Here is a 113794-nt window from a genome sequence, read left to right on the forward strand (position 1 = left end):
ACCTCGCCGCCACGCACGCCCAACGACCTCTGCGGTATCTTCCGCGAAAAAGACGACTGGTACGACGCCGCCAAGGTCACGCAAAAGCGCTGGGGCGTACCGATCCAGGTGCCGTTTGCCATCATGTATCAGGAGTCGGGCTTTCGCCACGACGCCAAGACCCCGCGTAAATACCTGCTGTGGATCATCCCATGGGGCCGCGTCTCCACCGCTTCCGGCTATGCCCAGGCCAAGGATGAAGTATGGAACGACTACCGCAAAGCCACCGGCCGCAGCGGCGCTGATCGCGAAGACTTCGACGACGCGATCGACTTTATCGGCTGGTACATGGACAAGACCTACACCATCAACGGCGTCTACAAATACGATGCCTACGGCCAGTACCTGAACTACCACGAAGGCTGGGGCGGCTACCGCCAGCGCACCTATGCCAGCAAAGCCTGGCTGCCGCCGGTAGCGAGCAAGGTACAGGCGCGTTCGCAGATGTATGCGCGCCAATATGCCGGGTGCAAGGATGAGTTGGGGCGCGGGTTCTGGAGCCGGTTCTGGCATTGGTTGTAAAGGGTCGACACGGCGACCTCTGAATGCATGCAGATTCAATGTGGGAGCTGGCTTGCCTGCGAAAGCGGTCGTGCAGTCACAGGTGCATTGACTGACACACCGCCTTCGCAGGCAAGCCAGCTCCCACATTGGATTCTGACGCGGCTGTATGCATTCCAGCGAACGGTCCACCATCACGTTGGCCATTTTCCTGCACTTGCCAAACCCCTCCGATTCTGGGAAAACCCCAGCCTTTGGCCCCTTCAATGAGAACCCCATGAGCAACGACGAACTACAGGTCACCGACATCCGCCTGGGCGACGGCAAAGCCGTGGTCAAAGGCGCGCTGATCACCACCCAATACACCGGCACCCTGGAAGATGGCACGGTGTTCGATTCCTCCTGGGAGCGGGGCAAACCGTTCCAGTGCGTGATCGGCACTGGCCGCGTGATCAAGGGGTGGGACCAGGGCTTGATGGGCATGCAGGTTGGCGGTGTACGCTCGTTGTATGTACCGGCGCACCTGGCCTATGGCGAGCGCTCGATGGGCGCGCATATCAAACCCAACAGTAATCTGCGCTTCGAAATTGAATTGCTGGAAGTGCTGACACGGGATGATTGAAGAGGTTGAACATGGACGTTGATCCACAGGTGTTGCCTGGCAGTTTCCTCGAAGGCATTCGGGTGGTTGAGCTGCTTGGCTGCGATGAAGCTGAGCTGCAGCAGTTTTTTGAACAGGCGCCGGCTTACTTCATCGCGGTGAATGGCGAACCGGCTACCCCGTCCGAAGCACGGGAAGAATTACGCGGCCAATTACCCGCCGGCTGGCATTGCAGCCGCCTGTACTGGCTGGGTTACCGAGATGCGCAGGGCCACCTGGTCGCCGTGGTGAATATCGCCGCGGATTTGCTCGCCACCGGGGTGTGGCACATCGGGTTGCTGCTGGTGCATGCGCGCTGGCACGGCAGCGGGCTGGCGCAGCGCTTGCACGCGGACCTTGAGGCCTGGGCGGTGGCGAAGGGCGCCCAGTGGCTGCGGCTGACGGTAGTGGTGGGCAATACCAGGGCCGAGCGTTTTTGGCCCAGACTTGGCTATGTACAGGTGCGTACCCGCGAGGGCATCACGATGGGTCGGCAGGTGAATAAGGTGTCTATCCAGGTAAAGGGTGTTGCCAGCGTGAGCATTGAAGACTACGTGGCGTTGGTTGAAAGGGATCGACCTGATACGCCATAGCCAGGGATGTACATCAATCCCAGGTAGACGCTGATCGAGCTGACGCACCGCGATCCAAATGTGGGAGCTGGCTTGCCTGCGAAGACGGCCTGACAGTCAACACAGTTGGACCGTGTACATATCCATTCCTGCGGTAACGGCTACTCAGGGTTCCGCTTTTATAGCGGCTCACTTTTGAAAAGCCGGACTGCCGGCCCAGACAAAAGTAAGCAAAACGCTCTTTCCTGAACCCATCCTGAAGAATCTTCTTATTCACCAGGCTGGCACTTTCCTACGGTTTACTCCGCCAACATCGGGGCGTAAGCTTCGCGCGTTTTCATCAATAGCGGAGACCCTCAGTGGGTACTTGTTCGAGTGACAGTCGTCGGCCGGTTTCGGTAACCGGCCTCTACTTGGCAAGGTAACGCGCATTTTCCAGATGCCGTTGTCTCGCCTCATAAAGCGAGAAGCGGCATCCCGGCGGTGGCCACTCCTGGCAACTGCCTGATTCCCTCTCATCGACGCTGACCAGCACCTGGGTAACGCCTGGATGCTACGGACGCGCCTGCCTGTTACGGCGGGCGGGCCAGGTTCGGCTGTGCCTGTGTGACGGGCGCGGTGTGGACGGGCAGTACCTGCACGACGGTTTTTCCTCGCGCAGGAGTTACACCATGAACCTCACTTTGCTCAAAGAGTTCTTCGCCGGTTTCCTGCGGACCCGGCATATCGCCCGGCATTTTCGCCGCCTGGCGATGCTGGAAACCGTGACCGATGCCAGCGTCAGCCGCGAAGTACCGCCCAGCCTGGCGCAGACACTGGTGGCCTCTGCCAACCGCAGCACTGTGCAATTGCTGGGCGTGCTGGGCAGCCACGCCGAGGGCTTGAGCACTCAGGAAGCCGACGCCCTGCGCGTGCAATACGGCCTTAACGAAGTCGAGCACGAACAGCCGCTGCCGTGGTGGGTGCACCTGTGGCATTGCTACAAGAATCCGTTCAACCTGCTGCTGACCCTGTTGGCGGTGATCTCTTGGCTGACCGAAGACATGAAGGCCGCCACGGTGATTTTCTCCATGGTGGTGCTCTCGACCCTGTTGCGCTTCTGGCAGGAGGCCAAGTCTAACAAGGCCGCCGACGCCTTGAAGGCCATGGTGAGCAATACCGCGACGGTGCTGCGCCGCGAGTCTGCCAAGCGCATTGAACTGCCGATCAAGCAACTGGTGCCAGGCGATCTGATTGTATTGTCGGCCGGCGACATGATCCCCGCGGACTGCCGCGTGCTCAGCGCCAAGGACTTGTTCGTCAGCCAGGCGGCGATGACCGGCGAATCCATGCCGGTGGAAAAGTTCGCCCACCAGCAGGACGCCCACACGCGCAACCCGCTGGAGCTGGAGAACATTCTGTTTATGGGCACCAACGTCGTGTCCGGCGCCGCCACGGCGGTCATCCTCGCCACCGGCAACAGCACGTATTTTGGTGCCTTGGCGCAACGCGTCACGGCGACGGACCGTGCGACCACCTCGTTCCAGCAGGGGGTCAACAAGGTCAGTTGGTTGCTGATTCGCTTTATGTTCGTGATGGCGCCGCTGGTGCTGTTCATCAACGGCTTCACCAAGGGCGACTGGACCGAGGCGTTGCTGTTCGCGCTGTCGATTGCGGTAGGCTTGACCCCGGAAATGCTGCCCATGATCGTCACCTCGACCTTGGCCAAGGGCGCGGTGTTTCTGTCGCGCAAGAAGGTCATCGTCAAGCGCCTGGACGCGATCCAGAACTTCGGCGCCATGGACGTGCTGTGCACCGACAAGACCGGCACGCTCACTCAGGACAAGATTTTCCTGGCGCGCCATGTGGACGTGTGGGGCCAGGAGTCGGACGACGTGCTGGAAATGGCCTATCTCAACAGCTACTACCAGACCGGCCTGAAAAACCTGTTGGATGTGGCCGTGCTCGAGCATGTGGACATCCATCGTGAGCTGAAAGTCGGTACCGCGTTCCACAAGGTCGACGAGATCCCATTCGACTTCAACCGCCGCCGCATGTCGGTGGTGGTGGCCGAGGAGCACCAACCGCACCTGTTGATCTGCAAAGGGGCGGTGGAGGAAATTTTGTCGGTGTGCAATCGCGTGCGTCATGGTGACGTCGATGAGGCACTGACCGACGAACTGCTGGCGCGCATTCGCCAGGTGACCGCGGCCTTTAACGAAGAAGGGCTGCGGGTGGTGGCGGTAGCGGCGCAGCCGATGCCGGCAGGACGTGACACCTACACCCTGGCCGATGAAAACAACCTGACGCTGATCGGCTACGTGGCGTTTCTCGACCCGCCCAAGGAAAGCACCGCGCCCGCCCTCAAGGCCCTGAAGGCCCACGGCGTGGCGGTGAAAGTGTTGACCGGCGACAACGAACTGGTCACGGCGAAGATCTGCCGCGAAGTGGGCCTGGAGCAACAAGGCTTGCTGATGGGCAACGACATCGAGTCGATGAGCGACGCCGAACTGGCCCTGGCCGTGGAAACCACCAATGTGTTTGCCAAGCTCACGCCCAGCCACAAGGAACGCATCGTGCGGCTGCTCAAGGCCAACGGACATGTGGTCGGCTTTATGGGCGATGGCATCAACGATGCTCCGGCGCTGCGCACGGCGGATATCGGGATTTCGGTGGACAGTGCGGTGGACATCGCCAAGGAAGCGGCTGACATCATCCTGCTGGAGAAGAGCCTGATGATCCTGGAGGAGGGCGTGCTGGAAGGCCGGCGCACCTTCGCCAACATGCTCAAATACATCAAGATGACCGCCAGTTCGAACTTCGGCAACGTGTTCTCGGTGTTGGTGGCCAGTGCCTTTATCCCGTTTTTGCCGATGCTGCCGATGCACCTGCTGGTGCAAAACCTGCTGTATGACATCTCGCAGATTGCGATTCCGTTCGACAACGTCGATGACGAGATGCTTGCCACGCCGCAACGCTGGCAGCCGGGGGAAGTGGGGCGCTTCATGTTGTTTTTCGGGCCGATCAGTTCGATCTTCGACATCACCACGTTCGCACTCATGTGGTATGTGTTTGATGCCAACACTCCAGACCACCAAACGCTATTTCAATCCGGCTGGTTTGTGGTGGGGCTGCTGACCCAGACCCTGATCGTGCACATGATTCGCACGCCAAAAATCCCATTCCTGCAAAGCCGCGCATCGCTGCCGTTGATGTTGATGACCGGCGTGATCATGGCCGTGGGGATATTCCTGCCGATGGGGCCTTTGGCGCACTACTTCAAATTGCAGGCGCTGCCGTCGCTGTACTTCGTGTTCCTGCCGGTGATTTTGCTGGCTTACATGGCGCTGACTCAGGCAGTGAAGGGCTACTACATTCGCAGGTTTGGCTGGCAGTAACAGGTTCCATGCAACATCGCAAATCCTGTGGGAGCCGGGCTTGCCTGCGATGACGGTGTATCAGTCGCCAGATTCATTGGTGGTGTACCGCTATCGCAGGCAAGCCAGCTCCTACAGGGACCTGCGAGTTACCAATGTGCCGCTGCATTCATGGAGATTTCTTATGCAGGCAATCAACAACATCAACCTCAACTCCCTGGTCGACACCGTGGTCAGCCTCAGCGCTGCGTTTATTCTCGGCGGCCTCATCGGGTTCGAGCGCCAGTACCGCCAGCGCACCGCCGGCTTACGTACCAATGTGCTGGTGGCGGTGGGCGCGGCGATCTTTGTGGACATGGCCAACCGACTGGGCGGTGCGGAAGGCGCGGTGCGCGTGGTCGCTTACGTGGTGTCGGGCATCGGCTTCCTGGGGGCGGGTGTGATCATGCGGGAGGAGGGCAATGTGCGCGGGCTCAATACGGCCGCCACCCTCTGGGCTTCGGCCGCGGTGGGTGCCTGCGCTGGCGCCGACCTGATCCTCGAGGCGTTGCTGGGCACGCTGTTTGTGCTGGCGGCCAACACCTTGCTGCGGCCGATCGTCAACAACATCAATCGTCAGCCCTTGGACGTGGTGTCGGCAGAGGTCACCAATATCCTCTATGTCATTGCGCGCCGCAGTCAGCAACAGGCCGTGATGGTGTTACTGGAAGCCGAGTTGGCACGCTGCAACTACCCTGCCAGCGACGTCGACGTGCGACCGTTCGGCAGTGACGAAGTGGAAATCGAGGCCATCCTCGCCGCCACGTCGGTGGATGGCGACGAACTGGACGCGCTGGTGGCGCGCCTCTCAACGTCAACCCTGGTGGTGCAGGCCTTCTGGAGTCCTAGCACCACCGACTGATCCTGATGGGCTGGCCAGGATTGGCTAAGCTTGCATGTGGAAAAATCCTACATGTTGTCCGGATTATCCCTTCGGTTGAAACATCATTGCATTGCTAAAGTTGGGTACTTGCGGCTGTTGCGCCGTTGAGGCCCGGCGTCCGTCGCTCTGTTGAGTTAATTGAAGAGGCCAGACACTGCTTGGTTACCGCTCCAAGGAAGCAGTGCCGCTTGTCGGAACTGTCATTTCTCACAGGTACCCAGGTCCGGCGTGATGTGTAAGGGTATTTTGTCCACATAAGGAAGTTTTATGAGCAAAGCATTAATTGTGGATGACCATCCGTTTATCCGGGCAACGGTCAAACACCTCCTGCAATTGGAGGGGTTTGATGAAATTTTTCAGGCGGGGGATGGCGCTGACGCCATGCAGTTGGCGAGGGAGCAACGTCCCGAGCTGATTATCCTCGACCTGGCGATGCCTAAATTAGGCGGGTTGGAGGTTATCAGCCGCATCAAGGCGTTGGGCTTGCCGTGCAAGATTCTGGTGCTGACCTCCTACCTGGCGGTATTTTTTTCTACTCGTTGCATGCGTTCCGGTGCGATGGGGTTCGTCGCCAAGACCGGTGAGCTGGATGAGCTGCAAAAGGCTATCAAAGCGATCATGTCGGGCTACAGTTGCTTCCCCAGTTTGCCGACCAGTTCGGTGCGCCGCGATGATCTGCAAGAAACGGAACGGCAGATGATCGAGTGCTTATCGGACCGTGAGTTAACCGTGTTGCAAATGTTGGCCCTGGGGCTGGGCAACAAGGAAATTGCCGAACAGATGCTGCTCAGCCACAAGACCATCAGCACTTACAAGACTCGACTCAAGGAGAAGTTACGCATGTCTTCGGTAGTGCACTTATCCAAGTTTGCCCAGCGCAACCATCTGATCTGAATTGAGATGATCACCACCGCGTTTATAAGGTTCACCACGATCTTCTGGATGAGCCTGTTACCTCAGATCGCGGTGGCCCTGGATGAGCCCCATGCTTTGCGGCTGTTGGGGCATTCACGTATTGACACCCCGCAAGTAGCACTGGACGAGTCTGATTGGCGCTGGCTGCGCGAGCGGCGCACATTACGGATGGGGGTTTCTGCTCCCGATTACGCGCCTTTTGACTTGACCAATAACAACGACGAGCTCGAAGGTATCACCGCCGATTTTGCCGCACTGGTGGGTCAGGCCCTGCATATCTCCATAGAGGTACGGCGTTACGATACCCGCGATGAAGTGATCGAAGCCTTGAAGCAGGGGGGCGTGGATTTTCTCGGTTCCGCCAATGGCTACGAAGCGGCCGACCCGCAACTGCTTTTGTCTCGCTCCTACGCCAACGATCAACCGACCCTGGTGACTCGCAGCGGCGATAGCCAGGTGTTGAACGACGACCTGGCGGGCAAGCGCGTAGCGATGCTGTATCACTATATGCAGCCCGACGCCGTTCGGGCGTTTTACCCCCAGGCCCAATTGGAGTTGTTTGCCTCGACTTTCGAAGCCATTGGTGCCGTAGCGTTTGGTCGCGCCGACGTTTATCTGGGGGATGCTATCAGCAGCAACTACCTGATCAATCGCAATCACCTCAACAATGTACGTATGGCGGATTTTTCCGGCTTGGAAGTCAACCCGTTTGCGTTTGCCGTCGCCCGCGAAAATACACGTTTACTGCCCATTCTCAATGCTGCGCTGGAGGCGATTCCCGCCAGCGAGCAGATGGAAATCCTGCGCCGCTGGAGCGGAGGTAACCTGGGGATAATCGGCGTTGACCGGTTGCATTTGAGTGCCAGCGAACAACGCTGGGTGCAAAAGAATCCAAGGGTCAGAGTCGCGGTACTCAATGACTTTCTACCGTTATCTTTTATTGGTGATCAAGGCCAGTTCGAAGGGTTGAGTGCCGAGGTACTATCGCGTATCAGCTTGCGTACCGGCTTGAAGTTCGATGTGGTCCCGGGCGGCTCATTGCCGCGCCAGATCAATATCGTCAGTGCGGGTACGGCGGACATGCTGGCGGTCGTCACGCCTAGCGCGGAGCGTGCTGAAAAAGTGCGTTTTACCCGGCCCTACCTGACCAATCCCTTTGTGCTGGTAACCCGTAACGGTCCCCACAGCCCGCTCACGCTGGAGGACATGGTCGGCAAACGCCTGGCCATGGTGGTCGGTAATGGCCTGCATGAGGACATAGCGAAAAATTTTCCAGGTGTGATGTTTGTCGACGTGGAGAACCCCCAGCAAGCCATGGCGCTGGTGGCCAATGGTGACGCCGACGGCGCGGTCAACTCGTTGATCAGCGCACGTTATCTGATCACCCGGTATTACCGCGACCGCTTGCGTGTCAGCAGCACGGTTGGCATTGAGCCTGCACGCGTGACCTTTGGGGTAAATCGCAGTCAGTTGGAGCTGTATTCGATCCTCGACAAGGCGCTGCTGAGCATCACCCCTCAGGAAATGGACGAACTGATTGGCCAGTGGCGTAGCGAGGTCATCATCGAGGACAGCTATTGGTTGCGTTATCGTAATGTGATTCTCCAGGGCTTTGGGTTGGCGGCGTTGTTGTTGGCCATCACGCTGGGCTGGGCGATTTACCTGCGCAGCCTGATTCGCAAGCGCCTGCAGGCCGAGCGAGCGCTGAGCGATCAGATGCGGTTCATGAGCGTATTGATCGACGGCACGCCGCACCCGATTTACGTGCGTGATCGCCAAGGGCGATTGATGGCCTGCAATAACGCCTACCTCGACGTGTTTGGCTACAAACTTGAAGACGTGATCGGCAGGACCGTAGTGGAAACCGACATCGAAAACCCGCCACAGGCCCGGTCGTTTCATGACGATTACCTGCGCTTGATGGCCGGCGGCGAGCCGCAGATTCATGATCGAATCCTCAAGGTGCCCAATGGCGATGTGCTGACCATTTACCAGTGGATGCTGCCGTATCGCGACGGCGACGAGAAGGTGGTGGGCATGATTGCCGGTTGGGTAGACGTAAGCGAACGGCACCGGCTGCTCGGCCAGCTACAGGAAGCCAAGGACGATGCCGACGCCGCCAATCGCGCCAAGACGACCTTCCTGGCGACCATGAGCCACGAGATCCGCACGCCGATGAACGCCGTGATCGGCATGATCGAACTGGCCTTGAAAAATGCCGAGCAGGGACGGGTCGACCGCGATGCTCTGGAGGTGGCCTCGGTGGCTTCGCGGGGTATGTTGGAGCTGATCGGCGATATTCTCGATATAGCGCGGATCGAGTCCGGGCATTTGTCACTGACCCTGGAGCCCGCCAACCTGCATGAGTTGTTGGCGTCGGTCGCACGCGTATTCGAGGGGCTGGCCCGAGCCAAGGGGTTGGCAATGCAGGTTGAGCTGGACCCGTTGATTGACCAGGCGGTGCTGGTCGACCCGCTGCGATTCAAGCAGGTGGTCTCGAATCTGCTGAGCAATGCCATCAAGTTCACTCCCCATGGGCAGGTCAGTTTGGTCGCGCAGGCGGTGGTCGAGGGCGATCGCTTGGCCGTGCAGTTATGGGTGCAAGATACCGGCATCGGAATCAGCGTCACCGACCAGCAGCGGTTGTTCAGTGTGTTCATCCAGGGCAGCAATAACCAGCAATCGGCACGCAGCGGGTCTGGGCTGGGGTTGGTGATCAGCCGCAGCCTGTGCGAAATGATGGGCGGCCAATTGCACTTGAGTAGTGTGTTGGGGCACGGCACTCGGGTGGACGTGACGTTGACCCTGGTCATGACCGCCACGCTGCCAGCCCCGATTGAGCCTGTGCAAGAGGCGGCGCCTGAGGGGCGCGCGCTGAGCATTCTGGTGGTGGACGACTACCCGGCCAACCGCTTGCTGCTGGCCCGACAGTTGAGCTTTCTGGGCCACCGTATCATCACGGCCGAAGACGGTGTCCAAGGGCTTGAACAGTGGCGAACGGGGCAGTTCGACGGCGTCATTACCGATTGCAATATGCCGTTCAAGAACGGCTATCAGTTGGCCCAGGAGATTCGCGCACAGGAGCGTGAGCGGGGTCTGGGGCCCTGCCTGTTACTCGGGTTCACCGCCAACGCCCAGCCGGAGGAAGCCGAGCGCTGTCGGCAGGCTGGCATGGATGGCTGCCTGTTCAAGCCCACCGGGCTGGACGACTTGCGGGCGGCATTGGCGTCGCGTTCAGTTGGCACGAGCCCGCGACCCTTGGTTACCTTCAACTTGAGCACCCTGGTTGCGCTGACCGGGGATGATCATGCCGCGCTGGTCGAATTGCTGGCGCCGTTACTCGAAAGCCTGGAGGCGGATCGTGCCTTGCTGCCACGGCTGGCAAGCCAGGCAGACTTTGCCAAGTTGCACGACCTGGCTCATCGTGCCAAGGGAGGCGCGCGGATGGTCAAGGCCAACCCATTGATCAGTGTATGTGAGGCATTGGAGGCGGCGTGTGAACAGCGGGACCGTCAGGCATTGGGACCAGCGGTTGAAAGCGTGGGTGAGGCGATCGATGTTTTGCATCATGGCTTAAGCGCTTATTGCAATCAGCCCTGACTGTGGTTGATCGCCTTTCGGAGGATTTGGGAAAGTTCTTACATGAACGGGGAATAAGCCTGATTTTTTCGTCGGCATATGTCTGGAAAATGGGCGACGCTCACTGTCGAGCACTGCCTGCCCAGGGGTTTGCCATGCCGAACAAAGCATTGACCATCCTGATTGCCGATGAACAGCATCTGCAACGCCTGTACATCGAGAAAATGCTCAACCAGTTGGGCTATTACCGGATCGTGCCGGTGCAAACGTTCGAGGAGTTACGGATTCTCACCGCTATTCCTGCCGACCCATTCGATGTGCTGATTATCAATGCGGCGCTGATGGCCCAGGCTTACGAAGCTCAGCCTCAGGTGCGTCATGTGCTGGTCTACGATCACCTGGATCTGGGTGCGCCTTGCGGTGTAACGCCGGTAATACGGGTGCGCCTGCCGGGCGTGCCGGACAACGTCAATCTTGAACATTTCATGGGCATCGTCGACCCCTCGGAGGTCTTCCACGGCCTGCGAGTGTTGCCGTGGCTGCGGGAGTTATCCCGCATGCCGGTGGCCAGGGCCTAGCCGCGTCCCTTAGGGAGCTTGCCCCCGCTGGGGCGCGAAGCGGACCCGCTTTTTGTCTAAAATGACGGGGCCTGCACCCCGTCCAGCGAGAGCAAGCTCCCTCCCGGATTTTGATTTTCACCGATCAGTCGGCTTTGCGGTGTTCCCGCAACCGCTCGGCGGCACTGCGTAACAACTGCTCGGTCCCGTTCCAACCCAGGCAACCATCGGTCACCGAAACGCCGTATTTCATCGACGCGCTCAGCGGCTGGCAGCCTTCGAACAGGTGACTTTCAAGCATCATGCCGACCAGCGAGGTATCACCTTGCAGGCGCTGCTCCAGCACGTCATTGAATACCGCCGGTTGGCGCAGCGGGTTCTTGCCGCTGTTGGCATGGCTGCAATCGACCATGATCCGTGCCGCCACCTTGGACTTGGCCAGGTCGTGCTTTACGCCGGCCACGCTTTGCGCATCGTAGTTGGGCCCACGGTGGCCGCCGCGCAGCACCAGGTGGGTGTCGGGGTTGCCGGGAGTCTGGATGATCGCCGGGTGGCCCTGGCTGTCCACGCCGAAATGGCGATGCGGGTGAGAGGCTGAGCGCATCGCATCACAAGCAATGGCGACGCCACCGTCGGTGCCGTTCTTGAAGCCCACGGGCATGCCCAGGCCGCTGGCCATTTCGCGGTGAATCTGCGATTCGGTAGTGCGTGCGCCAATGGCGACCCAAGTGAGCAGGTCATCGAAGTAGCCGGCGGCCATGGGTTGCAGCAACTCGGTGGCCACCGGCAGGCCCAGGCGCAGCATTTCACGCATCAGTTCGCGGGACAGGGTCAGGCCGGCGGCCATGTCATCGCTGCCGTCCAAGTGTGGATCGTAGGCCAAGCCTTTCCAGCCCACAGTGGTGCGCGGTTTCTCGACGTAGGCACGGATCACCAGCAGCATCTGGTCGCTGACTTCAAGCGCGAGCTTCTTCAGATTGCGCGCGTATTCCATGGCCGATTCCGGGTCGTGGATAGAGCACGGGCCGACAATCACCAGCAAGCGTGAGTCTTCGCCATTGAGGATGGCGCGCACGGCTTGGCGATGGGCGTGGACTTGTTCATTGAGGAACGGGCTGAGCGGGAGTTGGTGCTTGAGTTCAAGAGCGCTGGGCAAACGCTGGGTCAGGGCTTCATTGGCGCTGTTGAGGGCAGAGACGGGCAAAGCGGCGACGGAGGAGTTCATATTCAAGGCTTCCTGGGCAAGCGGCGGGCGATTCCCGCACGCTTGGCCTACTGGGGTGTTCGACAATTGGCCGTATCGGCTACGTGTGTTGGCTTGCCACCACGGGGTGACCGGTCGGAGGCGGCAGGCTGTCCCGAACGGAGCTGGCTAAATCGCCATGTAGTGCAAGTGTCGTAGCGGTAATAGGTGGCGTAGTTCATGGTGTGATTCCTTTAAGTGAGCGTGAAAAACAAGTTATCAGGCGCTGAAAAAACAAAACCCCCGGTCGGGGAGCCGACCGGGGGTTTAGATTTCTCTGGTAGGCGACCCCTTGAGTAGTGGGCGCCGATTTCAGGTATCAGGCGCGCCAGTGGCTAAACCAATACCCAAAATAAAAGCCGGCCAGTGCGCTCGAACCGTTCACACGGATAGCCGACACCGAGCGCAAGGCGCTGGCAGCAGGGCAAACCTGAGTGTGGGTGAGTGGCAACATGGGGCTCTCCAAATGATGGGGGGAGCTTACTAGAGGCGTGCGGGTGGATTCAATCAGTAATTTCTATTGCGTGGTAGTACTTACCGCTATGGGCATAGGTATCTACACAACTTTGCTGCGACGCTGGACCTGTGGCGAGGGAGCTTGCTCCCGTGACGGCCTGACAGCCGGCGCTGACCTGGCTGAGGCACCGCGATCCAAATGTGGGAGCTGGCTTGCCTGCGAAGACGGCCTGACAGTCAACACAGTTGGACCGTGTACATATCCATTCCTGCGGTAACGGCGATACCTATGCCGCTATGGGGTAAGTGTGGATATGCTGACGGCTCTCAAACAATGATTGCCAGGACGCGACCATGACTGCCTTGACCCTTGCTGCGGCGCAAACCGTTTCCATCCCGGGCGATATCGCTGCCAATATCCAGCGGCACCTGGCGTTGATGCGGGCCGCGGCTGAACAGGGCGTGCAATGCCTGGTGTTTCCAGAACTGTCACTGACGGGCTACGAGCCGTTCCTGGCGGCCGACTTGGCCATCGACCCGCAAGACGCCGTGTTGGCGCCCCTGCGTGAGCTGGCGCGGGAGCTGCGGTTGATGGCTGTGGTGGGCATGCCGGTGCGCTTGGCGCCAAAAACAGGTGTGCTGATCGGCGCGCTGGTGCTTGAGGCGGACGGTTCAGTAGGCGTCTACACCAAGCAGCATCTGCACCCCGGCGAAGAGCTGGCATTTGCTGCGGGGCAGGGCGGCGAGCCTCTGGAATTGGCAGAGGAGCGCATCGCGCTGGCGGTGTGTGCGGACTTTTCCCAGGCCAGCCATCCACGCCAAGCGGCGGCAGCGGGCGCCACGGTGTATGCCGCAAGCGTACTGATCAGCGAGGCAGGCTACGCGGCGGACAGTGTTTTGCTTGAAGGCTATGCGTCCCAGCATGGCCTGTTGGTACTGATGGCTAACCATGGTGGCCCGTCCGGAGGCTGGGCTTGTGCGGGCCGCAGTGCAATTTGGACCGCCGATGGCAACTTGCTTGTTGCCGCCCCCGGTGTCGGCGACGCGCTGGTGATCGCCCGTCGCGATGGCGGGCAGTGGACCGGCCAAGTGGTAGCCCTCTGAATGAGGTTTCATTTGCGCCGGGCCATCGAGCAGGACCTGCCGTTTGCCCGCACCCTGACCCAGCAGGCCATGAGCCATTACTACCGTCAGAACGGCTTGTTGTGGTCCAACGACGGCTTCGACGTGGCCTGGGCGGGCCGCGAGAACTGGCTGATCTGCAACGATGACGGCGTCATGGGCTTTATCAGCCTGAGCCGCGATGGCAAGGCCCTGTATATCCGCGAGCTGCACCTGCTGGAATGCTGCCGCAAGCAGGGCGCGGGCACATGGGTGCTGGAGCAAATGGCGCTCAAGGCACGCGTCGAGGGCCTGGGCTTTCTACGTTTGACGGTGTTCAAGACCAACCCGGCAAGAAGGCTGTATCAGCGCCTGGGGTTGAGCATTGTCGGTGAAGAGGATGGCTTCTGGCGGATGGAGCGTGAGTGTCGCGCACTCACATCGGACTAAAACAGGCACGTCCTACAAATAAGCGCATACTGCTGTCAGCTAGTGCTTTGTTCGTTGTGGGATTGAGCTCCCGGCTCATCCACGATAACGCCCTCTTTCATGCCCAGAAGTACCGCCACTTTATGGGCTTCTCCACGCCGTCCCTTTTTGCGCCCGGAGAGCACTTGATACGTGGTTGCCGGGTCTACGCCATGCTCCCGGGCGAACGCTTGAACTGACTTTCCTTGATGTTCCAGCCAGGCCTTGGCTTGTGCAGCAGTACGGATTCCGGGCATAGTTCAAAACCGTTCAAGTTTGTTTAACGAAGTGATGGTGTGACACCTCTTGGGGTGTGCCAATTTAGGATCATACATCCAAATGAGTGGAATCGGTTCGCGCTTAAGGCAAGAAAGAGAGCGACTTGGCCTGTCGCAGAAAGTTTTTGGAGAAATTGGAGGCGTTGAAGCGAACGCCCAAGGCAAATATGAAAGCGGTGGTCGTGCACCCAAGGCCGACTATTTGTCTCGCGTCGCCGAAAAAGGAGTGGATATCCTGTACGTATTGACCGGCAGCCCAACGCCGATCCAGCTGGATAACCTGAGCAAGATCGAAGAAAAAGTGTTGGGCAATTACCGAGCGATGTTCAAGGAAGACCAGGACGCAATCCGTCGCTTGACCAGTACCTTGGCTGAGCATTCATCTGTGGTGAACGGAAAAGCCAAGTCGCCCCCCCCGGAATCCTGACCTTTAGCCCAGGAAACAGGGCTGTTTGCCAGCCGGCGAACAGCCGCAGCACGTTTAATCTCTATATATATGACACTTGCAACTAGGTCTGCGCCTTGGTTTTTTGCTAAGGTGTTCAGCAACCTATAAGACCATATCGCGAGGTGTCTGCTTGATTAGGGTGCTAGTAGTCGATGACCATGATCTCGTTCGTACAGGCATTACACGAATGCTGGCTGACATCGACGGCCTGCAAGTAGTCGGCCAGGCGGAGTCGGGGGAGGAATCCCTGATCAAGGCCCGGGAGTTGAAGCCCGATGTGGTACTGATGGACGTCAAGATGCCTGGGATTGGCGGTCTTGGTGCCACGACCAAGTTATTGCGCAGCCATCCGGACATCAAGGTCGTGGTGGTCACGGTGTGCGAGGAAGACCCGTTTCCCACCCGTTTACTGCAAGCCGGTGCCGCCGGCTACCTCACCAAGGGCGCAGGCCTGGCCGAGATGGTGCAAGCCATTCGCCTGGTATTTGCCGGCCAGCGTTACATCAGCCCGCAGATTGCCCAGCAATTGGCGATCAAGTCGTTCCAGCCCACCAGCGATTCGCCATTTGATGCGCTGTCGGAGCGGGAAATCCAGATCGCCCTGATGATCGTCGGTTGCCAGAAGGTGCAGACCATCTCTGACAAGCTGTGCCTGTCGCCCAAGACCGTCAATACCTACCGTTATCGTATCTTCGAGAAGCTTGCCATCAGCAGTGATGTTGAATTGACCCTGCTCGCAGTGCGCCACGGCATGGTGGACGCCAGCGCCTGACATGACCACACCGTTTGATCCGAGTGCCTTTCTCTCCACCTGCAGTGGCCGCCCCGGCGTGTACCGCATGTTCGACAGCGAGGCGCGTCTACTTTACGTGGGCAAAGCCAAGAACCTGAAGAACCGTCTGGCGAGCTACTTTCGCAAGACCGGCCTTGCGCCGAAAACCGCCGCCCTGGTGGCGCGTATCGCCCAGGTCGAAACCACCATCACCGCCAATGAAACCGAGGCGCTGCTGCTTGAGCAGACGCTGATCAAGGAATGGCGGCCGCCTTACAACATCCTGCTGCGTGATGATAAATCCTACCCTTACGTGTTTTTATCGGATGGCAACTTTCCGCGCCTGAGCATTCACCGCGGGGCAAAAAAGCAGAAGGGCAAGTACTTCGGGCCTTATCCCAGCGCCGGGGCGATTCGTGAAAGCCTGAGCCTGCTGCAAAAAACCTTTTTTGTGCGTCAATGCGAAGACAGCTTCTACAAGAACCGCACCCGGCCGTGCCTGCAATACCAGATCAAGCGCTGCAAGGCGCCCTGCGTGGGCTTGGTGGAACCTTCGGAGTACGCCGAGGATGTGCGCCATTCGGTGATGTTCCTCGAAGGGCGCAGCAACGCACTCACCGATGAGCTGTCCGGGGCCATGGAGCAGGCCGCCAGCACCCTCGATTTCGAAAAGGCTGCCGAACTGCGCGACCAGATCTCCCTGCTGCGCCGTGTCCAGGACCAGCAAAGCATGGAAGGCGGCACCGGTGACGTCGACGTGATCGCCGCGTTCGTCAACCCGGGCGGCGCCTGTGTGCACCTGATCAGCGTACGAGGCGGGCGGGTATTAGGCAGCAAGAACTTCTTCCCGCAGACCGGTATCGACGAAGACGTGGCAGAGGTCATGGCCGCGTTCCTTGGCCAGTACTACGTCAGCAGCCCTGAGCGCGACCTGCCGTCTGAACTGATCGTCAACGTGGTGCACGAAGACTTCCCCACCTTGATCGAGGCCATCCACGAGCTGCGCGGCCGCGAGCTGGACATCAGCCACCGCGTACGCGGCACCCGTGCTCGCTGGCAGCAACTGGCCGTCACCAACGCTGAACAGGCCCTGGGTGCACGCCTGGCCAATCGACAGCACGTTGCCGCACGCTTCGACGCCCTGGCCGAAGTCCTCAACCTGGACGAGCCGCCCCAGCGTCTGGAGTGCTACGACATCAGCCACTCCAGCGGTGAGGCCACGGTGGCCTCCTGCGTGGTATTCGGGCCGGAAGGGCCGATCAAGGCCGACTACCGGCGCTACAACATCGAAGGCGTTACCGCCGGCGATGACTACGCCGCCATGCACCAGGCGCTCACGCGGCGTTTCAGCAAATTGAAGGACGGGGAGGGCAAGTTGCCCGATATCCTGCTGGTAGACGGCGGCAAGGGCCAGTTATCCATGGCCCGTGACGTGCTCAACGAACTGGCGGTGCCCGACCTGATCCTGCTCGGTGTGGCCAAGGGCACCACGCGCAAGGCCGGCTTCGAGACGTTGTACTTGAATGATGCCGCCCATGAGTTCACGTTGAAGGGCGACTCACCCGCACTGCACCTGATTCAACAAATCCGCGACGAAGCGCACCGTTTCGCCATTACCGGCCACCGCGCCCGCCGTGGCAAAACCCGGCGAACCTCAACCCTGGAAGGGGTTGCGGGGGTAGGCCCGACGCGGCGTCGCGACTTGCTTAAACATTTTGGTGGCTTGCAGGAGCTGTCCCGTGCCAGCATTGACGAGATAGCCAAAGCACCCGGTATCAGTAAAAAGCTCGCTGAATTGATTTATGCAAACCTGCACAGCGAATAGAATGCCTTCTCACCTCGTAGCCAGTTGTGCCGATGAATATCCCTAATCTGATCACCGTTCTACGCGTCCTGCTTATCCCGATTTTCATATTGTTGTTCTATTTGCCGTATGAATGGAGCTACGTCGCCTCCAGTTCGGTATTCGCCTTCGCAGCCGCCACCGACTGGCTCGACGGCTACCTGGCGCGTCGCCTGGAACAGAGCACGCCCTTCGGCGCGTTCCTCGACCCCGTGGCCGACAAACTCATGGTGGCCGTCGCCCTGGTCCTGCTGGTGCAGGAACACGGCAACCTGTGGCTGACCCTGCCGGCCGCCGTCATCATCGGCCGCGAGATCGTCGTCTCGGCCCTGCGCGAATGGATGGCCGAAATCGGCGCCCGCGCCCACGTGGCCGTCTCCAACATGGGTAAATGGAAAACCGCCGCGCAGATGCTCGCGCTGGTGATCCTGCTGGCCAACCCGTCGGACTTCTCGTTCTGGGTCCTCACAGGCTACGCCTTGCTGCTGGTCGCCGCAGGCCTGACCCTGTGGTCCATGCTGCAATATCTGCGCGCGGCCTGGCCCCATCTGCGAACCACCGTTGAAAAGAAATAAAACTTTTTTGAATCAAGGGGTTGACGAGTGCTGAGGATTCTATAGAATGCGCATCACCAAGCGGGAATAGCTCAGTTGGTAGAGCACGACCTTGCCAAGGTCGGGGTCGCGAGTTCGAGTCTCGTTTCCCGCTCCAAGCATAAAAGAAAAAGCCACTCTAACGAGTGGCTTTTTTTTGCCTGTGATTTACGGAATAGACGCTAAGGCGTCTTTTTTTGAGTGCAAAACCGTGGGTGCTCAGTGTGATCCGGTAAGACTCAAATTCGTATTGCTCCTGGATTCGCTCAGTTCACCTGTCACCAAGTCTGCTACTGTTTATTCATCTTCCCGGCGCGCATCGACCTTTGGTCACGCGTCACTTCTGGTACCGATAATCCTGAGTCACGGTGGTTTCCAGGCGGTGGACTTGCCCCATCATGCGACAGCAGCAGCTCGCCTTCATCAGCTCAACCCCGACAACCTTCCTATCCTGGCAACTGCTTGAAAAGGCCTCGCTGCGTGATGCGCCCCCCAATGCTCACCCGAAGAAGCTATGAGACATGAGAATTGGACCCCATGAACGCGGTGTTTATACTCAGTGAACCCGCAGTGTGAAAGGGGCAAAAAACACATGGAGCTACACAAGGAGCAAGGAATGGTCTACGGCCAACGGAAAGAAACGCACACGGGGCGACGATCAACGACTCTTCGCGCTGCCAGCGCGGAATGTTCCGGCGTGCGTCTGCGGGTAGTGCTGTCGGAGTGCAAGATCGCGCCAATGGATTTCGCGCTATTTCTGAAGATCAGCCCCCAGCGGCTGACCAATTGGTTTTCTCGTGGTATCCCACACTCGCAGCTCGATAAGATAGCCAGGCTGCTGAGCGTTAATGCACAGTGGCTGGAAACAGGGGATGGCGAGAAATTCCCGTCGAAAAGCGAGTAGCGAAGCCCTGCGCGAGCACATAGCAGAGAGCCCCCGGCAGGCGGAGGCTCAAGGTCTGATGGTTGATTGGGTTACGGCGTGACGGTCCGCAATATCAGGTGGGTCGCCGTAGCGCCAGTTCCAGATCCTCCTCACCGTTGAGGATGGGCGTGAACGCCTCCGAATGCGGGTCGAAATGTTCCGCGAAATCATCGCCGCCCAGCTCCTTGCGGGCCAACGCCCACCAGTCGTCGAATACGTCGACATCGGGGTTACAGCCCACCGCATAGGCAAGCAACCTCTGGCGGCCATTGGCTTGGCGTTCACCGCGCTCGGCGAGCCAGTAGACGCCCTGGTCCTTGACCAGAATGATGGAACATTGATTGGCGATAGCCTCTGCCAGCACCGGCTTCAGATCGCTGCCTTTGAAGAGCAATGACAGGGTGGCCTCCTTGCTACAGCGGGACTCCCCAACCGCAAGCGTGGGCGTCCCTTGGGATGACGGAAGTGATGAAGGGATAACGCGGCCAATGTGCCATTGACGCACCGCGGTCTTGAAGGCGTTGACCGCCTGGGACGTTGCCGGCGACGCCAGCGAACATGGGGGCAGTGTGATCGAATGCTTGGCGGCGGGTGTCTGTCAAACCGAATCAGGCACATGCCGGTTTATGGCCGGTGGTCAGTACTCATCCAGCAGGAACACTGCCGTAAGGTTCCGGTCAGCTTCGGTGAAGATACACAGGTCCAACCCGTCACTGATGGCGTAGGACGACAGTAGGTAACCGCCGAGTTCCAGAGTCGCGTCGTTGTAGCGTCGATGCTCTGCGCGCACATCGCCCCAATCGCCGCAGATGTGCCGGCGCACATAGGGCAGCGGGTCGAGTAGATCCTGTCGGATCAGGGCGTCCACGCAGCGGGAGAAGGTCAGGCCACCGAAGGGGAACCGGGGCTGGAGGGTGACGAAGGCGGGCATGGGGAGATGCAAATCCTCCACGGGGATGGGGCTTCGTACTCTAGCAAGGTAGAACGTTTCGGCGGCGAGGTCGCGGTCACAAACACGTGCGTAATGGCATGGCTTGTGGGGGCGGCAGGTATGCTTCGGCTGGGTAGGAAAATTCCATGAGACAGGCTCTTGGCAACGTGTCCAACCCCGCAGGTACTTCATCGTTCGCTGACCCATGACGGTGTCACTATTTATGGGTGAAGGTGTTCGCCTCGCTGGTTTCCTTGACCGCAAACATCAGGCAGCGCACCGCTTCACGATCCTGTTCCGACAAGCAACGGTAGTAATGGACCAGGCGCTCTTCCTCTCGATTGAGCTGTCGGGGCCGCAGGGCTGTACCGATGGCGGTACGTAATGAGGGGAAAAGCGAAGTATTTAGCATGATCGAAGTTCTTCATGAGATAAAAGGAGATGTGGGCTTCTTGCCCAGAACAACTGAATACATAACGTTTATTGTAGAAAAGGGCTCGTCATTTTTCGTGACTGTTGGGTATTTCAGATGGGGCCGTCGGAAGTGTTTGGCGAAGGTGTAGGAGCGATCTTTCAAGCCCTATTGAATAGAGGTGCGATTGAGCGGAAAGCCCACCAATCTGGCACCCATCATCAGATTGGCGGTGGGGAGGTACGAGTCTGTCAAAAACGGGACACCTCCTTGAAGGCGCTGGTCAAATAGCGCGTCGCCACCCGGTCGGTTTCCGACAGCGTACGGAAATGTTCAATCAAGCGTGCTTCTTCACTCGTGAACGCACAGTCGGCGCCTCGGCCAGAACACAAAAATCAGTTGTGAAACACTTTTGGTAGCTGGCATGAGCCTCGTCCTTACTTGCGGGGAAAACAACTGATCGTGTGGTGTGTTGAGGCCCGTCTGGGCAAGCAATCAAGGGTATTTATGGTAAGTGTAGAAAGCTGTTCTCGGCCGTGTTAAATATTTTTTACAGGCGGGATTTGCTGTCAAAAAACGCGCTCGGTGTTGGTGCATACGCATGCGATTGACCATGTTCAACCATCGCTGCAACTCAAGTTGATTCGCCCGTCTTTGTAGGGGTATAGACGCTGGCCAGCACCTTGAATGGATGATGATCGTGCAGCTGCTCGAGGGAATTGTCGTATTGCGCTCGCTTTGAGCATTAGCACTCTTGCCTCACCTCTGGCCGAGGGCCCGCCCGGATTCATCAGGGGAGTCAGGCATGCAGGACGTTACACAGGTGGGCTTGGAAAGTTGAGAAAAACTCTGCACAATTTTGAGTGGCCAGAGCTATGTGGTGATAGATGAAAAGATGGGTGTTATTTCAACTTATTGAATTAAAACGATATTTATAATTGGCATTGGTTTTGCACTTCAGATTGGGCACTGGTTCATCTCCCGGTGCTTTCAACCCAATAAGGAGAAGCGCAATGCCAACACCTGCCTATATGATTATCGAGGGTAGCAAGCAAGGAGCGATTACATCCGGTACCTTCACTGCGGATTCGGTCGGCAACATCTACCAGCAAGGCCATGAAGATAAGATTCTGGTTCAGGCGTTTGATCACCAGGTGATCATTCCGCGTGACCCCCAGTCGGGACAACCAACCGGGCAGCGGGTACACAAGCCGTTGATGATCACCAAGGTCTTCGACAAGTCTTCACCGCTGATTTTCAACGCCTTGACCTCGGGCGAGCGTCTTGAAAAATGTCACCTTGCTTGGTATCGAACGTCTGCAAAAGGGCAGCAAGAGCACTATTACTCAATCGAACTAGAAGACGCGATTATTGTAGATGTGAAGTCGCGCATGCCCAACTGCCAGGACCCGGCGATGGCGCATTTTACCCATCTTGAAGATGTGTATTTCACCTATCGGAAAATCATTTGGACCCATGAAATCAGTGGGACGACGGGGTCTGATGACTGGCGGAATCCGGTCACTGCATAACGCTCGTTCTTGTAAGTAAAGGGGAGTGGCTTTACTCGGCCACTGCCCTGCTGGTGAGGTCATGAGCAGTATATATTCTTCATTTTACATTGCTTTGATTTCAGTGATCAGATCCGTGAATTCAGCTTCTGTTAACTCGAACTCGGGCCCTTCTTCCATTGCCATCAACACAAGCAGCGCGCGACGCATAGGGGTAGTGAGCTCTAAGCAATGGTCTTGATGTATTTTGAATGCTGCTTCAGCTATTTTGGTTATATCAAAACCTCTCGCAAGTGTTTTTTCAAGATCGATGGCAAGTTCATTATTTGAGTACATTATTTCCAACTCTCCAGTTCTGCACCTGTTGGTGGGTAGTGCTGCGCCTTCAATGTTTGCCCATTGATGCTTTTGGGGTGAACTCGATTAACGTTGCCTGAATGATCATAGCTTTCCATCCATTGCCTCGTGAAGCCTGTCTTAGGGTTGTACTCTGTGACAAAAGAGGCACCACGTGTAGGTCCTTCTTTTCGAGCTAGCGTTTCCTCATCGTAGTAACGAATTCTGCCATCAGGCAACGTCTTCGTGGTAGCTGCCGTTTGCTGTGCGCTTTGTAATCCTGAAGTTTTAGCTTTTAAAGCAGCTGCGGCATTAACACTTGTGGCATCACTCGAGCGTAGTGCAGGCTTGGACGGGGTGATGTCATCCATAACCAATGGGGCAGGTCGCGGAATGATAACCGGAGCCGCCTCGTTGCCCGATATGCCTCGCACAGTACCATTTGATTTGATCCTGTAGGACCTTAGCCAAGCGCCCAGCTTTTTCAGTACTTCACCAAGCTTTTTCAGAAGCCCCAGGAGCTTGGTAGAAATAGATCCCGCCGCTCTAGCGGCAAGACCAACACCGGCGGTGAATACAATCAGCAATGCAGCCAATACGATCTCGAATACTGCAGCTCCGGCAACCTTCGCCCATTCCCTTCGGTGCTGAGCTTTTACGTAGGTAATCGAAAAATTTTTAAGTAGCTCTTGGCTTGGTGCGTCTTCATAAACGAAGCAAGCGATCTCAAAGGCTTGCGCAAGATCTTCAGGTTTTATTTTTGAAGGATCAAAGCCGAGGGCCTTCACGAGATCGTTTTTCTGTGCCTCTGAGTAATTATTGGCGAACGATTCGACCCAAGATTTTCCATTGCTACTTTTTGCATTCCAAGCAGAAATTGCAGCGTTTGCAAAATGATTGAATGGGTTGATAAGGTCTGACCACGCTTTGGTGTCTTTGATCAGTCCAACGCCACTTAAAAAGAATCCACTCACGGCGCTGCCGGTTAGATCAAGAGCATTGCTGAACGCACTCTGCTGGTCTTGAATTTTCTGTAGCGCAGCAGCCTCGGCTTCCTCGTGTTTAATAATTGCGTCAAGCGCGTCTTTGAGTTCCTGTCGGGCTGTGGTGAGCTTTTGCTCATCAAAATTCTGAAGCAACTCAGCTTTATATTCGCCGGGTGGAGCTTCGCAAAACAGATCTTTACCATTCGCAAGTTTGTGGATTGTCGTCTCGCCCCCGATCGTGAGATGACAATCTATGTTCGGGTCCAATCGTTCCCCGTTACTCCACTCGTAGATGTGGCCAATGTGCTTGTTTTTGTCAGGTTTTCGAGGCGCTTGATCCTCGCAATCAAACTGCCTTTGCACAAGCGGCACGTGTGGGGGGAAGCTATTCGGCTGTGTCGGGCTGCAGACCCCTGATGGCGTCAATTTCCTTGAGTTGTCGCTGCTCATCGGCAATGAGCTCCTTCAAATGGTTGTTCTGTCCTTGAATCGCCACTGCCGTATCAACTATCGGCAGTGGCAAGCTTCGGGTGTACCTCCTCGGTTAGATCGGGTTCGGCGGCGCATGCCAAGGGCGCAACCACCTTGACCAGCGTGGGCGATTCGCTTCACTGAAGGCGGCGCGTAACTCCTGCGCTGAAATGCGCCGGGCGACCGAGTTGATCTTCAACGCAAGCTGCAGCGCCGGCCAGCAGGCACGGGGCAGATGTGGCGGGCACACCAACGTACGGTCCAGCCGCTGCGTCTTGGCCTGCTTGGCGCTGCAGTGGTGATAGGGATGTTGGCCGCCCGCCAGTTCGTACAACACACAGGCGAGGGCGAAGAGGTCGGAGGCCTGGCTGATCTCGCCACCCTCCAGCAGTTCCAGTGCGGCGTATCCGGGTGTCCAGGCGGCAATGCGCTCACGTTGCAATCGTGGCAGGCCGAGCAAGCGGGCGTCATTCGAGGCGGCCAAACCGAAGTCGAACAGGCGTAACCCGTTGTCCCCCAGCATCAGGTTGCTGGGCTTCAAATCGCCATGCACCACACCGTGGAGATGGGCATGCACCACCGCATCGAGCATGGCCAGCGCCAGTGGCTGCAGCAGGTCCCAGCACACTCCCTGCGGGCACTCGGCGATCACCCGGTCGAGGGGCGCACCCTGCAGCCATTCCATGCTGATGAAACCCCGTTGCGATGGCCCATCGACGGCGTAGTCGTAAAGCCGGATCACATGGGGATGGTGCAGGTGCTGGGTCAGCGCAAATTCACTGAACAACAACGCATTGGCATCCGGGCACGCCGCATGGCTGTCGTTCATGACCTTGATCGCCACATAGGGCTGAGGGTCGCCAAACTGGGCACGTAGTGCATCGTGGGCGCAGTAGACGGCGCTCATGCCCCCCACGCCGAGCAGGCGTTCCAGGCGATAGCGATCGTTCAACCGCTCCGGCAGGGGGGCAAGCGGTGTTGCCGTAGTTGCCACATCAGGTTGTGCGGCGAAGGCGAAGTAGGTTGGCTGCGAGGCGTTTTTCCCTGGCGGCAGGCCGGTGATGATGTCGCTGTGCAGGTCGGTCATAGCCGCACCACCACGGCCGTCAGGTTGTCGTGCGCCGGGCCGCGCAGCGCCGATTCGACCAGTTGCTTCACGGCGGCCTGCGGCGTGGCAAGGCTGAGTGCCTGGCCAACCGCCTCGCTGCTGAGTTCCTGATACAACCCATCGCTGCACAACAGGAAGACATCGCCCGGCCGGGGGGAGAGCTCCAGCACGTCCAGTTCCAGCTGCGCTTTGGCGCCGATGGCCTGGGTCAACGCCTGGGCAGAGGGGTGCAGGCAGGCCTGTTCGAGGCTCATGTGCTGCTGCGCCACCAGGTGTTCGAGCAAGGAGTGATCGCGTGAAAGCTGGTAGAGGCGATTGTCGCGCCAGAGGTAGCAGCGGCTGTCACCGGCCCACACACAGGCCAGCCGGTTGTCATGCATCAGCAGGGCCACTACCGTGCTGCCCATGGTGGTGTCCCGCCGTTGTGGCGTCACCGTCAGCTCCTGATTGAGCCGACGGTTGAGCCAGTGCAGGCATTGGCGCAACTGCGCCAGGCGCTCCGCGTAATCACCCGCTGCCGGTAGGGCGAGCAGGCTGTCGACTACCAGGCGGCTGGCAAGGTCGCCGGCTTGGTGGCCGCCCATGCCATCGGCAACGGCCCAGAGCCCGCGCTCGGGGCAGTTGAGAAAGGCGTCCTCATTGCGCGCCCGCACCTTGCCCGGGTCAGTGTGGGCGGCACTGCTCCAGGACCCGATCATTACAACGCCGCCGGCAGACGGAAGTTGCGCACTGCCGTCAGGTCGAAAGGGTTGGGCGAACGCTGGCTCAGCAGCAGGTAGTTGGCACGCAACCCGCCGACATCGGCTTTCAGCATCAGCACATCACGTCCGCGATGCGCCTCGGTTTCCATCAGGTCGAACAGCCGAAACAGTGACCATTGCCCGGTGTTCTTCTGAATACCCGTGCGGTGCCCGCTGAGATCTTCAACCAGCAGGCTGGTGAGGCCATCGCTCGCTTCGTTGGGCCACTGAAAGTTGGCTGACGTGATGGGGCCATGCCGATATTCCAGCTGCTTGTCACCAAAGCGGAAGTCGGCGCGACTCAGGTTGGCGTCGAGCGAGTAGGGTTCCAGGCTGAATTTGATCAAGGGTTCCGAGGCATTTTCGGCAAAGAAACCACGACGGATCTGTTGCACGTTGCTCATCTGCTGCAGGATGCCGCGGGACACTGGCAGGCTCCGGCCCTCGACACTGCGCAGGCGGTACTGGTTACCGTCAAAGGTGACGAAGGGTTTCAGGTAGGTATCGAAGAAACTGTCGACGGTGCCTTGGGCTTTGAAGAACTCCCGGAAGTCGGCGATCGCAACATCGCTGGCGCTATGGGCATGGAACGGATATCGCTCATGCAAGGCGGTTGTATAGACGCTGTAGAGCTCGCCTTGATAACGCTTGTTGAGGTAGTGGTAGGCATCGCCCAACACCAGTTGCCAGTTGTCGTCGCTCATCCCGCGCAGCCAATGGGTGATCGGTGCGGGTAAGCGGGCCGCCGATGCGCGTACGCTATCCAAGGCACTGCGCTGGCCGCTCAGGCGGGATTTAGCCAGTTCGAAGGCCGCGTAATCGGGCTGGTTGCCTTGGCTGACCGCCAGCAATTGTTGATGCAGGTCGGTGAGGGCGGCCATGGCTGGAGCCAACTCTGGGCCAGTACCGCCATTGTCGTCCAACAGCCGATGGAGCGGTTCGAAGCGCCGCTGCAGGGCGGCCTTGGCCGTTACTGGACGTTTATCCGCCAGGGTGGTGGTGGCTTTCTGGGCGACCGCTTTCGTGAGGCCGCCTACAGGGCCAGCCACATCCGCGATCTGGCCCGCGGCGTCGGCTACGTCTGCTACGGCTTCGCCGACGGTCGGGAAGCGTGTGTTGTCGCGTAGTTGCGTCAACAACTGCACCAGGGGCGAATTGGAGGCAATCAGTGCGGCGGCCTGGTCGGCCCCCTGGGCGAGGCTGTTGAGCGGTTGCAATGCAACTTTGGCCAAGGCCTGATCCCAGTGCTCGCCGTAGTCGCGAAAGTACAGTTGCTCCAGTTCGGCCAGCAGGTCGCGCAGCTGGATGGGGTTGAGGCTGCTGCTTTCGCCCATCACCCAGTTGTCGCGCAGGAACTCGTGAACAAGCGTTGCACCGCGCACCAGGAAGTACTGCTGATAGCCCTGCTGTGTGTACAGGCCTGGGATTACCGTATGGGTTCCGGTCAACGCCAGCCCCTGCGGCCCCAGATGCTCGTCCAGACGATACGGCGGCAGGTTGCGCGACTGCTCGCGCAGGCTGCGGTAGACCAACTGGGCCAGCGGCTCCTTGCGCAGCGCCTGGCGGGCCTGGGTGACCAGGCTGTCGTTGAGTGGATACTCGAAGGGCTGTTGCAGCAGGCGGGAGAAGTGTTCGTTCAAACTTGCCTGCGCGGCCACATTGCCCGCGTAGCGTCGATCCCAGTCCGTGGCTACCCAGTCTTTGAGGGTGTCGTTGTCACGGTGTTCCGGGCGGCCCAGCATCAGGTAGGTACGCAGGTTGTCGAGCAGTGCTTGCCGGTTGCTCAGGTTGGCGCGGATTTGCCCTTCCAACTGACGTGCAACGCGCGGCAGCAATTGCCTGTCCAGCTCATGCTGGTAGCGTTGCTGCAGAACGGCGGTGGCAGGCTCACCTTGGTACAGGCCAGTACGTTCGTGCAGTGCCAGTGCCGACTGAGGCGGGAATACTTGTGTGGCGCGGTAACTGGTTTCCAGCTCGGGCAAGACCCCCAGTGCATCATCCTGGGGGGTGATTGCCGCCAGTTGCTGCCCGAACTGTTGGCCCAGGGTGCGCAACTGTTCGAAGCGTTGGTGATTCTGCGTGAAACCACCAATCCACAGCAGCCCGAACAACGCCAGGCAACCCAGTGCGCCGGCGTACAACGCCCGTTGCCCCCAGTGCAGGCGGCGTGATTCCCGTGCGTCCAACCCCGCCAATCCGGCTTCAGGAAATACCACGCGGGTAAGCAGATGATGCACAAAGCGCGGGGCGCCACGCATTGTGCGCAGCGTACGTGGCGCTACTACCGGCGCTTCCACCTCGTCCGGGTCAGCGGTACTGCTGGGGGTGGCACTGTCCCAGTGCGGAACGCTGGCCAGGTAGACGCCGCGTAACTGGCTGGCAGGCTCATAGCGGTTGCCGGCAAAGGCGGTTTCAACCAGCAGCGCCAGGTGGGTGCCGATCAGGCCCAGCCGGTGTGGGAAGTCCAGAATGCGGCCCCTGGATTCGATGCTGCGTTCCTGCTGCAGGCGCATCACAACCTGGCTGTTCAAGCGCCGGAGCAGGTCTTCGAAGGTTTCATGCAGCACCGTTGGGTCGGTGCCTTGCTGGTGCTCCTTGAAGCTGATCCCCAACACCTGTTGGCTTTCTTCTCGGGAGAGCTGGCTGAAAAAAGCATCGAAACCTTGAACGCTATCGGCCTTGGTGAGTACCAGGTACACCGGCAGCCGGCTATGCAGGCGCTGATGGATGTCCAGCAGCCGGCTTCGGACCTGTCCGGCCAAGTGCCTCAGCGGCTCGGGATTGCTGTCCAGCAACAGGGTGGTCGGAATATTGACCAGCACCCCATTGATAGGCCGGCTGCGCCGACGCCGGCGCAACAATTTCAGCAAGGTGCGCCATCCCTCGGTGTCCGCAGGTTCCTGTGCGGCCAGGTAACGGCCACTGCTATCAAGCAGCACGCCTTGTTCGGCGAAGTACCAGTCACACTGTTGGGTCGCTGGCGGCGGACTGTTCTGCTGGCCGTCCAGTTGGTTGAGCGGAAACTTGACGCCGGAGTGGTCGAGCAGGCTGGTCTTGCCTGCGCCTTCGGGGCCTATCATCAGGTACCAGGGCAACTCTTTGCGCCACCGTGCACTATGGCCGCTGTACAACCCGGATCGTTGCAGCGTCTGCACGGCGCTTTTGAACAGGCGACGCAGCGTGGCCTGTTCCATGTCGACAGCACGCCGTGAGGGCGGCAGGGGATCCTTGTCGTTGTTTACCGAACCGGAGGCTTTGCGCCGATCACTGGCGACAAGAAACAGGCCCCAGGCGAGCAACAGCCCGCAGATGGTCAGCAACCGGGACGTGGCGCTTTCCCAGAAGCGGTGATCAGCCACCGCCAACAAGGGGCCAGCGAACCAGATCAGCAAGGCCAGCGCGATAACCACGAGCAGGCTCCATAGCCACGTCTGGGCTAAGAGGCGGGTCAGTGAGGTGAATAGCTTTTTCATCGAAGAGGCTCTCTGAGGCAGAAATCAGGCGTAGGCCCGTTCGGTATTTTTTGGGGTGACCTTGGCCAGGCCAGCTGCCACCTGGTTGGCGTCCAGGGTGAGCCAGGCCTTGAGCAACTGCTGCAGGGCTGGGCTGTCGGCGACATCGCCAAACACATCCTGCCAACCGAGTGTTCGCTCGCTTTGCGCTTTTAGGCGTTTTTGCGCCCGGCTCAGCTCCTGGCGCTGCTGGGTGCGCAAGGCGTTCAGTTGCTGCTGGCTGTCCTGAAAGAGTCTGCGTAGTTGCAGCTCGGTCAGGCGTTCGAAGCGTAAGTCGGTCCGCCCTCGCAGGTTGTGGCGGAACTGGGTGTAGGTTAGTGCCGGGACCTGCTCGACCTCGGCTTGAATGGACTCAATCTGCAATCCCAGTTGCTTACGCTCCCTGTCGGTGAACAGCGCGCCCGTTTCTTTCTCCCGGGAGACGCTGGCGTACCAGCGCAGCAAGGTGGCCAATGCGGCATTGGCATAGCCGGGGTCATTGAAGTGCTCGCCCATCGACAGCACTTGCGTGGCGAAGGACTGGCGCGCGGGCATGTCGCCTTTGAGCTCGATGGCGCCGGCGAACTTCGCGCAGGTCAGCTCTTCGATGGCCGCGCAGCCGGGTTGCCAGAGCACCGACGAGGCCGCGGTCAAGCCGGATTTGCGCGGCATGAAGTGCCGCTGTTCGCCATGGTGCTGGTAGGGATCGCCACGCAGGTTGAGCAGGCCGCCCAGTAGCAGGACGGTACCGATCATTGGGTTGCCGATACTGGCGATGAGCATGGCACTGCCGGGTAGCGCCATTTTCCATTCGGCGTCCATCCAGGTGGCCGGAACCGACGGGATTGGGTCGTTGTGGTTGACCAGCCGATGGTGGGGCAGGGACTGGGCAGCCTCGACGAAGGTCCGGTTGCCGGTGCGTGGGGAACCGTAGGTGTAGAGCTGGATATCGTCGGAGTATTCGCGTTGTAGCCATTCGGCCAGCAGCAGTGCGATGGCGCCACCCAAGCTATGCCCGCAGACAAGAATGGTTTGCCCCTTGCGGTAGAACGCATCCATATATCGCTCTACAAATGTGCGGGCAACCAGAAAGGCAGCGTGAAAGCCGCGATGGATCTTCCCCTGGCCGTCGACATGCGGCACTTGTCGGGCATCTGCGTCACGTAGAAAGTCAGCGAACTCCTGGCTGCCGCGCACCGAAATCAGCACTACCTTGTCGTTGTGGGTGATAAAGGCCTGGGTTTCAGTCTTCTTATGATGAAGAAAGTGCACCTGTTCAGGGTACTTCCAGTCGGCCTTGGCTTCCTTGGCATAGCGTTCGGGATCGTAAGGCATGATCTCCAAACGTTTGGAGTAGGGCACCTCTTCGCTCAGCAGATGGAACGGGCCGCTTTGCTTGAACTGGGTCGGCGGGAGCAGGTGGCCGAGCTGGCTTTGCAGGACGCTGCCGATGCAGCCTGGCACGGTGTAGGGTGGTGGTGTCGGTGCTTCGTCAGGCCTGCGCTCGCGGTGAAACGGCGCATAGCTGAGTACGGCCATCATCGACAGGTGATAGGCATTCAAAGCGCAGAAAGTTTTGTCGCGTGACAGCAGCGGGCTTAAGGCACGCAGGGCCTTAACTTCCAGCACATTGTGCTTGTTGACCATCAAGGCAATGCCGGGCTGGGTGTTGGAGTGCGTACAAGCTTCTTTCAGAAAAGGCGACGGGCGTGGTTGGAGCGTGGTATCCGCGTCTGGCAGATGAGCCGCTTCGCCAGGCTTGGCAAAGTCGCGAACTTCAACCTGGAAAAATACGGCCTGTTCTTTTTCGGCAAGCTCGCGTGCCAGGTAGGTACGGCCATTTCGGCGCGGGCCTGTCGGGGCTTGCTCGGCAGCGACCTGAAGGGCGGTTAATGGAAGCTTGAAGTGCTTCCGTGTTTGAAGTTCTTTGTACCAAGTGTCATCGAAGTTCTGATTGGGCGAAGATAGATCAAGTATCAGAGGGCCGATATAAAAGTTCTCCAGGCGCGCGTAACCCTTACTGTCGAGTGTTCCCGAGTAGGTCATGCCCATGCGGTCATGCAGGGTGTAGTCAATACCTGCATAGGGTGCGGCTTCACCATGTTCATCAACCAGACGAAAGCTGCACCACGAACCGCGTTTCGGGCAGGTTTCCTTAAGCTTAAAAGTCATTCGTGATTACTCCGTACAGCCCGGATAGACCGTGCAGGTCCGGCCGTTCATTTGGAAGGTTTGGAATACGGGCGGATTTCTGCACCAACGCCAACCATTGCTTTCATGTGCGCAGGGTTTCCAGCCTGTTGGGAATTTGATCCACGTGTCATCGTGCGAGGGCTCTTCCTCGGGGTTGACCTCAATGACCAACTTCACTGTCTTTCCGGCCAATTGGTCATATTGCAGATGGGTACCGCTGGCTGCGCAGGTGAGGAGCTTGCTGATTTCACCAAACCGAGATTTCGCCTGACTTTGCTGAAACAGCCAGTTGCATTGCGCGGTCACGGAGCGAATTCCATCTTTGTCGAACTTGGGTGAGTCTGCCGGCAACTGGTTGAAAATCCTGAAGCCGCCATTGGCGTAAGTTTGTTGCCAACGTTGCTGGCCGTAGCGCCCATTGATATTCAGGTCCAGCGCTGTCAGCCGCATCGTGCACAGGCCAACGCTGTAGGTCAGCGGTACCTTGTGGCTAAAGGCCTGTGGTTGCGCCTGAATGGGTATGTTGTCGCTGGTGCCGTAGTAGCGCGCACTCCATTCGCCATACAGGTTCTGGCGCTGACAGACGCTGCTCTCGGGGTCCACCGGGTCATAGGAGGGCATGATGTCCATACCGAATTCCGCCGGCAGCGTGCCCTCGAAGGTGAAGCTGTCCAGGCCGTAGCGGCCGGTGGCTGAGACGGCACCTTCCTTGGCGGCGAGGGCGACCCAACTGCAGGCATTCAGGCTGAGCAGGGCAATGGCAAGGATGCCCAGGCGCAGGCATCTCAGAGGTCTTCTGTGTTCAGGCACAGCAGCCGAATCAGCGATTGGAGGACGCATTCGCAACCTCCTTAGGCAGTACGCTGTTTGTCTGTTCAATCGCCGTTGGCGCAGGCAATTGGAAAGGCTCAAGCACCGCCCCCCGTTGCTCTTTCAGCACCCAGGCAAACCCGGCGTAGAGCGTGGCGAGGCTGATCACAGTGAACAGTGCTACCAACCACCACGGCACCAACCGTGTGTGTGTTCGATGCTCTCGAAGCAGGCCCTGCCATTGCGGCGATAGCTCATGCGGGGTATCGCCACGCAACTGACGAATGTGGCGATAGAGGTCGTCGCGGATCTCTTCCAGCTCCACGCTGCCCCCCGTCGTATCCATCGCGTACTTGCCCTTGAACCCGAGCGACAGGCACAGATACATCAGTTCAAGCATGTGCAGGTGCCGGGCCGGGTTCTTGATCACTCGCTCCACCAGCAGGAAGAATTTCTCACCGCCAGAGGTCTCGTTATGGAAGTGGCTGAGCAGGCTGCGATGCGGCCAGTCACTGTGCTTGCCCCACTCAGTAGTCAGCACCGCTTCGTCAACCACGGTGCATAACAGGTACCGGGCGGTCTGAACTTCGTAGTGTTCCACCCCGGCCAATCGGGTTCGGCGCTCGAACGCCTTGATGTCATTGTTCAGGCGTTTATTGAGCTTGATGAGGTCTTTGCAGCGCTTGCGTTGCTTGAGCTTGACCACATCGGAAAGCAGATCCGCCGCTGCGGCCACCAGGGGATTGGGGCTGATGCTGAAGGTTTGGATGGCTTCCTTTCGCGCGGAATACACATAGTGAGATTCCAGTTCCTCGTAGCGGGGCGGCTGCTCAAAGTCGGTCAATGCGCTCTGCGCGGGCGCCGTACCATCCAGGTTGACGATCACAGTCTTGTTATCCAGGCTGCCAAAAGTATCGCGTTGCATGGTAATCAGCTCCTGATGGCCCAGAATTGCAGTTCAAGCGCGGTGAACTCACCCGATAGGTGCAGCGCGAAGCCACGGGAGCTCTCCAGGTCCGAGATGTCCTGGATGGAGAGTTCGAGCTTGAAATACGATTTGTCCGTGTGGTAAGGGATCTGCCTGGGTGCCACAGGCAGCGGGCTCAGCTTGATACCGGGCAGATGCAGATTGACCAGGTCGCGGATGCTGTTGACGGTGCCGATCTTCAGATGCTGTGGCAGGCGCTGGCGTAATTCGCCCATCTCGCACTGGGCACTGGCGACCAACACGAAGTAGCCGTTCTTGAGGAAGGACGGGTCTTCCAGGCGCGCCACCTGAACGCCGTATTTGTGTTGCTCCAGCGACAGCTCGACCGCGTGCTGTTCCAGAACCAGCGACAGCACTTGGCTGATTTCGTCCCGGAGCTTGAGGAAACACCCGAGCTGATCCTGGTGGTCATAGCCGACCAGTACCGCCTCGGGTCGGCGTGCGCTGGAAAACGCCGATAGATCACCGACTAGGGTCAGAAGGCTGCGATAGAGCTGTTCGGGATGGAGCTGATCCATTGCCAGGGAGTGACGCAGCAGCAGCTCCGAGCGGTTGATCAACTGCAACATCATGAAGTCGCCCAGCTCCGCCCCCCCAATCTGGCCGGTGGAGCGCATCCGGTCAGCGATGGCTTCGCCGCGGCTGTTGAGTTGGTTAAGTACCTGTTCGACGCACTCGACCAGGCTCTTGCAGGCGTGAACATGCAAATGACTGGGCAGGAAACCCGATTGCAGGATGGCGATGTTGTTGTTGTCGACACCTTGGATATGGCAGAGCTTGATTTTGACGAACGCGCTGTCACGGCGTTGCTCCCCCAGAAGCAACTGCAGATCCAGTCGCGCGCAACTCATCGCATTGGTGGTGTGGGCACCGGCATTCGAGTCGGTCACATCGAGATCGTGGCTGAGGTAGCGTGCCAGCGCGTCAGTCTGGGTCGCATCGCGGGTTTCTACCTGGCTGCCACTGATCAGAGGAAGCCCCAGGTATACCGGTACGTCATAGGCGTTCGGCGGCACATCCAGTGTCAGCGCTTGACGGTCATGGGTATGCTCAAAAAAAGTGCCATCCGGCATGATCCCTGAGGCGGCCCGAACCAACACCTTGGCCTGTCTCAGGTAGCTGGTGTCCACTTCCAAATTGAAGAGGCCCCAGCTGTAGGGGCTGGTCAACCGGGTGCGCATGTTCAACTGATGCGCGTAGTAGCGGTCGTTCTGTTGGAAGTGTTGCGGGCGCAGCAACATGCCTTCTTTCCAGACTGTTTTATCCGTATTCATGGTCTGCCCTCGGCGGCTGGCTTGGGATCGGCGGGGGGGCGTATGCCGTGCTGATCGAGTATCAGATGGGTTCGGTTGATCTCGGCGGGCTTCAGTGGGATCACATAGCGCCACTGGGTTTCTGGCAGATCGCGGTAGGCGGCGAGTACGGCCACGTAGTGGCTGGAGGGCTGCACACTCAACTTGAGCTCGACCTGTTTGCCGGGGCTCAACTCCAGCTCTTCGGTGTTCACCAAATCGACGGCCAGGGCAGTCTTCGGGCGCTCATAAAGGCTGAAGAAGTCGGCGTTCTCAAACGCCACCTGGTGTTTGAGCTCCATCAGCCGCAACACGATGGGCGAAGGGCGGCCATGAATATCTGGATTCACGTCCTCGCTGGCGGTAAGGGACAGTTCCAGTTTGGTCATGGAAGAATAAGGGGACAGGGCCGAGCACCCGCTCAGCAACAGCCCCAAAGCCATGCAGGCCAATGTTCTTAGGTAAGGCATCAAATCTCTCCTGTTGGCAGGTGCTCAAAGGTGTCGAGCAGGCGCTGCTGCTCGTTGTAGGCGTGGGGGTAGCCTTCTCCCAAAGGGTGTTGCAGGAGTGCCTCGCGTTGGTCCTGATGCAGCCGGCAGTAGGTTTTCCATCGCCCTTCGGCAATGAACCAGCGGCGCGAGGCGGTGGGTTCGAAGTGCAAGGTCACATTGGCCGGCGATAGTTGTTCCACCGCATTACGCAATGCGGTGCGGCTGGCGGCATGCGTGGCCACTTGATGGCGTTGCAACGTGCGGCAGCTACGACCGACTTGCGCCAAACTGGCCGACAGCGGTGCATGCACCAGCTCCGCTACTGAGTCCAGGCGAACGTCAACGTCCGATTCAATCCGGGTGTCGTGTTTGAGCTCGGCGCAGGTACGCAGGCATCGCTGTAGCTCTGTGGTGCAACTGCGCAGCAGGTGGGCAGCATTGACCGCCAGTGTCTCGCGCTCATGATCAGAAAGATGGAGCAGGTCCATTCCCAGGGCGCTTCCGAATTCATTCCAGAATGGCGCCGAGGAGAGCGGGGTTGGCGCTGCCATGGCGGTAGGCGCGGGTGCCAGGGTCGGTACCCGCACATGGGTGGCTTCCAACTGAGTGTGATCATCGTGCTGGTCGACTTTCGGCGAAGTGTTCAGCACATCGCTCAGGTCATCATCACTAGCGTGATGTGCTACCCGGTCGAGCAATGTGATGGGGTCGGCATCCAGGTAGTCTTCCCGGATCACGCTGTCAGCGGGCAGTCGGCGCCCGGCGCCGAGGGTGAGCAGATCCGAGGGTTGTACCAGGCGTACACCGATCTCGAATTGGCTCAGCCGGTAGACGGCGCGATTGCGCAGGCGCAGCGGCCGGTCCTTGGTCAGGCGCTTGCCGGTATGCACCTCCCAGGTACCATTGCTGCTGGTATCGGTGAGGTAAAAGTCGCCGTCGTGAAAACTGATGCGCGCATGTTGGCCGGAGAGCTGTTTTGTCGGGTCGGGGATGCACCAGTGGCAGTCATCGTTGCGACCCGCCAAGCCACCGGCTGAGGTGAAAACTTGGCTGCGGGAGTGCTCCGGCAGTGATGCCGGAGGATTGAGGATTTCCATGATCATTTGCATGTCGAGATCTCTGCCTCATTGACTGCGGTTGAGCGCGCGAGGATCACCGAGTGGGCGGTAATCCGGGTCGCTGAATACGTAGTTGCCGGTACAGCCGCTGATGCACAGCAGCAGAAGAAGAAAAACAGGTGAAAAACAACGCATTCGGGCGCTCCTTCATTGAATTTTGGCAACAGGTGCCCGCCCCATGCCGATGAGGAAAGTCACTGTTTGGGGTTAAATCAGCCGTAGGCCTGCTGTTCTTCGCTGGGGCTGGATACCTTGGCCAACGCGGCGGCTTTTTTGTTTTCAGGGCGATCAAGCCACTCGTCGATCAATTTGATGAGTTCATCGCTCTTTGGGATGTCACCGAAAACGTGTTGCCATTCGAGTCGATGTTCGTCCTGATTTTTCAGTCGTGCTTGTGCTCGGCTCAGACTTTTTGTCTGATCACTCTGAAGAGATTCAAGGCGCTGCTGACTTGTTCGGAAAAGTCCGCGCAGTTCCACTTCAGAGGTTTGCGAGAGCCGTGGATGGGGGCGGCTGCGAAGGTTGTGTCTAAAACGTTCGTAGCTAAGGTTGATAGGTTTTTCCATCTCTGCTCGTAGCGGCTTTATCTGCTTTTCGATCTGTTCGCGCTCGTCGGGGGTGAGCAACTTCCCCCCGCGGTGCTGAACGCTGGCATGCCAGCGCAGCAGGGTGGTCAACGCGTTGCGACTGTAGCCGCCGTCGCTGGAGTGCTCAGCGGCCGACAAGGCTTGCATGAGAAACGCCGCCCGTTTTGGCATATCGCCTTTGAGCTCGATATGGGCGGCGAACTCGGCGCACGTCTTCTGTTCGATGGCTGCGCACCTTGGTTGCCACAGCACCGAATTTTTACCTAGTTTGCGTGGCATGAAGTGCCACTGTTCGCCGTGATGCTCGTAGTTATCGTCCTTGAGGTTGAGCAAGCCGCCAAGGGTCAGCATCAGACCGATCCAGGGCGAGCCGATGGAGGCGATCAGCAGGGTGGTGCCGGGGAGTACCATCTTCCATTCGGCGTCCATCCAGGTGGAGGGCACCCCAGGCACCGGGTCGTTGTGGTTAACGATGCGATGGTGGGTGAGGTCGGCGGCGGCTTTGACGAAGGACTGATTACCGGCGCGCGGCGCGCCGATGGTGTAGAGCATGACTTTGGGTTTGCTTGCGCGAAGCCGTAGCCACTCGGCCAGCAGCAAGGCAATGGCGCCGCCCAAGCTATGGCCGCAGACCATGATGGTCTGATTGCCGGTGTAGAAGGCATTCATGTAGCGTTCGACAAATTTGCGTGTCACTTCGAAGGAATTGTAGAAGCCTCGGTGCGCATTGCCTTGGCCGCCCTCATCGGCAAGGAATGGCACTTGCTTGGCGTCCATGTCTCGCAGTGCATCAGTGAGACCGGCGGTGCCACGTACCGAGATCAGCATCACCCTGTCGTTATGGGTAATGAAGGCCTGGGTATCGGACTTGTGGTGAAGGAAATGGACTTTTTCGGGAAAATCCCACTCTTCCTTGGCCTCCTTGGCATACCGCGCCGGATCATAGGGCACTACTTCCAGGCGTTTGGAATACGGCACTTCTTCAGTGAGCAGGTGATAGGGTCCGCCGTCGCTGAAATGGGTCGGTCTTTCACAACGAGCCAACTGGCTTTGCAGAACAGCGCCGATGCAACCTTCGTCCCTATAGGGCGGTGGCGTAGGGGCTTCGTTATAGGCACGCTCTTTGTGAAACGGGGCGTAGCTGAGCAGCGACATAATCGATAAATGGTAGGCGTTAAGCGCACAGAAACCTTTGTCGTGGGAGAGCAATGGGTTGTAGGCGCGCAGGGCTTGAACTTCTAGCACATTGTGCTTGTTGACCATCAAGGCTATGCCGGGCTGGGTGTTGGAGTGGGTGCAGGCTTCCTTGAGAAAGGGCGAGGGGCACGAATCCAATGCGCTATCAGCCTCCGGCAGGTGGGCGGCTTCACCCGGCTTGGCAAAGTCGCGAACTTCCACTTGGAAAAATACGGCCTGCTCTTTTTCGGCGCGTTCGCGTGCCTTGTAGGTGCGGCCATCGATGCGTGGGCCGGTGGGGGACTGTTCGGCGGCGACCTGGAGGGCGGTTAAAGGAAGTTTGAAGTGTTGTCGAGTTTGAAGACGTCTATACCAAGTATTGAGCCCCGTATACGGTACACTCAGATCAAGTATCAGAGGGCCGCAGTAGAAGTTTTCCAGATAGCCGTAGCCTTCAGTATCGAGTGTCCCCGAGTAGGCCATGCCCATGCGGTCATGCAGGGTGTAATTGAGGCCGGCATAAGGTGTCGCGTCGCCATGTTCATCAACCAGGCGAAAGCTGCACCAGAGGCCACGTTTGGGGCAGGTTTCTTTGAGTTTAAAAGTCATCCGTGATTACTCCGTGCAGCCGGGATACACCGTGCAGGTCTGGCCGTTCATTTGAAAGGTTTGGAATGTGGGAGGGGTTCTGCACCAAATCCAGTCGTTACCTTCTGTCTTGCATGGCTTCCAGCCGTTTGGGAATTTGATCCAGGTGTCGTCGTAGTAGGGTTTTTCCTCCGGATTGACCTCAATGGCCAATTTCACCGTCTTGCCGGCCAACTGGTCGTATTGCAGGTTGGCGCCGGCGCCTTTGCAGGTCAGCAGCTTGGTAAGTTCCAGATGTAATTTGCTTTCTTGGAACAGCCAGGTGCACTGGGCATTTACTTGACGAATCCCGTTTATGTCGAAGCCTTGTTCGTCATCGGGCGCGCGCTTATGGATATAAAAAATTGCGTCGGAATAGGTTTTTTGCCAGTTTTTTTTGCCGTAACGCCCGTCAATCTCCATTTCAACTTTGCCCAATCGAAGCTCGCAGGCACCGACGTAATAGGTGAGCGGAATAGTGCGGGAGGTGGACTTAGCCTCGGTGTTGATTGGGATATCGACTCCCTTACCCAACTCACGGGCTTGCAGTTTGTTGTTATGAAGATTGGTGACCTGGCAATTGAGGCGGTTCTTATCGACCGGGCCGTACCAACCGATGATGCTGAGGCCGAAACCTTCAGGCAGGTCGGCCACCAGGGTGAAACTGTCCAGACCACGCCGTTCGGTCAATAGAAGTGGACCCTCTGTGGCAATGACAGCGACCCAACTGCAAGCGGTGAGAGTGGAGGCCGTCAGGGCTAGCGCGAACAGGCGAATGTGACGGGGGCGTATAGGCCCTCGGCAGTTCCTGGATAGGCGATTAGTCATCCGTGATACTCCGTGCAGCCAGGATAGACCGTGCAGGTCTGGCCGTTCATTTGGAAAGTTCGGAAGATAATTGGTTGTTGGCATCTCTTTCCGCCTGCTGCTTTTGGGGTGCATGGTTTCCAGCCTTCCTGAACCTTTATCCAGGATTGTTCACTGGAGGGGGCCTCCTCAGGATTGAGTTCAACCATCAATCTCAAGAATTTTCCGGAAAGATTGGCGCGCTCGAGATAGCCGGTGCGTTCGCCTTCACAGCTGAGCGATTTTTTGAGCTCCTTATTTCGCATCATGCTTTCGCCGAAAAGCCACGTGCAGTATCGATTCACCGCTCGTACTCCATTTCTGTCGAAATCAGGCTCACCACCAGGAAGTTGTGCTCGGAGGTAGAAGTTGGTTTTGTTGTAGGCCTCCTGCCAGCTTTGGTCGCCGAAACGACCCGTGGTCTCCAACTCAACTCTGCCAAGGATCAGTTCGCATTCCCCAATGTAATGTGTGAGCGGAATCTGGCGCCGTTGCACATTCGCACGCGGCGTGATCGGGATGTCGAACCCCTTGGTGATGATTCGAGGCTTCAGCCGACCGCTATAAAGGTCGATGTCCTGGCAGTGCAGTTGAGTGTCATCTGCAGGTCCGTACCAAGCGGTCACGCCCAAGCCAAATTGCGCAGGAACATCGCCTACAAGGGTAAAACTCTGTGACCCGCTGCGTTCAGGCACAAACACGATGCTCTTTTTGTCGAGCACAGCGACCCAACTGCAGGCACTAAGGCCAAGCAAAGATAGGCTCAAACAACCCTTGGATATGAGCCTTTTCATGGCTGCAATCCCCTGCTGGTTTGCAGGATGTCCTGCTGAACTCTCACAAAGTGGGCGTCTGGAGCCTCATCTGCGCGCGGAGTCCAGGCAGGAAGATTGGCAAGGTCGTCACTGAGCTGATGTTCCAACAGGAAATGAATCTGCTCCTGCCTGGACCAACCCCAGCTATCAGCCTTATCTAGCTGCATCTGAAGCCAGGGCGCCAATGGTTCACGGGTGAGCAACTGCTGAGTAGCTTCCAACTGGTTTTCCCAGAGCCATGTTTCCAATATGGCCTTCTGCGCTGCGGCGGATTGCTCTGTTGAAGACGTTGTTTTCAGCCACGGTGTATCGAAGGGCTCCGGGTAGGTACAAGGGGCGCGATTATCCACACTCACCCACTGCTCGCCGTCCCAGCACAATGCGCTGCACAGCGGCCCCAGCAACAGTGGTATCTGGTGGCTATCCAGCGCCTGAAGGTGGCGCGCGATGACGCGGTTGTCCTGGAAGCGATACAGCGCACGTTGCCCTTCATCATGGATGACCATGCGGGCTTGCCAATGCGCAACCACCTCGTTGATATCCAACTGCTGCGCACTGGCGACCCACCCCCAATGATGTTCTGGCGACTGCAGCAGAGCGGACAGCGCAGCCATTGTGCTGACGTTTATACGCACCAGCCATGGCCCCAGTGGCGCGAGGTTTTCAAACGGCGTGCCTTGATAGACCTTGACGTAATCACGTATGGGCGCACTGGCAAACAACGTCGGGATCGGGTTTGGCGTTGCCATCGGATTGGCAATGACCACCAAGTCGCGCTGGTGGCTCCTTTGCTCACTTAACCACTGACTGGTCAGGACGGAGGACATGCTCATGCGGATGGGCTCCTGTGGGCGGCAAGGGGATGTGCTTGTTCTGCACGCGGGCGGACGATTGCCCCAGCAGGGGATGGTGCGTGGATCAGGGAGATCAGGCTGGCGTGCATACACCCTCCTGACAGGCTTCACAGATCAGGCAGCGTTCGCTGCCCTGTTCCTGTGCGACTTGCATCAACTTGGCCTGTACGGGGGCCAGTGGCGGAGGTGGGGGGGCTAGCTCCAGGGGGGACAGCAGTTGAAGACCAGAACCTTCGCCAGCGCTGCCCCCGGCGTTGAGGCCGACCTTCTTGCCGTTGCACCAGACGCCGCTTGGGTCGATCTTCACAAAGCTGCCACCGGCTATCAGCGTCAGCTCTACGCCGGCTTCGATGACCACCTTGTCGCCGGCTTTGAAGTGCAGCTCATTACCCGCTTCAACAAACTGCCCGACACCCACCTTGATATGTTGGCTCTCGGCGATGTTGAGGTGATCGCTGGCTTTGATGGCGACCATGCGTTCGCCGTGGGTTGTGTGATGTTCTTGTGCTTTCAGCTCGGTATAGCAATTGGCGCCAACCGTGGTGCGCCGCACATTGCCGACGTATAGGGTATGGTCGTGCTTGACGATCTGGCGCCAGTCGCGCTCGGCATGCACGAGGATCTCTTCGCTTCCTTTCTTGTCCTCGATGCGCACTTCGTTGAAGCCACCACCGCCAGGGGTGCTGGAGGACTTGAACACCGACTGGGTTTTGTTCGCGGGCAGTGGGTAGGGCACCGGGTTGGTGGTGTTGGGCAGGCAGGCTGACACGTAGGGACGGTCGGGATCGCCTTCAAAAAAAGACACCTCGACCTCCATCCCGATACGCGGAATCACCACGCTGCCGTACTGGTTGCCGGCCCAGGCGCTGACCACGCGCAGCCAGCAGCTGCTGTGTTCGTCGGCCTGGCCGGTGCGCTGCCAGGGGAACTGCACTTTGACGCGACCAAATTCATCGCAGAACACTTCTTCACCGGCCGGGCCGGTGACGGTCGCCGACTGGCTGCCGTGGATCACATGGCGTTGATGCTTCAGCTCCGGCCGATAGGGGGTGTCCCAGGGCGTGGCGGTAAAGGTGTTGCGGTAGCCCTGGTGAAACCCGTTCGGGTCCTTGCTGGTGTCGCTGGTCACCGACTCTTCCAGTACCTGCGGTTGACGGCCTTCATGGGTGAGGGCGGTCAGCAGCCATAGGTCATTCCAGGTAGTGCGCGGGTGGGCAGTGAGCGGTAGAAAGTGGCCGCTGACCAAGGCCGGCTGATCGCTTTTGCCCTCAGCCAGGCGGTAGTCGTGGCGATGCCGTTCCAGGGCGCGCTTGCTCAATTGGCTGCCACGGGCGTCATCGCGGAACTCGCCGGGGTAGTCGTAATCTTCCAGCGGCGGTGGGGCGCGTTCGCCCTCGGCCACCACCACCCGCTGCTCGGCACTCAGGCGTACGTGCGGTTGCTTGAAGTCGTAGTCGCGGCGGCTGACCTGGGCGGCGCGGGTTTCCACCCGTACACCGAAACGTGACACCACGCTATGCTGTGCTGCCATTCCCGCACCTGGCTGGTAGGCGGTCTCCGGCAGTTTGCGGAACACAGTCTGGTCATCGCCGAACACCAGCAGGTGCTGGGTGGAGCTGTGCTGGAAGTGGTAGCTCAGGCCTTCCTCGGCGCACAGGCGCTGCAGGAAGTTGAGGTCGGTCTCGTCGTACTGGGTGCAGTAGTCGCGCGGAGGATAGACCGTCGGGCCACACTGGAAGCGGTAGCTGTCGGCGAGGATGCCATGGCCTTCCAGCACGGCGGCGATGATCTTCGGCACGTTCATGTTCTGGAACATGCGCTGCTGGTGAGCGTGCGCCAGGTACGCCAGGCGTGGCACCAACACCAAGTGATAGTGGGTCAGGCGCCGCCCGGTTTCGCCCTGGGCCACGCTGTGGATCTGACCATGCACGCCGGCGCCTTGGGCGTCGAAGGCGAGGAACGCCGGTTGGTGCAGCAGGCCTTCCAGGTCGATATCGGCACGCTCGCTGACCACTTCGATCTCGAAGCGATAAGGCGTGTTGAGGGCTTCATTGCCCTTGAAGGCCAGCACTTTGAAGTCATTGGCTACATCGGGTAGTGACAGTGCGAGAGGGGATTGACTCATCCTGAGATACCTTTCGAGCGAAGCATCGGGTCATGGAAGTTGGGTTTGGCTGGTTTCTGTACCGGCCTGAAGTCCTGCTCGGCCGGCTTGATGTCCAAGCGCGCCAACCGGTTTAGGAACGTGCGGCGGGACACCTGCAACTCCCGCGCGGACTGGCTTTGGTTGCCCCCATTGCGACGCAGGCAGTCCAGCAGCAGCCCGCGTTCGAGCTGGTCGAGGCGTTGCTGAAGATTGGTGGGGGGCTTTACCTCTTGTTTTGCCTAACGTGGATCGAGGTGGCAGGGCAGCAGTTCGCCACTGTCGCAAAGCAAGACTGCACGCTCGACCTGGGCCCTGAGCTGGCGCACATTGCCTGGGAAGCTCTCACTATCGAGCAGGGCCAGTGCTTCCGATGACCAGTGACAGGTGGGGCGCTGCAAGGTTGTGCAGAACGTGGCAGTGAAGTGTTCGGCGAGCGCCCGCACATCTGCCCCACGCTCTCGCAGTGGCGGCAGTTCAATAGGGAAGTAGGCCAGCCGATAGAACAGATCCCGGCGAAATTGCCCGGCTTCCACCAGCTCTTCCAGGTTGTGGTGGGTGGCGGCAATGATGCGTACATCCACTTTGTGGGTCTTGTTGCTGCCCAGCGGGCGTACTTCTCCCTCCTGCAATACACGCAACAATTTGCCCTGCAAGGCCAGTTGCATATCGCCGATTTCATCCAGGAACAAGGTGCCGCCATTGGCCGCATCGAACAGACCTGGGCGATGGCTATCGGCGCCAGTGAACGCGCCCCGCACGTAGCCGAACAGTTCACTTTCCAGCAGGTTCTCAGGAAGGGAGGCGCAGTTTTGTGCAACAAAACTCTTGCTGGCCCGTGCGCCGTTGTCATGAATGGCACGAGCGACCAGCTCTTTGCCGGTGCCCGTCTCTCCGGTGACCAATACGCTGACCGGATAGTCCAGCACCTTGCTGATCAGCTCACGAACACCCTGCATGCAGGGGCTATTGCCAAGTAGGCCGTAGTTGCTGGCAGGCCGATCAGAAATGCTGGCGTGTTTCGGCGCCATTGCCGGCGCTGGGTGCAGGTGGCGCAGCCGCCCCAGTTGAACGAGTACGAAATGCCCTAGATGGCAGAGCGAAGCAGACGACGAATTCAGGTCACGGGCGTTGCGATCGGCGACCAACAGCAACCCGCGAAGCCCCTGTGAAACATCATGCAAGGGAATGCACAGCAGGCAGCGCCAGCCCGGCTCACCGGCAGGTAAAAAGTCCGTCTGATACAGCCCGTTGCTCAGCAACGGGATGTTCAAGGCTTGATGCTGATTCAGGCAGTACTGCAGCAACGCTTCGTTCATGTAGTTGCGCGGCTGGCTATCGGCAGCCTGGGCTTGTACCTGACCATCACACCACGCGGCAGCCAGATTCAGCCCGGTGCCGGTGTTATCCAGCACGAACAGGTAGCTCAGCGGGCATTGGGCCAACTGCGCCGCTGTGGTCACCAACCCCTCTTGAAGGCGGGCGCAGTCCGTCAACTGCGCCAATTCACCGAGGTGGCGCAATAGCGCCTTGGTGTCGGGCATCAGTTGGTCGATTGCAGGTTCAGGCGAACTCACAGGCTACCGCTCCCTGGGCATCAACGCTGGCGTGTACCTGCTGTATCGGTTGACCACCGGCCATAGCCGCGAGTAGACGGTCCACGATCTGGGGTTGCAGGTGTTGATCAACCAAGGCGTCGATCAGGCGGGCGCCGCTGGTTCCATCGGTGCATTGCTGTGCAAGGTGCTCGATCAGGTGGTCGCTGAAGCTGAAACGCAGCTTGCGCGACGTCAGGCGTTCACCGAAGCGATTCAGTTTCAGTACGACCAGGGCGTGCAGCACGTCGCCCGCGATGGGGTAGTACGGCACAACACGCATACGCGCCAGCAGCGCCGGTTTGAAGTGCCGAACCAGGGTCGGTTGAATCAGTTGTTCCAGGTCTTGCGCGGTGGGCGGTTGACCGCTGGCGCATCGGGCGGTGATCTGCTCGCTGGCCAGGTTGGAGGTCATCAGGATCAGGGTATTGCGAAAGTTGATCTCGCGCCCTTCGCCATCGTTGGCTACGCCCTTGTCGAAGATTTGGTAAAACAGGTTGAGCACTTCGGGGTCGGCTTTCTCGACCTCATCCAGCAACAACACCGAATAGGGCTTTTGCCGAACGGCTTCGGTGAGCATGCCACCCTCGCCATAGCCGACATAACCGGGTGGTGAACCGATCAGGCGCGACACGGTGTGCTTTTCCTGGAACTCGGCCATGTTGATCGTGGTGAGGAAACGCTCGCCGCCATACAGCAGGTCAGCCATTGCCAGCGCGGTTTCCGTTTTACCCACACCACTGGGGCCGACCAGCAGAAACACGCCGACCGGTGCGTCGCTGCGATTGAGACCGGCGGCATTGGCCCGCATCGCCCTATCCAGCGCGTTGATCGCCTGCGGCTGGCCGAGCACGCGCTGGCCCAAGGCGTGGCCGAATTCGGCGACGGCGCTGTTGTGCTCGCGCGCCAGGTGGGAGAGGGGCACGCCGGTCCAGTGGCTGATGACCTCGGCCACCAAGCGCGGGCAAACCTCGTGGCTGACCAGGCGTTTGTGGTGCTGGCTGGTGGCTAGTGCCGACTGCGCTTCGAGTAGCTGTGCTTCAAGGTTTTCCAGCGCCGATGATGAATGCACTTCACTGGCGGGGGAGCGACGTAGCGCGGCGCATTGCTGGCGCAGATCCAGTAGCTTTTTTGCCGCCTCGCGCTGGGTCACCCATTCTGCTTCCAGGGCCGTCACTTCTGTGGCCGTAGCATCGAGCTGCTGATGCAACTCGGCTAGTACGTGCGAGTCGGTTGTCAGCCCAGCGTCATGGTCGCGCTGCAACGCTTCACGTTGGCGTTCACCTTCGGCCAGTTCATTGCGTAGGCGCTCAAGCAGTGAGGGGGCTGCAGCGAGGCTGATGCGTACGCGGGCGCAGGCCGTGTCGAGGACATCGACCGCCTTATCGGGCAACTGCCGGCCGGACAGGTAACGTGCTGACAGTTCGGCGGCGGCCACGACCGCGTCATCGCGCAGGTAGACGCCATGGCTCTGCTCATAGAACGGCGCAAGCCCACGCAGAATCGTAACCGCCTGCTGGACGGTGGGTTCATGTAGCTGAACGGGTTGAAAGCGTCGTGCCAGGGCGGGGTCTTTTTCAAAGTACTTCTTGTACTCACTCCAGGTGGTCGCTGCGATGGTGCGCAGTTCTCCGCGTGCGAGCGCAGGTTTGAGCAGGTTGGCCGCATCTGAGCCACCGGCCTGGGCGCCAGCGCCGATCAGGGTATGGGCTTCGTCAATGAAGAGAATGATTGGCTTGGTAGCATTATTCACCTCCTCAATGACCCCTTGAAGGCGCCGCTCGAACTCGCCCTTGATACTTGCCCCGGCCTGCAATAACCCCAGGTCTAGCGTTAACAGGCGCATATGCCTGAGGGCTTCCGGCACCTCTTTGGCCGCAATGCGCAACGCCAATCCTTCGACGATGGCGGTCTTGCCCACGCCGGCTTCGCCGACCACGATGGGGTTGTTCTTGCGGCGGCGCGAGAGGATGTCGATCATCTGCCGAATCTCGTCATCCCGGCATAAGACCGGGTCCAGCTTGCCCTCAACTGCTTGTTGGGTGAGGTCGTGGGTAAAGCGTTGCAGAGCGGAGTCGGCGGCGACAGAAGTACCGGAGGCAGCGGGCGTCAGAGCGGGGGGCGTCGCCTTTGCGTATTCGCGAAGACGTGTCGCATTCAACCGCGCCAGGAGCGGTTGGTATTGGCTGCCGGCATACCGTTGAGGGTTGTGTAATAAGGCCAGCAGCAATGCCGCTTCACCAATGTAGGGTTGGCGCAGCTCCAGCGTGGCCAGCATCAGCGCATCCTGCAGCCATTGCACCAGTTCGGTGGAAAATACCGGGTTGCGGGATTCGCTCTGGCCGCTGGTGGCATGCAGCACCCGCTCCAACTCACCGGGCTCTATCGCAGCATCCTGCAGGGCGCGAACTAGCATGCCTTGCGGGCGTTCCAACAACCCCAGCAGCAGGTCCTCGATAAGAACTTTCTGGCCTCCGCGTCGTATGCAGCGCTCGGCACTGCGTTCCAGTTCAGCTTTGCAATCGGCATCCAATGCCTGGACCAGGTGCTGCAGATCAACGTTGATCATCGGAGTTGTCCTCTAGTGCGCTATTCAATGAAACGATGCCGTCGGCGTGTTCATGGCCCAACCAACTGGTCCAGCCCAGATGGCATTCGTTGTCTTCGCCAATGCGTTGTTCGTGGATTTCGTCGGGGCGCAGCTGCAACTGAATGTCGTAGCTCAAGGGGTCCCGTAAGGTGAATCGCACCAGGGCGCACAACGGGCGGTAGTCGTCGCCGATCGGCAGGTAGGCGTGCAGTTGGTCCCAGCGCAGTTGGCGGATGTGCACGCGGAATCGGCTGCCGCCATCGACGGTCTGTTCGCCCAGCACGGCCGTCTCGTTCAGTTGATGGTTGGCTCTTCCCAATGCGTTTTGTTGATCCAGGGGAATGGCGACCTGTCGCACCAGGCACTGCTCGATGAACAGGTCGGCATGCTTGAAGTAGTAGCGCAGCACTGACTCGATGAGCGCGGCGGAATGGGCACGCAGGCTGAGCAGCCCGAGGTAGGGAAGCAGGCGTTTCCAGTTCAGTTCCGAGGTTTGGCGGATGCGTTGGCCACCGAGCCCAATCAAGGCAAACAGCTGTTCCGACAGCGGGTCACGTGCGCCGGCGCGGAACCGGGCGTGGTAGCGGTACTTCTGCCAGATAGGCAGCAGCAGGCACTGCAAACGGTGGTTGATCAGGTTGAGGAAATCACGGGTGCAGCGGCCGCCATCACTGTCGGCCAACGCCTGTTCACTGTAAAAGGATGGCAGCGGCGATCCCGCCCCGAGCAGGCTGACCAGGTTGATCCGCAGCCGGGCACGTGTGACGCCTTTCTCGGTAAAAAACTGCACCTGATCAATGTCCCGGCCGGGGAAACCCATGCTGGCATTGGCCTGAAATTCCAGGCGCTCGTACAGTGCCTCATCGCTCAGGCCCGGGGCCGCTTTGGCGAGTTGAGTCAGCACCTGCTGTACACCCTGGAACAGGCTGTACTCGCGAATCGCATGGCTCAAGGGCGTTAGAGCAGGGGCTGTTGTCCCATGCGTGGCGTCCATACGTAGTCCTCTCCTTGCTTGCTGTGTACGTGCAGTTGATGGAAGGAGTTCAGGCTGGCGTACAGCGCGAAGAACTCATTAAGTACCGAGGCGAACAGATACAGTTCCCCCTCGCTGCGGTAGCCACTTGTGTCAACGGTCAGGTGGGTACGCACGCCACGTATGGGCAGGCCGCGGTAGAGACGATCGGTGTGCTGGTGGCGGATCTCGATCAGGCTGCTCATCAGTTGGCGGCTGATCTTCTCGGCGTACTTGTCGTAGTAACGTGGCAAGTCGTAGGTTTCGAGAATGACCTTGAGGGCCTCGACGTTGGCCAAGGACAAATAGTTGAGCGACATGTTGCTGATCAGCTTCCAGAGGAAGTCACGGTGCAGCGGTGGGGCATAGCAGGGGGTGATCAGGCCAATGTTGCGAAAGCTCAGCGAAGAGGGCGTGCCCACACACGGCATGCAAATGGTGCCGTCACCCAACTGGCTGGGGAGGTTCTGATTAGTGCAGGTCAACTCGACCGAAATCGTCTCGCTCTGGCTGGCATCGCGCTGGCCGAAACTCAGGTAGGTGTCCAGGCGGCCAGCTACCATCGACGGCTCCTGGCGTACGCTGTAATGAGGCCGGGCCCCCGGACCATCGAAACTGGCATCGTGCTCGAAGGACTCAAACAACGCGTATTCGGTGTACCCCGCGTTGCCGGGCTTCCAGCCAATCACTTTGTCGACCGAAAACACACCGAAATGCTGAGGATCCTGCGTGCCGGGGAGCACGCGGTAACGGTCCTGTTTGCCATCAAGCCGGATTGGTGCGGCATCGTCGCTGAACAGGTTGACGATCGGTGTGCAGTACAACCGGATGTTGTCCACGGTAGGCTGCACCCGCTGGGCGCTGGCGCCAGTCAGGGTAAAACGCAGCTCTAGACCCTGGGCCTGCTCGATCACGTCCTTTGGGTGTGTCGCCAGAACATCCAGCCCTTCCAGGTCGATAAACAGAAACTTCTCAGGGAAGGTGAAATATTCCTGCAAATGCCGATATCCGCGGAAGGTGTTGAGCGGGTAGGGCACCAGCGCCTCGTTTTCGGCAAAGCCAACCGGTTTTACGTGCTCGCGTTGCAGGATGCTGTTGTAGGTATTGCCATTGCTGTCTTCGAGCGGTTGTCCCATCGCGCTCAACAGTCGCAACTGCACGCTGTCTAACTGTTGCAGTAGGCTCAGGTAAAGCTGTTGGCTGATGTAGCGTTCACCCGTCAGATGCAGGCGTAAGCGTTCAAGGTTCAACTCGCCCAAGTGACCGTCGGCGCACAGTGTCAGCCGCAGCGACAGCACTGCGCCTTCACTGGTGACCGTGTACTCCAATCCGCTCAGCGCCAGCGGCAAAACGTCGGTGTCAAAGGCTGTCTGGAAGCGGCATTGCACTCCCTGCAATGGTGTGGACTGCACTGGTGTATGGCGCGGCACTAGCTGCGCGGGGCCAGCGCGGGTCAGCGGGTCAAACTGCAGCATGCCGAACGCGGGCAGCGGGCGCATGTAGTTGGGCCACAGCAAATGCATCAGCGAATGCGTCAGTTCCGGCAGCTCGTCATCCAGCTTTTGCCGCAAGCGGCCGGTCAGGAAGGCGACGCCTTCAAGTAGCCGTTCGACATCGGGGTCACGTCCACTTTCTGCCAGGAACGGCGCCAACGCCGGGTTGCGCTCGGCAAAGCGTTTGCCGAGTTGGCGCAGGGCGGTGAGTTCACTTTGGTAGTGGTGGTTGAGTGACATCTGTACTTCCTGCCGTTCTAAGTCGTAGGGCAATCAAGTTGTAAGTTGGGATTAATTTGGTCGGCCTTTCACAGTGCTACACCAAGTTTCATAATTATTTTTATCAAAGTATGGGCACGTATTCGATTTTGAAACATAGATGTAAGGTATGTCGTCGTCGTGTGAAAAATAGTAGTAATTTTTTTTGTCTTTTCCGTATATCCAGTTGTTGGATGAGCCTTGGTCAATGATGTAGGGGTCAAAAAATAGGATCGATGATTCGGCGGGGATGAAATTGCTTCGGTCCGTTAAGAGCATGAATGTATTTGAGAATAGATTAGTGAATGTAATGAGCATTGATATTGCATAGAGCGTGAAAGCATAAAAAATGCGTTTGGTTGTGATTTTATTTTTCATAAAAATATAGATAGTCCGTGCCTTTGTCTGCTCGTTCTAGAAGTGCGATAGCGTCGCGCCCATATTTTCTTGCATCTTTGCCAGACCCGTTGTAGGCGGAAATAATGTCCCTAAGTTGTACCTTGTCGACCTTTGCGTTATGGCATAGCTGCCCAGTGACTCGATCAATCAACTCTCGCAAGTGCGCTGCGCAGTAGTAGAGATCAGCTTTCCAATCGTCACCAGGGATTCGGGTATCTTGGTTGTAATCAAATATTCGGTACTGAACTTCAGGTGGCATGGGAGGCTTGTTGTAATTGAATTCTATATATTTCACGGCATTTCTAAGCGTTGCTCTGCTCATGTTTGCCAAACCACTTGAGCTGGCGGAAACCCTGTCTGGGAATAGGTCAAATATCAACTCATCTGTAATCGCAGAGATTGTCGTCAGGGTGCGCTCGACGAATTGGGCAATCTTCAGAAGAGTACCTGCTTTGGGCCAGTTTTCTTGTTGAATAATCACAGCCAATAAAACGTGTGGGATGCCGTGGTACTCAGCGGCTGAACGCACCCAACTGCGAATTTCGCTAGCGGGAAAGTAGATCTTGAAGGCTTCGTGTGCTTCTGGAACATAGGGCATCAAGGGGAATGGAGAGGGGATATCTCCTGAATAGCTTGGAATACTGTCGTAACCATAAATTTGTGTGACTTCGGTGCCGCTACACTGGCAAGGTTTTGGTGATGGTTTGGGTGACATTAAGGAGTCTAAATATTCGGTGAGTTTGTCGTGTTGCTTTTGGGTAGGTGGACTCGCAAGAAGATTGATCAGCGACGTGTGTGAATTCTCTTTGGAGGGTGAATCTCCGATTAGTACGGTCCTGGACCCACTCATCACGACATTTCCAGCACTGCCTTCACTGTCCACCATGACCGCTGCTTTTCCATTGATCAGCACTGTCAAACTCAGCTGATCGCACAGCTCACTGCCGCACTCGGTCGTATCGCCTTCGCGCGCTGCCGGCAGACCGTCGAACAGAACATCGGGAGAGCCGCTATCAATCAGATTGCTGTCGCCATCGGCGGTTGGGTCGCCCTTGCGGGCCGCAGGTTTTGCAGACATCAGTAGTTCCTCAGCGTAGGGTGACCTGGCCACTGCCATCCAGGTTCGCAGCAAATTGAACAGGACGTTTGTCGCCTTCAACCTCCAATAGGCCGTAGATGCGAAAGCTCAACGACAAATGGTGGTGGTCGCGGGGTAAAGAGGTCACCTGAACCTTGCTCAACCGCGGTTCATAGCGTTCGATAAAGCGTTCGATTGCCTGACGTGATTGGCTCAATGCGTCATGCAGGCTCAGGCGCATGTCGTTGAGATCCGGCAGCCCGTAGTCAGGCAGGGTTTGCACGCTTCCTGCGCGGGTACTGAGCATTTTCGCCAGGTGCCCGGCCACCGAGGCCGTGAGATCGGCCTCGTGGGACTGGCGGGGAGCCTGCGCTCCGCTGCTGTTCAACCGCTCAAACAGGCTGCCGTATCTCGACATGGTGGTGCTCCTATTCCTTGTCCAGCTTGCCGACCAGCGATAGGGTGAAGTCGGCACCCATGTACTTGAAGTGCGGACGTACATTCAGGCTGACCCGATACCAGCCCGGCTCACCCTGCACATCGCTGACGCTGATCTCGGCAGCGCGCAAAGGGCGGCGGCCGCGCACTTCGGCGCTGGGGTTTTCCTGGTCGGCGACGAACTGGCGGATCCACTTGTTGAGCTCTGTTTCCAGGTCCGTACGTTCCTTCCACGAGCCGAGCTGTTCGCGCTGCAGCACTTTGATGTAGTGCGCCAAGCGGTTGATGATGAACAGGTAGGGCAGTTGAGTGCCGAGCTTGTAGTTCAGCTCCGCCGCCTTGCCTTCGTCGCTGTTGCCGAAGTTCTTCGGTTTCTGAACCGAGTTGGCAGAGAAGAACGCTGCGTTGTCGCTACCCTTGCGCATGGTCAGCGCAATGAAACCCTCTTCAGCCAGTTCATACTCGCGGCGATCAGAGACCAGTACTTCCGTTGGAATCTTGGTTTCGATCTCGCCCATGCTCTGGAAGTGGTGCAGGGGAAGGTCTTCCACGGCGCCGCCGCTTTGCGGGCCAATGATGTTCGGACACCAGCGAAACTTGGCAAAGCTGTCGGTCAACCGGGTACCAAATGCGTAGGCGGTGTTGCCCCACAGATAGTGCTCGTGGCTGTGCGCGACGTTTTCCGCATACCCAAAGCGTTTGATGGGGTTGCCTTCCATATCGTAGGGTTGGCGCAGCAGGAAGCGCGGCGCGGTCAATCCTGTGTAGCGAGAATTTTCCTCCTCGCGAAAGCTCTGCCATTTGGCAAATTGCGGGCCGGTGAAGTGGTCTTTCAGGTCCTTGATGTCCGGCAAGCCGGTGAAGCTTTCCAGGCCGAAGAACTTGGGGCCTGCAGCTGCAATGAATGGCGCGTGCGCCATACAGGCGACCCCGGAAACGTACTGCAGTGTTTTGATATCCGGTGCGCTGGGGTCGAAATAGTAGTTGGCAATCAATGCCGCTACAGGCTCGCCGCCGAACTGCCCGTACTCCGCGCTGTAGATGTGCTTGTAGAGACCCGACTGAACCAGCTCGGGGCTGTCTTCGAAGTCGTCGAGCAGGTCCTGTTTTGACGTGCTGAGGATTTCCAACTTGATGTTTTCGCGAAAGTCGGTGCGATCCACCAGCAGCCGCAACCCACGCCACGCCGATTCGGCCGCTTGAAAATCCGGGTGATGGAGGATCTCATCCATCTGTTCGCTGAGCCGCGCATCGATCTGCGCAATCATGCGGTCGACCATGGCTTTCTTGACTGGCTCGCCACTGTTCTGCGGTTTCAACAGTTCTTCGATAAAGGCTGAAACGCCACGTTTGGCAATCAGGTAGGCATCGTCATCCGGTGTCAGCCTGGTTTCGGCAATGATGCGATCCAGGATGCCGACGTCGGCGGTGCTGTGTTGTTGGGCTTTGGCGGCTTGAGTGCTCATGAGTACTCTCTTCCTTGTCGGGGGATCAGGCGTCCGTAGTAGGGCGGGCGGCTAGGCCCAATTCTTTGAGTACGCGTTCACGGCTATCGCCGTCGTCCAACACGCTCTCAATGGCTTTGCGGAATGCCGGTGCATTGCCCAGGGGGCCTTTCAGCGAGACCAGGGCATCGCGCAGCTCCATCAATTTCTTGAGTTCAGGAACCTGTTCAACCAGTTGGTCGGGATGAAAATCCTTCAACGACTGGATGTTCAGCTGGACGGCCAATTCGTCGTCGCCCGCATCCTCTTGAAGCCGGTTGGGCACCGCCAGGGTCAGTTGTATTTCCTGTTTGGCGAGCACATCGTCAAAGGTGTTCTTGTCGATGCTGATGGGTTTGCGGTCCTCAATCCGGCGCTCGTCCTGACGCTGGGTGAAGTCACCCAACACCATCAGCTTGAGCGGCAGTTCGGTCTGTTCTTGCGCGCCTCCGGTTGCAGGTTTGTAGGTGACGTTGATACGTTCCTTGGGGGCAACTGAGCCTTCTTTGGCCATGTCCATTCTCCATCGCGGGGTTGATCCGAGGGGTTAGTCGAGCACCACTTCAACATCGAGGTGGCACAGCCTTCGGTGAATTTCTTCTTTGTGCTCGCGCACTTCGTGGTTCTGCGGCAGCAGCTCGCAGCAGGTATGCAAAAGATTGAGTACGTCCAGTACGAGGTCCGGCTCCCAATCATTCAGGCCGCTGTTGTGCAGCAACGTGTCCAGGGCATTGAGCTGGACCCTGGCCAGTTCGTATTTCTTGGCATGGAAGCTCAGGCGGGCGAGCGTCAATTGCCAGAGGAAGTGTTCGCGACGGTTCCCGGCCATGCGCATGTCTTTTTTGAAGTGCTGAACGGCAGCTTTCAGGCCTGATGCCTGCAGGGTGGGGAGGGCGTCCTGCAAGCTTTGCTCCCACGGTGCAGTCGTGTCATCACCATTTTTGGGGTGAAGGTCAGGCGGCGGCTCATTGGCTTTCAAGTGGGGAAGGACGGATGCGCGGATCCACAATCGGGTTTGCGGATCGGCGAACGGGGTGCCGTCGTGAAACTGTAATTCCTCCAAGCCGGGAACGCGCTGCAGGAACAGGGCCAGCTGGATTTCCACTTCACGCATGGCGTGTTCTGCCTGCAAGGCCTGAAGGCATTCCCAGGTTAAGCGTTGCCCATCCAGCCAGAAGGGAGAGCGGGCCGTACAGGCTTCCAGCTCAGTCATCAGGTCGGCGTATTGCCGTTGGGCAAAACGCTCCTGAAAGTCGGCCAACTTGTCGATGGGAACGCCACGCAGTGCCGTGACCTTCTCGGCGTTGTGTTCTGGCAGGGTATCGATAGGCAGCCAGAGTAGCGTTCGGCCCAAGCGTAAAGCTCGAATGTCGCTGGATTTTTGTTTGAGCCAGTACAGGCACAGTGGCCGGGTCTGATCCTGAAGCGTGCGAAGGGTTTTATGGGCGGTTTTTTCATTGTCCACCGGTGCCCCAGGCGTGATCAGTTGTTCCGCGACGTGCTTCACCTGGGCGAACGCGGCACCCAGGGTGCCGGGCTCTGGATGCCCTTGACTGGCCCGTGTAAGCAACTCATCCAGGCGACGACATAGCGGAAGTAACAGAGGTGCCCCTTCGCCCAAGTGATGAGATAGCGAGCCCTCAATGGCGTGTAGGTCGTCGATCAATTGGCGAAAAAGCGCAAGCTGCCCGGCGATGGCGACCTGCTCAAATTGGATTTGCTCCAAGCGCAAGCACAACCAACTGACGGCCGCTGCCCGCGTGCGCGGCTTCTGCGGGTGGATCTCGTCCCAATGGTCGCTGATGAGATAGCGAAGCATGGCGAGGCCAGCTTGCAGGCCTTTATAGGATTCGCACTGAAACAGGCTCCACGCCAGCCATGCTACGACGCGCAGGTCTTTGGACTGCGTTTCAAGGAATGTTTCGCTGCGTTCGCGAACCAGCTTCCAGTCTGTCTGCGCTGTCTCATGAAATGTGGCTTCGCGCCCCACTTCGCTTTCGAGTTCTTCAAACTCTGGACAATACCGTAGGTCACTTCCCACAAAGTCATCGGACGAGATAGCGCACTTGGCTAACTGCAAGTAATGAGTACAGAGCGGATGGGCGTGGTTCACATTATATCGTCCATGATGAACGGTTCGGTAGAAAGTAGCCGTGTTGACTGATTTTTCTTGCTTTGGGTGAGTTTCTAGCCCGTGGCGAATTTTGCATCTCAATGTGAGAACAATACTTGCCGGAATGCAATATAAGTAGCAAGTAGGACCGATCCTTGAATTTTGTGTGAGATTTTTCTCTGGTTTCGTAAGTCTTTTCCGAAACAGCTCTAGCTAGGGCTTTGCGTGGCTTCGTTGATTTCGCTTTTATTTGTGGGAAGTCACGTAATACTGCGAACTTGGAACAAGTTGCATGGTCTTTTTGCGCTATGGTGTGATGAAGTTCTGAGCGCATGCTGACTGCAGGCAATAGTTAATTTTCTGCGCCTGCGGGGCGGTTTAATCATGTGTTGTGTTCATTAACTTTCTATTTGTAGGAAGTGGACGACAGTTGTTTCTTTCTACTTTGGTTTGATCAGGTGAAGGAGGGGTGATGGAGTCGGTTAAATCGTTGCACTATTCCGCGCATGCACTGGAGCAATTCAAGCAGTCGACCCTCACGGTCAGGAAAGAAATGCCGGGGATCCGCGCTGCTTATATGACCGTCGTGTCACTGCTGCAAGAAAGTGTGAAGTTTATTCTCCCAAACCATGCTGATCCAATACCTGAACGTGTTCCTCAAGGACAACCTCGATGCCCTGTACTCCGACAGCCTCGGCGGCTACCTGGTACGCAGCGACGTGCTGGAGCAACTGAAAAAGGCCGAGCGCATCCGCGAGACCTTCTTCAACCATCGCGGCCATCTGGCCGTGCAGCTCACCATCGAACCCCTGGCCCTGAGTGCCACTCGCCTGAGCAGCATGCTCAGCGTCGACGGCCAACTGATCCCCTACCAGCACGGCGCGCCACAGCGCACCGGTCTGGTGTGGCCCAACAGCCTGGGCAACAGCAATGGCAGTCAACTGACTCTGGTGCATAGCACCGGCAACACCGCCAGCCTGAGCTACCGCGGGCCGTGGTCGTTGTTCCGGCTGCTGAGTCGCGGGCACCTAAATGGCCGTACCGACACCAGTGTGGACCTGACCTTTTCAGTCGCCGATGGGTTGATGCGTTATCGGATTGGAGCGGAGAAGGCTAATAACCCGATTACACAGCGCAGTTTTGAAGGGTTTGTATTGCCCAGGACTCTGTTGGAAGAACGTCAAATAAAGAAAAAACCGAACAAGGTCGAGAGGCTCGCCGCAACAGCTCTCACCTATGAACGCCCATAAGTCAGCGATGACTGGGTGCGAAATAATCACACGCGGAACAGGACTGCTTACATGGCAATCAAGCTGCAAATGTTGACCGAAGACCCTAAAGAAATTGAGTTGATCGAGCGGTACTGGGCTGTCGATGAGTCAGGGCAGTACCTTGAAAAAGTGAGTGCTCTGACGGACGTTATTGAAATGGCCCCAGGCGTTACACTCGCCAGCTTCGTACGGCAACGTTGCAATGCATTCGATGATAATCAGGTCTGCTCCAAGTGTGCGGAATTGATCGAAATCAAAAATCGCTCAGAGGCCAAAAAGGTCCCTCAACGGTCCACGAAGCTTTGTACGCTTTGTCAGAACGACCATGACGCCATTGCGCTTGAGGCTAAAAAGACCAAAGCCGCAGAGCTTGAACGGCAGTTGGCCGAATACGTACGCAAGCAGTTAACCCGTACGGTGGACTACTCAGCGGTCCCGGATAATCAGGTGGTGCTTCTGCTGGCGTTGGACAGGGCTGTTACCCCGAGGTTGACCAATGGCGGCTTCAGACCGGGTGATTGTCGAGGGCTGGCGCCTCGATATGTCGATGACTTCATGCTGCAATTGCGTGAGGCTGGGCTCGTCCTTGATGACCCCAGTAAAGCAAGCCCGGGCACCTACTATTGGGAGGGCGATGAGATTTGGGTGTTGAGGGACCAGGTTGTCTATCGTTTGGCGCCAGATGTCGCATCAAGGCGTGCGGACGAGGTCATTCGTAACCTGTCGGATAGGGTGTATACCGATGCTGACGGGCTGTTCAACCTGTGGCTTGATTACGCAGTCGCCGATGTCATGCGCTATCTGGGCGCTCAGTGCGAACTCTATAACCATGATCTGTCGGAACAAGAGCTGGCAGAAATCAAAAGTACTATGCGCGCAGCTTTGCATACCTACAGTGTTTCACAGCTTTGGTCGGTGGCCTGGAAGGTTGTCAGGGATGCCGCAAGTTTAGCTAACCGCGAGTACTACAATCGCCCCAAAGCGGCGGCGACCATTCCTGGAAAGATTCGGCGGAACTTGGAAAAGGTGCAGCGAGAGTCAATTGAGCTCAAGACTTGGAGCCGCCCGGAACAACATCCTGCAGGCACACTGGGAATGGTGTTAGGCGAGATTTTGGGTGTTGATGAAGATACCCCTGGCCATAGGGTCTCGTCCCTTGTTGCCTGGCTCACAGGGCAGGCGTGTTCTCCCAGCGTCGAAGCAGCGCTTGATGAACCGATACGCGAACTGATGACCTTGGCGCTGTCCCACGATGTCGGCTCTTCAGTGATGCTGCGGTTCGCGGAGTTGATTCGTGCGGGGCATGACGTTGGTTTTGCTATTGAAGAAATTGGTGAGGCGCTGCGCTCGTAAAGGGGGCAGGGTGCTCCATCTGGGGCTGCTCAATGAGGCCGCGTTCTGCCTGCCCCCCCCATGGTGGTGAACAAACCGATCGCCAGCGTTACGCTGATGGCGGGTGAACGTACCTTCATGAGGGAAAGCTCAGGCAAGGCGTGGCCGCAGTTTTTTGGTCATGCGCGCGCACCTTGTAATCTGGTTGAACTGCACGTAATGGGCTTGCGCCGTCCATTCCTCGACCAGGATCAAATACTCGGCCGGCGGATTGATCTGGCGCAGATACCCGCACAGCAGGCGTGTGCGTCGCGCGTTCATCGGCTGCTTTAATGTCAAGATGACGTTGTCTGCGGCGCGGCATTCAGTGATCTCCATGACTGAGCCTCTCATCGAGTGCTGGCGGCAAACGTGCAGGCCCAGGATCAGAGGCTGGGATTCTTGCCGCGTGGCGTTCATTCTCAGGTGAGTCGTCGCAGGCGTCTACTGTCATACTTGACAGTCCTTTAGCCGGTGTTGCACTGCCGTGACCCATTACTCGACGTAACGGGCGTTAAATGATTCAGAGGCACAGATCGTCGACTACGTGCGCTCAGCGTCAAGTAACAATGGGCTGCCTCACCTTGCGACTTAACCCCGGTGTCTTGCCCGTAATGCGTTTGAATGCGCGACTGAAAGCGGCCTGGGATGTATAGCCCAAGCGCTGTGCTACCTCTTCAATCGGCAGCCTTTCCAGGGTCAGCCACTGGCTTGCAAGCCGCATTCGTAGTTCGGTGACATAGCGCAGCGGCGTCATGCCAATCGTCACCTGGAAGCGATCCGCGAAGGCTGAGCGTGAGGTATTGCATTGCTCTGCCAACTGGGCAACGGTCCAGTCGCGGCCCGGTTGTTGATGGAGCGCTAGCAGCGCACCGGCCAAGCGTGGATCGCGCAAGGCGGCGACCAGGCCAGAGGCATTACCGCAAGCGCACTCCACCCAGCCGCGAACGACCATGGCGGCCACCACGTCGGCCAACCGCGCGAGGATACCGGCGAAGCCCACACGTGCGGCGCTGACCTCGCGTTCCATGGTGGTCAGGATAGGCACCAGTCCAGGGTAGCGCTGGCCGCTGGCATCAATCAACATCAGGCCCGGCATCAGTTTGCCAAGGCCATGGATACTGCCCAGTTCAAACTCCATGCAACCACTGAACAAAATAGTGCTCGGCGTTGGGCTGGCATCGGTTGCGGTGTGCACCGCGCTCACGGTGTCACCGAGGGGGACGCTGTCTAGACCGTCGATGTCCTGAACAGGTGCGTCCGCATGGGAAGACAGTTGATGGGCGGCGCCATGGGAGATGAACACGGCGTTGCCGGCAGACAGCGCGTAGGTGGTGCCGTCCGCCATTCGCAGCACCGCATTGCCGACCGCCATGAAATGGAACCAGGCATGCCCAGGTTTTTCAGCGAAGCCCAAACCGAAACTCGGACTGGCTTGTATACGCCGGTATTCGACGCCACGCAGGCGCATACCGCGCAACAGCTCGTTGATGAGATCCGAGGAAAGAGCAAACTGTTCTGCAGACATTGTTCAGGTGTTTTAGTCAAAAAGTAGAGGTTTTTGATCATAGATCATCCAGTTTCCGGCGCCTAGACTGCGGCCTGAAATGAAGACTGGAGATCCCTGCAATGACTGACTGTATATGTAGTGCCGTATCCAACCGCCATCCCGGCGCCTTCTCGGAGGCAGAGCCTGCGGCCCCCGCGTGGATGGCGGTCTTCTCGCTGGCAATGGGGGTGTTCGGATTACTGACCGCTGAGTACCTTCCGGCCAGTTTGTTAACACTGATGGCGACTGATCTGGGAGTGTCCGAAGCACTGGCTGGCCAGGCGGTAACGGTGACAGCAGTGATAGCGCTGTTCGCCGGTTTGTTGGTGCCAGGCCTGACCCGCGGTATCGACCGACGTTGGGTGTTGCTGGGGTTTTCAACGCTGATGGTTGCCTCCAATCTTCTGGTCGCCGTTTCCTCCAGCTTCGCGGTGCTGTTGTTGATGCGCATCTTGCTGGGGATTGCCCTAGGCGGGTTCTGGAGCATGGCTGCGGCGGTGGCGATGCGCTTGGTGCCGAGTGCTTTGTTGCCTCGGGCGCTGTCGATCATTTTCAGCGGGATTGCCATCGGGACGGTCGTTGCCGTGCCGCTGGGCAGTTATCTGGGCGGGCTATACGGCTGGCGCAGCGCGTTCTTTGCAGCGGCGGCGGTAGGCATGGTGACCCTGGCTTTTCAGTCATTGACTTTGCCGCACCTCGCGCCGCGCCGGCCGACACGTCTGCGCACCGTTTTCGAAGTGTTGCAGCGCCCGGGCATCGCCATGGGGATGTTCGGTTGTGTGCTGGTGCATAGCGGTCACTTTGCGATGTTCACCTATGTTCGGCCATTCCTGGAAGGCACTACCGGCATCGGCCCGCAAGGGCTGTCGCTGATGTTGCTGGGGTTCGGTGTGGCGAACTTCTTCGGCACGCTGTTGGCTGGCAGGCTGCTGGAGCACCACCCGCTGGCCACTCTGGTGTTAATGCCTGCGCTGGTCGGGGTTGCAGCATTGGCGTTGGTGCTGTTGCCACCCTCGTTGCCGGTGCAGGCAGTACTGCTGGCAATATGGGGCTTGGCCTTCGGCGGTGTGCCGGTAGCGTGGTCGAACTGGGTCGCCAGCGCGGTACCTGATCAGGCGGAAAGCGCCGGGGGCATGGTGGTGGCATCTGTGCAGTCCGCCATCGCCACGGGCGCCGCCGCTGGCGGTGCAGTGTTCAGCCTCGGTGGCAGCGCGGGCGTATTCATAGCGGCAGCGGTGCTGATGCTGCTGGCTGCGTTGCTGATTGCGCTGCGTGTCCGGGTCCCTTCTGTCCATGGCGTTCGCGAGTCCACGCCCGCATTGCACCTTTGATTCGGTTTTCCAAACTGCCTCGTTGCGCTTTGGGTGGATGTCACATTTGGCACCGATAATCCTGAGTCACGGTGGTTTCCAGGCAATGAAATTGCCCCATCGTTCGGCACACGGATTTCTCCGCACCTTCGCGTTCTGCGCGTGCGTAGTCCCAAAACTGGCAGCGCCCCGTGGCGATCGCCAAACCTTGGGATTCCCGGATTTGGCCGAGCTCGAATGGCGTATGTACGTAGGAGAGTTGGACCAGCCCATCGGACGGGTTGCCGCCGGTAGCTTCCCAATATTTCGGCGTGACGCAGCCTGCAAAGAGCGGTAGGGCGATGGCGACGATGACGGGTTTCATTGTCGAGGACGATCCTTTGTTGGTGAAAATGACGTTGGTAGGCTTCGTTTTTTGTTCGCCAGCATCAACGTAGAGAGCGAAGGCGGCCCAAATTTGACTGACTGGTAACCACTGGGCAGCAGCGGTTCGCCTGCATCGGCCTCAAACCCGACAACCTTCCTGTCCTGATCCATGGTGATGGACAGGATGCAGTGATTCGGGTTATTGACCGTCGAGCAGTTGACCAGACGGCCTCTGGAGGTCGCGGCTTTGAGTTCAGTCCAGCGCCGCCCAGGAAATTCTCCTTGCGAATGGCGGCGGCAAAAAAATCTGCGCCGTGCCGCCTGTGGGAATCATGATGGGAAAGGGACTTGCCCCACGGCGGCGGAGTCTAGAAGCGCGTAAAGAGCCCGACAATCACCTGGAGGAAATCGAGACGCAAGCTACGGTGGACCGTGCTGGGGCTGACGGAAATCGGCTACAACCCAAGCAGTTATAGGGCCCTGCGACGCTGCTACCGATTGCGGCGCAGGGCTTTGCGATCAATGTATTGGCGCATGAGCAACAACTGCTGAGCGACCGCTTTGCGACGCCGACCGCGGATAAGTTCAGCCAGGTGCCTTACGCAATCAACCAAAACCACAATGTGTGGGTCTGGTTCAGATAGCGCGTAGCCGAGTACCCATCGGGTTGGGGCAACTGATGATGGAAGTGGTAACTCTGCCCAGTCATCGGCCCCAGGCTGCTGACTTGCCAGATCAGTCACTGCATCACTTGCCAGCGTTGTACGGGCGATGTGCCGCCAAAACGTGCGTGTTTTTCCGCCAGGTATAGAAGCACCGCGGCAGACTCCACCACCACTTGCTGGTTGTCGTTGTCCAGCAGCACCGAGATTTTGGCGTGCGGGTTCACCTGCAGATACGCGGGAAGGTGTTGTTCATCGCCGGCGAGATGGATGTGGCAGATGTCATAACTGACCGCCAAGGCCTCCAGCATCAGCAGCATTTTATAGCCATTGGCGGTGGGTGAGAAAAAGACGGTGTACATAGAGGCCGTTCATGTGAGCGCAGGGCAAAGAGCCGGCAGGTGCCGGCTCGCGGTACGTTGCAGGGGGCTTATGCGATGGGGTATCGCTTGAATGCCGGGTGTTCCTCGAGCCTCCCAGCATGGCGCTGCAGGTGCGGGAAGGCCTCGGCGTTAATCACTGAGGCCACTGTGAACTGGCTGAACGACCAGGCCACTGCTGCGCTGATGGCACCTTGGGTCAAGCCTGCATCCGGCGCATGGGCCAGGCGTTTTTCCAAGGCTGAGTAGGCGGCCAGCAACTGGCCGGTTACTCGGTCGAGCCAGGGCTCGTGGAGTTTTTCTGCGGGGCGCAGGTTATGTTCGTACACGATCTGTACGGTTTTCTCACAGGCAGCAAGGGCGAGGCCAATCAACTGCAGGTCTTGGACGCGCGCGCTGGCTTGCTGTGGCAACAGCTTTCTATCAATCGGGGCCGACGCTTCGAAGTAATCGAGAATCAGGCTTGAGTCCATCAGTACGGTTGAATCGTCCAGCACCAGGCTGGGCGCTTTTACCACCGGGTTGATGCTGGCAAATTGTTCGTAGGTGCTGAATACCGAAAGTGGCTGATGCTCAAAGTCGACGCCGTAAAGATCCAGGGAAATTGCTACGCGGCGCACGTAAGGCGAGTCCAGCATGCCGACCAGTTTCATGAAACCTCCATTTACGTCAGGGTAATTTTCAACGTGCAGTGGGGATGCTTGAGGTACTTGTACAGGTTGAACAGCAGCCCCCAGGCGCGGGGGGTGGCCTCGTGGTCGGCCAGGTACAGCGCAATTTCCCCTTCGCCTTCCAGCAGGATCAGGCCCGGCGCAAGGCAGGTGAAAGTCCCTTGTTCCAGGCAGACATCAATGCCTTGGGACGTCATCCAATGGCGGCCCTTCAGCGCGATCACATAGGCCTGCTGCTCCAGCCAGAAGGAGAGTAGTTGATCCTTGGTCACCAGCCATTTCAGGGCATGGCGCCCCTGGCTCATTTTCGTCAGTAATACCTGCGGGGCCTGGTTGAGGCGGGTGGTCCGGAGGCTTGGTTCCATGAGGGTGGTTTTCATCGAAGACGCTCCGCTGTTCTCGAGGTGACGGTGGAACGCAAAGACGCCCGTGGCTGGCAGGAATTGTTAATTTGAGGTTACTTTAACGTTGGTAAAGCCCTCAAAATATCGATAATTTTTACCAGAACAGGTTAGCTGAGCTTACATGAGTGCATTTCCTCCATTGACCTGCCTGCGCAGTTTCGAAGCCACTTCCAGATTGGGGAGCGTCACCCTTGCTGCCAAGGAGTTGCACGTCACGCATTCTGCTATCAGCCAGCAGATCAAGGTGCTGGAGGAAATTGTGGGGTTGATGCTATTCGTGCGCGAAGGGCGCGGCTTGCGAGTCAGCGAGGATGGGCGCCTGTATGCGTTGCAGATCCGCAAAGCGCTGGGCGACATCGCCGAGGCCACCCGATTGATCCAGGCACTGCCCAAGATGGGGGAGTTGGTGGTAGCGGTTCTGCCGTCGTTCGGCCGGTCCTGGCTGTTACCGCGACTACCGGGTTTTCAGCAGCTTTACCCTGATATCAGCATTCGTCTGCAAGCCAGCTTGACCATCTCCAATCTGCATCAGGAGTCAGTGGATATCGGCATCCGCATGGGCAAGGGGGATTGGGAGGGCGTCGAGCAAAAGCTGTTGTTTCATGATGAAGTCGTTGTGGTTGCCGCCCCTCATTTCAATGGTGGGCACCTGCCACAGACGCCGCAGGAGGTGGTCGACAGCACCATCATCTACAACACTGAGTCCTGGTTGTCCTGGTGCGAGGCTGCAGGTGTCGAGATGGGCAGCGAGCGCAAGGGTTTATGCAGCAATGACTCCAACCTGGTGCTGGAAGCCGTTCGCCTGGGGCAAGGCATCACGCTGGAGCGGCGCAGCCTGGTGCATGACGCTGTCGAGCGGGGCGAACTGATCCAGCTGTGTGACGTCAGTGCACCGTACGCGTACCCCTATTGGCTGGTGTGGCCACCCAGGGAAAGTTCGGAAGATAAACAACGCGAGTTCTCCCATTGGTTATCGGGGGAAGTGGAGCGTTACCTCGTGCAACTGAAAAAAAACACCTGACGGAGGTACTGCCCGAAAGGATCTGTCTCTGCAAGAACGCCTGGTTGTGGTCGCGGGCGGCAGCTCGGGGATTGGCCTGGCATGCGCCCGGGCATTCGCCGGTGAAAGCGCCCGAGCGGCGATCGTTTCAAGGTCGCAAGTGCGGCTGGAACAGGCGCAACGCGAGTGCGAGCGAGCGGGCCTGCAGGTGCATACCTTTGCCAGCGACCTGACTGACGCCGACCAGGCACAGACGCATCGAGAAGGGTAGTTACATCAACGTCGACACAGCCGACTATTGGGTGATTGAGAACACACGTTGATCGACGGCATGCACCTGCGCACGGATGAGAGGGTGATTTGATGAGCATTATTGAATTTCTAGGTAACCCTTGACACTCCCCAGCGCCGCGCACTCAATCGACCCCGGCTGTGCGAACTGATCGCCATCTGATAGTCATTTGAAAGGGGCGAAGGGCATGGGCGTTTTCGATTACAAGAGCATGAGGGGCGAGCAAGCCAAAGCGCTGCTGGACAACGCCTTGGCGTTGTCCGAGTACGCTTATGACTCCACCGGCAAACCCCTGGCCACCGGTGGCTGGGCGCCCATTGGTGCGCAAGCGTTGGGCGTGACGCAGAACGTCGACAAGCAAGGCACCTTTTGGGGCGAGACTGCCTTGGCCCCTTCGGCAAACGTCGAGATTCTCGGGCAGTACGATGGGGGTGGCAGGCTGATTGCCATGGGCATTGCCTTTCGTGGCACGTCCTTTGGCTTGACCTGGGATGGCGCGGGTGACGTGGCCAGCGACCTGGCAGCCGCTGCACTTCCCGGATACGCCGCCAATTACGCCAAGTTCGCCTTCAGCGCCTTGCTCGAAAACGTCGCCCGTTACGCCGTGAGCCAAGGCTTGAGCGGTAAGGATATCCTGGTCACCGGCCATAGCCTCGGCGCGCTCGGGGCCAACAGCCTGGCGGCCTTGAGCCCCGATTATTGGGGCGGCTTCTACCAGGACGCTCACTATGTGACCTTCGCTTCACCTACCCAACGTTCAGGTGACACTCAGGTATTGAATATCGGCTACGAGAACGATCCGGTGTTCAAAGCCATTGATGGAAACGGCATCAACACCTCGGCGCTCTTCTGGGGTAACGACAGGGGCTGGGATTCGGCCGCGAACAACCTCGTCAGCTTTACCGATAATTACGCGTCGTTCTCGGCGCATTTACCCAATAGCCTCAATTGGGGCGTCGCCAAGGCCCACTCCCTGGACGGTTATATCCAGGGCCTGGGGCGCATCGCGTCCTCGCAGTTCTATGACTTGACCGACAAGGACTCGACCATCGTGGTTTCCAGCCTTACAGAGGCTGCGCGTGGAACCACCTGGGTAGAAGATCTGAACCGCTACGCTGAAAAACACACCGGCAATACCTTCATCCTCGGCACCGAGGGCAACGACCTGCTCAAGGGCGGGGCCGGCAATGACTTCCTGGAAGGCGGGGCCGGTGATGATCGTTTTCGCGATGACGGTGGCTACAACATCCTGCTGGGCGGGCAGGGCGATAACGTCTTCGAACTCCAAAAACCACTGGCCGGCTTCAGCTTTGCCAATGATGGCGATGGCACGCTGTACGTCAACGACGCCTATGGTGGTATCAGTATGACTCGGGATATCAGCGCGCTGGTGAGTAAGGAGACGTCCTACATACTGTGGAATTCAATTCCGTGGGGTTCTCACGACATCACCTATACCGTAACCGGCCAGGGCCTGCTGGCCGGAACAGCCTTGACGCACTACGTGCCCTCAGTCAACGGCGATGTACAGGATAACGTTCTCACCGCTCATGCAGCAGGGGAGTGGTTATTTGGTTTGGGCGGCGACGATCATTTGATCGGTGGGCAGGGCAATAACGTGTTCGTTGGCGGGGCGGGCAATGACCTGATGGTGTCGGGCGGTGGCAGCAATACCTTCCTGTTCAACGGCCTCTTTGGTAATGACCGGGTCGAGGGGTACCAGGCCAGCGATAAGCTGGTGTTCATGGGTATTCCTGACTTGGGACAGCAATACGATTATCGCTCCCATGTCTCGATGTTCGAGGACAACGCGCTGCTGTCCTTCGGGGACAATTCTGTGACGTTGGTTGGCGTGAATATGACTCAGTTGAATGGGGCGGGGATTTATATTTCCTGAGTCTCCAAATAACGGTGATGTGACGCTGAACCTGTGGCGAGGGAGCTTGCTCCCGTGACGTCCTGTCAGCCTAGGCGTATCTACCTTACTCCCCACATTTGGATCGCGGCGTGTCAGTGAGATCAGCGTCTGCTGTCAGACCGCTACGGGAGCAAGCTCCCTCGCCACAGGTGCGGCGCACCCCACCTCACTGGCGACATCCTTGTAGCCAGTGAGGTGGGGTGAGTTGCATCAGACGGGATATCTCGATGCTATCCACTACGGGTTTGTCATCGAATTCAAACCCGTTGTCTTACAGCCTCCGTTTACTTGAGCGTGACGTCGAGCATCGGCGGGATGTAGCCGTAGTCATACTCGGCGACTACGAACGTTTGCTGCCCTTTGATCTTGATACCCACCGTCGGTGCCTCGGTGCCCCCGATACGGATCTGCGTGCCGGTGTCGTCAGTCGGTACGCTGTCGATAAAGGAGGTCACCAGGCCGTTGGGCATGACGCAGTGCGAGTAGGTCTGGAACGGTTGGGAGGACGGGTTGCCCAGTACCAGGCCAGAGCCGTTCAACGGCACATACGGGCCGAACAGCGAATCGGCGACGAAACCGTACACCCCGTCCGGGCCGGTTACACCGTCGGCGTAGGTGAAGGTGTGGCTGATGGTGAACAGGTAGTACTTGCCGTCCTGGAACACGAAGTGCGGGCGTTCGGTCTGGTCGTTGACGCCGACCGCGGTCAGCAGCGGTGGGAGCATTTCCCAGTCGTCGCCGTCTTCGTCGCGGGCCACGGCGATCCCGACGCAGGCGGTCTGGAAGCGCGAGTTGCCGACCTCTTCATAGCCGGGTGGCACGTCGCCGATTTCGGCTTTACCGACCTTGTGCGAACCGCGCTCGCCGGCCACGTTGCCTTCGAACAGCATGTACAGCTTGCCGTCTTTCGGGTCGCGGAATGGCCATGGATCGCGAAAGCCCCAGAAGGCGTTTTGCGCTTCGGTCTGGTACATCTTGCCGTCCGCCTCGAACAGTGGCTTGACCTTCTCGAAGCCCACCAGGCTGACGCCGTGCTCGGTGGTCACTACGCGGCCACGCACCTTGACGATGGTCGCGCCGGGCGTGACGGCGGTGTAGTACAGGTCCACTTCGCCTTGTTCGTTCAGCAGGATCGGTGTGCCAGCCCATTCGCGCACGGTGGGCGAAACCCCTTCAGCCATTACCCGGCCGCCGAGTTTCCAGTCTTTGCCGGTGCGGGAGAACCAGTAGTACATCTTTGCCCGGCCATGGCGATCGTTCCAGTCGCGGATGACGTCGTAGTTGCCATTCTGATCGAGGTATTGAGGGTCGTTCGGGTGGCGATCCGCAGTGAGGGTGAAGATCACCGACCAGCCGTCGACGGAGGTGATGTTGCCGTCGATGTCACGCAGCGGCATGGTGTCCCAGATAAAAACCTCGTCACTCAATACCGGGAAGTTCGCACTGACCAGCGGCTGGGTGGTGGTGGGGTCGTCCGCATGGACTTTGAGCGCATCGGCGCGGGTCCACAGGCTGGGTTGATGGGGTGTTTTGCCAAATTTCGAAGGGGTGCTTTTCATAGTAAGCCTCGTCCATGAAGGGATTCAAAATACTGTATTTATATACAGTTATTTGAATTTAAAAGACTCGGCTCTCTCGGTCAAGGATAAAAATGCATTTATGCATAAAATGTGTTTTTTGTGAGGCTGATACGTTTCATCTCGTCTCGTTTCTAGACGTTCTGTTCTCGAGCTATCGGCGTGGTCGGGTGGCGACCACTGGCGAGCGCTTGGTTAGATCAGGCCTCGCTTGAACTGGTCAGAGATCAAGTCAGCCAGTATCCGCACCGGTTCGGTGAGGCTTTGGCGAGAACGGTGTATGAGCCCGATATCACGATGAAAGGTGTGTATGCCCAGATCGAGTGCTCGAACACCCATAGGCCACTCCGGATCTCTGCACGTTTGCGGCACCAATGCGACGCCCACGCCCTTTTTAACCAACTGGAGGATGGCTTCCAGCTCATCCAGTTCGCACACCTCATGCAGCGCGAAATGCATTTGCCGCACAAATCGATCAACCTGCCGGCCGCCGAACGATGAGCGGTCATAGCGAATGAAAGGATGGCTGGACAGGAGCGCCGACCAGTCTTCACCCGGCACTTCGCTCGGTACTATTAGCCGGTAGGGCTCCCGCGCCAGCGTCGTCCAGTGCAGGTCACTCTGAAGCGAGAAGGGTGGGCGAATGATGGTGGCCATGTCGATCTCGCCAGCGTCGACGAGGTTGACCAACTCCATCGACAGCCCTGGAATGATTCGCGTGCGACATTGCGGGCATTGCTGGTGAAACCTGGCCAGCGATTCGGGCAAATATGAGCGTTGCACCGACGCGATTGCGCCGATAGTCACCCGCTCGTTGGTGGGTTGTCCCATCGTCGAGGAACCCAGGTTGTCGTAAAGATTGAGCAGCTCCTGAGCTTGCAAGAGTACTTGGTGGCCCATTCTATTGAGATGCGCAGAGCGTCCTTTTCTGTCGAAAATTTCGACGCCCAGTTCAGCTTCGAGGCGCTGGATTTGCGCGCTCACAGCGGCCTGGGTCAGGCCGATTCTGTTGCCGGCAGCGGCAAAAGTGCCTTCCCGTGCAACAGCGATGAGTGTCTTGAGTTCTTTGATCATTCATAAATATTAATTGTGTTTCTAAGAAATATATATTGATTTTTATGTTGGGTTTTCCGTCCTACGATGTTTTCCATCCCCGGCAACGGCTGAGCCAAGCGAGGCAATGACGGGGGAATGTTCGCCAAGCCCACAAAAAAAGCACTGGAGATCTGATGAGCCTCTCGCCATTCCACCTCGCAATACCTGTTTACGACCTGGCTTCAACACGGACCTTCTACGGTGAGGTTTTTGGTTTAGAAGAAGGGCGGTCCAGCACTCAATGGGTCGATTTCAATTTCTATGGTCATCAACTGGTGATTCACGAGCATCCCAAAACCGCCTCTCAAGAAAGTGTTCATAGCAATCCGGTCGATGGTCACGATGTTCCTGTTCCGCACTTCGGCATCATTCTGGGTTGGGAGCAATGGGAAGCGCTGGCCGAGCGACTGAAGTCGTTTGGTACCGAATTTGTGATCGAACCGTACATTCGTTTCAAAGGTCAGGTTGGCGAGCAAGCCACCATGTTCCTGTTTGATCCTTGCGGCAATGCCCTTGAATTCAAGGCGTTCAAGGATATGGGCCAGCTCTTCGCGAAATAAGAACACCCATGGCACAGCTGAGCTGTGCCATGGGGGCTCACGTGAGCTGCAAGCTCATGACTCTAGCAACTGCTGATAACGCAGACCTTACATACCAACAAGAAGGCTAGACATGAAACGTATTCCCTTGATGTGGCAAATCGTTGCCGGGCTGTTGCTTGGCGTGCTTGTCGGTTGGTACTTCAATACCCATCCGCACTATCAGGCATGGGTCAGCGTGCAGGTTCTGAAACCGCTTGGTGACATCTTTATCAAGATGATGAAGATGGTCGTTGTGCCAATCGTGTTCTGCTGCATGATTCTGGGCATTGCCGGTGGCCCAGACAGCAAGTCATTTGGCCGCATGGGGGTGCGCTCGCTCGGTTATTTCTTTGCGATTACCGCGCTGGCCGTCGTCATAGGCTTGTGTTTCGCAAATCTCTTCGAACCGGGAACAGGTACCGATATTTCCGGTGTTTCGCACGGTGCCGCATCCATCACGCTGGAGCCGCCCAAAGGAGCGCTGGTAATATTGCAGAACATCGTGCCCGATAACGTATTGGCTGCGATGTCCGAGGGGTAATTGCTGTCGGTGTTGTTTTTTGCCGTGCTGTTCGGCTTGGCATTGAACGCCTTGCCGAAAGAGAAAAACGCACCGGTCATCGCACTGCTTCAAAGTGTTTGCGATGCGATGTTCAAGGTTGTCTCCATGGTTATGGCTTATGCGCCTGTGGGTGTGTTCGGCATGATCGGCGCGACCGTGGCGACGTTTGGTTTCGCTTCCTTGTTGCCATTGCTCAAGTTGATTGGTGTTGTGTACCTGGCGCTGATTGTTTTTGCGTTGGTGGTACTTGGCGGTATCTGTTACTTGATAGGCGAAAACATTTTCAAGTTGATCGGGTACTTGCGCGATGAGTTGATGCTCGCGTTCTCAAGTGCCGCCTCAGCCGCAGTGATGCCGCAGTTGATGACAAAGATGGAAAGTTACGGCGTGCCGCGTCGGATCGTCAGCTTCGTGGTGCCGGTGGGGTATGCGTTCAACCTCGATGGTGCGTCGATTTTTCTTGGGGTGGCGACGATCTTTGTCGCGCAACTCCATGGCATCGACCTGTCGTTATCCCAGCAGATCCTGTTGGTGGTGACCATGGTGCTGACTTCCAAGGGCGCAGCAGGGGTGCCAGGTTTCGCCATCATCATCTTGTCAGCGACATTGGCCTCAGCAGGTCTTCCACTGGAAGGCGTCGCGTTGATCGCTGGCATTTTCAGGATCATCGACAGTGGTACCACTACGTTGAACGTGTTGGGCAATGCCATTGCGCCGTTAGTCATCGCCAAGTGGGAAAAGGTCGAGCTCAGACCTTCAACGGATTATCCAGCCGCACGGGCCTAGTCGTTTGCAGGAGCAACGATAGGCGAGAACGCAGGGGGTCATTCGTCAGGTATTGCTAATGTTTTGTAGACGACCGGTCTAGTTTTGGATAGGCTCTCGTCATTATGAAAAAATCTAATCTGGACATGCGACAGCACATCATCGATGTAGCGAAGACACTGATGACCCACAAGGGCTATACCGCCGTCGGTCTTATGGAAGTATTGACGACGGCGGGCGTGCCCAAGGGCTCGTTTTATCACTACTTCCGCTCCAAGGAGGAGTTCGGCCAGGCACTACTGGAAGAGTATTTCCAAGAGTATATCGGTCGGGTAGACATCGTCATGGCAGCGCAAGGGACTGGCGCCGAGCGGTTGATTGGCTACCTGGATTATTGGGCGAAGACACAGGCGTTCGATCATCCCGAGGAGAAATGCCTGGTGGTGAAACTCGGCGCAGAAGTGTGCGACCTTTCGGATGACATGCGCAGCGTACTTGAAGAGGGCACCGCACTGATTATCCAGAGGATCACCCGGTGTGTTGAACAGGGGATGGCTGATGGGTCCATCACATCGACCCAGAACGCCGAAACATTGGCTGAATCGTTGTATCAACTGTGGCTTGGGGCTTCACTGTTAGTGAAGGTGCGAAACACAACGGCTGCTTTCGAAACAGCGCTGAACACGAGTAAGCGCCTGCTGGCATAGAGGCGTTTTTTTTACCACTTTACTAGACGACCGGTCTAATTTATAAAGAGGCTTTATGACCGATATCACCACGGATACCGACCTTTTTTCTCCCATGCATCTGGGGGCGCTGCAATTGGCTAACCGGATAGTCATGGCGCCCGTCACACGTAGCCGGATGGCCGACGACGGTGTGCCAAATGAAATGCACGCCACTTACTACGCTCAACGTGCCAGCGCCGGCTTGATCATTGCCGAAGCGACGAACATTTCTGCCCAAGGACGTGGCTATGCCATGACTCCGGGAATCTGGTCGCAAGAACAGGTGGACGGCTGGAAAAAGGTCACCGATGCAGTGCACGCGGCGGGCGGCAAAATTGTCAGTCAGTTGTGGCACGTGGGACGTTTTTCCAGTGTCGAGTTGCAACCCAACGGCGATGCCCCCGTAGCGCCTTCGGCGATCAAGGCTGAAGGTAGCACCTACACCGAAAATGGCTTTGTCGAGGTATCGACGCCTCGTGCGCTGCAAACCTCGGAGATCCCAGGGATCATCGAGCAATACAAGCGGGCCGCCGAGAACGCCAAGCGAGCCGGTTTTGATGGCGTAGAAGTGCATTCGGCCAACAGCTATCTGCTCGATCAATTCCTGCGGGATTCCACTAACAAACGCACCGATCAATACGGTGGCTCCATTGAGAACCGGGTGCGACTGACCTTGGAAGTCACTGAAGCCGTGGTTTCGATATGGGGTAACGACCGTGTCGGTATTCGCCTTTCACCGGTGACCCCTGATGCCGGTAATACGCCTCCTGACAGCAATGTCATGGCGACTTATGGCTACCTGATCCAGCAGCTCAATCAATTGAACCTGGCGTACCTGCATTTTGTTGAAGGCGCCACGGCGACCTCCCGCACAGTGCCCGAAGGTGTGGACCTGGATGCATTGAGTGCCCAGTTTGAAGGGCCATTCATAGGCAATAACAACTATGACCTGGCGATGGCAATCGAACGCCGCGCGCAGGGCCGGATCGATGCGGTTGCATTTGGTCGCTTGTTCATTTCCAACCCCGACCTCGTCGAGCGTCTGCGTCGCGGTATTGAGCTGACCATCGCTCCACGCGAGAGTTACTACGGCGGGGGGGCAAAAGGTTACATCGATTGGCCAACCGCTGACGCCTCAATAGCAAGGTCCCGCGCTAATTAAGGTGCAGGCGTCGCAATAGCATTCATTGCAAAAAGGTATGGAACATGAATTACCTGCAAAACAAGGTAGCCATCGTCACGGGCGCATCCTCAGGCATCGGCGCGGCAACCACCCGGGCGCTGGTAGCGCAAGGTGCGCGTGTGGTTGCCGCCGCCCTTGATGAAGAGGCGTTGGAGTCTTTCGTCGCTGACCTGCGCGAGGCCGCAAGTGAGGTGGTCGCGTTTACTACTGATGTGACTCAACCGGATCAAACCCAGGCACTTGCCAGGTTTGCCCGTGAAACATACGGCGCCATCGACATTCTGGTGAACAACGCTGGCCTGATGCTTTTTTCCCGTTGGGTTGATCTGGCCGTGCAGGATTGGAAAAAGATGATCGATGTGAACATCAAGGGTTACCTCAACATGACGGCTGCAGTATTGCCGTTCATGTTGGAACAGAAGTCCGGGCAGATTCTCAATATGGACTCTGTTGCAGGGCATCAGGTAGGGCCGTCTGCGGGTGTCTACAGTGCGACCAAGTTTTTCGTCCAGGCCATGACCGAGTCCATGCGCAAAGAACTCGGCGTGCAGCACGGTATTCGCGTTAACACGATCAGCCCTGGCGTCATCAATACAGGGTGGGCGGACAAGGTCAGTGATGCGCAGGGGCGCAAGGCTGCCCAGGCGCTGAACCGGATTGCAATTGGGCCTGACGATGTCGCCCGTGCAGTGATTTACGCGCTCAACCAGCCGGAAAGCGTCACCGTCAATGACTTGATCATCTCGCCGACGCGCCAGGATTGGTAGCGGGCGGCGGTCATTGACTCATTCAGCAAGACCCCCCGGCTATGTCAGGCGAGCGGTGTGGCATCTCATCCCCCATAAAAGGAAAAACAAGCATGTCGAAGAATATCAAGGCAGTACCCACCCACGAGTACGACGCTGTCATCGCCACAGCCAATCAGTACGTGGAAGGTCTGCGTACCGGTAATGCTCAAAGCGTTGCACAAGCCTTCCATCAAGACGCAGTGATGTATGGGTTCACCAATGGCGAGTTGCTCGGCGGCCCGATCAACAACCTGTTTGATTTCGTTGCGAAGAACGGCGGTGCACCCCAAATCACCACTCGCCTTGACGTATTGGCAATCACGCCGAGCACCGCAGTAGTACGTGTCGATATGGAAAACGATGCGATTGGCGCCGATTACAACGACTACCTGACACTGATCAAAATTGAGGGTGTCTGGAAGGTGATTGCCAAGGTGTATCACCAGTTCGACGCGTAAGCATCAACCGATCCCGGCACGCCTGATGCCGGGATCGCCGGGCTGTCTATTCAAAGGGTTATACGATGCCAATGGTTGAATTCTCCGCTGTTTTGAACAGCGATGCACAACGCGCCTGGAGCGTGGTGAAGAAGTTTGGTGAGATCCAGCAATGGCACCCTGCGATTGTCGAAAGCAGCCTCGAGGACGGTGAGTCCGATGGGGCTGTTGGGAGTATGCGCACGTTGACGCTGTCTGATGGAGCGGTTGTGAGAGAGCGCTTGTTATCAGTCGATGATCGCACCTTAACGCTGTCCTACCGCTTTGAGGAAGCGCCACTGCCTCTGGACAACTATGTGGCAACGGTACGTTTGGTGGCTTTGACGGGGCAAGACCAAACGTGCATCACTTGGTCTGCATGTTTCGATCTCCAAGAACCCAATACCGCGCAACACTATCAAGCCTTGATTCAAAGCTTGATCGTAGATGGCCACCAGGGACTGCAGTTGTTGCTTGCTTAGTGTCGATGAGTCCAACGGTAGGCCCTTAAAAATAATGAACCCTGCCTGCGCCTGCGCACCCAAAGTTACATAACCTGGAGGTGCATCATGCAAACCACTTACTTCTGGATAGGCCTGGCAGTGATCCTCGTACTGCTCGACGCGTGGATCATCAACAGCATCTGGCGCAGCGATAACGCATCGGCCAGCAAGGCAGGCTGGAGTGCTGTCGTCGTGGTACTGCCGTTCCTGGGCGCCGCGATATGGGCGATTGCCGGCCCAAGGGGTGTCACCAAGGGGCCGTCTTCTCCCGAGCACAGCAAGGGCTGAGTCCGGGCCGCGCTATGAACAACCCAGACCCCGACGACTTACAGAGCCGCAACTACCCGGTACCGGAAGATATGGCCTTGCAGCGCAAGGTCTGGCGCTTTGAAAGGGTGGGTTGGTACGCGCTGCTGGTGCTGATGGGGCTGAGCCTGGCGGGCCTGTTTTCCAGCGGGCCGCTGAGCACCCGCGAAGTGCGCAGTGCCGATGGGCAGTTGCGCGTGGAGTACCAACGCTTTTTACGCAATGGCGCCTCCGATGGGCTGGTGATTCATGTGCAAGGCAAGGCGCAACAACCCCTGGAGGTCGAGCTGAGCGGTGAGCTGCTGCGCGGTTTCAATATCGAGACGCTCCAGCCGCAGCCGCTCAAGGCCAGGGCGGCCGGGGAGGGTGTAAGCGTCTGGATGCTGAGTGACAGCGCCGGCCAGGCCGTGTTGTACCTGACCTTGCGCAGCGACACGGTGGGCAGCGTGGATACCCAGGTGTCGCGACCAACAGGGGCGTCCGTGCGCTTCTCTCAGTTCATCTACCCTTGACCGTCAGCCCAAACCCTAACGGCGTGAGCGGCACAGTTTTTCGATCAAGGAGATCAACGAGTCATGGCCCACGGGTTTGCTGACATGCGCATTAAAGCCCGATTCAGTCGCCTTTTTCTGGTCATTGCCAGCGCCATAGCCCGTTAAGGCGATGGCGGGAGCCTGTCGAAGGTGGCTTACTTTGCGCAGCTTCTGCATCAGCTCATGGCCATTCATTTTAGGCATGCCGATGTCCGAAATAATCACGTCGTACTGGGCATCCCGGGCTGTTTCAAGTGCGCTTAACGGGTCGCTGAAGGCGCTCACTTGGGCGCCTTCCATTTCCAGCAGCATGTTCAGCACCTCAAGGACTTCGGCTGAATCATCGACCAGTAAAACCTTGAGGCCATTGAGGCGCTGATCTTCGTTCTGGGTAGCGCCGCTATCCAGCAGATGATCCTGCTGTTCGCACAGCGGCAACCAGATCGAAAAGGTGCAACCGAAGCCCAACCCTCGCGAATGCACGCTCACCGAACCGCCGTGGGCCTCCACCAGCTGCCGCACCAACGACAAGCCAATCCCCAGGCCTTCGCGCTGGTGAGTCTGGTGCTGGTTTTCCGCTTGCCCGAACAGGTCGAAGATTTCTTCCAGGCTTTCTTGGGCCAGGCCCGCGCCGCTGTCGATGACGTCCAGTTGCGCGCGCCCGTCCGAGCGGCTGACCACCAACTGCACCTGGCCGTCTTCGGGGGTGAATTTCAGGGCGTTGTTGACGAGGTTCCAGATCACTTGCTCGATGCGCGTGGGGTCTACGTCAACGATCAACGGGCCCGGCACCGAAGGTGTCTGAAGGCTGACCTGGCGACGATGACCGTCGGCAAGGACCACGCTGTGAATGTCCTTGAGGGTGCGAATCAGGTCGATCGGTTGCTTTTTCAGCTTCAGTTTGCCCGTGCGAACCCGGGCGACATCCAGCAGGTCGTCAATGATCCGCGCCTGGCTGGACACCGCTTCGCAGATGGTATTGACCGCCTTGATGGCCGGGCCCGCGACCTTGGTGGCTGGCAAGCGCCGCAACAGTTCGGCGTTCAGCTGGATCAGGTTCAACGGATGCTTGAGTTCGTGGGACATCACCGCGAAGAACTCATCCTTGAGATGGCTTTTGGTCTGGGTTTCCTTCAAGCGCTGATTCTGTTCGTCCTGGGTGCGTTTGTGGCCGGTAAGGTCGCGGGCAATCTTGACGTAGCCGCGCAAGCTGTCGCTCTTGAGCTGCGTCACCTCGCCACTGCAATAGAAACGGCTGCCATCCTTGCGCACATGCCAGCGTTCATCTTCGCCACGCCCATGTTCGCGGGCGGTGCGCAGTTCGCTCTCCGGCACGCCAGCGGAGCGGTCTTCCGGGGAGAAAATCAGGTCGTAGTAAGCGCCCAGCACCTCGTCCTTGGTGTAGCCGAAGATCAGTTCGGCACCGGTGTTCCAGTCGGTGATGGCGCCGTGGTCATCGAGGATGATGATGGCAAAGTCGTGGGTGCTCTCGGCAACCAGACGCATGCGCTCCTCGCCCAGGCGCAGTTCCTCTTCGGCCTGACGCCGCTTGGTGATATCAATGAAGGTCAGCACGGTGCCATCAATGTGGTCTTCACTGGAGCGGTAAGGCAGCAACCGCGCAATGTACCAGCGGTCGTCGTTGCTGCTGATTTCCCGCTCGATCAAGCTCAGGGACTCAAACACGGTGGCGGCGTCTTCGGTCATTTGCGGGTAATTGAGGCGGTGGGTGATGTCCAGCAATGAGCGTCCGGTGTCCACCGGCAACATACTGAAAATATCCGTGGCCCGTGGCGTGAACCAACGGATGCGCATGTTGCGGTCGACAAAGACCGTGGCGATGTCGGTGGACGCGATCAGGTTGGTCAGGTAGTCGTTGACCTTGTCCGTCTCTTCCACCTTGGTCTTGAGCTCGAAATTGACGGTCAGCAATTCTTCGTTGATCGACTGCAACTCTTCCTTGCTGGTTTCCAACTCCTCGGTGGCCGAGCGCAGTTCTTCGTTGACGGCCTGCATTTCTTCGTTGGAGGCCTTGAGTTCCTCGCTGGAGACTTCCGCCTGTTCGATGGTGTCCTGCAGGTGCAACTTGGTGCGTTGCAGCTCGCGCTCCAGGTTGCTCATGATCGCGTTTTCGGCCTGGCTGACGGTGTCGATGTCGGGCAGCTGTGGGTCGACGGCGGTTTCCTGGAAGATCACCAGCACGTAGTCGTTTTCGGTCGCTTCATCGCGGTAGGGGCGGGCGCTGATGTCCACCAGGAAGGGGCCTTGCTCGCGTTGGATGCGGATCTTGCGCGAAGACACCGGGCTATTCGATTGCTGGACCTGAAACAAGGTGGTGCGGATATCGAGGCGTAAATCGGGATGCACCAACGTCAGCAGGTTGTGCGTCACCTCGCCGGCCACGTAGCGCAGGAATCGACCTGCGCCTTCGCTCATGTGCAGGATATCGGCCTGCATATTCACGATAACGCTGGGCGGCGCGGCTTTTTCCAGAGCGCGCAGATGGATGTCCGCGAACGAGACCTTGCTGGGCGCCTTGGTTTCAATCGCCAGCGTCGTGGCGCTCGGGCGCAGGTAGCCGCCTCGCGGCATGGTCGGGGCGCGACGCACGGCGGACGAGCCGGCACGCACCCTGAAAATGCGGTTGCGCTTGTCCACCGGTACAAACAGGTCCAGGCAGCCGTCGGCCGACTCCGAGGAGCCGAGAAACAGGTAACCTCCGGGGCGCAACGCGAAGTGGAACATTTGCAGGATGTCGCGTTGCACTTCGCGGTCCAGGTAGATCAACAGGTTGCGGCACACGATCAGGTCGATCTGCGAAAACGGTGGGTCGGCCAACAGGCTGTGCTTGGCGAACAGTACCTTTTCGCGAATTTCCTTGCGCACCCGGTAGTGCTGGTTCTTCTCCTTGGCAAAGTACTGGCGCAACCGTTGAGGCGGTACGTCGGTGATGATCGCTTCGGGGTACACGCCGTTGCGGCCATGGGTAATGGCCCGCTCATCAATATCAGTGGCAAACACCTGCATCTTTGCACCGCTGGCGTCCAGCGCCAGTTGCTCGGCCACCAGCATCGCCAGGCTGTAGGCCTCTTCGCCGGTGGAGCATCCTGCCGACCAGATACGCACTTCCTCACGGTGCGGCACGCTGTCTTCCAGTGACTTCACCAGGTTGGGGATTACGTCTCGCTCAAGCGCTTCGAAGGCCTCGCGGTCGCGAAAGAAGTTGGTCACGCCAATCAGCATGTCGCCCAGCAAAGCCTTGGTTTCGTCCGGGTTGGCCTGGAGGAAGTTGTAATAGGTGGCGAGGTCGGGTTGGGCCGTGACCTGCAAGCGCCGCTCGATACGACGTAACACCGTGGCGCGCTTGTAATGCTTGAAGTCATGCCCGGTACTGGCGCGCAACTGGATTAGAATATCCAGCAACAGCTGCTCGGCCACGGCGGCATCGCGTTCGGTACTGGGTGGGGTGGTCTTGATCTCAGGGTCGTTGGCGGTGGGCAGCACAATCGACTGGGCATTGCGCCACAGTTCCAGCAGCTTCTGCGGCATTTCCACCACAGGCAGCACCAGGTCGACCATCTGGGTTTCGATGGCCGCCAGCGGCATGCCATCGTACTCGGCGTCTTCCGGTGCTTGTACCAGGGTGATGCCGCCTTGCTCTTTGATGCGTGACAGCCCTACCGCGCCATCTGAGCCGGTACCAGACAGGATCAGACAAAACGCGCGTTCTTTATGGGTGTCTGCCAGGTCGCGAAAAAACAGGTCGATGGCAATGTGCGGTCCACCTTCGCGCACGGAAGGTGAGACCGCGAGGTAGCCATCATTCATCTTCAAGAGCTGTGCTGGCGAGATGACGTACACGTGATTCTTTTCGATGGGCGTGGCGTCATTGACCTGCGACACCGGCATGCGGGTCGTTTCCTGAATGATCTTGCCCGCCACACTTTGATGGTCGGGCGAAAGATGCAGGATCACCACAAAGGCCATGCCGCAGTCTCTGGGCATGTGCTCGAAGAACGCTTTCACGGCTTGCAGCCCGCCCGCCGACGCGCCAATACCCACCACCGGGAAATTCAAGTTGCTGGGGGTCAAATCTTTGCGTTGCGGAACGTTGGGGGACCGCGGGGGGGCAGACTTCATAAATACCAACCTTGGATAACGGCGCACAGGAAGACGGGTGTAGAGGGAAGAACTTGAGCAACGAGGGCGAGGGCTGAACCGACAGTGAAATATAGCTGAAAACCTGCCGCCAACAAAAAATGCGTTTAGGCCACCCGGTCATTCGACCGACCACTTACACCCGGTTGAGGCGCGCAGCCTGCGGAAGGTTTAATCAAACTGACGAGTGGCCATCGTGGTTGCACGGTTATCCGATTTTCTGAAAATCCGTCTGAACTTCGCTTCCTGGCGAACCCTCGCAAAGAGAAACCCACCCAGGAGACGTTCTGATGAACAGCTATCCAAAACCACCCTTCAACACCCAGCAACAGCCCGTACCCGGTGAGCAGCGCAAGATGGACCCGATCCCCGATTGCGGTGAGCAGTCGTACCAAGGCTCGGGCCGGCTCGCCAATAAAATCGCCTTGGTCACCGGCGCCGACAGCGGCATCGGACGGGCCGTGGCCATTGCCTTCGCACGTGAAGGCGCGGACGTGGCGGTGTCGTACCTGGATGAACATGAAGACGCCAAGGAGACCGCACGCTGGGTCGAGGCGGCGGGTCGTCAATGCCTGTTACTGCCCGGCGACCTGGGCGATGCGGCGCAGTGCACGGCCATCGTCAACGACACCGTGGAGAAGTTCGGCCGCATCGATGTGCTGGTCAACAACGCAGCGTTCCAGATGACCTATCAATCGCTGGAAGACATCCCCGACGAGGACTGGGTGAAAACCTTCAACGTCAACATCACCGCGATGTTTCGCATCTGCAAGGCCGCGCTGCCTCATATGGCCGAGGGCAGTTCGATCATCAACACCAGCTCGGTCAACTCCGATATGCCCAACCCCAGCCTGTTGCCCTATGCAGCCACCAAAGGCGCGATTGCCAACTTCACCGCCGGCCTGGCGCAGATGCTCGGCGAGCGCGGGATTCGCGTCAACAGCGTGGCCCCCGGGCCTATCTGGACGCCGTTGATCGTCTCGACGATGACGCCGGACATGGTGAAAAACTTTGGCGGCAACACCCCATTGGGACGCCCAGGCCAGCCAGTGGAAGTGGCACCGATCTACGTGCTGCTGGCGTCGGATGAAGGCAGCTACATCTCCGGCGAACGCTACGGCGTGACGGGTGGCAAGCCGATACTTTGATCAGTGATTGAGGAGGGCAGTATGAGCGAAGCCTCGAAGCACCACGAACCGAATCCTTCTGAGCGCAAGGTGCGCCCGCCGGCGGCTAAGCGAAACGATAAGTCGCAGGCACCGGCAGGCGGGCAACAGGCACAGAGGCAAGGCGGTGTCGCTCCTGGAGGGCCTTCAACAGACCCTGAGTCAGGGGCGTGAACGCGAGGGGATATACACTCGGCCTGACATCCTGATTGGTTGTCAGGCCGCTATCGCAGGCAAGCCAGCTCCCACAGGCTGACGTTATTTGCGCTTGGAACGATGAATTCGCATCCACTCTCGATAGGCCACCGTACGCTGCGCATCCGCACGTTTCTTCGCCTCGGTAAAGCGCGCCCACGTCTGAGCATCGCCGCTGTAGGACTCAATGATCTCGTACGCCAACGCATCCAATCGATCCGCTTCGAAAAACATCTCGGCATTTCGCACGACTTCGTCGTCCCGCCTGTTTGTAGTTGTATAACCAAGAGTCTGACTGTTCATCCTCTGAGGCCCTCCGCCCATTGAATCTGTGCCGCGCCACTCCAGCGCACCTGGGTAATGCCGTATTTCTCCGCCATCGGTTTGGACACACGCTTGAACGTGTGTTGCCCAAATTTGGGGATGACCGCCACACCAGCGTCACAACTGGCCCAATGCCAAGCCTCGGCATTGTCCATGCGCGGCGCGCGCACGATGAAGGACTTGGGCTCGCCATGCAGCTGGTACTCGATAGTGAATAGGTCGTTGTGTTTCATGAGGCCTCCTTGATACTCATGAACTACAGATATTTGACGTCAAAAATAATTCAAATAAGTTGTCCGACAATTCGATGACTGGGCGCAAGGCATGGATGAAGACTAATCATCTACCGTAAAGGTGACCCATCCAGGCCCATCGGCCGGGCGTTGCAGTTCGGCGATGACACCGCTGACGGAGGATCCGTCGGGCAAATTGACGGTGATAAAGTTGGGATTGCCAGGCCAATCCATTGGCGTGTCAAAGTCCAGGCGCGCGATGGTCGGCTTGCCGCTGCTGGTCATTTGGATGTTTTTGGGCTCGTTAAGGCGTTCATCTGAGGGTGTTCCAAGATGGCGCGAGGCAGTGATGACACTGGCAGTACCTTGGTAATCGTAAGACATGCTGGGTTACCTCATGTAATGGGAACAACGAAGATCAAATGTGGGAGCGGGCTTGCTCGCGAAGACGTCGAACATTGATGTGACTGATCCACCGCTTTCGCGAGCAAGCCCGCTCCCACAGAGGAGTTGTGCTTGACTGGCTGGTATTCGGGATGTGCCCCGTTTTCATTTGTGACGAGCTGAATATTTGCGCGCAACGACAACGCCGCCCACTAGCAGCGCTGCGCCTATTGCAACCATCCCATAGGGCGTACGGTGGGTTTGCCGCCAGCCGCCTTCGACACGACGTTCGCCGCTTGCCGGGGCGTAGAGGTTGCCCGTAGAGGTCGCGGCGCGCGGGCTGCGCTCCAGGCCGAGGCGGGTAAGCCAGCCGGATAGCCGCGAAAAGCCAGGCAGCAAAAAATGCGCGACGCGGGCCACGGTGGCAGCGCTGCCTACCGTGGTGCTGTCCCTCGGTTGCAGCGCACAGGCCACCATCGCTTGCGCGACTTTATGTGGGTCGTAGACCGGTGGCGGTGGCGTCAACTCGTGGCCGGTAAAATTGCCGCCATCGCGAAAGCCCGGTGTGTCCATCACGGCGGGATAGATGTCGCACACATGAATATCCGGGTAGTCAGTCAGCTCGCCGCGCAGTGCCTCAGTCAGGCCGCGCAGGCCGTATTTACTGGCGGAGTAGGCGACGGCATAGGGCTGGGCTACCCAACTGCCCAGCGACAAGGTGTTGATCAGAGTGCCGCGGTGCTGGGCTTTGAAATAGGGCCACACCACGTGGGCGCCGCGCAGGTACCCGAGCAGGTCGGTTTGCAGCACCTGTTCGTGGGCTTCCAGGGGCGTGTCCTCGAAACTGCCGACGGCGCCTACTCCGGCGTTGTTGATCCAGATATCGATGCGGCCATTGCCGAAGGCCGCCGCTTGTTCGGCAAGGGCGCGCATCTGGTCGCCCTGGGTTACATCGGTTTTAACGGCGATGGCCTCGGCGCCACGCGCAGCGCATTCCTCGACGACCTCTTCCAAGGCTTTTTCATCTCGGGCCGCCAACACCAAGCGGGTACTTTGCTCGGCAAAGGCGTGAGCAGCCGCGCGACCAATGCCACTGGAGGCGCCGGTGATCACCACGGTCTTGCCGTGCAGTTTCCCCTTGGCCTGCATGACGCCAGGCGAATCCTCGGGCACGTGGACGGGCACCGGGTGCAGTTGAAGGCGGGTACCGTCAGTCAGTATCAGGGTCAGGTTTTCGACGGTGCCAGCGACGCGGTTGGGAAACACCGGTTCGCCTGTGGCGTCGAGCTCATCATAAATAAACGTCTGGCCCTCAAGCCATCCGACAGCCGTCATCAGTTCAGGGCCCAGGTAGTACTTTCCGTCCAGGAAAAAACCGCTGAAGTTCGGTGTGCGCTCCAGGTTTTCCACGGCGTATCGCTCGCCAGGCCTCATTCCGGTTGCGGTATCAATCATCATGACATCCTCCTTTGGCTGGTCTTGGGTAGAGAAAGGCCCGCAAATGATCGTTCAATCCAAATGACTGAATGGCGGTGTCAATGTTGATGGGCCTTCAGGGTCGGGTCGGCGATCTGGATAACCGTGCCCTGGCGCCACGCGTCCGCCCCAGGGGCGATGGGCGGCGCGGGGATATCGGCGCGCGTCTTTTTCTTGTCGGCACTGTCGATGCCCAGTCGTTTATCGCGTTCGGCGACCATACGCGGGTCAGCCTGGCCGTCTGCGGTAAACCCCATCATCAACTGAGGCACGCCTAACGGCAGGCGTTTATCCAGATCGGTATGCCAGGTGTGCCAGGTCTTGCCGTAGGTGTGCACCAGCTTCTCCATCAGCGCATGTTCCGCCGCCTCAGGAATGCCCGGCGCGACCAGTTGCCCTGACTTCACTTCATGCACATGGCTATGCCACAACGCCTTTTCAGGCGCGGGCAGCGTGTTGAACTGCGCCTCGCTGATGATGTACTCCACGCCCATCAACTTGGCATCCTTGCGGTTGCCGTCGTAGATCACACACTGGATGACCTCCTCGTTGAGGATTGCGCAGTAGTGATGGGCTTCCATTTGCACATCGGGATGGCCGTTGTAGAAGTGAAAACCGTCCAGGTAGGCATTCAGGGCATCAATCGGTGGGCGTGATTGCAGCAGGGCGGCGCCGGCTTCCAGCGTTCGGGTCGAAGGTGTTGTCGGCTTCCCAGGTGCCTCGACATTCGAACGTGAGTTGTTGCCAGCGCAGGCGCTGAGCAGGGCCAGCGTCACTGCTGCGGCCAGGGATTGGGTCACTTGATGGATGGGGTTGTCAGTCATGGTCGGCTGCCTCCTGTTGCCGGTGTGTTCATGCGCGATGATTAAAGCCAGGTTTGATCCTGTTCTCGTTGGAAAGACGCGCGTACGGGGCGTTCAAAATGCTTTGAGTTGAACACTCACTCATTCATCAGGTCGTTTTTTATAGAGGCGCTGACAGCGCAATTGCTTACCTGCCAGTGAGGTGTTCATCCCATGCACAAGACTGAAAATCCAGCGTCGACGCTGCTTACCCAATTGCTCCGGGCACGCGGGCCGGGCGGTCAGGAAGACGAGGTGCGCGCCATTTGCCTGGAAAGCCTGACGCCGTTGTGCGATGAGGCCTGGGTCGATCAGGCGGGTAATGTGGTGGGTTTGATCAAGGGCAAGCACAGCGATGCCGAGCCTGCCGGTGCGGTTAAAGTCATGGCGCATATGGATGAAATCGCCATGGTGGTTAAACGCGTCGAGGCGGATGGCACGTTGCGGGTGACGGCGCTGGGTGGGGCCAACCCGGTCAACTTTGGCGTGTGCCCGGTGGATATCCTGGGGGACACACGCATCCTTCCTGGCGTGCTGTCCTTTGGCTCGATGCACGCCACCAGTAATACGGCACAAGGGGCTGATGTGCTCTCGGGCGATGTGCACTGGAACGACGTTCATGTGATCACGCGATGCACTGCCCAGGCATTGTGCGAGTACGGCATTCGGCCCGGAAGCCGTGTGGTGCTGAGCCGTCATTGGCGTGAGCCCTTCCAGGTGGGCGATGCCATTGCCGCGCATTTTCTGGATGACCGCGCCCCGATTGCTGCCGTTCTGCATACAGCCCAGCTGCTGGCTTCGCGCCGGGAGGCGTTGGCCAGGGATGTCTATCTGGTATTCACCACGCTCGAAGAGGAGTGCAATGCCGGGGCAATGTATGCCGCGTCGACGCTACCCGGCGACACCACCATCGCGGTGGAGGTGGGGCCGGTGATGCAGGAATACGGCACGCGCCTGGCCGTCGACCCGATCATCAATACGGGGGACCAGAAAGGCTATTACACCCGGGCGGTGGTCAACGACCTGGCGGCTGCCGCAGAGCGCTGCGGCTACAGCCCCCAATATGCGCTGTTGGTGGATTTCGCTTCGGATGCCAGTGCGGTCATGAGTAACGGGACCTGTGCCCGCGCCGGCTGCCTGGCCATTCCAACGGAAAATACCCATGGTTATGAATTGATTCTGGATGGGGCGGTGCAGGCCTGTGCCGAGACATTGGCCGAGTACCTTGCAGCCTGATAGACGGTGCAAGGTACGCTGACCGGCGTGGGGCTCAGATTGGGCCGCTTGGAGAATCTGTCTCCTGCCTGATTTCATCGGCCGCATTGGGTTGCCCCAGCTTGCTGTATTGCTCGCGCAATTTTTGCAACTCACGCGACCCAAGCTTATCCAGGCTCAACGCCGCATTGTGAGCTTCTTTGGTGGCACGAATCAGCTCGTCCAGTTTCAGATGAAGAATATCGTTGTCGCGGTTCTGGGTATTCTGGATCAGGAACACCATCAGGAAGGTGATGATGGTAGTGGAGGTGTTGATGATTAACTGCCAGGTGTCGTTGTAATGAAAGTAAGGCCCGCTGAGCGCCCAAACAGCAATCAAGCTGACGGCTGTCAGAAAGGTTTTTGAGCTGCCCGCCTGGTTGGAGAGTTTTTGGCAGAATTTCGCGAACTTCATGGTGCTGTCTCCTGGGGGATGTTCCTCTGTAGACCCCAGCAGAATTTCGAAATTCTTTTTTACAAATCGTTTTTTTTGACAAAAATCAATGAGCAAATCCCTCTTGCAAAGGAGCACTCAGCATGTCGGTCGCTGCTTCTATCGTTGAATACCTCAAGCACCATCAGTTGGTCATCACGACGGCGGAGTCGTGTACCGCAGGCAAGATCATCACCTTGCTTTCGCAGGTCGACGGCAGCGGTTCGTGGATCGAAAGCGGGTACGTGGTGTATTCGCCAGAAGCGAAACAGCGGCTGTTGAACGTGCGTCGCTATACCATCGATACCTTCAATCTCACCAGCTGTGAGGTCGCCCAGGAAATGGCCCAAGGCGCGCTGCGCGACAGCCCCGCTGATGTGGCGGTCGCCACCACTGGCCTGCTGGGGCCGGATGGAATTGATGGCATTCCCCCAGGCACTGTCTGTTTTGCCTGGGCCTATCGAAACGGCGGGGCACTGAGTGTGTTCAGTCGCAAGGAACGCTTTATGGGTTCTCGTGAGCAGGTGCAGTTGGCCGCGTCTCTTCATGCATTGAAATGGCTGCCGCATTTTCACCAACGGGCGATGGTCGGTGAACGCGCCTAATGCTGCCAAGTGTGCGCGTTTACGGCTGCGGTTCGATGTCCATCAGCAAGTCGCCGTTGGTCAAGGATTCAGCCTCCTGCACCACGCCACGATAGGCCTGACCATTCCATTCAAAGCTAATCCAGTGGGCCTTCGGCAATAGCTTTGGCCATGGCGGTGCAAGCCGCAACTGCACGCCGGGCGCAGTGCGCACAAGTTGCCCCATGCATTCGCTGGCGAGCGTGTTCACACCGAACAGCGTGTCATGCAGGTATTGAATGTTGACCGGTTGCAGCGTTGCGTCAGTAGCGTCTGGCATATCTGTTACCCCACCGATGACAGCCAGAAAGACTGTCTGGCGATGACCATTTCTTCACGTATTTCCCGCACAAGCCGGTTGATCCCCGAAACACCGTGGTAGTGGGCGCGGTTGATGTTCGCGATGGTGAATTGGTCCATACCGTGCGCCGTTACAGTGACTGAAAGGCTGCCGTCTGCGTTGAGCGCGCACTTGACCGCGCACTTGGGAAGGCGAGCGGAAAGGGCCGTTTCGATTTCGGCTTTCGTTAGCGTATCCATGAGTTCACCGCATAAAGGACTCAGCGCGTTAAGGCTAGCTCAGAATCAGTTGGCGTAAATACTGGCAAGGTAATGGCTGCTGGGGCAGATGTTCTACCTTACATATTTCTGGCCCTTTCTAGGAGCGTTCCTAAATACGCCGGCTGAAGGTCTGCCGATAATTCGCACATCCCCACTTATGTGTGCTCTGCCATGTCCTTCCTACCTATTCGTGTTCTGGTCATCGAAGAACACCCGTTCAAGCGGCTTGTTGCCACCCAGGTGTTCCGGGAGGTCGGGTGTGAAGAGGTGGCCGCCGTTGCCGATGTCGTGGCGGCCGTTGAGTTGCTCGAGCGTACCGGGCCTGTCGATATCGCCTTGTGCAACTTGAAGGACGAGGGCGCACACGGCTTGAGGGCCATCGAAGTGCTCGGCCGTGGCCACTTGGCTAAAGCGCTCATTATGTTCAGCGCCCATGGCACGGACCTGCACGATGCAATTGATCGCATGGCAGGCCTGTTGGGCATCAGTGTATTGGGTTATGTGGACTTCCCGGTGCCAGCAAGCGCCATTGCGCCTATGCTCAGCCGCTACTTGGAGAGGATTGGCGCGCCGACAAAGCAGGCGCGCCGAAGCAGCCGGTCTGGGTTCTTGAGCAAGGCCTGCGTGGCTGGGGGTTTTTCAAGGCATGAGTTCAAGGCGTTCTTCCAGCCCAAGTTCAATTTGAGCACGGGGCACGTGCGCGGTTTTGAAGTGCTGGCGCGTTGGCAACATCCACAGTACGGCCTGTTGTATCCGGCAGATTTTTTGCCGCTGCTCGCTCAAGTTGGCGCATTGGATGAACTGTTCTTCGCGCTGTTGCAACAAGGCCTTGAGTTCTTGCAGCAGTCGGCAGAGCAGCAGCAGGTCTTATCGCTGGCATTCAACCTGGAGTCCGACCAGCTCGGTCGTGGCTCATTATTGCCGCGTCTTTGCGATTCACTCCAATCCCACGCCATTGCTGCGTGTCGTCTGACGTTTGAAATCACTGAATGCGGCCTGCTGGAAGTTTCTCCCGCCGTGCTCGACACCCTGATACGACTGCGCATGATGGGTGCCGGCCTGTCGATTGATGACTTCGGCACCGGCTATTCCTCGCTGGAGCGCCTGTGCCAGTTGCCGTTTACCGAAATCAAACTGGACGCCGCATTTACCCGCGATCTTCAAAGCAGTGCGCGCAACCGTGCCGTGGTCAGTAGCACGTTGGCACTGGGCGAGGCACTGGGCATGCGAGTGGTGGTGGAGGGCGTCGAGAACGAAAACCAGCGCCAGGGATTACTGAAGCTGGGATGCAACGAGGCCCAGGGCTATCTCTGTGCTCGTCCCATGAACGCTGCGCGCGCGTTGGCCTGGCTGGCGACCCAGTTGAACTCGCGCAGCAATATTTGATGTCAATCAGGAGGGCTTTTATGTCCAATCCACGTTTGCGGATCGCGTTGGTAGATAGCGATGCCACCCGGCGAATGAGTATTGAAAAAGACCTTGGCCATTTGGGATACCACCGCGTTGTGCCTGTCGATTCCCTCAAGGTGTTGATTACGTTATTGGATAACGCAAGGGATGTATTTGATCTGTTGGTGATCAATGAAGAAACCGTGCACGCGGCGGGCGCACAGTTTAAGCAAATGCTTGAGGAGTACGCGTGTGTCAGACACTCATTGATTTATCAGGGCGTGACCCTGCAAGCGTTTCCCGATAATCCAGTCACGGCGCAACGCTGCGGCTTTATTGCCTCCGGTGTTCCGGACCGATCGATTCTGGCGCGCGTCATGGATCGGGTGGATGTGCAAATAAAACAGCGCTCGGGCAGACCGTTGCTGGAATCCAATTAATCCTGATGTGAGCTATTGCACGCTTTTCGCGGGACCCGCCACCGCCTCAGTTTTATGCTTTTAGTCCCATTCCTATTTGCTTCTTTTTAGGCACTGATAAGCTTTTTCGCTGAAACAATCTCGGGAAATTCTTTGTCATGATCTTAAATGCCGCCGTGCCTAACGAGTTCAGCGCCCTGCGCGTGATCACGTTGGCAACCGACCCTGCGTGTGTCTTGCGCCTCGCCTCTGCGTTGGGTGGCATGGGGGTCACGCCGCTGGCCACGGTCGCCTCGTTGGAGGCGCTGCAGGCGTGGTTAAGCGCGCACCGCGTGGACATCATCGTGTGCGAAATCCGCTCCGAGTGTGGCGATGGCTTGATGTTGCCAAGTGTGCTCAAAGCACTGCATGACGCGGGTACGTTAATGCAGTTTCCGAGTATTTTCTGGACCGGCGAAACCACCCTGAATGTGCAGGAAAATTTGATCGAAGCAACAGTTACACCGGCGTGCGAAGCGCCCGCTAAGCAGTTGTGGGTCAAGCACATGGGCGGCGTAGCCATCAGCGCACTGGAATCCCATTCGCGCCTGGCGCAGTCGGCGGGAATCAGCGTGCAGATCTTGCGTGACGGTGGCCCGCTGGAGCTGGGCGATGCCTTGCGCACGGTGCTGCTGACCCTCGCTCAACCGGACCCCAAGCTGCAGGCCATGACGTTTGAGTCGCTGGCTGAGGATGAAGTCATCAACGCCCTGACCACCGGCGAGGGATTGCGCTTTGTCTTTCAGCCACAGTTCGAGTTGCTGAGCCGGCGCATCGTCGGCGCTGAGGCGTTGGTGCGCTGGAAGCACCCGCGCTTTGGTGAAATTCCGCCTGCGGTGTTGATGCCGCTGGTCAACCGTCTCGGCCTGGACCTGTTGCTGTTCAGCCTGGTGGAGATGTGGACTCTGCGCGTGATGCTAGCGTTAAAGCGCGAAAACATTACGATCCCTATCGCGGTGAATGCGTCGGCCAAGACCCTGTGCACCCCCAATTTTGCCGAGCGCCTGGCCTTGCGCATGCGCCAGGCAGATCTGCCGAGCCGCTTGCTGAAAGTCGAACTGACCGAAGATGTGCAGGAGCCGGATGAGCTGCATCTTTCGGCGTCATTGACGACTATTCGCGCCAAGGGTTTTCAGGTTTCGCTGGATGACTTCGGCAGCGGCGCAGCCACTTTCAAGCTGTTGGCGAACCTGTCGTTTGATGAAATGAAAATCGACGGCTCGTTTGTGCGCGGTGTCGAGCAGCACGCCTCGTCACGCAAGGTGATCGCAGGCATTGTGAACTGGGCAGGTCTGCTTAACCTGAGCCTGGTGGCGGAGGGGATCGAGGACGAGTCCACGATCCCCCTGCTGCACCGCCTGGGTTGCCGGGTAGGGCAGGGCTATGCGCTGGCGCGCCCGATGGAAATAGACGCCTTCTTGAACTTTGTGATTGAGCGGGAAAAGAACGGCTGAGGCTGTAAAGTTTGGCGGGCAGGTAAGTATTGGAACTTGATGTGTGTAGGTCAGCTCTTGGTTTTTAGGAGTTTTCTTATATTAAGTTTTTCGCAGATCTATTAAGTTTTATACCGTTGTTATTGTGAAGAATTGGCGCATTTTTTAACTGCGATGGTGAGCCTGTGCGCGTTAAGTTATAGGGAGTGAGCGTGTGGCGTGTGATGTTCAGTTGCACGGATGTAATTGATGAAATGGATGAGTCTGAGAGGACCTTAACTTATTCAGAGTGAGGCAGCGCTGTTGTCCATTTTTTTGCACGCTATACAGAGTGTTCCGTCATTTATGAAACGCCTACAAATTGCTTTGCTGGATGATCATGCAATCGTGCGGCATGGTTTGGTCAATCGGTTGGTACAGGAACCTGATTTTGAAGTGGTGGGGGTCTACGCTCGCAGTCGTGAGTTGATGGCCGGCCTGCTGACACACCCGGCCGAGGTGTTGTTGCTCGATTTTGTGCTCGGCCCTCATGAGCTGGATGGCATCCTGCTGATCCGTGCTCTGCGGGTAAAGTACCCGGGCTGCCGAATCCTGGTGTTTTCCACTCACCATGACGCGGCCACGGTGATTCTTGCCCTGCGCGTCGGTGCCCGTGGGTTTATCGGCAAGGGTGAAGACATGAGCCAATTGATCAGCGCAGTGCGGCTGGTGGCCTCGGGCGCTGTCTACCTGAGTGCTGACATGGCCTATCGGGTGGCCGAAGCCACGGCGGTCAACTATGACGGTGAGGAGCAATCACGCGATGACGCGATGCGTTTTGTCAGCTTGTCTGCGCGGGAGCAAGAGGTGATCCGCTGTTACCTGTCGGGCATGACCATCACCGAAATTGCTGAAAAATTCAGCCGCAGTATCAAGACCATCAGTTCGCAAAAGGCCTCGGCTTTTCGCAAGTTGGGCGTGATGTCCAACAACGAGCTGTTTCGGATCAAGCACATCATCGAGAGTGTTTAACGCTAAACGCAGGCCACGCCGACGCGCGCAAAAACAGCGGTAGGCGGGCGTGCCCTTTGGCGGTTGTTGCATATACTCCTTGAAGTGCCGTAATAGCTGTCCCTGTTGTTTGACCGCGCCACCTAAGCGGGGCCAAGTGGGTTCGAATACGATGAAACCTGTACGCATTGCTCTATTGGACGACCACGCTGTTGTTCGGCATGGGCTCGCCAACACCTTGGCGGCCGAGGCCAACTTTGACGTGGTTGGCATTTATGAAAAAAGCCGCGACTTGCTCGCCGGCCTGGTCAGCGCTCCGGCTGACCTGCTGCTGCTGGATTTCTCCCTGAGCCCCGACGAGATGGATGGCGTATCGCTGATCCGCGCCTTGCGGGTCAAGTTTCCCAGTTGCCAGATCCTGGTGTTGTCCGCCCATCATGACCCGGCTACCGTGGCCCTGGCCATGCGGGTCGGTGCCCGTGGCTTTGTTGGCAAGGGCGAGGACATGACGCAAGTGGTCAAGGCCATTCGCAAGGTGGTCTCCGGCGCGGTGTACCTGAGCACCGACATGACGTATCGCCTGGCGGAAACCGTCACCAGCGAGACGCGCAAAGACCCCAGCGAAGCCTCGGATGCCCTGGTCCAGGCCGAGCTGACCAGCCGTGAGCAGGAGGTGATCCGCTGCTATCTGGCGGGCATGACCGTGAGTGAAATCGCAGAAAAATTCAATCGCAGCATCAAGACCATCAGCACCCAGAAAACCTCAGCGTTTCGCAAATTGGGGGTCACCTCGAACAATGAACTGTTCAAACTCAATAAAATCATCGGCTCACCATGAGGCGATGGCGACCGGGTGCCCTCTTATTCATGTTGCTGATGCTGGATGCCGCGCTTGCCTGTGCGGCGCCGGTTGAGCTGACGGAGCAGGAGCGGCTGTGGATAGCGCAGCATCCGGTCCTTCGAGTGGGGGTGATGGAAAACCTGGTCCCCTTCGAGTACATGAGTAATGGCGTGCTGCAAGGGCGGCCGGTGCAGTACCTGCAATATGTGCGCGATGCCACGGGGCTTGAATTCACCTATGTGCCGGTCAAGACCCGGGCTGCACGTGAGCGCATGCTGTTGGATGGCCAGGTAGACCTGCTGTCTTCGCACTTTCGCTTTCGTGACGAGCCGCCTATCGAGGATCTTACCGCGCTGGTCTACGACACTACCGTGCCGATCATCGTGACCCGTGTCGACGACGCCGATATTTTTGACCTTGACCAGCTACAAGATAAAACGGTCGTGATCCCCGATGTGGAGTATTACGAGCAGTTGCTCAGAAAAAGGGCACCCCGAGCCACTCTGATCAAAAGCCCCCAGGCCTTGGCCATGCTGAACACCCTCCGGGACGGTGGTGCCGATGCAGTCGTGGCCTCCGAAGCCTTCTTGATGCCCTATTTGTATCGACAGTTTCAGGGCGTGCTGGAAATTTCTGGCGTGGTGGGCAGCAGCATGTTGGATGTGAACATGGCGGTGCGCACCGATAACGCCATACTGGCCTCGATCATTGGCAAAGCCCTAGGCTCGATCAGCCCCTCACAACAGAATGCGATGTACGAGCATTGGTACCGGGACCTGGAGGTAGATGCGCCGACCCTGTGGGACATCGCCAGCCATTACTTGCATCTTTTGATCCTGGGCATGTTGGCGTTGATTGGCTTGTGTGTGCTGGTCTATCGCGGTTACCGCCAGCAGCGGCAGGCCGAGCGGAACGAGCAGGAAAAAACCATGTTCCTGGCGGTGATGGGTCACGAAATACGCTCGCCAATGAACGCCGTGCTGGCGGCCATGGAGCTGCTGTGGCACACCCGACTCAATGACCAGCAGCGCCACTTCGCGCACTTGGCCAACAGCGGCGCCAATATGCTGGTGCGCTTGCTCGATGATGTGCTGCACCGGCCGGATTCAGGGGCCAAGGCGTTACGTCTGACACTTGAGGCGACGGATGTCATCGCGCTGGTGCATGGCGTAGTGGGCTTGCATCGCCTGCGTGCGGGGGAAAAACACTTGAGTCTGAATGTGAGCGTGCAGACACCCCTGCCGTCGTTGTGGCTTGACCGTTCGCGGCTGACGCAGGTGTTTCATAACCTGTTGTCCAACGCCATCAAGTTCACCGATACCGGCGCTGTTGACATCACCCTGCGCCTGGAAGACTTGCTGGACGGTAAGCATCAGTTGCAGGTTGAAGTCCGCGACACCGGCATCGGTATGGGCGAAGCGGTGCAGGCCTCTTTGTTCCGGCCTTATGCCCAGGCGAGTCAGTCCTACAAGCGTGCGGGAGGCAGCGGCCTGGGGCTGATGATATGTCGGCAATTGGTCGATTTGATGCAAGGCTCGCTGACCCTGCGCAGCGAGCCGGGAGTGGGGACGTGTATCAACCTGTACTTGCCCGCAACCCTTGCCCCTGAGGCCGCTGAACCGACGCGAGCCCCAGCCCCAATGCCTTTGCATGTCACCGATGGTTTGCAGCTGCTGGTGGTGGAAGACACCCTGGCCAACCAGGAAGTGCTGCGGGCGCAAATCAGCGGGTTTGGTTGTGTGCCAGTGATTGCCGCCGATGCGGCCCAGGCCCGCGTGCGGTTCGCTGAGCGCGCTTACGCGTTGGTATTGATGGACTGCGACCTGCCGGATCAGGACGGCTACAGCCTGGTCTGCGAACTGCGGGCGCTCGAACAGCAATGGGGGCGAGCGCGCTGCCCGATCATTGCCATTTCCGCCTTGACCGGCGAGCAGCACCTTCAACGCTGCCTGGCGGCGGGCATGGATGGGGCGTTGAGCAAGCCCATACGTCTGGGGCAGTTGAGTGACGTGATCGAGCAGTGGTGCGGCGTCACGTTGGCGGCACCGCGTGCCAGCTTAATGGCCCCGACACTTGATCAGGCCGCTATCAACCGTGAGATGGCGGCCGACCTGGGGAGCCTGCTCAGGGCGATGGCGCTCTGTGATCGCCCTTCGGCCATCCATGTTGCCCATCGGTTACACGGCGCGGCACTGATCATCGAATGGCCGGCCCTGGCCCAGGCGGCCGCGCACATGGAGAACCTGTTGCGGGCAGAGGAGGGCTGGGGCAACCCGGTTTACGTGCACACGCTTCAGGCGTTGGTTCAGCACTGGCGTGCCGTGAGCGAGGAGACCCCGCTGGACATGCTGGCCATGGTCGCGCCGCCGCCGATGACGCAACAATGAAGGTTGTACGGTTGCGCCTGCTGCTGGGGTGGTTGCTGCTGGCAAGCGCGGGCCTGGCCGATGCGCAGGCCGACCCGCCGTCGATGACCTTGACCCAGCAAGAGCGTGACTGGATCGCCGCCAACCCCGTGCTGCGTGTCGGTGTGTTCGACAACCTGCTGCCCTTCGAGTACATCAGCGACGGCCAGTTGCGTGGGCTATCGGCCAAGTACCTGGGTTTGATTGCGGCGCGTACGGGCCTGCATTTTCAGTCGGTGGTCACCGGCAATCGTAGCGCCCGCAAGGACATGCTGATCAGCGGCGAGGTGGATATCTTGCCAACCCGGCGCCGCGACGACGATCCGGTCAAGGACCTGGGCATGCGCTATACGACGCCCTACAACACCAGTTCCACCATCCTCGTCAGCCGCTTTGGCCAACAGCCATTCGTGGACCTGGAACAACTTGCCGGCAAACGCCTGGTGATGTTGGGGCGCGAGGGGTATCAGGCGTTTTTGCAGCAGAAAGTCCCCGGCATAACGGTGATCTCCGGCCAGAACGCTGTCGACATCATGGCGATGGTCAAGGACGGTCGGGCGGATGCCGCCATCGCCTCTGAATGGTTACTGATCCCCTATCTTTCCCGGCAGTATCAGGGGGTGTTGCAAGTATCCGGGGTGGTGCCGCAATTGCACACAGGCGTGAGCATGGCGGTGCGTGACAGCGACGCGATCCTGTTGTCGATCCTGGAAAAAGTGCTGGGGTCCATCAGCAACGATGAGCGCAAAGCGATCTATGACGCCTGGTTCGATGACATGAACCTGGACATTCCGACGATCAAGGACATCGCCGAGCATTTCCAGGGTGAGTTGTGGCTGTTGCTGTCGGTGGTGCTGCTGTTGATCGCGTTCGCCTGGCAAAGCCGTCGTCAGCGCCGCCAGGCCGTGCAGAGCGAGCGGGAAAAGGCGATGTTTTTGGCGGTGGTCAGCCATGAAGTGCGTTCGCCGATGAACGCGGTGCTGGCGGCTATCGAGTTGTTGGAGCACACACCGCTGGACGAACAGCAGCGCCACTTCACTCAATTGGCCAACAGCGGCGCCAATACCTTGCTGCGGCTGGTGGATGACGTGCTGGACATTTCCAGGATGGAGGCCGGGGAACTGACCCTGACCCTGGAGCCTGTGGACCTCTGGGCCTTAGTCCAGCAGGTGGTGGAGGAGTATCGCGCCGGCGCCGAAGAAAAAGGCCTGTTGCTGACATTGAGTGGTGAACGCCCCAGCGGCCCCTTGATGCTGGAGGGCATGCGCTTGAGTCAGGTGCTGCGCAACCTGATCTCCAATGCGGTCAAGTTCACTGAGGTAGGCGGGGTGGAGGTGCAGCTCAAGGTGGTTGAATGGCCAGAGGTTCCTGTGCCGCACGTGCTGATCCGCATCATCGACAGCGGCATTGGCTTGTCACAGCAGGCGCAGGCCAGCCTGTTTCGGTCCTATGCACGGGCCAAGCACTCTTACAAACGTACCGGTGGTAGCGGGCTTGGCCTGGTGATTTGCCGTCGCCTCGTGAGGCTGATGTCGGGTGAGCTGACCCTCAACAGCACCCAAGGCGTGGGTACTGAGGTTGAAGTCAAACTGTCTGTCGAGTGGGCCAAGACCCTGGATATACCCCAGGCTGAAGCGGCGCAGGCCCAAGTGGAGGGTAACGGTGTACACGTGTTGGTGGTGCAGGCGCCTGTGACCGGCCAACAGACACTGCCTGCACACCTGCAAGCGCTGGGTTGTAGGGTGTTGCTGGCGGTTGATGGCGCCCAAGGGTTGACGCTATTCAATGTGCGACGGGTCGATATGGTATTGATCGATTGCGACTTGCCAAACAGTGAAATCGAGCCGCTGGCGGGCGCCTTTCGTGAGTTGGAGCAGGTGTTGCAGCGTGCCCATTGTCCGCTTGTAGCTGTCGCGGGCTTCAGCGATAACGAGCACCTTGAGCGTTGTTTTGATGCGGGGCTCGACGGGGTGCTGGTCAAGCCGGTTACACCGGCCAAGTTGCAGCAGATGATCGAGCTTTGGTGTGACATGCCGCAAGGTCCGCTGCCGGCAATGCCCAAGGAAGAGCCAGAGGAGGAGTCGCATATCCTGCGCACGGCCTTCAACGACTTGATCGAGGCACTGGCCTTGCGCGAGCGAAGCCAAGCGTTGCAGGCAGTTCAGCGTCTGCACGAGGCGGCGCTGGGGCTGGAGCGGGACGACCTGGTGGGCACTGTCGAAAGCCTGGGGCGGCTATTGCGCGATGAGCGTGACTGGCCAGCGCAGCAGATTGCCGAGCGTCTCAGCGTGCTGCTTGGTCAAAGGCCTGCGCCAGCATAGCCTCGTTGCTGTACCCGCTCGTTCTCACAGGTGGGGCTTGCCTTAATGCCGTTCAGTTAAGCGTATATCGCCCTCTGTAGGAGCGAGCTTGCTCGCGAAAAACGTCAACGATAATGTGTGCTTCCTGAATGAGCGCGGCGCCTGTGAGTTTTTCGCGAGCAAGCTCGCTCCTACAAAATGCCTTAACTGAACGGCATTAGAGCTTGCCTGCGATAGCCATGGGTATCTATACAACTCTGTAGCGCTCAATGGTAACCACGATGCGAAGCGAGCCGCTCAGGCGGCCCCCAAATCACTGGCGGATTACGGGCACACCGCGCCTGGGCGAGGTGCCGAGTGGTGGGGCAAGAGCGTTTTGCTTGCTTTTGCGCTGTTCAAAAGGGAGCCGCCGTCAGGGCGGAACCCTAGGTGGCCGTTACCGCAGGAACGGATATGTACCCAATCCAACTGTGTTGACTGTCAGGTCGCCTTCGCGAGCAAGCCCGCTCCCACAGTTGGATCGCGGGGCGCCAGGTAAATAAGCGTCGGCTGTCAGGCCGCCACGGGTCCAGCCTAACCTCGAAGTTGTGTAGATGCTTAGGCTGCGATAACGGTGGGTCAATCAACATCTGATGATCAGAATAACGATGACCCATTATATAAGCTGGATTTAAATATACCGTTCAGGCGCGCTTTTAGGACCACTCCTATAGACGCTTTGTCTGTTGGCTTATTAAAGCCAGCCCACTATGGTGGGGGGCTTTGTTTGTTGCTTTTAATCGCCTGTTTATAAGGTAATTTGCCCGGGTTATTTGTTTTTCAGAGCACTCCTATTTTGAAAATTAAGTGCGCTGCTTACACTTCACTTCGCAACAACGCAGAAGTATTTCCCGTCCAGGGAACTTCAAAACTTAATCAAGTCTATCGTGCTCTCGGAGTTACTCATGAATTACAAAGCTCGCGCCCTCGCTGTACTGGTCGCTGCCACCGTCTCTTCTGCTGCCATGGCTTCGGACGGCAAAATTGATTTCAACGGTGAGCTGAAAGCCGAAACCTGCCAAGTGGCCGTCAATGGTGCAGCAGCTTCCGGCGCGACCACCGTCACCTTGCCAACCATCTCCACCGCTTCCTTGGCTTCCGCCGGGCAAGTAGCTGGCCAGACCGGTTTCAACATCGAACTGAGCAAGTGCTCTGCTGCGATCAAAACCGCGGCGGCGTTCTTTGAGTCGGGCGGTGGTGTTGATCCGGCCAGCGGTAATGTGAAGAACATCAGCGGTTCAGCCACCAAGGTTCAACTGCAGTTGGTGGATGCCACCAATGGCAACGCGATCAAGGCCGGCAACACGTCTCAGGTTACCTCCACCAGCCGCGTAACTGTTGACCCAACTGCCCTGACCGCTGTGCTGCCGTACGCCGTTCAGTACTACGCCCAGTCGGCTACCACGCCGGGCACCGTTGTGGGCTCCGTGACTTACTCCATCAATTATCAGTAAGTCGCAGGCTTTGGACACACGCCCTGCTCGGTATTGAAGGGCGTGCATCCAGACGGTAAAGGGATTGCTCTATGTCGTGCACACGTGCATTCAAACCACTGCTGCTGATCGGCCTGGCCACACTGATGTGTTCCCATGCATTCGCTGCAGTGGTGATTACCGGTACGCGCCTGGTCTATCCGGCGGACCAGAAAGAAATCACCGTAAAACTGAACAATAACGGCACGTTGCCCGCACTGGTCCAATCATGGATCGACACCGGCAGCGTCGAATCGACACCCACCAGCTCCAAGGCGCCGTTCCTATTGTCGCCCCCGGTGGCGCGCATTGACCCGACCAAGGGCCAAAGCTTGCGAGTGCTCTTTACCGGCGCGCCTTTGGCGCAGGACAAAGAGTCGGTGTTCTGGCTCAACGTTCTCGAAATCCCGCCCAAACCCGAGGCGGGTGCAGACCTTAATACGCTGCAAATGGCTTTCCGTTCGCGCATCAAGCTGTTCTATCGCCCGGTCGGCTTGCCTGGAAATCCCAATGAGGCGGTTGAGCAGGTGCAGTGGCAATTGGTTACGGCACGCGATGGCCAAGGCCTGGCGCTGAAGGCGTACAACCCGTCGGCGTTCCACGTCTCGCTGATCGAGTTGGACCTGGTGGCGGGTAACCAACGCTATCGCAGTGAGGACGGCATGGTCGGCCCTGGAGAAACCCGGCAGTTCGCGCTGCCCACGCTCAAGGCCAGGCCGTCGAGCCAGGCCCAGGTGGAATTCAGCGCCATCAACGATTACGGCGCGTTGGTCCCGACCCACAACACGCTGCAGCCCTGATCCATTCCTGACGTTTTTACCCGCGAGTCATCTATGTCGACCTTTTCTTGCTCCAGGCTTTTTCTGCGGGCGCGGCCTCGCTTCGCCTTGAATCCGCTCACTGCCCTGATCCTCAAGGCATTGGCCATTGCTCCAGGCGTGTGGGGCATGCAAGGCGCACTGGCGCAAGAAGTGCAGTTTAATGACGCCTTCCTGCCCGAAGACTCGCGCAATCTTGACCTGAGTGCCTACCAGGCCGGCAACCCGGTGATGCCAGGCCAATACCGAGCCGACATCATCCTCAACGGGCAACTGAACAACCGGCAGGATATTCGCATTGACGCCCAGGCCGACGGCAGCAAGCCGGTGGTGTGTATGAACCGTGGCTTGCTTGAGCGCCAGGGTGTGCAAATGGCCAGCCTTACGCCCGAGGCCAGCACGATGCTCGACAGTCAGGCGTGCCCGGCAGTGGGGCAGGTAATCCCTGGCGCTACCGCGAACTTCTCCCCAGAGAACCAGGCGCTGGACTTGAGCATTCCCCAGGTGGCGCTCAAGCGTAATGCGCGGGGTTACGTCAGCCCGCAGTTGTGGGACCGTGGCGTGACGGCCGCCATGCTCAGCTACAACTTCAACGCCAATCGTAACCGCACCCGCAGTGGCAACTCCGATTCGGCGTTCATGGGCCTCAACGCGGGCCTGAACCTGGGGGACTGGCGCCTGCGCCACAACGCGTCCATGAGCTGGCAGTCACGTTTGGGCAGCCGGTACCAGGCTCTGGACACATACGCCCAGCGTGATATCACCGCGTTGAAAAGCCAACTGACGGTGGGTGAGTCCAACACCACCGGCGAGATCTTCGACACCTTGTCCTACCGCGGTGTGCAACTGTCCACTGACGACCGCATGCTGCCCGATTCGATGCGCGGGTATGCGCCGGTCATCCGGGGTATTGCCCGCACCAATGCGCGGGTAACCATTCGCCAGGCCGGCAATATCTTGCTGGAAACCACCGTGGCGCCCGGCGCGTTCGTGATCGATGACCTGTACTCCACCGGCTATGGTGGCGACCTCAGCGTGAGCGTGGCCGAAGCCGACGGCACTGAGCAGAACTTTATCGTGCCCTACGCCTCGGTCAGCCAGTTGCTGCGCCCCGGCACCTCGCGGTTCAGCCTCACTGCGGGTGAAACCCGCAACAACTTCGTCGACGATCAGGCGCGCCTGCTGCAAGGGACTGTGCAGTACGGCTTGAACAATGCCTTCACCGGTTTTGCCGGTCTGCAATCGAGCGATGACTACACGGCGGTGCTCACCGGCCTGGCGTTCGGCACACCCATCGGTGCGATGGCCGTGGACATCACGCACGCCCAGACCGACCTGGCCGGCGGCGCTGCCAAGGGCCAGAGCATGCGGGTGTCGTACAGCAAGAATGTGCTCAGTACCGGCAGTAACTTCTCGCTGGCAGCCTATCGGTTTTCCACTCAGGACTACCTGGATTTCAGCAACGCCATCCAACTGCTGGATGCCGAGAAAAATGGCTGGGATTCGAGCATGTTCGGTCGCCCGCGCAGCCGTTTTTCGGTGACCGCCGACCAGAACCTTGGGGCTTGGGGGCAAGTCTCCATCAGCGGTTACGCGCAAAACTACTGGAATCAGCCGGGCAGTGATGTGCAGTACCAGTTCAGCTACAGCAAGCAGTTCAACCGCGTCAGCTTCAGTGTGAATGCCCACCGCAGCCGCATGGGGCTGGGCGACATGGAGAACAGCTTTTTGCTGACCATGAGCATGCCCCTGGATTTCGGCGCGTCGGGTAACACTCCGCAAATAACCGCGCAGGTGGGCCGCGATACCCAAGGCAATTACAGTGAGCAGGCCGGTATCAGCGGCACCGCCGGCCAAGACCGTCAATATGGCTATAGCGCCAATTTCGGCCATGACGGCGCCAACCACAGCAAGAGCGCCGCGCTTAACGGTCAGTACACGGGTGGGCGAGCCATGCTCAGTGCGGCACTGGGGCGTGGCGATGGCTATACCAGCGCCTCGATGGGCGCCAGCGGCACCGTGGTGGCCCATGCAGAGGGCGTGACCATGACGCCGTACCGCGGCGAAACCATGGCGGTGGTCAGTGCGCCGGGTGCCGCGGGCGCCAAGGTTTCGGGGTACCCCGGCCTGACGCTCGACAGTCGCGGCAATGCCGTGGTGCCGTACCTGCGGCCTTATGAGCTGAACGAGGTGGCCATCGACCCGATTGGCAGTTCGCTGGATGTCGAACTCAACGAGACCAGCCAACAAGTCGCCCCACGCGCTGGCGCCGTGGTGCATCTTAAATACACCACTAATCAGGGCCGTGCGGTGCTGCTCAATGTGCGCCTGGACGATGGCAGCAGCTTGCCATTTGGCGCAGGCGTGACCGACGGCGAAGGCGCCTCGGTGGGGATGGTCGGGCAGGGCGGTCTGCTCTATGCCCGGATCAAGCCAGAAACCCGCCAGTTGTTGATCAACTGGGGCAGCAAGACCCATCAACAGTGTGCCCTGATGATTCCTCCCGGCCCCGGCGAGGGCCAGCAATTGCAGCAGGTGGACGCTATTTGCGCCGCCGGCAAACAGGTCGCGGGCAGCACGCCGCCCAACAACATGCAAAAGGTACCGTTATGAACATGGGCGCTTTGATCAAACCCAGCCTAGCGCTGGCGGCACTTTGGGCGATGGCCGATACGGCCATGGCAGTGACCTGTACATATAACAACGGTATCCAGGCCGCAGTGGGCAACATGCCATTGCAGGTCTCGGCGATTACCGTCGGACGTGATGTGCCGGTGGGCGCCGAAGTCTATCGACAGCGCTTCAGCATGGCCTTGGGCCAGGCACCCGAGCTGGACTGCCGGTTTGCTCCGTTTCAACAGTGGACCGAGTTGACGGTCGAGGCGACTTCTGGCTTAGCCAATTGGTCCAGCGGCCCCTATGCCAACAAGGTCTACAGAACCCGAATTCCAGGGCTGGGGGTGGTTATCAATAGTCTCGGCGGCGTGCTGCCCAGGCAAACCAACAAATCCTGGACTGCCTGCACATCGGGCTCTCGCTGCCTGATTCCGTTTGATGGACCTTCGAACTTCGAATTGATACTGATCAAACTAGGGGAAGTAACGCCAGGTGTATTGGCGGGCAGCTCATTGCCGGTCGTGAGCCTGTTTGGCAACTTCGGCGATGCCAGGATGCAGGGTTTCAGGATGGGCATCTCCGGCAGTATCCAGATTGTCTCGCGCACCTGCAGTACGCCGGATGTTTCAGTGCCGATGGGGACGCACTTGACCAATAAGTTCACCGGGCTTAACAGCGCCACAGGGTGGACAGATTTTTCCATCAACTTGAATGATTGCCCGGCGTTCCATGGCACCTATTCCACCACCGGACCTGGCTGGCTTTCGCAAAGTGGTAATTCACCCACCGGCGTTGGCTCCGGCGGAACCCTAGCGGGTAACACCCTGCAATTTCGCATCGACTCCTCGCGCCCGGCGATCAATGCCAGTACGGGCGTGCTGAGCATTGATCCCACAGGCACAGGTAATTCGCCTGCCGCAAGCGGAGTCGGCATCCAAGTAGCGACACTAGACAGTACCCCGGTACCCCTGGGGATGAATCGGGCCAGCGGTATTAACCCACTGTCCTTCGAGTCCAGCTACAACATCCGCTTGCGTGCCCGTTATCTGCAAACCGCCAACCGAGTCACGCCAGGCCCGGCCAATGCGTCGGCGACGTTTACGATTATTTATCAGTGATGAATATGTCACTTATGTTCTGTGCGTTTGGTTTGAAGGGGCAGCCAGGCTGCCCCTCCCACCGTTACTCAAGAACCCGACTTCCGACCGCCGCCATGGCTGTGCTGCCCACCTTTACGGCCGGCTTCCGAGGCTTTTTCACGGTCGTTGGCGAAGTTCCCGCCCGACGCTTGGCCGCCTTTTTTACCGGCTTCGGAGGCTTTTTCGCGATCATTGGCAAAGTTGCCCGGGTTTTTATTACCTGTAGTCATGATAGTTCTCCAGTCGCTAAGTTTGCGTTTCGTTAGTTGGCCGTTTCGCAACGGACACTTATTCCGATATTGGCTTTTTGAAAAATGTTTTACCGATTTTTCTAACCGGCGACGAACGGTAATTTCGCTGAAAAAGTTATACAGAAACTTGGTTGATGCGCCGCTTCGTATAACTTTTATTGCCGGCCAGCGCTTTGATATTAATCAGATCGAAACTGCTGGTTTAGTTAACGGTCCTGCCATTCGTCTTTTTCGTCGCACTCCAAAAAAGGGTGTGGTTCCAACGAGGTTCCTAACCTGTGAACGGGAGCTTTTCAGCCATGAAACACAACCCATCCAACCCACAGTACCGGCCGCTCGAGCATCCAGACGCACCCAATGAAGACGGTTGCGTCATCGGCACTGCCGGGCGCGACGAAGACCCCAACGCGACCACCGATTGGGACCATCCCGACAGCGCCGCAACGCCCGCTGACGCCAGCATCAAGCCCGCCAACGGTACGCCCGGCATCGACGCCGTGCCCGAGTCGGAAAACCACGGCGCCGATTGAGAGAACTGCGCTACAAGTGCCGTTTCGCTTGGCCTGCAGCGCATTACCGCTGGTCGTGAGGCGTCGGTTTATTTTGAAATTTTCCACGCGCAGGCCACTTCCCATGCAAGGTAGGCGCGCATTCCAGCAGGGCGCCTTTTTCCGTAAGCCTGAGGAGATTTGTTCATGTTTCTACATAACAAGCGACTTCAATACACCGTCCGCGTCGCCGAGCCCAATCCGGGCCTGGCCAACCTTTTGCTCGAGCAGTTTGGCGGCGCCCAAGGTGAGTTGGCCGCCGCGTCCCGTTACTTCACCCAAGCCTTGGCGGAAGACGATCCGGGGCGCAAAGATTTGCTGATGGACATCGCCACCGAAGAACTCAGCCATCTGGAGATCGTCGGCTCCATCATCGTCATGCTCAACAAGGGCGCCAAGGGGCGAATGGCCGAAGGCGTGGAAGAGGAGGGCGAGTTGTATCGTGCCCTCAATGGCGCCGGCAATGACTCGCATATCACCAGCCTGCTGTACGGGGCGGGTTCGCCTTTGACCAACTCTGCCGGCGTGCCGTGGACCGCCGCCTACATCGACACTATTGGTGAACCCACCGCAGACATGCGCTCGAATATCGCCGCCGAAGCCCGGGCCAAAATTGTCTATGAGCGGTTGATGAACGTCACCGATGACCCGGGTGTAAAAGATGCGCTGGGTTTTTTGATGACGCGGGAAATCGCTCACCAGATATCCTTCGAAAAAGCGCTGCATGCGATCCAGCCGAATTTTCCCCAGGGCAAGTTGCCGGGCAAACCGGAGTTCACCCAGGTGTACTTCAACATGTCCCAAGGCGCGGAGAACCTGCGCGGGCCCTGGAACCAGGGTGACGGTTGGGAGTTTGTGGAAAACCCACAACCGGCGGTCGATGGCGGTGACGGCACCGCCAGCGTGCAGTTGGACGCCGACGATGAAGCGGTGCTGAGCGCGATGAAAATCCGCACGCTCTCGGACCCCACCAGCGACCCCACCACCGGCGCTGACCTGGGGGCGGGCCTCAAGCCCAAGCCCGACCTTTGATTGAGAATAGCCGCACGCTGAAGGGCGTGCGGTGCTTTCGACTTTCTTGACGAGGACAACGACATGGCAACCCCACAGGAAAACCTGCTCGACTGGCTACGTGATGCCCATGCGATGGAGCAACAGGCCGAGAAAATGCTCAAGGCACAGTCCGAGCGCCTGGAGAATTACCCCCAACTCAAGGCGCGAATCGACGAGCACATTGAGGAAACCCTTGGGCAGCAGCAACTGATTGACGAATGCCTGACGCGTTTGGGAGGCAGTGCCTCGACCCTTAAAGACGTGGGCGGCAAGCTGATGGCTTTCGGTCAGGCGGTCGGTGGCTCGCTGATGAGTGACGAGGTGATCAAGGGCGCGATGGCCGGCTACGTGTTTGAAAATATGGAAGTGGCCAGCTACACGGTGCTCATCGCGGCCGCGAAGGCAGCGGGTGACGCCGAGACACAAGCGGCGTGCGAAAAGATTCTACCCCAGGAAGTCGCCATGGCTCAGTGGTTGCTCGAGCACTTGCCAGAGCTTACGCAAGCGTTTTTGCAACGCTCTGAGGCGCCTGACACACAAGCCAAGCGTTAATGACACGTGCGGTGCCCTTGGGGGGCGCCGCGTCCGCTCGGCACAAGATGGCACTGCGCAGCGTTTTCACGGTCCATGGAACACGTACCACGTATCTGGAGGTGAACCTTGGCGACAAAGAAGAAGCCTGTGGTCGACGGTATGGAATTGGCAATGCTGTCTGCCAGCCGCAAAGACCTGTTCTTTGCGGCCATGCAAGCCAGCCACAGTGCAATGATCGTGACCGACCCCGCGGGGCCTGATAATCCGATCATCTTTGCCAACCAGGCGTTCCTGACCCTGACAGGCTTTGAACTGGACGAAGTGATCGGACGTAATTGCAGGTTCTTGCAGGGGCCTCAAACCGACAAAAACGCGCTGCACCAGGTGCAGCGCGCGGTTGAGCAGCACCATGAGGCCTGTGTCGAGGTGCTCAACTACCGCAAGGATGGCTCGACCTTCTGGAACGAGCTGTTCATTTCGCCGTTGTTCAACGAACGTGGGCAACTGGTGTATTTTTTCGCATCGCAGCTGGACGTGAGCCGGCGTCACGATGCCGAACAGCGCGTGCGTCGCGCACAAGACCTGGAAGCGCTGGGGCAACTGACCGGTGGCATTGCCCATGACTTCAATAACCTGCTGCAAGTGATGATGGGTTATCTCGACTTGATCCAGCAGAGCGCCAAGCGCCCCGGTAGCGATCCGCAGCGCATCGTCAACAGTGCCAGCCGTGCCAGAGCAGCGGCGGAAAAAGCTCAGACCCTGACCCAGCAGTTGCTGGCGTTTTCGCGCAAGCAACGGCTCGACAGTCGGGTGATCAACTTGAACAGCTTGCTCAGCCGCCCCGAATTCATGGCACGTGCGCTGCAGGGCGTCGAGTTGCATGTAGAACTTGCCGAAGATCTGTGGAACTGCCGCATCGACCCTGTCCAGGCGGAGCTGGCAGTGCAGCACCTGTTATCCAATGCCCAGGATGCTTTGCGCGGGCGTGCGGACCCAGCGGTAACCGTCCAGACCTGCAACGTCCAGGTACCGGGCGATGTCGGTGCCGAGCGTGATGGGTTGACCGAGGGCTGTTACGTGAGTATTTCGGTCTCGGATAACGGCAACGGCATCGACGCAGGTATTCAGGACAAAGTCATGCAGCCGTTCTTCACCACCAAGGAAGAAGGCCAGGGCTCGGGCCTGGGGTTGTCGATGGTGTACGGCTTCGTCAAGCAATCGGGCGGCACGGCGCGGATTCATTCAGACCCGGGCATCGGTACGACGATTCGCTTGTACTTTCCTGCAGATGACAGCCAGCTGTGGGTCGAGCAGCCCCCCACAGCCATCTCACCGCAAGGTAACGAACGCATCCTGATCGTGGAGGACCGGCCCGAGGTGGCCGAGTTGGCGCAGGTCATTCTGTCTGACTACGGTTACCACACGGACATCGCCCTCAATGCCGCCGAGGCGTTGGGCATGCTCAAGCAGGCGACGTATGACCTGGTGTTCAGTGACTTGATCATGCCCGGCGCGATGAATGGCGCAGCGTTGGCGCGGGAGGTGTCGCGCTCGTATCCGCACATTAGGATCTTGCTGACCACCGGCTATGCGAAAGACGCGCTGGCCCGCGCGGAGATAGAGGTGCATGAGTTCGAGTTGATTCCCAAGCCGTATCAGCCTGCTGAGTTGCCGCGCAAAATCCGGGCTGTGCTCGATGCCTGATCGAGCAGGCCACTGTGCCCAAAATGTGGGAGCGGGCTTGCCCCAATGCCAGTCAGTTAAGCGCAATCCCCTGTGGGAGCTGGCTTGCCTGCGATAGCGGCGGGTCAGTCAACATCAATGTTGGGTGGGCCGACGTCTTCGCGGGCAAGCCAGCTCCCACAGTTGATCTTCGTTGCTTTGAGCATTGCATCCCTCGAGGGCGCCGCCCACAAAGCTACCTCAGCACCGCCAGCGCCAGGTCAAGCGCCAGCACCAACACAATCGAAAACCCGAATATCCTGCGTGCCCAGCCGGTCGGGTCAGCGAGGCGTGTACCGCTGGCCGCGAGGGTTAGCCAATAACTCCCCAGCCCGAGCATCACCACAAAATACAACGCCGCCATCTGCGCCACCGCGCCTAGCATCAGGGCGCTGGCGAGGAAGGCCAGCATGTACGCCTGGATCTGCCGATGGGCTTGGGCCAGGCTCAACAGCGGCAGGCCTGCGGCGCGGAAATCCTCGCGGCGCATCACGGTGATGGCGTGTGAATGCGGCATCTGCCAACAACAGAACACCGCGATCAGTAGCATGGCCGTGAGGTCAAACCGCCCGGTGACCGCGCAATAGCCGATCACCGGCGGCATCGCCCCAGAGAGGCTGCCAATCAAGGTGGCCCAGTGGGAGCGTCGCTTGAGCCAGTAGGTGTAGACCCCCGCATAGATCACCAGCCCGACCATTGCCAGCCCACACGCCAGCGCATTGCTGCCGCCCCACAGCAAGCCAAAACCGCAGGCGCCCAGGACGATCCCATAGCCTGCGGCAGTGGACACCCTGATGATGCGCAGTGCCAATGGCCGATGACAGGTGCGCACCATGCGCCGGTCGATGTCGCGGTCAATGCAGTTGTTGATGACACAACCGCACCCGATCACCAGGGCGGTGCCGAGCAGGGTGGCAAGCCCGTGCGTCACCGAGGCCACATGCCCGCTGGCGGCGAGCAGGTAACCGCCCAGCACCGAGGCCAGGTTACCGACAATAATGCCCGGCTTGGTGAGCTCGATGGCGGTATTGAACAGCCCCCGCCAGTGTTTCAGTGCGCCAGCATGTTGTGATGAATACTGTCCATGATCCATAACGAAAGCCCCACCAACAGAAGAATGATGACCGCCGAGAAAATCAGCGCAATCAGGTTCCAGCGTTGTTCTTCGGCCGTGTCCAGGTGCAGGAAGAACTTGAGGTGGACCACGATTTGTATCGCGCCCAACGCCACTACCAACCAGGCGGTGACGGTGCGCGGCAGTGACGGGAACATCACCAGGGCGAACGGAATCAGGGTGAGCAGTACTGACACCAGGAACCCGACCAGATAGGAGCGACTGCTGCCATGGCTGGTACCGGCACTGCTGTGAAGCGAGCTTTGCTTGTACATGTCACACCACCCCCAACAGATAGACCACGGTAAAGACGCAGATCCACACCACGTCCAAAAAGTGCCAGAACAGGCTCAGGCAACTGAGCCGGGTGGCGTTGGTGCTGGTCAGGCCGCGTTGCTTGACCTGGACCATCAGCACCGCCATCCAGATCAGCCCGGTCAACACGTGCGCGCCGTGGGTGCCCACGAGGGTGAAGAAGGCCGTCAGGAAGCCGCTGCGGTCCGGCCCGTAGCCTTCTTCGATCAGGTGGTGGAATTCGTTGATCTCCATGGCGATAAAGCCCGCGCCCAACACGAACGTGAGCCCCAGCCAGCGCAGCACATCGCGTTGCTTGCCGTGGTTCATGGCGAGCATGGCGTAGCCGTAGGTGATACTGCTCAACAGCAGCAGCATGGTTTCGGCCAGCACATAGGGCAGTTCGAAAATATCCATGCTCGACGGCCCGCCCGCCACGCTGTCGCGCAATACGGCGTAGCCGGCGAACAAGGTCGCGAACAGGATGCAGTCGGTCATCAGGTAGATCCAGAACCCGAACAGGCTCAGGGAACCGGCGTCTTCATGCCCTTGTTCGTGGGTATGGGCAATGTCTTTTTCCATAACGATATTGGACATGGGTCAAGCCTCCGCCAGGTCTTTGAGACGGGCCGTTTCGATGCGCGCGACTTCCTGGGCGGGCACGAAGTAATCGATGTCTTCGTCGTAGCTGCGCACCACGAACGCGACCACCGAGGCCACCAGGCCGAACGCCGCCAACCACCAGATGTGCCACACCAACGCAAAGCTGCAGACCAGCGCAAACAGGCTGATGACCAAGCCCGACGCGGTATTGCGCGGCATATGGATGCTGCGATAGTCGGTGTGGCTCAGGGTGCTGACGCCGCGCTCCTTCATGCCCCAGTACGCGTCCAGGTCATTGACCTTGGGCTGCTCGGCGAAGTTGTACAGCGGCGGGGGAGACGCGGTGGCCCATTCCAGGGTGCGCCCGTCCCACGGATCGCCGGTGCGGTCGCGGTATTGATGACGGTTGCGGATGCTGACAAACAATTGCAAGGCTTGCGCCGCCACGCCGCAGAGGATGATTGCCACCCCCACCAGCTCCAGCAGCAGCCAGGGCCGCCACTCGGGGTTGTCGAAATGATTGAGACGGCGCGTCATGCCCATGAAACCCAGCACGTAGGAGGGCATGAACGCGAAATAAAAGCCCACCAGCCAGCACCAGAAGGCGATGCGGCCCAGCTTGTCGTTCAAGCGGAAACCGAACGCCTTGGGGAACCAATACGTCAGGCCGGCCATATAGCCGAACACCGCACCACCGATGATCACGTTGTGAAAGTGCGCGATCAGGAACAGGCTGTTGTGCAGCAGGAAATCGGCCCCGGGCACCGCCAGCAGCACCCCGGTCATGCCGCCGATGCTGAAGGTCACGATAAAGCCCAGGGTCCACAGCATGGGCGTTTCGAAGCGCACGCGGCCGCGGTACATGGTGAACAACCAGGTGAAGATTTTTACGCCGGTCGGCACCGCGATGATCATCGTCATGATGCCGAAGAACGCGTTGACGTTGCCCCCCGCGCCCATGGTGAAAAAGTGATGCAGCCACACGATGAACGACAACACGGTGATCGCGATGGTCGCCCATACCAGCGACACGTAGCCGAACAGCCGCTTGCTGCTGAAGGTGGCGGCAATCTCGGAAAACACCCCGAACGCGGGCAGGATCAGGATGTACACCTCCGGATGCCCCCAGGCCCAGATGAGGTTCACGTACATCATCGGGTTGCCGCCGGCCTCGTTGGTGAAAAAATGCATGCCCAGATAGCGGTCCAGGGTCAGCATCAGCAGGGTGGCGGTGAGGATCGGGAATGCCGCCAGAATCAGCACCGAGGTGCACAGCGCATTCCAGGTGAACACCGGCATCTTGAACAGCGTCATGCCTTCGGTGCGCATCTTCAGGATGGTGACGAAGAAATTCACCCCCGTGAGCAGCGTGCCGATACCGGATATCTGCAATGACCAGATGTAGTAATCCACGCCGACGCCGGGGCTGTAGCCCAGCTCGGATAACGGCGGATACGCGACCCAGCCGGTGCGCGCGAACTCACCAACCCCCAGCGAAATATTCACCAGCGCCGCACCCACCACGAACAGCCAGAAACTCAGGGCGTTGAGAAACGGATAAGCCACATCGCGAGCGCCGATCTGCAACGGCACGACGATGTTCATCAAACCGACGACGAAGGGCATGGCCATGAAGAAGATCATGATCACGCCGTGGGCGGTGAAGATCTGGTCGTAATGTTCCGGCGGCAGGTAACCCGGCCCGCCGCTGGCGGCCATGGCTTGCTGGGTGCGCATCATGATCGCATCAGAAAACCCGCGCAGCAGCATCACCAGCGCGACGATGATGTACATGCAACCGATCTTCTTGTGGTCCACCGAGGTGAACCACTCGCGCCACAAATAACCCCACTTGCGTTTCCAGGTGATCGAGCCCACCAGCGCCACCCCGATCAGGCCCACGACGGCCAGGGTGTACATCACAATGGGTTCAGTGGTTGGGATCGCGTCCCACGACAGTTTTCCGAACATGGTTACCGCTCCTCAGCCAGCAGACTTGGGTGTTGATCGGTGCGTTGTGCAGCGTCGCTCAATGGCGAGCGCCGGGGTTTATTGGCCTTGTTCATGCCCTCGTATTTATCGACGATGTCCAGGAACAAGCGCTCCTGTACCGCCGAGTAATAGGTCACTGGGTGCTTGAGGGTCGGCTTGGCCAATTGCGCGTAAGTGCTGTGATCCAGAGAGGTGGCCGCGCCCTTGACCTTTGTCACCCAGGTTTGAAAGTCGGCAGTGCTCAGGGACAGCGTGGTGAAATGCATGTCGGAAAAACCGGGGCCGTTGTAGTTGGCGGCAATCCCTCTGAACTCACCGGTTTCGTTGGCGATCAGGTGCAACTTGGTCTGCATGCCGGCCATGGCGTAGATCTGCCCGCCGAGTGCGGGAATAAAGAACGAGGTCATGGCCGCGTCGGAGGTGACGGTGAAACTCACCGGCGTGTGCACCGGCAGGGCCAGTTCGTTGACGCTGGCGATGCCCAGGTCAGGGTAGATAAACAGCCATTTCCAGTCGGTGGCCACCACCTGCACATTGATCGGCGGGGTGTCTGACTCCAGCGGGCGATAGGGGTCGAGTGCGTGGGTGGTCTCCCAGGTCACCCACCCCAGGACGATGATGATCAGCAGGGGAACGCCCCATACCACCGCTTCGATTTTGTGTGAACTGGCCCAGCGGGGGGAGTAACGCGCTTTTTTATTGGTGGCGCGGTAGCGGTAGGCGAAGACAAACATCATCACAATCACCGGAACGACCACCAGCAGCATCAGGCCCGTAGCGAGAATAATCAGGTCGCGCTCATCGGTTGCTACTTGCCCCTTGGGGTTGAATACCACCAGGTTGCAACTGGTGAGTAAGAAGAGGCTGGTGATAGTGACCAGGCAATAACCCATCGCTCGTTTCATGCCTTGCTCCTGTATTGGAAACTTGCGTTTTGCTGTGCCGAATCTGTGCTCGCGCGTTAACTAAGCGAAGCGCTTGTTAACATCAGGAACCATCAGGTGATAAACATTCGGCAATAAGCTGCCGTCAGTAGATAAAGTGCGTCTACTGTCCGGTTCTATTGGCTTTTTCTGCCGCTCTGCAGGGCGCATTTCGCCGCGCTCCCGAACATTTTGAATAGAGCCCGATGGGTTGGTTTAACAATTTGTTTCCTCGCCTGACGAACGGTTTAACAGGCGAAACGGTAAAGGGTTTTTATCGGTGCATGATGGAGGTGGCCTTGCAGAAAGTCTGAATTCTGATTAGGGATTTCAGTCGTTAGTTGATGGCCAACCCCACTAACGGTTTTGGAGAAGCGCTATGTTTATACGTGGCAACACCTATAAAGCCTGGGTCTCAAAAGCACTGGAAGAAAAATGCTTCACCCGGGAAGTCGAAAACGGCTGCCATATCGAAGTCAGGGCCCGAGAGCGGGACGATGCTGATATTGAAGTGCTGCTCTGTGTTTATACCGCGACGGGACAATGTGTGGTTGAACGCATCAAGCAGTTGCCGGGTGCCGAATGGACGGTGAATGACGCGCTCAAACGCGGTATTGATCAGGCGGAACGTATTGCCGGAGGTGAGTCCGGCCGACTGCCCTGTGCTGACGCTCACGTGCACGACGATGATTGAGTGGCTCCGCGATCTTGAATGTGGGAGCTGGCTTGCCTGCGATGACGGCCTGACAGCCGACGAGGATTTTGGTCCGACAGGCAAGCTTGGACCTCGGTTCGTCAGTTAGACAAGCGTCGGCTGCCAGGCCGTCACGGGAGCAAGCTCCCTCGCCACAGGGTGTAGCGTCGCGGCAAAATAAAAAAGCCCGCACAGAGTGCGGGCAAGACAGGAGTTTTTACCAAGAGCCTGGAGTGAACAGACTCAGTATTAAGAAACAAAAGAAGCATGAGCAGTTTTATTTTTTTAATGCGAGGCCGACGAACGGTAGTGCAACAGCAAGTGCGTGATCGTCGTCATTAAAAAATTAAAATTTCTGAACCTTCGTTCTGAGCAAATAACAAAAAATCAGAAGGAGAGGTTATGAAAAATTCTTTATATGTCATCGAGTACGAATACCACCACGAGCCTAAGTCTTTCATTATAAGAGCGGAGGTGATGAATAACGCAGAGGCGTGGCATTGGGCCTGTTGCGATGCAGGCATTGGTATTATTCCCAGGTCGCGTAATGAAAAGATCAAACGCATCAGTAAACCGCTGGCCGAGCGCTACGGTCTTGAGAATGTAAGATGGCGCCCGTCTGGGAGTATCCC

At 58.4% G+C, this 113794-nt stretch carries 100 protein-coding genes, 1 tRNA gene and 4 pseudogenes (2 of these 105 cut by a window edge); 52 read left to right on the plus strand and 53 right to left on the minus strand.

Features of this window, described 5'->3' with window-relative positions:
- The 8 genes from ACP7CZ_RS11125 to ACP7CZ_RS11160 form a co-directional block, all read left to right on the plus strand.
- Positions 1–561, plus strand: the 3' portion of a protein-coding gene (locus tag ACP7CZ_RS11125) for a lipoprotein (RefSeq protein ID WP_034127075.1). Its footprint begins 60 nt before the window's first position; the window shows 561 of its 621 coding nt (coding positions 61–621); its start codon lies beyond the left edge, outside the window; it ends in the stop codon at positions 559–561.
- Positions 562–817: 256 nt separating this feature from the next.
- Positions 818–1162: an FKBP-type peptidyl-prolyl cis-trans isomerase gene (locus ACP7CZ_RS11130; RefSeq protein ID WP_034127076.1), complete on the plus strand. Its 345-nt coding sequence runs from the start codon at positions 818–820 to the stop codon at positions 1160–1162.
- Between the two features lie 11 nt (positions 1163–1173).
- The gene (locus ACP7CZ_RS11135; protein WP_089042766.1) at positions 1174–1773 is read left to right on the plus strand and encodes a GNAT family N-acetyltransferase; all 600 of its coding nucleotides are present in this window, start codon (positions 1174–1176) and stop codon (positions 1771–1773) included.
- 650 nt (positions 1774–2423) lie between these two features.
- Positions 2424–5129, plus strand: a complete 2706-nt coding sequence (gene mgtA / locus ACP7CZ_RS11140) for a magnesium-translocating P-type ATPase (protein WP_294204587.1) — start codon at positions 2424–2426, stop codon at positions 5127–5129.
- A gap of 163 nt (positions 5130–5292) precedes the next feature.
- Complete coding sequence (locus tag ACP7CZ_RS11145; protein WP_003190369.1) at positions 5293–6009, plus strand: MgtC/SapB family protein; 717 nt, start codon at positions 5293–5295, stop codon at positions 6007–6009.
- Between the two features lie 288 nt (positions 6010–6297).
- Positions 6298–6924: a response regulator transcription factor gene (locus ACP7CZ_RS11150; protein WP_034127079.1), complete on the plus strand. Its 627-nt coding sequence runs from the start codon at positions 6298–6300 to the stop codon at positions 6922–6924.
- Between the two features lie 6 nt (positions 6925–6930).
- Positions 6931–10545 (plus strand): transporter substrate-binding domain-containing protein, encoded by a 3615-nt coding sequence (locus tag ACP7CZ_RS11155; protein WP_294204584.1) that lies wholly within the window; start codon positions 6931–6933, stop codon positions 10543–10545.
- Positions 10546–10679: 134 nt separating this feature from the next.
- Positions 10680–11102 (plus strand): hypothetical protein, encoded by a 423-nt coding sequence (locus ACP7CZ_RS11160; protein WP_057978362.1) that lies wholly within the window; start codon positions 10680–10682, stop codon positions 11100–11102.
- Between the two features lie 124 nt (positions 11103–11226).
- On the opposite strand, the gene ACP7CZ_RS11165 is transcribed toward ACP7CZ_RS11160, so the two are convergent.
- Positions 11227–12306, minus strand: coding sequence for a 3-deoxy-7-phosphoheptulonate synthase (locus tag ACP7CZ_RS11165; RefSeq protein WP_089042765.1), 1080 nt, complete (start codon positions 12304–12306; stop codon positions 11227–11229).
- 828 nt (positions 12307–13134) lie between these two features.
- On the opposite strand from ACP7CZ_RS11165, the gene ACP7CZ_RS11170 reads away from it, so the two are divergent.
- Both ACP7CZ_RS11170 and ACP7CZ_RS11175 read left to right on the plus strand, forming a co-directional pair.
- Positions 13135–13884, plus strand: a complete 750-nt coding sequence (locus ACP7CZ_RS11170) for a carbon-nitrogen hydrolase family protein (RefSeq protein WP_294204582.1) — start codon at positions 13135–13137, stop codon at positions 13882–13884.
- Entirely contained in the window at positions 13885–14331 is a 447-nt protein-coding gene (locus ACP7CZ_RS11175; protein ID WP_054922078.1) for a GNAT family N-acetyltransferase, read from the plus strand.
- Between the two features lie 35 nt (positions 14332–14366).
- On the opposite strand, the gene ACP7CZ_RS11180 is transcribed toward ACP7CZ_RS11175, so the two are convergent.
- Positions 14367–14606, minus strand: coding sequence for a DNA-binding protein (locus ACP7CZ_RS11180; RefSeq protein WP_089042764.1), 240 nt, complete (start codon positions 14604–14606; stop codon positions 14367–14369).
- 82 nt (positions 14607–14688) lie between these two features.
- Here ACP7CZ_RS11180 and ACP7CZ_RS11185 point away from each other — a divergent pair, with 82 nt between their 5' ends.
- From ACP7CZ_RS11185 to ACP7CZ_RS11210, 6 genes are all read left to right on the plus strand, one after another.
- A complete protein-coding gene (locus ACP7CZ_RS11185) occupies positions 14689–15054 on the plus strand; it encodes a helix-turn-helix domain-containing protein (RefSeq protein WP_089042763.1) in 366 nt (121 codons plus the stop codon).
- A gap of 151 nt (positions 15055–15205) precedes the next feature.
- Complete coding sequence (gacA, locus tag ACP7CZ_RS11190) at positions 15206–15847, plus strand: response regulator transcription factor GacA (protein ID WP_003190387.1); 642 nt, start codon at positions 15206–15208, stop codon at positions 15845–15847.
- Between the two features lies 1 nt (position 15848).
- The gene (gene uvrC / locus ACP7CZ_RS11195; RefSeq protein WP_019821446.1) at positions 15849–17672 is read left to right on the plus strand and encodes an excinuclease ABC subunit UvrC; all 1824 of its coding nucleotides are present in this window, start codon (positions 15849–15851) and stop codon (positions 17670–17672) included.
- A 32-nt stretch (positions 17673–17704) separates the two neighbouring features.
- The gene (pgsA, locus tag ACP7CZ_RS11200; protein ID WP_003190391.1) at positions 17705–18265 is read left to right on the plus strand and encodes a CDP-diacylglycerol--glycerol-3-phosphate 3-phosphatidyltransferase; all 561 of its coding nucleotides are present in this window, start codon (positions 17705–17707) and stop codon (positions 18263–18265) included.
- A 60-nt stretch (positions 18266–18325) separates the two neighbouring features.
- A tRNA-Gly gene (locus tag ACP7CZ_RS11205) sits at positions 18326–18401 on the plus strand.
- A 498-nt stretch (positions 18402–18899) separates the two neighbouring features.
- Positions 18900–19187, plus strand: a complete 288-nt coding sequence (locus tag ACP7CZ_RS11210; protein WP_294204555.1) for a hypothetical protein — start codon at positions 18900–18902, stop codon at positions 19185–19187.
- A gap of 71 nt (positions 19188–19258) precedes the next feature.
- On the opposite strand, the pseudogene ACP7CZ_RS11215 reads toward ACP7CZ_RS11210, so the two are convergent.
- The 3 genes and pseudogenes from ACP7CZ_RS11215 to ACP7CZ_RS11225 all read right to left on the minus strand — a co-directional run bounded on the left by ACP7CZ_RS11215 (position 19259) and on the right by ACP7CZ_RS11225 (position 20551).
- Positions 19259–19608, minus strand: a pseudogene (locus ACP7CZ_RS11215) (DUF3085 domain-containing protein).
- Positions 19609–19845: 237 nt separating this feature from the next.
- Complete coding sequence (locus tag ACP7CZ_RS11220; RefSeq protein WP_294204553.1) at positions 19846–20139, minus strand: hypothetical protein; 294 nt, start codon at positions 20137–20139, stop codon at positions 19846–19848.
- A 217-nt stretch (positions 20140–20356) separates the two neighbouring features.
- Positions 20357–20551, minus strand: a complete 195-nt coding sequence (locus ACP7CZ_RS11225) for a hypothetical protein (RefSeq protein WP_236453202.1) — start codon at positions 20549–20551, stop codon at positions 20357–20359.
- 1013 nt (positions 20552–21564) lie between these two features.
- Here ACP7CZ_RS11225 and ACP7CZ_RS11230 point away from each other — a divergent pair.
- A complete protein-coding gene (locus ACP7CZ_RS11230; protein ID WP_236453205.1) occupies positions 21565–22083 on the plus strand; it encodes an Hcp family type VI secretion system effector in 519 nt (172 codons plus the stop codon).
- 84 nt (positions 22084–22167) lie between these two features.
- Here the strand turns inward: ACP7CZ_RS11230 and ACP7CZ_RS11235 are convergent, their stop codons facing one another.
- From ACP7CZ_RS11235 to tssA, 25 genes and pseudogenes are all read right to left on the minus strand, one after another.
- Positions 22168–22398: a hypothetical protein gene (locus ACP7CZ_RS11235; protein WP_236453209.1), complete on the minus strand. Its 231-nt coding sequence runs from the start codon at positions 22396–22398 to the stop codon at positions 22168–22170.
- Positions 22398–23834: a hypothetical protein gene (locus ACP7CZ_RS11240; protein WP_294204549.1), complete on the minus strand. Its 1437-nt coding sequence runs from the start codon at positions 23832–23834 to the stop codon at positions 22398–22400. The genes ACP7CZ_RS11235 and ACP7CZ_RS11240 overlap by 1 nt, the downstream gene beginning before the upstream one ends.
- Before the next feature lie 94 nt (positions 23835–23928).
- Positions 23929–24942 (minus strand): serine/threonine-protein kinase, encoded by a 1014-nt coding sequence (locus ACP7CZ_RS11245; RefSeq protein ID WP_294204548.1) that lies wholly within the window; start codon positions 24940–24942, stop codon positions 23929–23931.
- The gene (locus ACP7CZ_RS11250; protein ID WP_236453228.1) at positions 24939–25661 is read right to left on the minus strand and encodes a PP2C family protein-serine/threonine phosphatase; all 723 of its coding nucleotides are present in this window, start codon (positions 25659–25661) and stop codon (positions 24939–24941) included. Before ACP7CZ_RS11250 ends, ACP7CZ_RS11245 begins: the two co-directional genes overlap by 4 nt.
- Complete coding sequence (gene tssM / locus ACP7CZ_RS11255) at positions 25661–29176, minus strand: type VI secretion system membrane subunit TssM (RefSeq protein WP_294204547.1); 3516 nt, start codon at positions 29174–29176, stop codon at positions 25661–25663. Before tssM ends, ACP7CZ_RS11250 begins: the two co-directional genes overlap by 1 nt.
- A gap of 24 nt (positions 29177–29200) precedes the next feature.
- Positions 29201–31366 (minus strand): lipase family protein, encoded by a 2166-nt coding sequence (locus ACP7CZ_RS11260; protein WP_294204546.1) that lies wholly within the window; start codon positions 31364–31366, stop codon positions 29201–29203.
- A 6-nt stretch (positions 31367–31372) separates the two neighbouring features.
- Positions 31373–32227: a hypothetical protein gene (locus ACP7CZ_RS11265; protein WP_294204544.1), complete on the minus strand. Its 855-nt coding sequence runs from the start codon at positions 32225–32227 to the stop codon at positions 31373–31375.
- Positions 32208–33122 carry a type IVB secretion system protein IcmH/DotU gene (icmH, locus tag ACP7CZ_RS11270; protein WP_294204542.1) on the minus strand — a complete coding sequence of 305 codons (915 nt, stop codon included), beginning with the start codon at positions 33120–33122 and terminating at the stop codon, positions 32208–32210. Before icmH ends, ACP7CZ_RS11265 begins: the two co-directional genes overlap by 20 nt.
- 5 nt (positions 33123–33127) lie before the next feature.
- The gene (gene tssK / locus ACP7CZ_RS11275) at positions 33128–34459 is read right to left on the minus strand and encodes a type VI secretion system baseplate subunit TssK (RefSeq protein ID WP_294204541.1); all 1332 of its coding nucleotides are present in this window, start codon (positions 34457–34459) and stop codon (positions 33128–33130) included.
- Positions 34456–34947: a type VI secretion system lipoprotein TssJ gene (gene tssJ, locus ACP7CZ_RS11280; protein WP_294204539.1), complete on the minus strand. Its 492-nt coding sequence runs from the start codon at positions 34945–34947 to the stop codon at positions 34456–34458. Before tssJ ends, tssK begins: the two co-directional genes overlap by 4 nt.
- On the minus strand, positions 34947–36077 hold the full coding sequence (gene tagH / locus ACP7CZ_RS11285) for a type VI secretion system-associated FHA domain protein TagH (protein WP_294204538.1): 1131 nt from the start codon (positions 36075–36077) through the stop codon (positions 34947–34949). Before tagH ends, tssJ begins: the two co-directional genes overlap by 1 nt.
- A gap of 221 nt (positions 36078–36298) precedes the next feature.
- Positions 36299–38458 (minus strand): lipase family protein, encoded by a 2160-nt coding sequence (locus ACP7CZ_RS11290; protein ID WP_294204537.1) that lies wholly within the window; start codon positions 38456–38458, stop codon positions 36299–36301.
- 6 nt (positions 38459–38464) lie between these two features.
- Positions 38465–39166: a hypothetical protein gene (locus ACP7CZ_RS11295; RefSeq protein ID WP_294204535.1), complete on the minus strand. Its 702-nt coding sequence runs from the start codon at positions 39164–39166 to the stop codon at positions 38465–38467.
- A gap of 134 nt (positions 39167–39300) precedes the next feature.
- Entirely contained in the window at positions 39301–40116 is an 816-nt protein-coding gene (locus tag ACP7CZ_RS11300) for a hypothetical protein (protein WP_294204533.1), read from the minus strand.
- A complete protein-coding gene (locus ACP7CZ_RS11305) occupies positions 40113–40970 on the minus strand; it encodes a DUF4123 domain-containing protein (protein WP_294204531.1) in 858 nt (285 codons plus the stop codon). The genes ACP7CZ_RS11300 and ACP7CZ_RS11305 overlap by 4 nt, the downstream gene beginning before the upstream one ends.
- A gap of 94 nt (positions 40971–41064) precedes the next feature.
- Positions 41065–43116, minus strand: coding sequence for a type VI secretion system tip protein VgrG (locus ACP7CZ_RS11310; RefSeq protein ID WP_294204530.1), 2052 nt, complete (start codon positions 43114–43116; stop codon positions 41065–41067).
- Positions 43117–43190: 74 nt separating this feature from the next.
- Positions 43191–44678, minus strand: a pseudogene (locus ACP7CZ_RS11315) (sigma-54 interaction domain-containing protein); the annotation flags it as partial.
- Between the two features lie 19 nt (positions 44679–44697).
- Positions 44698–47298, minus strand: coding sequence for a type VI secretion system ATPase TssH (tssH, locus tag ACP7CZ_RS11320; protein WP_294204526.1), 2601 nt, complete (start codon positions 47296–47298; stop codon positions 44698–44700).
- The gene (gene tssG, locus ACP7CZ_RS11325) at positions 47285–48313 is read right to left on the minus strand and encodes a type VI secretion system baseplate subunit TssG (RefSeq protein ID WP_236455108.1); all 1029 of its coding nucleotides are present in this window, start codon (positions 48311–48313) and stop codon (positions 47285–47287) included. Before tssG ends, tssH begins: the two co-directional genes overlap by 14 nt.
- Positions 48277–50064: a type VI secretion system baseplate subunit TssF gene (tssF, locus tag ACP7CZ_RS11330; protein WP_294204525.1), complete on the minus strand. Its 1788-nt coding sequence runs from the start codon at positions 50062–50064 to the stop codon at positions 48277–48279. The genes tssG and tssF overlap by 37 nt, the downstream gene beginning before the upstream one ends.
- A gap of 385 nt (positions 50065–50449) precedes the next feature.
- Positions 50450–51559: a PAAR domain-containing protein gene (locus ACP7CZ_RS11335; RefSeq protein WP_233098221.1), complete on the minus strand. Its 1110-nt coding sequence runs from the start codon at positions 51557–51559 to the stop codon at positions 50450–50452.
- A gap of 10 nt (positions 51560–51569) precedes the next feature.
- The gene (gene tssE, locus ACP7CZ_RS11340) at positions 51570–51977 is read right to left on the minus strand and encodes a type VI secretion system baseplate subunit TssE (protein ID WP_105226455.1); all 408 of its coding nucleotides are present in this window, start codon (positions 51975–51977) and stop codon (positions 51570–51572) included.
- 10 nt (positions 51978–51987) lie between these two features.
- Positions 51988–53463: a type VI secretion system contractile sheath large subunit gene (tssC, locus tag ACP7CZ_RS11345; protein ID WP_236455106.1), complete on the minus strand. Its 1476-nt coding sequence runs from the start codon at positions 53461–53463 to the stop codon at positions 51988–51990.
- Positions 53464–53488: 25 nt separating this feature from the next.
- Positions 53489–53995, minus strand: a complete 507-nt coding sequence (tssB, locus tag ACP7CZ_RS11350; protein WP_105226457.1) for a type VI secretion system contractile sheath small subunit — start codon at positions 53993–53995, stop codon at positions 53489–53491.
- Between the two features lie 33 nt (positions 53996–54028).
- Positions 54029–55594 carry a type VI secretion system protein TssA gene (gene tssA, locus ACP7CZ_RS11355; protein ID WP_294204518.1) on the minus strand — a complete coding sequence of 522 codons (1566 nt, stop codon included), beginning with the start codon at positions 55592–55594 and terminating at the stop codon, positions 54029–54031.
- 638 nt (positions 55595–56232) lie between these two features.
- Between tssA and ACP7CZ_RS11360 the strand changes: the two are divergent.
- Both ACP7CZ_RS11360 and ACP7CZ_RS11365 read left to right on the plus strand, forming a co-directional pair.
- Positions 56233–56844, plus strand: a pseudogene (locus ACP7CZ_RS11360) (type VI secretion IcmF C-terminal domain-containing protein); the annotation flags it as partial.
- 51 nt (positions 56845–56895) lie between these two features.
- Positions 56896–58218, plus strand: a complete 1323-nt coding sequence (locus ACP7CZ_RS11365; RefSeq protein WP_054895721.1) for a hypothetical protein — start codon at positions 56896–56898, stop codon at positions 58216–58218.
- A gap of 129 nt (positions 58219–58347) precedes the next feature.
- Here ACP7CZ_RS11365 and ACP7CZ_RS11370 read toward each other — a convergent pair whose 3' ends face one another.
- Both ACP7CZ_RS11370 and ACP7CZ_RS11375 read right to left on the minus strand, forming a co-directional pair.
- Positions 58348–58575: a hypothetical protein gene (locus ACP7CZ_RS11370; protein WP_054895720.1), complete on the minus strand. Its 228-nt coding sequence runs from the start codon at positions 58573–58575 to the stop codon at positions 58348–58350.
- Positions 58576–58795: 220 nt separating this feature from the next.
- The gene (locus ACP7CZ_RS11375) at positions 58796–59764 is read right to left on the minus strand and encodes an AraC family transcriptional regulator (RefSeq protein WP_089042626.1); all 969 of its coding nucleotides are present in this window, start codon (positions 59762–59764) and stop codon (positions 58796–58798) included.
- Between the two features lie 101 nt (positions 59765–59865).
- On the opposite strand from ACP7CZ_RS11375, the gene ACP7CZ_RS11380 reads away from it, so the two are divergent.
- Positions 59866–61116, plus strand: a complete 1251-nt coding sequence (locus ACP7CZ_RS11380) for an MFS transporter (RefSeq protein ID WP_236455097.1) — start codon at positions 59866–59868, stop codon at positions 61114–61116.
- A 40-nt stretch (positions 61117–61156) separates the two neighbouring features.
- Here ACP7CZ_RS11380 and yecR read toward each other — a convergent pair whose 3' ends face one another.
- From yecR to ACP7CZ_RS11400, 4 genes are all read right to left on the minus strand, one after another.
- A complete protein-coding gene (yecR, locus tag ACP7CZ_RS11385) occupies positions 61157–61459 on the minus strand; it encodes a YecR family lipoprotein (protein ID WP_089042627.1) in 303 nt (100 codons plus the stop codon).
- Between the two features lie 741 nt (positions 61460–62200).
- Positions 62201–62485 (minus strand): glutathione S-transferase N-terminal domain-containing protein, encoded by a 285-nt coding sequence (locus ACP7CZ_RS11390; RefSeq protein WP_294204513.1) that lies wholly within the window; start codon positions 62483–62485, stop codon positions 62201–62203.
- Positions 62486–62553: 68 nt separating this feature from the next.
- A complete protein-coding gene (locus ACP7CZ_RS11395; protein WP_089042630.1) occupies positions 62554–63156 on the minus strand; it encodes a glutathione S-transferase in 603 nt (200 codons plus the stop codon).
- Between the two features lie 11 nt (positions 63157–63167).
- Positions 63168–63554 carry a hypothetical protein gene (locus tag ACP7CZ_RS11400; RefSeq protein WP_089042631.1) on the minus strand — a complete coding sequence of 129 codons (387 nt, stop codon included), beginning with the start codon at positions 63552–63554 and terminating at the stop codon, positions 63168–63170.
- Between the two features lie 145 nt (positions 63555–63699).
- Here ACP7CZ_RS11400 and ACP7CZ_RS11405 point away from each other — a divergent pair, with 145 nt between their 5' ends.
- The 3 genes from ACP7CZ_RS11405 to ACP7CZ_RS11415 all read left to right on the plus strand — a co-directional run bounded on the left by ACP7CZ_RS11405 (position 63700) and on the right by ACP7CZ_RS11415 (position 66767).
- Positions 63700–64599 carry a LysR substrate-binding domain-containing protein gene (locus ACP7CZ_RS11405; protein ID WP_294204509.1) on the plus strand — a complete coding sequence of 300 codons (900 nt, stop codon included), beginning with the start codon at positions 63700–63702 and terminating at the stop codon, positions 64597–64599.
- Between the two features lie 46 nt (positions 64600–64645).
- Positions 64646–64849, plus strand: coding sequence for an SDR family NAD(P)-dependent oxidoreductase (locus tag ACP7CZ_RS11410; RefSeq protein ID WP_181197099.1), 204 nt, complete (start codon positions 64646–64648; stop codon positions 64847–64849).
- A gap of 208 nt (positions 64850–65057) precedes the next feature.
- Positions 65058–66767, plus strand: coding sequence for a polyurethane esterase (locus ACP7CZ_RS11415; RefSeq protein ID WP_057978091.1), 1710 nt, complete (start codon positions 65058–65060; stop codon positions 66765–66767).
- Positions 66768–67072: 305 nt separating this feature from the next.
- On the opposite strand, the gene ACP7CZ_RS11420 is transcribed toward ACP7CZ_RS11415, so the two are convergent.
- Together ACP7CZ_RS11420 and ACP7CZ_RS11425 are read right to left on the minus strand one after the other, a co-directional pair.
- The gene (locus tag ACP7CZ_RS11420; RefSeq protein ID WP_057978089.1) at positions 67073–68347 is read right to left on the minus strand and encodes a glycoside hydrolase family 68 protein; all 1275 of its coding nucleotides are present in this window, start codon (positions 68345–68347) and stop codon (positions 67073–67075) included.
- 213 nt (positions 68348–68560) lie between these two features.
- Entirely contained in the window at positions 68561–69439 is an 879-nt protein-coding gene (locus tag ACP7CZ_RS11425; RefSeq protein WP_032892377.1) for a LysR family transcriptional regulator, read from the minus strand.
- Between the two features lie 155 nt (positions 69440–69594).
- On the opposite strand from ACP7CZ_RS11425, the gene ACP7CZ_RS11430 reads away from it, so the two are divergent.
- From ACP7CZ_RS11430 to ACP7CZ_RS11470, 9 genes and pseudogenes are all read left to right on the plus strand, one after another.
- Positions 69595–70020, plus strand: coding sequence for a VOC family protein (locus tag ACP7CZ_RS11430; protein ID WP_014718007.1), 426 nt, complete (start codon positions 69595–69597; stop codon positions 70018–70020).
- A gap of 112 nt (positions 70021–70132) precedes the next feature.
- Positions 70133–71389 (plus strand): annotated as a pseudogene (locus ACP7CZ_RS11435) (cation:dicarboxylate symporter family transporter).
- Positions 71390–71493: 104 nt separating this feature from the next.
- A complete protein-coding gene (locus ACP7CZ_RS11440; RefSeq protein WP_054921186.1) occupies positions 71494–72075 on the plus strand; it encodes a TetR/AcrR family transcriptional regulator in 582 nt (193 codons plus the stop codon).
- A 55-nt stretch (positions 72076–72130) separates the two neighbouring features.
- Positions 72131–73258: an alkene reductase gene (locus tag ACP7CZ_RS11445; protein WP_054921184.1), complete on the plus strand. Its 1128-nt coding sequence runs from the start codon at positions 72131–72133 to the stop codon at positions 73256–73258.
- 44 nt (positions 73259–73302) lie between these two features.
- Positions 73303–74046, plus strand: coding sequence for an SDR family oxidoreductase (locus ACP7CZ_RS11450; RefSeq protein ID WP_294204502.1), 744 nt, complete (start codon positions 73303–73305; stop codon positions 74044–74046).
- 92 nt (positions 74047–74138) lie between these two features.
- Positions 74139–74525: a nuclear transport factor 2 family protein gene (locus tag ACP7CZ_RS11455; RefSeq protein WP_054921177.1), complete on the plus strand. Its 387-nt coding sequence runs from the start codon at positions 74139–74141 to the stop codon at positions 74523–74525.
- 65 nt (positions 74526–74590) lie between these two features.
- Entirely contained in the window at positions 74591–75025 is a 435-nt protein-coding gene (locus tag ACP7CZ_RS11460; RefSeq protein ID WP_294204499.1) for an SRPBCC family protein, read from the plus strand.
- An 87-nt stretch (positions 75026–75112) separates the two neighbouring features.
- A complete protein-coding gene (locus ACP7CZ_RS11465) occupies positions 75113–75334 on the plus strand; it encodes a PLDc N-terminal domain-containing protein (protein ID WP_003190416.1) in 222 nt (73 codons plus the stop codon).
- Positions 75335–75348: 14 nt separating this feature from the next.
- Positions 75349–75864 carry a hypothetical protein gene (locus ACP7CZ_RS11470; RefSeq protein WP_060763616.1) on the plus strand — a complete coding sequence of 172 codons (516 nt, stop codon included), beginning with the start codon at positions 75349–75351 and terminating at the stop codon, positions 75862–75864.
- Positions 75865–75879: 15 nt separating this feature from the next.
- On the opposite strand, the gene ACP7CZ_RS11475 is transcribed toward ACP7CZ_RS11470, so the two are convergent.
- Positions 75880–80025 (minus strand): CheR family methyltransferase, encoded by a 4146-nt coding sequence (locus ACP7CZ_RS11475; protein ID WP_181124134.1) that lies wholly within the window; start codon positions 80023–80025, stop codon positions 75880–75882.
- A 308-nt stretch (positions 80026–80333) separates the two neighbouring features.
- Between ACP7CZ_RS11475 and ACP7CZ_RS11480 the strand changes: the two genes are divergently transcribed.
- Positions 80334–81191 carry an SDR family oxidoreductase gene (locus tag ACP7CZ_RS11480; RefSeq protein WP_198834197.1) on the plus strand — a complete coding sequence of 286 codons (858 nt, stop codon included), beginning with the start codon at positions 80334–80336 and terminating at the stop codon, positions 81189–81191.
- 276 nt (positions 81192–81467) lie between these two features.
- Here the strand turns inward: ACP7CZ_RS11480 and ACP7CZ_RS11485 are convergent, their stop codons facing one another.
- The 5 genes from ACP7CZ_RS11485 to ACP7CZ_RS11505 form a co-directional block, all read right to left on the minus strand.
- Complete coding sequence (locus ACP7CZ_RS11485) at positions 81468–81707, minus strand: hypothetical protein (protein ID WP_054921168.1); 240 nt, start codon at positions 81705–81707, stop codon at positions 81468–81470.
- On the minus strand, positions 81704–81961 hold the full coding sequence (locus tag ACP7CZ_RS11490; protein ID WP_003190423.1) for a DUF6555 family protein: 258 nt from the start codon (positions 81959–81961) through the stop codon (positions 81704–81706). Before ACP7CZ_RS11490 ends, ACP7CZ_RS11485 begins: the two co-directional genes overlap by 4 nt.
- A 102-nt stretch (positions 81962–82063) precedes the next feature.
- On the minus strand, positions 82064–82345 hold the full coding sequence (locus ACP7CZ_RS11495; protein WP_054921166.1) for a hypothetical protein: 282 nt from the start codon (positions 82343–82345) through the stop codon (positions 82064–82066).
- 165 nt (positions 82346–82510) lie between these two features.
- The gene (locus tag ACP7CZ_RS11500; protein WP_294204609.1) at positions 82511–83800 is read right to left on the minus strand and encodes an SDR family oxidoreductase; all 1290 of its coding nucleotides are present in this window, start codon (positions 83798–83800) and stop codon (positions 82511–82513) included.
- Between the two features lie 80 nt (positions 83801–83880).
- Complete coding sequence (locus tag ACP7CZ_RS11505; RefSeq protein ID WP_054895713.1) at positions 83881–84645, minus strand: OBAP family protein; 765 nt, start codon at positions 84643–84645, stop codon at positions 83881–83883.
- Positions 84646–84837: 192 nt separating this feature from the next.
- Between ACP7CZ_RS11505 and ACP7CZ_RS11510 the strand changes: the two genes are divergently transcribed.
- Complete coding sequence (locus ACP7CZ_RS11510) at positions 84838–85899, plus strand: M28 family peptidase (protein ID WP_181124137.1); 1062 nt, start codon at positions 84838–84840, stop codon at positions 85897–85899.
- A 34-nt stretch (positions 85900–85933) separates the two neighbouring features.
- On the opposite strand, the gene ACP7CZ_RS11515 is transcribed toward ACP7CZ_RS11510, so the two are convergent.
- Entirely contained in the window at positions 85934–86332 is a 399-nt protein-coding gene (locus tag ACP7CZ_RS11515; RefSeq protein WP_181124138.1) for a low affinity iron permease family protein, read from the minus strand.
- Positions 86333–86454: 122 nt separating this feature from the next.
- Here ACP7CZ_RS11515 and ACP7CZ_RS11520 point away from each other — a divergent pair, with 122 nt between their 5' ends.
- Positions 86455–86955: a CinA family protein gene (locus ACP7CZ_RS11520; protein WP_054895711.1), complete on the plus strand. Its 501-nt coding sequence runs from the start codon at positions 86455–86457 to the stop codon at positions 86953–86955.
- A gap of 19 nt (positions 86956–86974) precedes the next feature.
- On the opposite strand, the gene ACP7CZ_RS11525 is transcribed toward ACP7CZ_RS11520, so the two are convergent.
- Positions 86975–87253, minus strand: coding sequence for a hypothetical protein (locus ACP7CZ_RS11525; protein WP_020303212.1), 279 nt, complete (start codon positions 87251–87253; stop codon positions 86975–86977).
- A gap of 5 nt (positions 87254–87258) precedes the next feature.
- Positions 87259–87513 carry a hypothetical protein gene (locus ACP7CZ_RS11530; RefSeq protein WP_014718023.1) on the minus strand — a complete coding sequence of 85 codons (255 nt, stop codon included), beginning with the start codon at positions 87511–87513 and terminating at the stop codon, positions 87259–87261.
- A 192-nt stretch (positions 87514–87705) separates the two neighbouring features.
- On the opposite strand from ACP7CZ_RS11530, the gene ACP7CZ_RS11535 reads away from it, so the two are divergent.
- The 11 genes from ACP7CZ_RS11535 (at position 87706) to ACP7CZ_RS11585 (ending at position 103413) form a co-directional block, all read left to right on the plus strand.
- The gene (locus ACP7CZ_RS11535; RefSeq protein WP_054895710.1) at positions 87706–88920 is read left to right on the plus strand and encodes an EAL domain-containing response regulator; all 1215 of its coding nucleotides are present in this window, start codon (positions 87706–87708) and stop codon (positions 88918–88920) included.
- Positions 88921–88940: 20 nt separating this feature from the next.
- The gene (locus tag ACP7CZ_RS11540; RefSeq protein WP_032892354.1) at positions 88941–89363 is read left to right on the plus strand and encodes a hypothetical protein; all 423 of its coding nucleotides are present in this window, start codon (positions 88941–88943) and stop codon (positions 89361–89363) included.
- A gap of 137 nt (positions 89364–89500) precedes the next feature.
- The gene (locus tag ACP7CZ_RS11545; RefSeq protein WP_054895709.1) at positions 89501–90835 is read left to right on the plus strand and encodes an EAL domain-containing protein; all 1335 of its coding nucleotides are present in this window, start codon (positions 89501–89503) and stop codon (positions 90833–90835) included.
- A 324-nt stretch (positions 90836–91159) separates the two neighbouring features.
- Positions 91160–91825: a response regulator transcription factor gene (locus tag ACP7CZ_RS11550; RefSeq protein WP_032892352.1), complete on the plus strand. Its 666-nt coding sequence runs from the start codon at positions 91160–91162 to the stop codon at positions 91823–91825.
- A 151-nt stretch (positions 91826–91976) separates the two neighbouring features.
- Positions 91977–92642 (plus strand): response regulator transcription factor, encoded by a 666-nt coding sequence (locus tag ACP7CZ_RS11555; protein ID WP_003190442.1) that lies wholly within the window; start codon positions 91977–91979, stop codon positions 92640–92642.
- 29 nt (positions 92643–92671) lie between these two features.
- Positions 92672–95032 (plus strand): ATP-binding protein, encoded by a 2361-nt coding sequence (locus ACP7CZ_RS11560; protein WP_181124139.1) that lies wholly within the window; start codon positions 92672–92674, stop codon positions 95030–95032.
- On the plus strand, positions 95029–97371 hold the full coding sequence (locus ACP7CZ_RS11565) for an ATP-binding protein (RefSeq protein WP_294204491.1): 2343 nt from the start codon (positions 95029–95031) through the stop codon (positions 97369–97371). Before ACP7CZ_RS11560 ends, ACP7CZ_RS11565 begins: the two co-directional genes overlap by 4 nt.
- 923 nt (positions 97372–98294) lie before the next feature.
- Positions 98295–98843 (plus strand): fimbrial protein, encoded by a 549-nt coding sequence (locus ACP7CZ_RS11570; protein WP_003190448.1) that lies wholly within the window; start codon positions 98295–98297, stop codon positions 98841–98843.
- Positions 98844–98914: 71 nt separating this feature from the next.
- On the plus strand, positions 98915–99661 hold the full coding sequence (locus ACP7CZ_RS11575; RefSeq protein ID WP_054895706.1) for a fimbrial biogenesis chaperone: 747 nt from the start codon (positions 98915–98917) through the stop codon (positions 99659–99661).
- A 33-nt stretch (positions 99662–99694) separates the two neighbouring features.
- Positions 99695–102292 (plus strand): fimbria/pilus outer membrane usher protein, encoded by a 2598-nt coding sequence (locus ACP7CZ_RS11580; protein WP_294204490.1) that lies wholly within the window; start codon positions 99695–99697, stop codon positions 102290–102292.
- Positions 102293–102294: 2 nt separating this feature from the next.
- Positions 102295–103413, plus strand: coding sequence for a fimbrial protein (locus tag ACP7CZ_RS11585; protein WP_229999502.1), 1119 nt, complete (start codon positions 102295–102297; stop codon positions 103411–103413).
- A gap of 68 nt (positions 103414–103481) precedes the next feature.
- Here ACP7CZ_RS11585 and ACP7CZ_RS11590 read toward each other — a convergent pair whose 3' ends face one another.
- On the minus strand, positions 103482–103664 hold the full coding sequence (locus ACP7CZ_RS11590) for a general stress protein (RefSeq protein WP_003190457.1): 183 nt from the start codon (positions 103662–103664) through the stop codon (positions 103482–103484).
- A 320-nt stretch (positions 103665–103984) separates the two neighbouring features.
- On the opposite strand from ACP7CZ_RS11590, the gene ACP7CZ_RS11595 reads away from it, so the two are divergent.
- The 4 genes from ACP7CZ_RS11595 (at position 103985) to ACP7CZ_RS11610 (ending at position 107524) form a co-directional block, all read left to right on the plus strand.
- Positions 103985–104215, plus strand: a complete 231-nt coding sequence (locus ACP7CZ_RS11595) for a hypothetical protein (RefSeq protein ID WP_054895704.1) — start codon at positions 103985–103987, stop codon at positions 104213–104215.
- 165 nt (positions 104216–104380) lie between these two features.
- Positions 104381–105265 carry a manganese catalase family protein gene (locus ACP7CZ_RS11600; protein WP_014718025.1) on the plus strand — a complete coding sequence of 295 codons (885 nt, stop codon included), beginning with the start codon at positions 104381–104383 and terminating at the stop codon, positions 105263–105265.
- Between the two features lie 63 nt (positions 105266–105328).
- Complete coding sequence (locus ACP7CZ_RS11605) at positions 105329–105838, plus strand: ferritin-like domain-containing protein (RefSeq protein WP_019821478.1); 510 nt, start codon at positions 105329–105331, stop codon at positions 105836–105838.
- A gap of 108 nt (positions 105839–105946) precedes the next feature.
- Positions 105947–107524 (plus strand): histidine kinase famiy protein, encoded by a 1578-nt coding sequence (locus ACP7CZ_RS11610; protein ID WP_294204485.1) that lies wholly within the window; start codon positions 105947–105949, stop codon positions 107522–107524.
- A 214-nt stretch (positions 107525–107738) separates the two neighbouring features.
- On the opposite strand, the gene cyoE is transcribed toward ACP7CZ_RS11610, so the two are convergent.
- Genes cyoE through cyoA form a run of 5 tightly spaced genes read right to left on the minus strand, consistent with a single transcriptional unit; the run spans position 107739 to position 112450 of the window.
- A complete protein-coding gene (gene cyoE, locus ACP7CZ_RS11615) occupies positions 107739–108635 on the minus strand; it encodes a heme o synthase (protein ID WP_197900733.1) in 897 nt (298 codons plus the stop codon).
- Positions 108593–108931, minus strand: coding sequence for a cytochrome o ubiquinol oxidase subunit IV (gene cyoD / locus ACP7CZ_RS11620; protein WP_034127103.1), 339 nt, complete (start codon positions 108929–108931; stop codon positions 108593–108595). The genes cyoE and cyoD overlap by 43 nt, the downstream gene beginning before the upstream one ends.
- A gap of 1 nt (position 108932) precedes the next feature.
- Entirely contained in the window at positions 108933–109547 is a 615-nt protein-coding gene (locus tag ACP7CZ_RS11625; protein ID WP_034127104.1) for a cytochrome o ubiquinol oxidase subunit III, read from the minus strand.
- 3 nt (positions 109548–109550) lie between these two features.
- Positions 109551–111524 carry a cytochrome o ubiquinol oxidase subunit I gene (gene cyoB, locus ACP7CZ_RS11630; protein ID WP_089042642.1) on the minus strand — a complete coding sequence of 658 codons (1974 nt, stop codon included), beginning with the start codon at positions 111522–111524 and terminating at the stop codon, positions 109551–109553.
- A 2-nt stretch (positions 111525–111526) separates the two neighbouring features.
- Positions 111527–112450: a ubiquinol oxidase subunit II gene (gene cyoA / locus ACP7CZ_RS11635; RefSeq protein ID WP_014718031.1), complete on the minus strand. Its 924-nt coding sequence runs from the start codon at positions 112448–112450 to the stop codon at positions 111527–111529.
- A 397-nt stretch (positions 112451–112847) separates the two neighbouring features.
- On the opposite strand from cyoA, the gene ACP7CZ_RS11640 reads away from it, so the two are divergent.
- Together ACP7CZ_RS11640 and ACP7CZ_RS11645 are read left to right on the plus strand one after the other, a co-directional pair.
- On the plus strand, positions 112848–113162 hold the full coding sequence (locus ACP7CZ_RS11640) for a hypothetical protein (protein ID WP_034127106.1): 315 nt from the start codon (positions 112848–112850) through the stop codon (positions 113160–113162).
- Between the two features lie 402 nt (positions 113163–113564).
- A protein-coding gene (locus tag ACP7CZ_RS11645) for a DUF6555 family protein (RefSeq protein WP_054895698.1) crosses the window boundary here: on the plus strand, positions 113565–113794 show its 5' portion. The gene runs 40 nt beyond the window's last position; only the first 230 of its 270 coding nucleotides appear in the window; its start codon is at positions 113565–113567; its stop codon lies beyond the right edge, outside the window.

Origin of the sequence: Pseudomonas sp. DWP2-2, from assembly GCF_049897065.1 — a bacterium.
Lineage (GTDB): Bacteria > Pseudomonadota > Gammaproteobacteria > Pseudomonadales > Pseudomonadaceae > Aquipseudomonas > Aquipseudomonas paracarnis.

Excerpts from the sequence above, each read along its gene's own strand:
- ACP7CZ_RS11130 (WP_034127076.1), top strand. The coding sequence starts at position 818 with ATGAGCAACGACGAACTACAGGTCACCGACATCCGCCTGGGCGACGGC.
- ACP7CZ_RS11135 (WP_089042766.1), top strand. The coding sequence starts at position 1,174 with ATGGACGTTGATCCACAGGTGTTGCCTGGCAGTTTCCTCGAAGGCATT.
- mgtA (WP_294204587.1), top strand. The coding sequence starts at position 2,424 with ATGAACCTCACTTTGCTCAAAGAGTTCTTCGCCGGTTTCCTGCGGACC.
- ACP7CZ_RS11145 (WP_003190369.1), top strand. The coding sequence starts at position 5,293 with ATGCAGGCAATCAACAACATCAACCTCAACTCCCTGGTCGACACCGTG.
- ACP7CZ_RS11150 (WP_034127079.1), top strand. The coding sequence starts at position 6,298 with ATGAGCAAAGCATTAATTGTGGATGACCATCCGTTTATCCGGGCAACG.
- ACP7CZ_RS11155 (WP_294204584.1), top strand. The coding sequence starts at position 6,931 with ATGATCACCACCGCGTTTATAAGGTTCACCACGATCTTCTGGATGAGC.
- ACP7CZ_RS11160 (WP_057978362.1), top strand. The coding sequence starts at position 10,680 with ATGCCGAACAAAGCATTGACCATCCTGATTGCCGATGAACAGCATCTG.
- ACP7CZ_RS11165 (WP_089042765.1), bottom strand. The coding sequence starts at position 12,306 with ATGAACTCCTCCGTCGCCGCTTTGCCCGTCTCTGCCCTCAACAGCGCC.
- ACP7CZ_RS11170 (WP_294204582.1), top strand. The coding sequence starts at position 13,135 with ATGACTGCCTTGACCCTTGCTGCGGCGCAAACCGTTTCCATCCCGGGC.
- ACP7CZ_RS11175 (WP_054922078.1), top strand. The coding sequence starts at position 13,885 with ATGAGGTTTCATTTGCGCCGGGCCATCGAGCAGGACCTGCCGTTTGCC.
- ACP7CZ_RS11180 (WP_089042764.1), bottom strand. The coding sequence starts at position 14,606 with ATGCCCGGAATCCGTACTGCTGCACAAGCCAAGGCCTGGCTGGAACAT.
- ACP7CZ_RS11185 (WP_089042763.1), top strand. The coding sequence starts at position 14,689 with ATGAGTGGAATCGGTTCGCGCTTAAGGCAAGAAAGAGAGCGACTTGGC.
- uvrC (WP_019821446.1), top strand. The coding sequence starts at position 15,849 with ATGACCACACCGTTTGATCCGAGTGCCTTTCTCTCCACCTGCAGTGGC.
- pgsA (WP_003190391.1), top strand. The coding sequence starts at position 17,705 with ATGAATATCCCTAATCTGATCACCGTTCTACGCGTCCTGCTTATCCCG.
- ACP7CZ_RS11210 (WP_294204555.1), top strand. The coding sequence starts at position 18,900 with ATGGTCTACGGCCAACGGAAAGAAACGCACACGGGGCGACGATCAACG.
- ACP7CZ_RS11220 (WP_294204553.1), bottom strand. The coding sequence starts at position 20,139 with ATGCCCGCCTTCGTCACCCTCCAGCCCCGGTTCCCCTTCGGTGGCCTG.
- ACP7CZ_RS11225 (WP_236453202.1), bottom strand. The coding sequence starts at position 20,551 with ATGCTAAATACTTCGCTTTTCCCCTCATTACGTACCGCCATCGGTACA.
- ACP7CZ_RS11230 (WP_236453205.1), top strand. The coding sequence starts at position 21,565 with ATGCCAACACCTGCCTATATGATTATCGAGGGTAGCAAGCAAGGAGCG.
- ACP7CZ_RS11235 (WP_236453209.1), bottom strand. The coding sequence starts at position 22,398 with ATGTACTCAAATAATGAACTTGCCATCGATCTTGAAAAAACACTTGCG.
- ACP7CZ_RS11240 (WP_294204549.1), bottom strand. The coding sequence starts at position 23,834 with ATGAGCAGCGACAACTCAAGGAAATTGACGCCATCAGGGGTCTGCAGC.
- ACP7CZ_RS11245 (WP_294204548.1), bottom strand. The coding sequence starts at position 24,942 with ATGACCGACCTGCACAGCGACATCATCACCGGCCTGCCGCCAGGGAAA.
- ACP7CZ_RS11250 (WP_236453228.1), bottom strand. The coding sequence starts at position 25,661 with ATGATCGGGTCCTGGAGCAGTGCCGCCCACACTGACCCGGGCAAGGTG.
- tssM (WP_294204547.1), bottom strand. The coding sequence starts at position 29,176 with ATGAAAAAGCTATTCACCTCACTGACCCGCCTCTTAGCCCAGACGTGG.
- ACP7CZ_RS11260 (WP_294204546.1), bottom strand. The coding sequence starts at position 31,366 with ATGACTTTTAAGCTTAAGGAAACCTGCCCGAAACGCGGTTCGTGGTGC.
- ACP7CZ_RS11265 (WP_294204544.1), bottom strand. The coding sequence starts at position 32,227 with ATGCGTCCTCCAATCGCTGATTCGGCTGCTGTGCCTGAACACAGAAGA.
- icmH (WP_294204542.1), bottom strand. The coding sequence starts at position 33,122 with ATGCAACGCGATACTTTTGGCAGCCTGGATAACAAGACTGTGATCGTC.
- tssK (WP_294204541.1), bottom strand. The coding sequence starts at position 34,459 with ATGAATACGGATAAAACAGTCTGGAAAGAAGGCATGTTGCTGCGCCCG.
- tssJ (WP_294204539.1), bottom strand. The coding sequence starts at position 34,947 with ATGCCTTACCTAAGAACATTGGCCTGCATGGCTTTGGGGCTGTTGCTG.
- tagH (WP_294204538.1), bottom strand. The coding sequence starts at position 36,077 with ATGCAAATGATCATGGAAATCCTCAATCCTCCGGCATCACTGCCGGAG.
- ACP7CZ_RS11290 (WP_294204537.1), bottom strand. The coding sequence starts at position 38,458 with ATGACTTTTAAACTCAAAGAAACCTGCCCCAAACGTGGCCTCTGGTGC.
- ACP7CZ_RS11300 (WP_294204533.1), bottom strand. The coding sequence starts at position 40,116 with ATGAAAAGGCTCATATCCAAGGGTTGTTTGAGCCTATCTTTGCTTGGC.
- ACP7CZ_RS11305 (WP_294204531.1), bottom strand. The coding sequence starts at position 40,970 with ATGAGCATGTCCTCCGTCCTGACCAGTCAGTGGTTAAGTGAGCAAAGG.
- ACP7CZ_RS11310 (WP_294204530.1), bottom strand. The coding sequence starts at position 43,116 with ATGAGTCAATCCCCTCTCGCACTGTCACTACCCGATGTAGCCAATGAC.
- tssH (WP_294204526.1), bottom strand. The coding sequence starts at position 47,298 with ATGATCAACGTTGATCTGCAGCACCTGGTCCAGGCATTGGATGCCGAT.
- tssG (WP_236455108.1), bottom strand. The coding sequence starts at position 48,313 with ATGGACGCCACGCATGGGACAACAGCCCCTGCTCTAACGCCCTTGAGC.
- tssF (WP_294204525.1), bottom strand. The coding sequence starts at position 50,064 with ATGTCACTCAACCACCACTACCAAAGTGAACTCACCGCCCTGCGCCAA.
- ACP7CZ_RS11335 (WP_233098221.1), bottom strand. The coding sequence starts at position 51,559 with ATGTCTGCAAAACCTGCGGCCCGCAAGGGCGACCCAACCGCCGATGGC.
- tssE (WP_105226455.1), bottom strand. The coding sequence starts at position 51,977 with ATGTCGAGATACGGCAGCCTGTTTGAGCGGTTGAACAGCAGCGGAGCG.
- tssC (WP_236455106.1), bottom strand. The coding sequence starts at position 53,463 with ATGAGCACTCAAGCCGCCAAAGCCCAACAACACAGCACCGCCGACGTC.
- tssB (WP_105226457.1), bottom strand. The coding sequence starts at position 53,995 with ATGGCCAAAGAAGGCTCAGTTGCCCCCAAGGAACGTATCAACGTCACC.
- ACP7CZ_RS11365 (WP_054895721.1), top strand. The coding sequence starts at position 56,896 with ATGGCAATCAAGCTGCAAATGTTGACCGAAGACCCTAAAGAAATTGAG.
- ACP7CZ_RS11370 (WP_054895720.1), bottom strand. The coding sequence starts at position 58,575 with ATGGAGATCACTGAATGCCGCGCCGCAGACAACGTCATCTTGACATTA.
- ACP7CZ_RS11375 (WP_089042626.1), bottom strand. The coding sequence starts at position 59,764 with ATGTCTGCAGAACAGTTTGCTCTTTCCTCGGATCTCATCAACGAGCTG.
- ACP7CZ_RS11380 (WP_236455097.1), top strand. The coding sequence starts at position 59,866 with ATGACTGACTGTATATGTAGTGCCGTATCCAACCGCCATCCCGGCGCC.
- yecR (WP_089042627.1), bottom strand. The coding sequence starts at position 61,459 with ATGAAACCCGTCATCGTCGCCATCGCCCTACCGCTCTTTGCAGGCTGC.
- ACP7CZ_RS11390 (WP_294204513.1), bottom strand. The coding sequence starts at position 62,485 with ATGTACACCGTCTTTTTCTCACCCACCGCCAATGGCTATAAAATGCTG.
- ACP7CZ_RS11395 (WP_089042630.1), bottom strand. The coding sequence starts at position 63,156 with ATGAAACTGGTCGGCATGCTGGACTCGCCTTACGTGCGCCGCGTAGCA.
- ACP7CZ_RS11400 (WP_089042631.1), bottom strand. The coding sequence starts at position 63,554 with ATGAAAACCACCCTCATGGAACCAAGCCTCCGGACCACCCGCCTCAAC.
- ACP7CZ_RS11405 (WP_294204509.1), top strand. The coding sequence starts at position 63,700 with ATGAGTGCATTTCCTCCATTGACCTGCCTGCGCAGTTTCGAAGCCACT.
- ACP7CZ_RS11415 (WP_057978091.1), top strand. The coding sequence starts at position 65,058 with ATGGGCGTTTTCGATTACAAGAGCATGAGGGGCGAGCAAGCCAAAGCG.
- ACP7CZ_RS11420 (WP_057978089.1), bottom strand. The coding sequence starts at position 68,347 with ATGAAAAGCACCCCTTCGAAATTTGGCAAAACACCCCATCAACCCAGC.
- ACP7CZ_RS11425 (WP_032892377.1), bottom strand. The coding sequence starts at position 69,439 with ATGATCAAAGAACTCAAGACACTCATCGCTGTTGCACGGGAAGGCACT.
- ACP7CZ_RS11430 (WP_014718007.1), top strand. The coding sequence starts at position 69,595 with ATGAGCCTCTCGCCATTCCACCTCGCAATACCTGTTTACGACCTGGCT.
- ACP7CZ_RS11440 (WP_054921186.1), top strand. The coding sequence starts at position 71,494 with ATGAAAAAATCTAATCTGGACATGCGACAGCACATCATCGATGTAGCG.
- ACP7CZ_RS11445 (WP_054921184.1), top strand. The coding sequence starts at position 72,131 with ATGACCGATATCACCACGGATACCGACCTTTTTTCTCCCATGCATCTG.
- ACP7CZ_RS11450 (WP_294204502.1), top strand. The coding sequence starts at position 73,303 with ATGAATTACCTGCAAAACAAGGTAGCCATCGTCACGGGCGCATCCTCA.
- ACP7CZ_RS11455 (WP_054921177.1), top strand. The coding sequence starts at position 74,139 with ATGTCGAAGAATATCAAGGCAGTACCCACCCACGAGTACGACGCTGTC.
- ACP7CZ_RS11460 (WP_294204499.1), top strand. The coding sequence starts at position 74,591 with ATGCCAATGGTTGAATTCTCCGCTGTTTTGAACAGCGATGCACAACGC.
- ACP7CZ_RS11465 (WP_003190416.1), top strand. The coding sequence starts at position 75,113 with ATGCAAACCACTTACTTCTGGATAGGCCTGGCAGTGATCCTCGTACTG.
- ACP7CZ_RS11470 (WP_060763616.1), top strand. The coding sequence starts at position 75,349 with ATGAACAACCCAGACCCCGACGACTTACAGAGCCGCAACTACCCGGTA.
- ACP7CZ_RS11475 (WP_181124134.1), bottom strand. The coding sequence starts at position 80,025 with ATGAAGTCTGCCCCCCCGCGGTCCCCCAACGTTCCGCAACGCAAAGAT.
- ACP7CZ_RS11480 (WP_198834197.1), top strand. The coding sequence starts at position 80,334 with ATGAACAGCTATCCAAAACCACCCTTCAACACCCAGCAACAGCCCGTA.
- ACP7CZ_RS11485 (WP_054921168.1), bottom strand. The coding sequence starts at position 81,707 with ATGAACAGTCAGACTCTTGGTTATACAACTACAAACAGGCGGGACGAC.
- ACP7CZ_RS11490 (WP_003190423.1), bottom strand. The coding sequence starts at position 81,961 with ATGAAACACAACGACCTATTCACTATCGAGTACCAGCTGCATGGCGAG.
- ACP7CZ_RS11495 (WP_054921166.1), bottom strand. The coding sequence starts at position 82,345 with ATGTCTTACGATTACCAAGGTACTGCCAGTGTCATCACTGCCTCGCGC.
- ACP7CZ_RS11500 (WP_294204609.1), bottom strand. The coding sequence starts at position 83,800 with ATGATTGATACCGCAACCGGAATGAGGCCTGGCGAGCGATACGCCGTG.
- ACP7CZ_RS11505 (WP_054895713.1), bottom strand. The coding sequence starts at position 84,645 with ATGACTGACAACCCCATCCATCAAGTGACCCAATCCCTGGCCGCAGCA.
- ACP7CZ_RS11510 (WP_181124137.1), top strand. The coding sequence starts at position 84,838 with ATGCACAAGACTGAAAATCCAGCGTCGACGCTGCTTACCCAATTGCTC.
- ACP7CZ_RS11515 (WP_181124138.1), bottom strand. The coding sequence starts at position 86,332 with ATGAAGTTCGCGAAATTCTGCCAAAAACTCTCCAACCAGGCGGGCAGC.
- ACP7CZ_RS11520 (WP_054895711.1), top strand. The coding sequence starts at position 86,455 with ATGTCGGTCGCTGCTTCTATCGTTGAATACCTCAAGCACCATCAGTTG.
- ACP7CZ_RS11525 (WP_020303212.1), bottom strand. The coding sequence starts at position 87,253 with ATGCCAGACGCTACTGACGCAACGCTGCAACCGGTCAACATTCAATAC.
- ACP7CZ_RS11530 (WP_014718023.1), bottom strand. The coding sequence starts at position 87,513 with ATGGATACGCTAACGAAAGCCGAAATCGAAACGGCCCTTTCCGCTCGC.
- ACP7CZ_RS11535 (WP_054895710.1), top strand. The coding sequence starts at position 87,706 with ATGTCCTTCCTACCTATTCGTGTTCTGGTCATCGAAGAACACCCGTTC.
- ACP7CZ_RS11540 (WP_032892354.1), top strand. The coding sequence starts at position 88,941 with ATGTCCAATCCACGTTTGCGGATCGCGTTGGTAGATAGCGATGCCACC.
- ACP7CZ_RS11545 (WP_054895709.1), top strand. The coding sequence starts at position 89,501 with ATGATCTTAAATGCCGCCGTGCCTAACGAGTTCAGCGCCCTGCGCGTG.
- ACP7CZ_RS11550 (WP_032892352.1), top strand. The coding sequence starts at position 91,160 with ATGAAACGCCTACAAATTGCTTTGCTGGATGATCATGCAATCGTGCGG.
- ACP7CZ_RS11555 (WP_003190442.1), top strand. The coding sequence starts at position 91,977 with ATGAAACCTGTACGCATTGCTCTATTGGACGACCACGCTGTTGTTCGG.
- ACP7CZ_RS11560 (WP_181124139.1), top strand. The coding sequence starts at position 92,672 with ATGTTGCTGATGCTGGATGCCGCGCTTGCCTGTGCGGCGCCGGTTGAG.
- ACP7CZ_RS11565 (WP_294204491.1), top strand. The coding sequence starts at position 95,029 with ATGAAGGTTGTACGGTTGCGCCTGCTGCTGGGGTGGTTGCTGCTGGCA.
- ACP7CZ_RS11570 (WP_003190448.1), top strand. The coding sequence starts at position 98,295 with ATGAATTACAAAGCTCGCGCCCTCGCTGTACTGGTCGCTGCCACCGTC.
- ACP7CZ_RS11575 (WP_054895706.1), top strand. The coding sequence starts at position 98,915 with ATGTCGTGCACACGTGCATTCAAACCACTGCTGCTGATCGGCCTGGCC.
- ACP7CZ_RS11580 (WP_294204490.1), top strand. The coding sequence starts at position 99,695 with ATGTCGACCTTTTCTTGCTCCAGGCTTTTTCTGCGGGCGCGGCCTCGC.
- ACP7CZ_RS11585 (WP_229999502.1), top strand. The coding sequence starts at position 102,295 with ATGGGCGCTTTGATCAAACCCAGCCTAGCGCTGGCGGCACTTTGGGCG.
- ACP7CZ_RS11590 (WP_003190457.1), bottom strand. The coding sequence starts at position 103,664 with ATGACTACAGGTAATAAAAACCCGGGCAACTTTGCCAATGATCGCGAA.
- ACP7CZ_RS11595 (WP_054895704.1), top strand. The coding sequence starts at position 103,985 with ATGAAACACAACCCATCCAACCCACAGTACCGGCCGCTCGAGCATCCA.
- ACP7CZ_RS11600 (WP_014718025.1), top strand. The coding sequence starts at position 104,381 with ATGTTTCTACATAACAAGCGACTTCAATACACCGTCCGCGTCGCCGAG.
- ACP7CZ_RS11605 (WP_019821478.1), top strand. The coding sequence starts at position 105,329 with ATGGCAACCCCACAGGAAAACCTGCTCGACTGGCTACGTGATGCCCAT.
- cyoE (WP_197900733.1), bottom strand. The coding sequence starts at position 108,635 with ATGGATCATGGACAGTATTCATCACAACATGCTGGCGCACTGAAACAC.
- cyoD (WP_034127103.1), bottom strand. The coding sequence starts at position 108,931 with ATGTACAAGCAAAGCTCGCTTCACAGCAGTGCCGGTACCAGCCATGGC.
- ACP7CZ_RS11625 (WP_034127104.1), bottom strand. The coding sequence starts at position 109,547 with ATGTCCAATATCGTTATGGAAAAAGACATTGCCCATACCCACGAACAA.
- cyoB (WP_089042642.1), bottom strand. The coding sequence starts at position 111,524 with ATGTTCGGAAAACTGTCGTGGGACGCGATCCCAACCACTGAACCCATT.
- cyoA (WP_014718031.1), bottom strand. The coding sequence starts at position 112,450 with ATGAAACGAGCGATGGGTTATTGCCTGGTCACTATCACCAGCCTCTTC.
- ACP7CZ_RS11640 (WP_034127106.1), top strand. The coding sequence starts at position 112,848 with ATGTTTATACGTGGCAACACCTATAAAGCCTGGGTCTCAAAAGCACTG.